Source organism: Streptomyces sp. NPDC007971 (genome assembly GCF_042958635.1).
GTDB lineage: Bacteria > Actinomycetota > Actinomycetes > Streptomycetales > Streptomycetaceae > Streptomyces.
The window spans coordinates 112697-226836 of record NZ_JBIBJK010000005.1 but is presented as its reverse complement, the minus strand read 5'-3'; the positions used below and the strand labels follow the sequence as shown (position 1 = coordinate 226836).

Below are 114140 nucleotides of genomic sequence, written 5' to 3'. Positions count from 1 at the left end.
CCGCCACCTTCGCCGTCGCCAGGGCCACACGGTTCCAGGTGTTGATGGCGAAGATCAGGGCGAGTACACGGGCCAGTTCGGTCTCGTCGAAGTGGCCGGCCGCCTCCTCGTACGCCGTGTCGGGGACGCCCGCGTCGGCGACCAGGGTGACCGCCTCGGTCAGGGCGAGGGCCGCCTGCTCCTTCGGGGTGAAGAAGTGCCGCGCCTCGCGCCAGACCGCGACCATGTGCAGCCGGTCCTCGCTCTCGCCGGCCCTGCGGGCGTCATTGGTGTGCATGTGGAGGCAGTAGGCGCAGTGGTTGAGGTGCGACGCGCGGATCTGGATCAGCTCGACGAGGGCGGGGTCGAGGCCCTCGCGCGCTGCGGCGTCGAAGCCGATGAGAGCCCGGAAGGCCTTCGGCGCCGCCTTCGCGAAGTCCAGGCGGGTGCGGGCGGTCCCGGCCACGGTGATCGCCTCGGCGCTGCCGGCGGCGGAGGTGGAGGTCGTTGCGGCCGTGGTGTTCGCGGTGCTGATCGTGTTCGTCGTCATGTGCTTCAACCTATGGGAGCGAATGACCGGCTGTAGAGTTCAATTTTGTGGTGGAATCATGGGTCAATTCGGCGGAGCGGATCGGTGTCGACCTTCATCTGGAGCTGTCGGGGCCCGGCGGGCGCCGGGCTGCGCTGATCCGGGCGCTGCGCGAGGCCGTGCGCAGCGGGCGGCTGGCGCCCGGCACCCGGCTGCCGCCCTACCGCTCGCTCGCGGCCGATCTGGGCGTGGCCCGCAACACCGTCGCCGACGCGTACGCGGAACTGGTCGCGGAGGGCTGGCTCACCGCCCGGCAGGGCTCGGGCACCCGGGTCGCGATGGGGGTACCGTCCGCGCCCTCGGGGCAGCGGGGGAGGGCGCAGCCGCCGCGACGGCCCGGGCGAGTGCCCCGGAAGGCACCTGTCCGCGCGCACGGGCCGCGGCACGACCTGACGCAGGGCACTCCGGACGCGTCGGCCTTCCCGCGGACGGCCTGGTCGGCCGCGTACCGCCGGGCGTTGCAGGCGGCGCCGAGCGAGGCGTTCGGGCCCGGGGATCCCGCCGGGCGCCGGGAACTGCGGGAGGCGCTCTCGGAGTACCTGGCCCGCGCGCGCGGGGTGCGCTGCGAGCCGGACCGGATCGTCGTCTGCTCCGGCTTCGCGCACGCGTTGCGCCTGCTGTTCGGGCAGGGCGGCGGGGGTGTGCTGCGCGGGCCGCTGGCGGTGGAGGCGTACGGGCTGGGCTTCCACCGCGAGCTGCTCGCCACGGCGGGCGTGCGGACCGTGCCGCTCCCGCTGGACGAGCACGGGGCGCGGGTGGACGCGCTGGGGCGGGAGCGGGCCGTGCTGCTGACGCCCGCGCACCAGTTCCCGACCGGAGGTCCGCTGCACCCGGAGCGCCGGACGGCAGTGATCGACTGGGCACGCGCGCGCGAGGCGGTGGTGGTGGAGGACGACTACGACGGCGAGTTCCGGTACGACCGCAGACCCGTCGGTGCGCTGCAGGGCCTCGATCCGGAGCGGGTGATCCACATCGGCTCGGTCAGCAAGAGCCTGTCACCGGCGCTGCGGCTGGGCTGGATGGTGTTGCCCGAGCGTCATGTCGGGCCCGTGCTCGCGGCCAAGGGCGAGCGCGAGGCGTGGGCGAGCGTACTGGATCAGCTCGCCCTCGCGGACTTCCTGGGTTCCGGGTCGTACGACCGTCATGTGCGGCGTATGCGGCAGTGCTACCGGCGTCGGCGCGACCGGCTGGTCGCGGCGCTCGCCGCGCACGCGCCGCACATCGAGGTGACCGGCATCGCAGCGGGGCTGCACGCGGTGCTGAGGCTCCCGCCCGGCACCGAGCGGTCCGCGGTGAAGGCGGCCGCCTGGCAGGGGGTGGCCCTGGACGGACTCGCCGCCTTCCGCCATCCCGGGACGCAGATGCCGGCACCCGACGGCCTGGTGGTCGGGTATGCCACACCGCCGGAACACGACTACGGCGCGGCGCTGGAGGCGCTGTGCGGGGTGCTCCCGCCTGCGTGAGGGTTCAGGCCTGCACACAGCCGAACTCGGGACCGAGGGCCGACAGGGCCGACAACCGAAGGCCGGTGGTCGAGGACCGGCAGCCGATACCCGATACCCGCGAGCCGAGAGCCGAGAGCCGAGAGCCGGTAGTAGAGAGTCGGTGGTCGATACCCGGCAGCCAGTTACCGGCAGCCGGCCGTCGGTGACCATGCAGTCGGTGGCCGGTAGCCGCCGGCCCTCCCCGCCGCGGGCGGCCGACACACCGAATGATCAAGTTCATAACCAAGTCGACATCACGACAAGCAAGTTGAACAAGAAGCAAGCAACAACCATCGGCACGTCAGGAGAGCAGGAAGTCGGCCTCCCCCGCCTTGGCACCCTCGATGAAGGCGGTCATCTCGTCCGTGGTGTAGATCAGCGCGGGTCCGTCCGGGTCCGTCGACTGGCGTACGGCGATCCTGCCGTCGGCGAGCTTCATCGCCTCCAGGCAGTTGCCGCCGTTGCCGCCGCTCCAGGGCTTGTGCCAGCCCTCGCTGCCCAACTCCCGCGCGGGCATGCCGTTGTAGACACGTCCGCGCGGTTCGATGCGGTCCATTCACAGCTCCTTGCGGAGATCCTGGAGGATCTCCTTCGTGCGTTGCGCCGTGGCGGCCTGTGCCGCCATGCGGTCCATGACCTCCAGATGGGTCGCCACCTCGGATCGCGCGTCCAGGTAGACGGCGCCGGTCAGGTACTCGCTGTAGACCATGTCCGGCAGTTCCGCCATGGCGAACCGGAAGAGCACGAAGGGCCCGTACGTCCCCGGGTGCGGTCCGTTGACGAACGGGGCGACCTGGAGCGTCACATGAGGCAGCTTCGTGGCCTCGAGCAACCTGTCGATCTGCGCGCGCATCACCTCCGGACCGCCGACCGGACGGCGCAGGGCCGTCTCGTCCATCACCGCCCAGAAGCGCGGGGCGTCGGAACGGGTGAGCAGATCCTGGCGCTGCATGCGCAGGGCGACGTGCCGCTCGATGTCGTCGGGGCTCGTCTGGCCGATGGCGCCCGATTTCAGCACTCCGCGCGCGTAGTCCTCGGTCTGCAGCAGGCCGGGGACGAAATGCGGTTCGTAGGAACGGATGAGGGCGGCGGCGCCCTCCAGGCTGACGTACATCGAGAACCAGCCCGGCAGGATGTCGTGGAACCGCTGCCACCAGCCGGGCTTGTTGGCCTCCTCGGCCAGCTGGACGAAGACGTCGGCCTCGCCGTCCGGAACTCCGTAGGCCTTCAGCAGAAGTTGCAGGTACGGGATCTTGAGGGCGACCTCGGCCATCTCCATGCGGCGGACGGTGGCGGGGGCGACGCGGAGCACACGGGCGGCCTCCTCGCGCTTGAGCCCGGCGCGTTCCCGCAGGTCCAGCAGGCGCCGGCCGAGGACCACCTGGCCCACGGTCGGCGCGGACCGCGGCTCGCTCACGCTCCCACCTCCGACAGAAATTACCGCTCCGGCAAAAGAATCCCGACAGCCCTGCGGCGCCGTTCGAAGACATATGCGACGATCCGGCCGGATCGACGGCTGTCCCAATTGGCGCCGCTCAAGGTGCTGTTGCGAGCAGTGTGCCACGCCCTTTGACCGAGTCACACTGCACTCTGCATTTTTCAGAGTGACACTTGCCAAGTGTTCGCGGCGGGGAGATAGTGGCAAGCGTGATTCCGTCCGCGCCCTTAGGAACAGACGCCGCCGCAGGCCGCCCCGGCCTCGGTGCCGATGGGGGTCCCCCCACTCGAACGCGTTCGAGAGTGGGGGAGCAAGCGATCCCCGGTGGGGGCGCTGCCGAGCGCCGGTTCCGCTTCGAGCTGGCCGCACATCCGCGTTCCCCCGCTCAGGCGCGACGTCTGACGCGTGCCCGGCTGACCGGCTGGTCGGTGTGCGCGGACACCTGCGACACCGCGTCCCTGGTCATGTCCGAACTGGTCACCAACGCGATCGTGCACACCGCGAGCAGTCGCGTCGTGTGCGAGCTGCACGGCCACGACGACATGGTGCGCATAGCCGTGTACGACGAGGGCTGTGCGCCCGGCGAACCCCACCCGTCCCCGCAGCGACCCGACGAGGAGCACGGGAGGGGGTTGCTTCTCGTCGACGCGTTGTGCCGGGCCTGGGGTGCCCATGAACACGGCCCCGGGCTGCTGGTCTGGGCAGAACTGGTCGTTGCACGGTCCGACGCCGCCCAGGACACCGCCGGACCGTGCAACGACCTGGGCTGGGGCGCCCGTGCCAAGCCGGATCCCTCGCCCGGCCCGGGCGAGGAGGAGGAAGCACAGGCCCAGCACGGGGCGGGACCGGTGCAGCAGCACCTCGGGCGGGCCTGGCACGGGACGGGACCGGTGGAACAGCACCGCGAGCCGCCCTGGCACGGAACGGTGCCCACGCAGCACCGCCACGGACAGCCCGGGCACGGGACAGCACCCGCCACGCACGGAACGGGACTCCCCGGACACGGGACAAGTCTCCCCGGACACGGAACGGGACTCGCCGGTCAGCGTCGCGCAGGGGAGCGGCCGTGAGCGGCACGGGCGATGTCGGCCGGCCGCTCGGTCTGGACACCCTGGTCCACCTCGGACGGCGTCGGCACGCACCGGACCCGGCCTGTCGTCTGCCGGTCCCCGAGGGCATGACGGCGCCGCTCGGCTGTGACGCGGTGGCCGTACCCGACCGCCTCGGACCGCTGATCGCGCCGCTGCTGCCACGGGTGGGCTGTGTTTACGCCGACGGCACGCACTGGTGGTGGATCGTTCCCTCGGACTCCGACTACGCCCTGTCCTGGCCCTCCCCCGCCCACTACGTCCCCGGCGGCCTGGTGCCCGCCGCCGCCCGGCTGATCCACCGCCCCGACGGCACCGTCCCCTACACCCCGCCGATCCCCCTGTACCTGGCCCTGTGCCGAGTGACGGGCACGGCACCCGACTGGTCGAACGCCGTCCCCGCGTGACGCCGCACCTGCCCCACCGGTGTGCTGCGGCAGGGTGAGCCGCGGGAGTCCTCGCTACACGGACCGGGCGAATCCTGGTCCCCCGGTCCGCAGAAGTGTCGGCCATACCCTCGTGCCTCGAACACCATGAGTCACAGGCAGACCCGGCAGACCCTTGTGCCCTGGACGCAACAGTCACAGGCCCCCAACGCCCGGACGGAACGCCCCACCGAAAAACCGGAGCACCCGGACGATACGAGTCTCCGGCAGACCCGGCACACCCAGCGCCCGTGCCGCATGCGCGCCCGGCGCGCCCATCACCCGCCGTCCACCGCAGTCGCACCTCTTTCACGCCCCTCAGGCCCCCTCTTGCGCCCTGCCCCTTGGCTGTCCCCGCCCGCGATAGTGGCCGTTCGGTCATGGCCCGGGGAGGGTGTGCAGTGGGGAGGAGACGTGGGGCGAACGATCCTGAGGTCTCGGCGTCGGAGCGGCTGCTGTTCGGCGGGCCGCTGCGGTACGACACGGGCTGGAACGAGCATGCGGACGCCTTCCTGGAGCTGAGCTTCCGGGCGATGCTGGTCCGGTTGCCCGGCATGCTGGCGTCCAGTCTCCGGCTGGCCCGGACGGCGGACCCGCGGGCCGCGCGCATCGTGCTGGCCGCCGAGGCGGGCCGGGGCCTCGCCCAGGCGGTGAGCCTGCTGGCCGTGAACAGCGCGCTCGGCAAGCTGCTCACCGGCCCCGACATCGGGCAACGGCTGCGTGCCGCTGCCCCCGCCCTGGCCGTCATGGCCGGCGTGATGCTGGTCGCGGCGCTGCTGCGGGCCGCCTCGGTCTACGCCACCGGACGCCTGGAGCCGAAGGTGGAGCGGGTGGCGACCGAGCTGTATCTGGAGCGGGCGGCGAACGTGGAGCTGGCCGCGATCGAGGACCACGCCTTCCACAAGCTGCTGGACACCGCCCAGTACGGCGCCCAGTCCGCGCGCCGCATGATCTCGTACGGCGCCCGGGTGATCAACGCGGTGATCTCCCTGATCGCCGCGGCCGGTGTGCTCACCGTGCTGCACCCGGCGCTGCTGCCGCTGCTGGTCACCATGACCCTGCCCAGCGCCTGGGGCGCCCTGACCAACGCGCGCCGCCGGTACGAGTCGTTCCACACCTGGGTGCAGCACGCCCGTGCCGGCCATCTGATCGGCAGCCTGCTCACCGAGCCCGCCGCGGCTCCCGAGATCCGGGTGCACGGCGTCGGCCCGTTCCTGCTGCGGCACTACCGGTCCATGTCGGAGAACGCGGAGGCGGAGCAGGCCAGGCTGTCCCGGCTGGTCGCCCGCACCGGCCTGATCGCGGGAGCCTGGACGGGGCTCGCGACCCTGGCGACGTACACCACGCTGGGCGCCCTGCTGCTGACCGGTGCGATGGCCCTGTCCGTGGCCGGTACGGCGGTGATCGCGATCCGTACCGGGTCGGCGAGCCTGGACACGCTGGTGCTGGAGATCAACGAGCTGCACGAGGAGGCCCTGTTCGTGGGCGATCTGCAGCGCCTGTACACCGAGGCGGCGGAGCGGGCCATCCCGTCCGGCGGCCGTCAGCTACCTGAGGATCCTGCGGAGATCCGGTTCGAGAACGTCACGTTCAGCTATCCGGGTGATGTGGCCCGCCCGGCCCTCGACGACGTGACCCTCGCCCTCCCCCTCGGCCGGATCATCGCGCTCGTCGGGGAGAACGGCTCGGGCAAGACCACCCTGGTCAAGCTGCTCGCGGGCCTCTACGTCCCGGACCACGGCCGGATCCTGTGGGACGGCGTCGACGCGGCGAGTGCCGACCGGAGGATGCTCGCCGAGCGCATCGCGATGGTGGCCCAGGACTTCAAGCGGTGGCCGTTCACCGCCCGTGTGAACGTGGCCGTCGGCCGTTCGTCGGCGCCCCTGACCGAGGAGCGGCTGGCCGCGGCGGTCGCCGAGGCGGGGGCCGAGGAGGTGGTGGCGGATCTGCCGCGCGGCCTGGACACCCTGCTGGCCCGCAACTTCAGCGGGGGGCACGAGCTGTCCGGCGGCCAGTGGCAGCGCCTCGGCATCGCCCGGGCCGCCTACCGGCGCGGGCACATTCTGATCGTGGACGAGCCGACGGCGGCACTGGACGCGCGCGCCGAACTGGAGGTGTTCGACAAGATCCGGGCACTGGCGGGCGGTGGCCAGACCGTCGTCCTGATCACCCACCGGCTGGCCTCGGTCCGCCACGCCGACCTGGTGCACGTGCTGGAGCACGGGCGGCTGGTGGAGTCCGGCACGCCGGACGAACTCCTGGCCAGGGGTGGTGTCTACGCCGAGCTGTACGCGCTCCAGGCGGAGCAGTTCACCGCGAAGGTGCCGGCCCCGAAACCGGCCTGAGCCGACTCACCGTCCGCCGTCACCGCCCCGCACGATCACCAGGAACGTGTCCGTCGCGAGGTCCATGACGACCTCGGCCGGCAGGCCTTCGAGACGTCGCGCGTGCGCGAACTCCTCCGCGGGCCACGATCCGCGCGGGCCGCCGGCGGGAAAGCGCTCGAGCACGGTTCGCCCGTTCACCATCTCGCACCTCCAGAAAGCGTCGTACTTGTGGGAGTTAACGCCCTGGAGAAGGGAAACGGCTCGCTCGGTGACGGGACTGAGACATTGCCGACACGTGTTCATTGCGGATCGTGAGGGTCCGTGCACCTTGCGACGCGAACAACACACGTTCGGGCGACGGACGCGACGCCGTTCAGGCGACGGCCAAGAGGGCGGAGAGGCGGAGAGAGACCGCCGTCGGTGTTCTCGATGGCACCGGTGTCATCGATGGCACCGGTGCCATGGGTGTCACCGGTGTCAGTCGTCGTACTCGTCGTGGTACCGGAGCCGGTCGCTGCCCTGCGGGCTGCGGCCGAGCGCGGTCAGGTCGAGCAGACCGGCGACCGCGCCGAGTCCGTCCAGTCCCTCGTCGTACACCGAGTAGGTGTGGAAGACCCGGTCGCACTGCCGCAGGAAGCAGCTCAGGCCCGCTCGCTCGACCAGCTCGCCGTCCCGCTCCACACTCGCCCCGAAGTCGGGGTTGAAGTCGCCGGGACTGGACGAATACCACGGCACCGCCCAGCCCATCCGTGCCTTGAACGGGAGGATCCGGGTGAAGGGTGCCCGGGAGACGGCCGCGAACGAGGTGTTGCGGGCCCGCAGATGGGCGAGGTGCCCGACCTGGTCGAGGAAGGCCGCGCAGCACGGACAACCCGCCTCCCAGTGCGGCGCGAACATGAAGTGGTGGACGACGAGCTGGGTCCGTCCCTCGAAGAGGTCCAGGAGGGTGGCCTTGCCGTCGCCGCCCTCGAAGAGGTACGCCGGATCGACCTCGACCATCGGCAGCCGCCGCCGCTCGGCGCTCAGTGCCTGCCGCGCTCTGCCGACCGCTTCCTCCTTGCGCAGCAACTCCTCGCGCGCCGCGCGCCATTGTTCGCGCGAGACGATCTCCGGAAGCGACATGTGCCCTCCTGTCCGACGGCCGGTTCGGGGTGGTGACCGTCGGCGGGAGCGGAACTCATCGCTGCGCGACCGGATTTTTTCTCAGGCGCCGGCAGGGCTTTTGCGTGCACGGACCGTCAGTAGGTGACGGGCAGTGCGACCAGCCCACGGGCCCGCGAGGAGGAGCGCCACCGCAGTTCGCCCGCGCCGAGGGCCAGTTCGGGGAAGCGCTCCAGCAGCGCGGCGAGGGCGATCTCGGTCTCCGCGCGTGCGAGCGGGGCGCCCAGGCAGTAGTGGATGCCGTGGCCGAGGGCGAGATGGCCCGAGGCGTCGCGGGAGAGGTCGAGACGGTCGGGGTCGGGGAAGCGGGCGGGATCGCGGTCGGCGGCGGCCAGGGACACCCAGACCGTCTCGCCCGCCGGCACGGTCACCCCGGCGATCGTCACGTCCTCGACCGGGAACCGGCGCATGGCGAGCAGCATGGGGCCCTCGTAGCGGGCGAACTCCTCGACGGCGGCGGGGAGTCGCTCCGGCTCCTTGCGCAGGGCGGCGAGCTGGTCCGGGTGCTGGAGGAGGGCGAGCACAGCGTTGCCGATGAGCTGGACGGTGTTCTCGTACCCGGCGAAGAGGATGAGGAAGGCCAGGGACATCAGCTCCTCCTCGCCGAGCCGGTCGCCCTCGTCGCGTACGGCGATCAGGTCGGAGAGGAGGTCGTCGGCGGGCGCCCGGCGCTTGGCCGCCACCAGCAGCGTGAGGAACTCGAGCATGGCCGCCATCGCTTCCTTGGCCGCCCGGGGGCGGGCGGGGTCGGGGGCCGTGAGGCTGTCGGTCCACTGCCGGAAGTCCAGCCGGTCCCCTTCCGGAATGCCGAGCAGGTCGCAGATGACCGTGATCGGCAGGGGGGCGGCGTAGGAGGCGACGAGGTCGGCGGTGCCGTGCGTGCCGAGGGCGTCGAGGAGCTGGTCGGCGGTGCGCCGGATCGGCGCGCGGAGCTGCTGGACGCGGCGCGGGGTGAAGGCGCGCCCGACCAGACGCCGGATACGGGTGTGGTCGGGCGGGTCCATGTTCAGCAGGTTGGCGTCGAGGGCGGGCGGCAGGGAGAGCCCCTTGTACGTGCCCGCCGTGGCGTTCCGTTTGTCGAGCGAGAGCCGCGGATCGGCGAGCGCGGCCCTGACGTCCTCGTACCGGGTGACCAGCCAGGCGGGGGTGCCGTCGGGGCCGGTGATGCGGTGCACGGGCGCCGTGTCGCGCAGGCGCCGGTAGACGTCGTAGGGGTGGTCGAGAAGGCCGTCCGCGAGATCCATGACGGCAGCCTACGCGGACGCGGGTGCCGTCCTCAGGTGTCGTACTCCTGGATGCGCCGGCCGTGCCCGCGGTCGGTCAGCAAGGGCAGCCGCCGCTCCAACTCCCGTACGACACACGGCACATCGAGGGTGAGCAGCTCGCGGTCGCGCATCAGCACGCGCCCGTCCACGACGGTGGTGCGGACGTCGGCACTGCGGGCGCTGTGCACGAGGGTCGCGGCGAGGTCGTGGACCGGGCGGGTGTGCGGGCCGGTGAGGTCGACCAGGATGATGTCGGCGCGGCGGCCGGGCGCGAGGCTGCCGATGCTCGCGCCGAGGCCGACGGCGCGGGCGCTCTGCACGGTCGCGTGGTGCAGGGCCTGGCGGGAGGTCAGCCAGCGCGGGTCGCCCTCGGTGGACTTCTGGATCAGGGAGGTGAGGGTCATCGCCTCCCACACGTCGAGGGAGTTGTTGGAGGCGGCGCCGTCCGTGGCGAGTCCGACGGGGACGCCGATCGCGCGCAGGGCCCGTACCGGGGTGGTGCCGGGCCAGGCGAACCTGAGGTAGCCGCGGGGTGCGGTCGCCACCGCCGTACGGCCGCCCGTGCGGGCGAGGAGCGGCAGGTCGCGCTCGATGATGCCGGTGCCGTGGGCGATGAGCAGGTCGGTGTCGAGGAGTCCGGTGCGGTGGAGGACCTCGACGGGGGTGACGCCGTGCCGGGCGAGACTGGCGTCGGTCTGGTCGCGGTTCTCGGCGGCGTGCAGATGGACGGGCAGGCCGTGCGCGCGGGCGAGGCCGGCGGTGGCGGTGAGGTCGGCGTCGGTGACGGTGTAGGGGGCGTGCGGGGCGAGGGCCGTGGTGATGCGCCCGCCGGCCGCGCCCCGGTGGTTCAGCGCGAACTCCAGCGACCGTTCCCGCCCTTGCGGACCCTGCGAGGAGAAGTAGGCCTCACCGAGCTGCGCGCGCATGCCGCACTCGGTGACCACGTCGGCGACGGCGTCCATGTGGAAGTAGTGGTCGGCGAAGCAGGTGACCCCGCCGCGGATCATCTCGGCACAGGCGAGCCGGGCCCCCAGCTCCACGTCCTTCTCGGTGAGGTTGGACTCGACGGGCCAGACGACGTCGTTGAACCACTCCTCGACCGGCAGGTCCTCGGCGAGGCCGCGCAGGGCGACCATCGGCGCGTGGGTGTGGCAGTTGACGAGCCCGGGCATCGCGACCTGCCCGCGCGCGTCGATCCGCTCCCCCGCCTCCAGGTCCGCTGCGGCCACCGCGGTGGTCACGGACGCGATCGCCCCGTCGCGGACGACGATCGCGGCGTCCTCGCGGAAGGCGATCCTCTCCTCCTCGTCGTGCACGAGGACGGTGCAGCCGGTGATGACGAGGTCGGCCGGGGAGACACTCATGGACCCAACGTACGACGGTGTCGTGCCGTCAGGTGAGCCGAACCGCTCGTCCGGGTGCTAGGCGGCGGCCGGCAGCCCGGCCCACTCCTGGCTCCTGTCCAACGCGTCCAGCAGTTCTTCCAGTTGGCGGTTGTGCCGGGGGGTGAGGCGGCCGGTGTCGTCGAGGTGCACGGCGCAGGCGGTGGTGGTGTCGACCAGCCGTTCGAGGACGGCGGCGACGTCGTCCGTGCCCTCGGTGTGCCGGGCGAGGGCGGGCAGTTCGGCGGCGGCGAGCGCGATGGCGGCACGGGCCTCGGCGAGGGTGCGGTAGGCCTCACGGCGCAGCGCCCAGCGTTCGGCACGGTCGCCGGACTCGCTCAGAACGTGCACGAGGTAGGCGTGCGCCGCGCTCCCGGCGGCGGCGAGCCGGGCCCGCACCCCGCCGCCGCGCTCCCCCGGCATCGGAAGATGCCCGACGATCAGCACGATCGCGCAGGCCAGCAGCGTCTCGCCGATCCGGCTGACGGAGGCCTGCGGCTCACCGCCGGCCATGACCAGGGCGAGCACGAGGACGGTGACGACGGCCGTCAGCGCGGCGAAATTCCGGGTGGCGACCGGGATAAGCGCCCCGCACACCGCCACCAGCACGATCAGTCCCTCCGGGCGCGGCAGCAGCGCGGCGAGCCCGGCGAACACCAGGGCGCCGAGCACGGTCCCGGCGGCCCGGCACAGCACGCGGGAGGCGAGCGGGCCGAGGTCGGGCTTGACGAGGAAGACGGCGGTGGCGGGCAGCCAGTACCAGTGCTGGTGCTGCCCGTACCAGCGTGCGTGGTGCAGGGCCTGGGCGATGGCCGCGCTGGCTCCGAAGCAGAGGGCGACACGCAGCCCGTACTCGCGCCCGCCGGCACCGAGAGCAACCCGTACGACGTCCTTCGGGCTTCGCCGCCGGGCGAGCAGCCGGCGATCATCGCCCTCGGCTCCGTCGCCCCGTGGGCCCCCGCGCCGGACCCGCAGCCGGTCGTCACCACTCCCGGCCCCGCCGCCCGTCGTGCCCGCTCGCCGGGCGAACAGCCGGCGGTCACCCTCCTCGGCCCGGTCGAAGGCCTCCGCGGCGCGCAGCAGGGCGTCGTCGAGGGCGCGCAGGGCGGGAACGGACCGGCTGGGGGCGGGCAGCGGACCGCTGCCGGTGTTGCCGCGGACCGCGGCGGCGAGCCGCCGGGGTCCCTCCGCCGCCCGCGCGGAGAGCGGTTCGCCCGCCCAGGCGAGGGCGGTGGCCGCCTCGGCGAGGGGCAGCGCGGCGGCGTACTGGGTGTGCAGCCTGCGCTCGGCGGCGGAGGCTGCGAGCCGGCGCAGCCGGGGTCCGGCGAGGGCGTCCTGGGCATGGTCGAGGGCGGCGGTGAGCGCGGCCCGCCGGGCGGTGGCCGTCGCACCACCCACTGCGTCGAGCAGTGCGGCGACGGCGTCGTAGACGTCGGCGACCGCCTCCCGCTCCCCGTCGAAGCGGAAGTCACCGGCGAGCGAACCGGGCGAGGGCAGCACCAGCCTCAGCACGAGCAGCCAGCCGGCCCCGGCGAGGAACGCGAGGGCCCGCTGCCAGCCGCTCTCGGCCGCGGGCATCCCTGCGCCGATGGCGGCGGTGACGAGCAACTGCGTCCCGGCGGCCGAGGCGACGGGCCCGACGGCGCTGATACCCCCGGCGGCCAGCCCCAGCACGGTCAGGAGCAGGGTCAGGGGAAGGGCGGCCAGCTGCTGCCCGGCGTACGACCCCACGAGCAGCCCGAGAGCCCCGGCCAGCGCGGGCGCGCCGAGCCGCCTGACGGAAGCCCGCCTGCTGCCGGGCCGGTCGTTGATGCCGGCGAGCATCGCGGCGATGGCGGCGAGGACTCCGTCGGCGATGCGCCCGCCGAGCACACCGGCGAGCAGCAGCGGCCCGGCGGCGAGCGCGCCCCGGGTCACCGCGCTCCAGGGGACCGGCCCGCGCTGGGTGCGGAAGGCGTGGGCAAGCCAGAGGGGAAGTGACGGTGCGGCGGGGCGCGACACGGGGTTCCTGTTCATACGAGGGCGGAGTGGGCCTTCGGATGCTTCTGACGAAGGCGGGGTGAGCCTTCGGATGCTTCACACGAAGGCGGGGTGAGCCTTCGGACGACGGTGGCCGGGCTTGTCGGTGTGCCGCCCACAGTAGATCGCGTTTCCCGAGCAAACCCGGCGATCACGTTTCGGGGAGGTGAAAGGTGCCCTGGTGGGTGGTTTCTTTATGAACGCAATGCGAGGCCGTCATGCGCGGCATCGTTGCCTTCTTGTCGGCCTCTCCCGTGCGCCGCTGCCTCGCGCGGGACGCTCTCAAGCGCGAGCCGTAAACAGTGCCGGCTGATCGGAGATCCAGGGGTCGATCATCGTCAGCTGGCCTGCGATCCAGGGGTCGGGACGGGTGGCGCCGTGGTTGTGGTGGGCAGTGTGGGCCTTGGCATCCACGACTACGGCGGCGTGAGCCGGAGTGCGTGCGTCGAGGTGGTCGGGGGCCGCGACGGCGGAGCCGCCGGCGGCCAGGAGGGCGGCTCCCGCGAGGACAGCGGAGACACCCATGGTCGCCGTACGCCGTATGAGCTTGGTCATCATCATGCCTTCCTGTGCAGCGCGTCGTTGTGGGACGACGAGCTGTGGATCCTGCCGTGGTGACGGCGGGATGAAGGCTATGCACGAGGCAAGTAGTTGAACACTAAACCATTACCGTGGGGGAACGTCACCTCGACGGCCCGATCCAGGGCGGAGGGCGGCGCCCACCGCGCCCGGATCGCACCCGCCCTTCGCACTGGCGACGCGACCGTGGCGGACATCACGAGGCCCATGACAGGAGAACGTGCCACCCTCTATATCGTGCAACTTTCAACCACTCTGCCGCGACTGGTTCCCGCGAGGGTGTCACGCCTGGCAGGGCCCGTCCTACGCCGGTCCGCCCGGCGCCCCGGCCATGCGGTGCACGGGGCCAAGACGCTGATCGCGGCCCTGCTCGCGTGGGGTGCCGCGGCGCCGTGGGCTGCGGCGGGGCGCCCGTTCCTGGCAGTGGCCACGGCTCTGCTGATGGTCAACGCGTCCACCGTGCACCAGTCCGTGACGAAGGCGGTGCACAACGTAGCGGCACGGATCGCGGGCCTGGCCCTCGCGCTCGGGGCCACTCGGCTGCTGGGGCCGACCGCGGGCGCCGCGGCGGTCATCGCCCTCCTCGCGGCGCTGGCGGGCCCCCGCCGCACCGCCGATGACCGGCTGCAGATCGCCTCGACCGCGGTCATCGCGCTGGCCGCCACGGCGACCGATCCCCTGGGCGGTGTCGTGGGCCCCATCCTGCAGACCCTCACTGGAGCGGTTGTGGGCATTGCCGTGAACGCTCTGCTGCTGCCTCCGCTGTATCTCGACGAGTCCGACTCCGCCGTACGCGAACTCGCCGACGCCATGGGGTCACTGCTACGCGACATGGGGGCCGGTCTGGAAGGCCGACAGCTCGCCTCCAGGGCTCACGGCTGGCTTCACCGCGCACGCAGCCTGGACGAGCGCCTCGCCCAGGCGCAGGAGCAGGTGCGCCAGGCCCACGAAAGCCTGCATTGGAACACCCGCTGCGTCGCCCATGCCCGCCGCAGGGAAGTGCCCTCGAGCGAGGCATTCGGGGCACTGTGTGGCGTCTCCCTGCAGGTACGCGGCATCGCACGGACTCTTGCCGACAATGCCCACGACCACCACACCGACCACCACCTGGGCCACCAGTTCCTCGACCGCTATGCCGAGACGCTGCAGTTGGCGGGAGCGGCCGTCCAAGAGTTCGTCCAGCGGACCGGCCCGGCCGGTTCACCCGACGCGATACGCCGTAAACGTCTACGGCGAGCGATGGACGGGGCATCGGCCTGGCACGACACCATGACCAGCCTGATCGGCGGGGGCACTCTCACCAAGCCCGGTGCGTGGCACGTCTACGGCTCGCTCATGACCGACATGGAAAGGCTCCTGACGGACCTGGACCATGCGGATGCGCACTCAAAGAGCCTTCCGCGACAGGGTGTTCGGTGACACTCGGCCTCCGCAGGGCCTACGGGGGACCCGCTTCGCGTCCCATGAAGTGGTGCAGCCGGGCAGGGTCCCGGAACGCGCGGGTATCTGCCCGGGGCGTGCATCCGCTGGCGGTGCATGCTCCCTGAGCAAGGGCAGGCCATCGCGCACGTCTTCCTGGTGAACGGGCAGTTCAACCGGAGGAGCGCGCGAAGGGTGCGGGAGGGGAGCCCGAGGAGTGCGCGAGGACAGGACGAGGGGAGCGGCAAGCGGGCAGAAAAGGAGCGGACCCGAGGGCGTAGCCTGCCCCCGGGTCCTGTGATGCCGCCCATATGCACACGCCGGCCCGTTGGAGAGCCCGGATCAGTGTGATGACGCCGCGTCCTGCCTTTGGACCACCACGCATCGAGCTGCGCGGACTGGACTTGAACCAGCATCTCGGCGTACCGGGGTCCGGGCCCGGTGGTTCCGGCGATCGGCGGCGAATGCTGAGTCTGGAGCAAGAGTCTGAGATTGAACGCGGTCCGCCCTTGAGGCGGGGGACCGCTCATCACGACAAGCTTCAGCGTCAGCTTGCGCTCCTCGCGCACCCCGGTCACAAAGAACCGGGGAGTCTTCAGTTTATCGGAGTCGCCCTCATCCGAAGAGGTAGCCGAACACCGCGTCACCGACCCGCTGGTCGACCACGTCGACGCCGTTCGCCTCCTCACGGGCGAACTTCACGGCCTGCTGCAACTTCTCCACACGGTCGAGGAGTTCGTTGACGCGGCGGGCCGGGAGGGCGCCGGAGAACTTCACGGTGGTCCAGTAACCGACCGGCACGTCCTCGTAGTAGACCTCGACCTGCGCCGGATGCTTCTCCGTCGCCTCGGCCTTGACGTGGTTGCGCGGCACCTTCTTGGTGCGCAGCGTCCGTACGGGCTCGGTCTTCCACGCGTCGGTGGAGGGGTCCTGCAGCCAGGACTCCGAGGCGTCGAGGACCGGCAGCCTGCGGACCAGGCTGTTGAGGTCGGCGAGCTGCTTCTCCAGGAACAGCAGGTACGACACCGGTACGTCGGTGACGAGCACCTGCCCCTCGACCTTCACATCCGCGCGGGCCGTGCAGTTGGCCCAGTCCTTGGTGGCGGTCACATCGAAGAGCCTGGTCAGGATCTTCGCGGTCTCGCGCAGCACGTCCTCGGCCTTCGCCTGGACCCGCGTGGACTCGGGCGGCAACTGCTCGCCCTCCTCGTCCTTCGGCTGGTACGTCCGCGCGATACCGGCCAGCAGAGCAGGCTTCTGCAGGCCCTGGTGAACTGCCGTCAGGTCCTGCTGCGCCTTGGACTTGACGCCCTTCTCGACTGCGATGATCTGGTTGAGTTTCGCCACGCCGGGGACGTTAGCAGCGACTGCGGGCCGAATCCCAGGGATTATCCGCTCGTAGGACGATCGGGGTCCCGGTGCCGGGCTCATGGCGGCCCGGCCCGGCTCGGCCCGGCTCGGCGTCGGTGGAGAGCAGGAGCCCGTGTGCCGCTGCCTCCGCTGTCCGTTGCCCGTGTCGCGTGGCCCTGAAAAATCAGGTGCGCGCGCGGTGGTGGGGAATCGACCATCGGACGTCGTCCACCGGTCGCCCTAGGAGAAGCCCTCATGATCCGGCGTATCACCGCCCCCGCGCTCTTCCCTCCGCCCACCTACTCGCACGCCTCCGTCGTCGAGGCCGGCACCAGGCTCGCCTTCCTCGCGGGGGCCGTGCCGCTCGACGAGAAGGGGGAGGTGGTCGGAGTCGGGGACCCTGTGCGGCAGGCCGAGCAGGTGGTCGGGAACCTGCGGGAGCAACTGCGCGCGGTGGGCAGCGACCTCGCGCATGTCGTGGCGACCGACGTGTACGTCGTGAGCAGCGAGCCCGCTGTGCTGTCCGCCGTCTGGGAGGTGGTCGAGGCGTCGGGGCTCAGTGCCGGCCCGCACTCGTCGACCCTCCTCGGCGTGGCCTGCCTCGGGTACACGGACCAGCTGGTGGAGATCACGGCGACGGCCGTGGTGCCGGAGCGGGAGGACGGCAGGTGACGGACGGCATCGTGCTGCGCCGGGCCGTGGCGGCGGACGCCCGGGCCGTCGCCGACGTCTGGCTGCGCTCCTACACCGCCGCCCTGCCGACGGTCGTCCGGGCGCACTCCGACGACGAGGTGCGCGACTACTTCCGGGACGTCGTGGTGCCGTTGCGGGAGACCTGGGTGGCACAGGCGGACGACGGCGGGATCGTGGGCATGATGGTGCTCGCCGGGGACGAGCTGTCCCAGCTGTACCTCGATCCCGGCCGGCGCGGCCAGGGCATCGGCGACCGGTTCGTCGCGCTGGCCAAGGAGCGCAGCCCGGGCGGGCTCACCCTGTGGACCTTCCAGGTCAACGCGCCCGCCCACCGCTTCTACGAGCGGCACGGTTTCGTCGCCGCCGAACGCACGGACGGCAGCGGCAACGAGGAGCGGGAACCGGACGTGCGGTACGTGTGGCACCCCTGAGGAACACATCTCGCCCCCGGCGGCCTGTCAGCGGAGACGTCGGGGGACGGGGACGCCGAGGTAGGACGCCGAGGTCCGGAGCACGCGGTCCACTGCACGCTGTCCGGGCACGAGGTCTGGGCACGGGGTCCGGTGCACGCGGTCCACTGCACGCCGTCTGGGCACGAGGTCCGGAACACGCAATCCAGTACACGAGGTCCGGTGCACGCGGTCCGGGCACGAGGTCCGGTGCCTTCCCCGGCGACGCCGATCGTGCGGCCCCTACGGCAGTCCGGCCGTGTCGGCGGCCGTGCGCAGCACCTCGCGCAGCATCCCGGGGGTGAGCCGACCGGTGAAGGTGTTGCGCTGGCTGACGTGGAAGCAGCCGAAGACGTCCAGGTCCCCCAGGGCGACACGGGCGCCGTGGGCGAAGGCGGGGCGGGGCCGGGGCACCGGCCAGCCCGCCTCCGCGAACGCGGGCAGCGCGGCCTGCCAGCCGAAGGCACCGAGGACGACGGCGGCCCTGAGCGTCGGGCTCAGCAGCCTCAGCTCCTGGACCAGCCAGTGGCGGCAGGTGTCGCGTTCACCGGGAGTCGGTTTGTTGGCGGGCGGCGCGCAGTGCACGGGCGCGGTGACGCGGACGCCGTACAGCTCCAGGCCGTCGTCGGCGCGCACGGACGTGGGCTGCGAGGCCAGCCCGACCTCGTGGAGTGCCCGGTAGAGCACGTCTCCGGAGCGGTCGCCGGTGAACATGCGGCCGGTGCGGTTGCCCCCGTGCGCGGCGGGAGCCAGCCCGATGATCACCAGACGGGCGTCGGCCGGCCCGAAACCGGGCACCGGCCGCCCCCAGTACGTCCAGTCGGCGAACGCGGCCCGCTTGGTCCGGGCCACCTCCTCGCGCCACTCGACCAGCCGGGGACAGGCCCGGCAGTCCGCAACGCGCCGGTCGAGCCTGGCGAGGGCGGTGCTGTCGTCCATACCGCCACCGTATGCCGGTGCACCACCGCGAGCGGTGCGGGCCGGGGGATGCGGTGGCCCGCGGAGCGACAGCGAGGGCCGGCCGCGGCAGGGCAGCTCCCTGGGTGCAGGGCCTCCCCCATTTATTGCCTCCGGCTCGTCCGGCGCGGCGGGTTAAGGTCGGGACATGGCTTCCGAGGACGCGGACGACAACGTGCACGGTGACACCGGCGGGCGGGACGGCACGGCCCCCGCCCAGGACACCGGGGGTTCCTCGGCAGCCGGGGCCGCCGGGGCCGAGCCGCTCGATCCCAAGATCGCCGCCGCGGTCGCCGCGGCCGAGGCCGCCGGACCGTCCCAGGGCGGAACCGTGCGCATCGACAGCTGGATCTGGGCCGTCCGCCTGGTCAAGACCCGTTCCCTGGGCGCCGCCGCCTGCCGTGGCGGACACGTCCACGTCAACGACGAGCGTGTGAAGCCCGCCTACTCCGTACGCGTCGGCGACGAGGTGCGGCTGCGGCACGAGGGCCGGGATCGCGTCGTGATCGTCAAGCGCCTGATCCGTAAGCGAGTCGGTGCCCCGGTGGCCGTCCAGTGCTACATCGACAACTCTCCCCCGCCTCCGCCCCGCGAGTCCGTGGCCCCGGCCGGCCTTCGCGACCGCGGCGCCGGCCGCCCCACCAAGCGGGACCGCCGCGAGCTGGAACGACTGCGCGGGCTGGGCGGGACGGGTGGGGTCGGCGGGATCGGTGGACCGGGCGGGCCGTCACCCGGTGGGCTGCTCGGACCCGGCGGGCGCCAGGCACCCGGCGGACCGGGCGGGCGCCCCCGGAGCCGCTGAGCCGCACCGGTCGGCCTGCGCATCGTCGGCGTACCTATCGTCACCGTGCCCCGCATCCCCGCGCTTCCTCCGCGTGACGCCTCCACATCCCCGTGCTTCCTCCGCGTGCTCCTCCCTTCATGTCCCCGTGCTTCCTCGGCGTGCCCCCTCCGCATCCCCGTGCCCCGGCGCCCCCATGGCTCCGCGCACCGGTGACGTCGGCCGGGCCCGCGCCCCGGCCGACGTCGCCGACGGTGTCCCGTACGGGTCACGCCTGTCGCCTTGCCCGTCGCAGAAGCCGCAGCAGGTCCGCGTTGTGCCCGCGCCGGGCCCAGGCGATGAGGACGAGCGGCACGATCAGGATCAGCGGGGTCACCGCGTACTGGCCGTCGAAGACGGTGAGCTGGACGATGAACGCGCCCACCATGAGTGCGCTCAGCGCCATCGCCGCCACCGACTGCAGCACCGGCACCAACAGCGCTACCGCGCCTGCCAGTTCGAGCGCGCCGATGGCGTACATGCCCGCGCTGCCCCAGCCGATCCTGTCGAAGGACTCGACGGCGGACGGGTGGGCGATCAGTTTGGGCAGCGCGCTCGCGATCCCGTAGAAGAGGGCGAGCAGCACCTGCACCGTGCGCAGGGCGGTCCGGGCGAGGCGACCGCGGTTGATCCCGGATGCGGCGGAGGAGTCGGAAGAGGCGGACGTGACGGGGGCGAGGGGCTCGGACATGAGGTTCTCCTGGGGGAAGCGGTCCCGGCTGCTGTCACCGAGGTAGACCGGCCGCAGTCCGAGAACTCATCGCCCTTCACGCCATCGGGACCGCCCTCACCCACATCTCGTCCTCGGTCAGATACGCGTCCACCTCCAGTCCCGCCTCCGCCAGCGCCTCCTCGAACTGTTCCTTGGTCAGCGGCCGGGCCAGGAAGGTCTGCGTCCAGGACGCGTCCGGGAACACATACTCGGCGCGCACCGAGTGCACCCCGTCGCCGACCGGTTCCGACGCCGCGATCCGCACGGTGAAACCGCTCGGGTCGACCCGCTCCCTCGGTATGTTGGTGTGGTAGTCCTCGCCCTCCTTCTGGATGAGCACACAGCCGCCCTCCGCCACATGCCGGGCACAGGCGCGCAGCATGTCCCGGCGCACCTCGACGTCACCGTTGTGGACGAGGAACGACGCGAGCATCACCACGTCGAACTTCTCGCCCAGGTCGAGGCTCTCGATCGGCTTGCACAGCGTGCGCGCCCCGCGGACATGGGCGAGCATGTCGGCGGCCTCGTCCACCGCCGTGACCGTGAAGCCGCGCTCCAGCAGGGGATGGGTCACCCGGCCCACTCCGCTGCCCAGCTCCAGGATGTGCGCCCCGGCGGGCACGGCGGCGGCGATGACCTCCGGCTCGTCTCCCACCGGAAGCCGTGTGTAGAGCTCTACCGCACAGCCGTCCGGAGTGATCGCACCAGGTCCCGTTCCTTCGTATCCCTCACGCATGTCGACCGTCATGCCCGAACAACGGGCGGCCACCGCACGTCCGTTCCCACCCGGCACCGGTTCACTCGTTCGTGTCCTTCACCCCCGATGCGGGAACCATCTGCCCCACAGCAGGACCGCTCACCCCTGGAGCGGAAACCACCCGTGTCCGACGTACCAGTGCCCTCCCGCCCGCAGATGGTCACCGACGGCCCGCTCCACGGCGGTGCGCCGCGGCAGCCGGGCGACCGGCAGGCCGGGATCCCCGAAGACGAACTGGACGGGCTCGGTGTCGGCCGGTTCCGTGTCCTCGTGGGCGAGGCGGAAGCGCTCCTGGAAGCGGACGATGTTGGACCGGGCGGCGAGGTACCGCTTCAGCTGGGGGTCGAGCAGCCAGGAATGGCACAGCACGGCCTCGGCGTGCTCCTCGGGGAAGTGCAGGGCGAAGAACTCCCGGGCCAGCGCCAGCGAACGGTCGCAGGCCGACGGTGTCAGCGGACCGTGGAAGTCGGGTATGTGCAGGTTCAGGCAGGGTGTGCCCGGTGCCGCGTCCAGGCCGGCCGCCGCGATCACCGACGCGCTGCTCCGCCCGAGCCGCGCCCGCTCGAACTGGAGCCGCCCCAGCTGGTACAGCTCCCCGCGGAAGTGGAGGGCGAGCCAGCGCGGCGACTGCACCCCGGCCCGCCCGTGCCGCCTGCGGTGCACGGCCAGCTGGCGGCCCAGATCGGCCAGGGTGTGCCGGGAGATCTCGGCCGGAATGCCCCGTTCCCGGTGGTGGGCGAGGGTGTGCGGGAGCGCGGCGAGGAAGACGTACACGGCGAAGACGCCGCTCAGGGAGGTCGGGGCGGACGCCAGCAGGTCGCCGAGGTCGGGCGTGCGGCCCGTGTCCTGCGGGTCCCGGAGCAGTTCCTCGACGCACCGCTCAAGGAGTCCCAGCGTGCCCGGGTCACCCGTCACCGTGCGCCGCAGCGCGACCAGTTCGTTGATGTCCTCGTGCGGCACGGCCAGGTAGAGGAGCGTTTCGGGCAGGTCGTCGGTGTCCGGCAGCACGGCGCGGCCCCCCTTTGACGAACGTCGTTGGTGCATGCCTCGGGCGAAGAGTACGTTGCAAGGAGGAGTGGTGATCCCATGCGTACGGGAAGTGAGCCGGCGACCGCGCGCAGTGCTCTGCGGGCGCGGTTCTGGCTGAGCATGTGGGGGCTGGTCTGGGCGATCTTCGGCACCGCGGCGTTCGCACTGGCCGGGCGTCCCGGCTGGGCGGCCGCCTGCGGGGTGCTGTGGCTGGTGGTCACCGTCGACATGACCATGATCCTCAGACACATCCGGCAGGGTCCGCACTACCAGCCGGGCCGGGACGTACCGCCGTACCGGCCGCCGGAAAACGGCCCGCCCAGCCCGGGACCACCGCGGCACCGACACCCCTGAGGTGCCACCTGGCCCCCGCCCCCGAGGCGCCTCCTGGACAGCCGCCCTGGGCCCCTCGCTCCTAGGCCGCCCCGGGACCTCCGCTCCTTGCCGTGGCCCGCGTGCGGGCCGGTCGGCGCTCAGGAGTCGAAGTCGGCCGCCTTCAGGTACCGCGGGTTGGGATCGAGCGCGGCGGCCAGCCGGAAGTGGCGTTTGGCCTGGTCGGGGCGGCCCTGGCGCTCATACGTGCGGGCGAGGGCGAAGTGCGCGAACGCGTTGTCCGGCTCGCGCTCCAGCACGATGGTGAACTCCAGCTCGGCGGGCCGCAGTTGAGCGGCGGCGAAGAAGGCGCGCGCACGCAGCAGACGGGCCGCGGTGTTCTCGGGGTGTGCGGCGATGACTTTGTCCAGCAGTTTCACCGCGCCCCGCGGATCCCGCGCGTTGAGCAGTTGCTCGGCGGCGCGGAAATCTATGACATGCGTCTCCGGAGTACGTCCGGTCGAACCGCTGGTCTCGGGCACGGCTGAGTCCTTCCCTCACTGTCGCCGTTCAACGCCCTGACGCGGCCCGCTATTCCGTGCCGTCTCAGGACGGCCGGCCGTCCTCCGCCGCCGTCCGGGGCACGTGCGCCCGGCGCACGAGCTCGTCCCAGACCTCCGCCACGCGCTTGCGCAGCGCGTCCAGGGGTACGTCGTTGTCGATCACGATGTCGGCGATCTCCCGGCGCTGCTCGCGGCTCGCCTGCGCGGCCATGCGCGCGCGTGCGTCCTTCTCGGTCATCCCGCGCAGCCGTACCAGCCGGTCGAGCTGGTTCTCGGGGCTCGCGTCGACGACGATCACGAGGTCGTAGAGGGGTGCCAGACGGTTCTCGGTGAGCAGCGGGACGTCGTGGATCACGACGGCGTCGTCGGCCGCGGCACTCTCCAGCGCCCGGGAGCGGTCGCCCACCAGGGGATGCACGATCGAGTTGAGGACGGCCAGCCGGTCGGGGTCGGCGAACACGATGGAGCCGAGCCTGGGGCGGTCCAGGCTGCCGTCGGCGGCGAGGACGCCCTCACCGAAGGCCTCCACCACGGCCGCCAGACCGGGCGTTCCGGGCTCGACGACCTCACGCGCGATGCGGTCGGAGTCGATCAGCACGGCCCCGTGCTCCACGAGCAGCCGCGACACCTCGCTCTTGCCGGCGCCGATACCGCCGGTCAGGCCCACTTTCAGCATGAGCGGAAGCTTAGGCCCTGGCACGGACGGCGCCACGTCCGGCACCGGCCCGCCTCGAACGGTCGGCGCAGCCGCCCTAGTTGTCGCCCTCCCGCTCCGCCAAAAATCGCTCGAACTCCCGCCCGATCTCGTCGGCGGAGGGAATGTCCACCGGTTCGGCGAGCATGTTGCCCCGGGTGTCGGCGCCCGCCGCGGCGTCGTACTGGTGCTCAAGGCCCTGGATGAGCGCGGTCAGCTCCTCGTCGCCCTCCTGGATCTGGCGGTCGATCTCCGTCTGCGTGCGGTGCGCCTCGGCGCGCAGGGAGTGCGCGACACTCGGCAGCACGAGGCCGGTGGCGGCCGTGATGGCTTCCAGGACGGTGAGCGCCGCGTCCGGGTAGGCGGAGCGTGCGATGTAGTGCGGAACGTGCGCGGCGACGCCGAGGACGTCGTGCCCGGCCTCCATGAGGCGGTACTCCAACAGCGACTCGGCGCTGCCGGGCACCTGTGCCTCGTCGAAGGGGCTGCGGTGGCCCGGCACGAGGTCGGTGCGGTTGCCGTGCGGGGTGAGGCCCACGGGGCGGGTGTGCGGGACGCCCATGGGGATGCCGTGGAAGTTCACCGACAGGCGGACCCCGAGCCGCTCCACGATCTGCCGCACGGCCGCGGCGAAGCGCTCCCACTCCACGTCCGGCTCGGGGCCGGACAGCAGCAGGAAGGGTGCTCCGGTGGCGTCCTGGACCAACCTGACCTCGATGCCCGGTTCCTCGTACGCGGTCCAGCGGTCCCGTGTGAAGGTCAGCAGCGGGCGGCGGGCCCGGTAGTCCACGAGCCGGTCGTGGTCGAAGCGCGCGACGACCTGGTGGGGCAGTGAGTCGAGGAGCCGGTCGACGATCTGGTCGCCGGTCTCACCCGCGTCGATGTATCCGTCGAAGTGGTAGAGCATGACAAGTCCGGCCGACTCCTGGGCCAGTGCCATGTCGACGACGGCCAGGCCCTTCGGCTCCCATGCGTACAAACCCTGCGGATCAAGCACAGTGACCGCTCCTCCTCGTGTTCCCCTTCTCCAACGCGCGGTGAGGCGTGGGCATTCCCGTGGCATGCCGCTGATCAGGCCTCTCGTGCCAGACACCTTGACGCCCCGTCAGCTGGTCCGTACCTTCACGAGGACAGAGTTCACAGACACGCACATCGTTCATGTATGAGATTCAGGCAGAGCGATCCAGTGTCCGTACGACAAGGAGGCCCCCATGCGCACGCGTACGCTGCTCACCTCCCTGCTCGCCGCGACCACCGCCACCGGCGGCCTGCTCCTGTGCGCGGTCCCGGCCCCGGCCGCCCCGGCCGCCCCGGCCGCCCCGGCCGCCCCGGTCATCGAGGTCTCGACCTCGGCCCAGCTGAAGTCCGCGCTCGGCGGCGCGAGGCCCGGCGACACGATCCACCTCGCGGACGGGACGTACACCGGCAACTTCAAGGCGACCGCGGCGGCCACGGCCGCGTCCCGCATCACCCTCACCGGCTCGCCGAAGGCCGTACTCTCCGCGAGCGGCGGCTACGGCCTGCACCTGAACGGAGCGTCCCACTGGACGGTCAGCGGGCTGACCGTGACCGGCGGCCAGAAGGGCATCATGATCGATGCAGCCAAGGGCGTCGTGGTGGACGGCGTGACCGTCCACGGCCTCGACATGGAGGGCGTGCACTTCCGCAACTCCAGCACGGACGGCGTGATCAGGAATTCGACGATCTACGACACCGGGAACGACGGCCGGGGCATGGGCGAGGGCGTGTACGTGGGGACGGCGAACACGCTGTCCGACAGGAGCGACCGCATCCAGATCCTGGGCAACACGATCGGCCCGGGCGTCGGCGGCGAGAACGTCGACGTCAAGGAGGGCACGACGGGCGCGCAGATCGTCGGCAACACCTTCGACGGCAGCGGCCTGACCGGCGCCAACTACGACGACTCCTGGGTCGACGTGAAGGGCGACGACGTGCTCGTGCAGGACAATACGGGCAGGAACACCAGCAATGACGGCTACCAGACCCACACGCAGCAGTCCGGCTGGGGCTGCGGCACGGTCTTCAGGAACAACAGGTCGACGCTGACCGGCGCCACCGCCTCGACCCGGCTGGCGATCAACGTGACCAACTACAGCACCGGCTGCCGGACGACGGTCTACAGCTCCAACACGGTGACGGGCGGTAGGGGCCTGACCAACATCACGGTCACCCCCTAGAAACACCGGAGACCGCACCACCCAGCGGCATCGGAAACGGCACCGGTCAGGGGCACGGGGAACAGCACCGCCCAGCGACGCGAGAAACAGCACCCCCCGTGGCGCGGAGAGCAGCACCGGTCAGGGGCGCGGGGAACTGCGCGAGGAGCCCCCACCGACCCGCAGCCGAGGAACGGCCGGCACCTCCGGAAAAGTCCGAGGGGCCGTACCCCGAAAGGTACGGCCCCTCAAAACTATCGGCTAAGCCTCAGCGGCTGCGCTCAGCTCTGGCCGCCGGCCAGCTTCTCGCGCAGCGCGGCCAGCGCCTCGTCCGAGGCCAGGGCACCAGAGGTGTCCGCACCCTCGGAGGAGTACGAGCCGCCACCCGACGCGGCCGGAGCCGCAGCCTCGCCGCCCTCGGCCGCAGCAGCGGCGTCGGCCTCGCGGGACTTGATGACCTGCTGCTGGTGCTGCTCGAAGCGGGTCTGCGCCTCGGCGTACTGGTGCTCCCACGCCTCGCGCTGGGTCTCGTAGCCCTCGAGCCAGTCGTTGGTCTCGGGGTCGAAGCCCTCGGGGTAGATGTAGTTGCCCTGGTCGTCGTAGGACGCGGCCATGCCGTACAGGGTCGGGTCGAACTCGACCGTGGCCGGGTCGGCGCCGAAGGCCTCGTTGGCCTGCTTCAGCGAGAGGCTGATGCGACGGCGCTCGAGGTCGATGTCGATGACCTTGACGAAGATCTCGTCGTTGACCTGGACGACCTGCTCCGGGATCTCCACGTGGCGCTCGGCCAGCTCGGAGATGTGGACCAGACCCTCGATGCCCTCGTCCACGCGGACGAACGCACCGAACGGAACCAGCTTCGTGACCTTGCCGGGCACGACCTGACCGATCTGGTGCGTGCGGGCGAACTGCTGCCACGGGTCTTCCTGGGTCGCCTTCAGCGACAGGGAGACGCGCTCGCGGTCCATGTCGACGTCGAGGACCTCGACGGTGACTTCCTGGCCGACCTCGACAACCTCGGAGGGGTGGTCGATGTGCTTCCAGGACAGCTCGGAGACGTGGACCAGACCGTCGACGCCACCCAGGTCCACGAAGGCACCGAAGTTGACGATCGAGGAGACCACACCGGAGCGGACCTGACCCTTCTGCAGGGTCGTGAGGAACGTCTGGCGGACCTCGGACTGGGTCTGCTCCAGCCAGGCACGGCGGGACAGGACCACGTTGTTGCGGTTCTTGTCCAGCTCGATGATCTTGGCCTCGAGCTCCTTGCCCACGTAGGGCTGGAGGTCGCGGACACGGCGCATCTCGACGAGGGAGGCCGGCAGGAAGCCACGGAGGCCGATGTCGAGGATGAGACCACCCTTGACGACCTCGATGACGGTACCGGTGACGATGCCGTCCTCTTCCTTGATCTTCTCGATGGTGCCCCAGGCGCGCTCGTACTGGGCGCGCTTCTTCGAGAGGATCAGGCGGCCTTCCTTGTCCTCCTTCTGGAGAACAAGGGCTTCGATCTCGTCGCCGACCTTGACGACCTCGTTCGGGTCGACGTCGTGCTTGATCGAGAGCTCGCGGCTCGGGATGACACCTTCGGTCTTGTAACCGATGTCGAGCAGGACCTCGTCCCGGTCGACCTTCACGATGACGCCGTCGACGATGTCGCCGTCGTTGAAGTACTTGATCGTCTCGTCGATCGCGGCGAGGAAGGCTTCCTCGTTACCGATGTCGTTGACCGCAACCTGCGGGGTGGTGGCGGTGGTCTCGGTGCTGCTCGTCATGTGGGAAAGGGCTCCGGTACGGACATTGAAGTCGTAGGCACTGCTTACGCCGGGAGCCCGTTTCGCTCTGCAGAAGCCGGACAGCCAAGGAAGCGCCACACAAACGAGCACCAGGTGCCCTGTGGCGCCTCGACAACCGAGGGGACATACATACAGATGCGAGCGCAGCCTGCTCCGTCTGAGGCGCGCAGGCCCGCAGCGCAACTTGTAGCATACGGGGGCAGCCGGACAGGGTCAATGCGCGAAGGCGCACACCCGGGGCGGATCGCCGCATAACCGGCACAAGAATCGTCCCTGGAGGCCACGCAGGGCTGCGGGACCCCCCTCCGTGACACGCGCCCGGCGGGTTGGACGGAAGAGTACGACGAGGGAGCCGATCATCCAAGAGCCCGAAGCGCTCGACCCCGAGGGGTTCGAGCCGGAAGCCACCCGCCGTGAGACCTCGGCCACGGAGAGCGTCCGCGCCAACCGGGGCTGGTGGGACCGCAACGCGGACGAGTACCAGATCGACCACGGCACGTTCCTCGGCGACGACCGCTTCGTGTGGGGCCCGGAGGGTCTGGACGAGGTGGAGGCCGAGCTGCTCGGCCCGCCGGAGGACCTGAAGGGCAAGGACGTCCTGGAGATCGGTGCGGGCGCGGCGCAGTGCTCGCGCTGGCTGGCCGCCCAGGGTGCCCGGCCGGTGGCCCTGGACCTCTCGCACCGCCAGCTCCAGCACTCCCTGCGCATCGGCGGATCGTTTCCCCTCGTCTGCGCCGACGCTGCCGCGCTGCCCTTCGCGGACGGTTCCTTCGACCTGGCGTGCTCCGCGTACGGGGCGCTGCCGTTCGTGGCCGACCCGCGGCTGGTCCTGCGCGAGGTGGGCCGGGTGCTGCGGCCGGGCGGCCGGTTCGTCTTCTCGGTGACGCACCCGATCCGCTGGGCGTTCCCGGACGAGCCGGGCCCGGAAGGCCTGTCGGTGGCCTCGTCCTACTTCGACCGCACGCCCTACGTGGAGCAGGACGAGGAGGGCCGCGCCGTGTACGTCGAGCACCACAGGACGCTCGGCGACCGGGTCCGGGACATCGCGGCCTCGGGCTTCCGCCTGGTGGACCTCGTGGAGCCGGAGTGGCCCGCCTGGAACACCTCGGAGTGGGGCGGCTGGTCCCCGCTGCGCGGGAACCTGATCCCGGGGACGGCGATCTTCGTGTGCGAACGCGACTGACGACACGACCGGTGCCCTCGCGGCCGACGGCTCCGCGACCGCTGCCCTCTGGGGCGACGGCCCGGCGGCCGGCGGCCTTTCGAGCGACGGGTCGGCGGCCCTCGGCCTTTCGAGCGACGGGTCGGCGGCCGGCGGCCTTTCGGGCGGTGGCTCTGCGCCGCGTGTCCTTCCCTACCCGCACGCGCGCGTGAGGCGTGTTCTCCCGTCGTACGACACTGGGGGTGTGATCCGTTACGACGCGCTGGACGCGCTGCCCGTGCGCGCCGCCCTGCCCGCGCTCACCGACGCCCTCGACACGGACGGCGCCGCCGTCCTGGTGGCGCCGCCCGGCACCGGCAAGACGACCCTGGTGCCGCTGGTGCTCGCGGGGCTGGTCGGCGGCGGTCCCGCGCGGCGGGTGGTGGTGGCCGAGCCGCGGCGGATCGCCGCGCGGGCGGCGGCCCGGCGGATGGCGTGGCTGCTGGGCGAGAGGCCGGGCGGGAGCGTGGGCCACACGGTGCGCGGCGAGCGGGTCGTGGGGCGGCACACGCGCGTGGAGGTCGTGACCACCGGTGTGCTGCTGCAGCGGCTGCAGCGGGACCAGGAGCTGAGCGGCGTCGACGCCGTGGTGCTCGACGAGTGCCACGAGCGGCATCTGGACGCCGACACGGCGGCCGCGTTCCTGTGGGACGTGCGGCAGACGCTGCGGCCGGACCTGCGGCTGGTGGCCGCGTCGGCGACCACGGACGCACAGGGCTGGGCGCGGCTGCTCGGCGACGCCCCGGTGGTCGAGGCCGACGGGGTCTCGCATCCCGTGGAGGTGCTGTGGGCGCCGCCCGCGCGTCCGGTGCGGCCGCCGCACGGCATGTGGGTCGATCCGGCGCTGCTCGCGCACGTGGCGTCGGTGGTGCGGCGGGCGCTGGCCGAGCGGGAGGGCGACGTGCTGTGCTTCCTGCCCGGTACGGGCGAGATCGCGCGCGTGGCCGGTCAGCTCGGCGATCCGGGGGCGGTGGACGTGCTCCAGGTCCACGGGCGGGCGCCGACCGCCGTGCAAGACGCGGTGCTGGCACCCGGTGCACGGCGCCGGGTGGTACTGGCGACGTCCGTGGCGGAGTCCTCGCTGACGGTGCCCGGGGTACGGGTCGTGGTCGACTCGGGGCTCGCCCGCGAGCCGCGGGTGGACCACGCGCGCGGGCTGAGCGGTCTGACGACGGTACGGGCGTCCCGCGCGGCCGGGCGCCAGCGGGCGGGCCGGGCCGGGCGTGAGGCGGCCGGGGCGGTGTACCGGTGCTGGGCGGAGGCCGAGGACGGCCGTCTGACGGCTTTTCCGGCGCCGGAGATCAAGGTGGCCGACCTGACCGCGTTCGCCCTCCAGGCCGCCTGCTGGGGTGATCCGGACGCCGCCGGGCTGGCGCTGCTGGATCCACCGCCCGGCGGGGCGATGGCGGCGGCACGTGACGTGCTGACGGCCGTGGGAGCGGTGGACTCCGCCGGACGGGCCACGGAACTCGGCGTACGGCTGGGACGGCTGGGGGTGCATCCCCGGCTGGGGCGGGCCCTGCTGGACACGGCCGGGGAGGGCGCCGGGGTGGTCGCTCTCCTCTCCGAAGAGGTGCCGCGGGACTACGGGGATGATCTTGGCGGTGCGTTGCGGCGTGCTCGGCGCGGGGGTGATGCCTACGGGGAACGGTGGCGGGGCGAGGTGCGGCGGCTGCGGGCCGTCTCGGAGCAGTTTTCCCACCCGCCCGCTCATGACCGTCAGTCACCGGCGGGCCTTCGGACCGGCCCCGGCCCTCGCGTCGACGACGGCGCCCGTGGCGGTGCCAGCCCTGATGCCGGCGTCGGCTCCCATGCCGGTGCGGGCGCCAGCCCCAGTGCCGGCGCCAGTCCCCATGCCAGTCCGAGTCCCAATGCCGGTGCCGGTGCCGGTGCCGGTGCCGGTGCCGGTGCCGGTGCCGGTGACGACAGGCTCACTGGTCTCGTTGCCGCTCTCGCCTTTCCCGAGCGCGTCGCCAGGCTCGACGGCGGGTCGTACCTCATGGCGTCCGGGACGCGGGCCGAGGTGTCCGAGGGGTCGGCCCTGCGCGGGGCGCCGTGGATCGTCGTCGCCGTGGCCGACCGGCCCGGCGGGAAGGGGCACGCGCGCGTGCGGCTCGGAGCGGCCGTGCCCGAGGACGTGGCACGCGCGGCCGCCGGTCCGCTTCTGGAGGAGCGGGACGAGGTCCACTGGGCGGACGGTGATCTCGTCGCCCGGCGTGTCGAACGGCTGGGTGCCATCGAACTGGCCGTACGCCCCCTGAAGGACCTCGATCCCGCACTCGTACGCGGCGCCCTTCTCGAAGGGCTCCGGCAGGAGGGGTTCGGGCTGCTGCGGTGGCCGCCGGAGGCTCAGGCCCTGCGGCAGCGGCTGGCCTTTCTGCGCGCGCATCTCGGGGAGCCCTGGCCGGACGTGTCGGACGAGTCGCTGCACGCGCGCGTGGACGAATGGCTGGAGCCGGAGCTGGGCCGGGCCCGGCGCCGGGCCGATCTCGGGCGGGTCGATGCCGGGCAGGCGCTCGCGCGGCTGCTGCCCTGGGCGAGTGGCCGGGCCGCCCGGCTGGACGAGCTGGCGCCCGAGCGGATCGCCGTGCCCAGTGGATCCAGGGTCCGCATCGACTACGGGGATCCGGACCGGCCCGTCCTGGCCGTCAAGTTGCAGGAGATGTTCGGGTTGCAGGAGACGCCGGCCGTGGCGGGGGTCCCGCTGCTCGTGCATCTCCTCTCCCCCGCCGGGCGGCCCGTCGCCGTCACGGCCGACCTCGCCTCCTTCTGGAAGGACGGCTACCGGGGCGTGCGCGCGGAGCTGCGCGGGCGGTATCCGAAGCATCCGTGGCCGGAGGACCCTGCGACGGCCGAGCCCACCCGGCACACCAACGCGCGGCTCAGGCGCTGACCGGTTCGGGTTCCGCCGCCCGGGTGGGTGTCGGGTCCTGCGGCCGGCGGCCGCGTGCCTCCAGATAGAGGGAGAGCGCGAGGAGCAGGAGGCCGAGGGCCAAGAAGCCCCGGGGCAGGTACGAGGTCAGCATCAGGACCAGGGTGCGGTTGTGCTTGACCAGGGCGACCGTGTGCTCGATGTAGTCCTCGCGCATCTTCACGTCGCCCGCGAACGCCGTCACCTTGGCGCGCCCGCCCAGCAGCGTGCCGCCGCGCAGCTCCTCCTTGTGCAGTTCCTCGCCGTACACGGGTGCTCCGGTGACCGGTTCGACCCAGAACCTGCGGACCGTGCTGTACCAGCGGGTGGTGCCGGTCCTGGCCACCGACGCGGGGGTGATGCCCTGGACCGGCATGGCTTTGGGGAAGGGAACCCTGGTCCAGGGGACGGTCTGTTCGAAGTAGTAGACCTTCACTCCGCGGAAGGTCCGGGTGCCCTTGTAGTGGATGGGGCTGGTGGTGCGGGTCTGCGCGTCGAAGTACTCGTAGTCGCGTTTCTGGGTGAGGAAGGGCCACTTGAACTCGATGCCGTCCCGTTTGACCGGGTCGCCGTCGACCGCCTCGCCGGTGGCGTGGACGGGGTCCTGGCTGTGGGCGTCGAAGATGTAGCGCTCGGGGACCCTGGAGACCATCTTGCCGTCGGGCCCCTGGACGTAGGACAGGCCCTCCCAGACGACGACGGGGCGTCCCGCCGTCTTCCCGATGTTCTCGGCGGCCTCCACGTTTCCCTTGAGGGTCTGCACGATGGTCACCTTGGAGACCTTCTTCGCGCGCATGGTGCCGTAGTCCAGGAGGGTGGCGCCCTTGGCCTCCAGGACCATGTCCTGGTACTGGTTCGCGGGGATCCTGGCCAGGCGCGGGAAGGCGTACCAGCGCATCAGCGGAGACAGCGCCGCGAAGAACACGGCGCAGGCGAGCAGGACCAGGCTTGCCTTGCGGCGCATGGTGGCCTCCCTCCCGGACGGGTGCGGCTACGGGTGCGAGGGCACCGTCGTCAGCAGCGGCTTGGGGGATGTCCGGCCCGTCGGCGCGCCCATGGCGGTCATCGCCAGGACCAGGGCGAGCGCGAGGGCGAGACCGGTCGCGGCGGCGATCAGGGCGCGCATGCGGGCCTCCCGGCGGACGATTCCTGATGGTTCGTCAGGTGAGGCAGGCACCGTAGCAACGGGCGGCCGAGATGAGAACAGGTTGCGCACACGGACGAGGGCGCCCCCCTCCGCAGCGGAGGGGGCGCCCTGTGGCCCTGTGGTCCGGCCCTGCCGGTCCATGACCCTGTGGCCCCTGTGTCCAGCCCTTGGGTCTGTGGTCGTGAGGTCCTGTGGTCCTGCGCCTGTTTCGTCCGTGCCGTCAGGAGGTCGCGGACGGGCTCGGTGAGGGGCCGGCCGAGGCATCGGCCGCGGCGACCTTCAGCTCGACGGTGAGGGTCGCGCCGCCGGGGGTGGTGATGCGGAGCAGGAAGGTGCCGCTGATGTCGTCCGCGTACAGCTTCGGCAGCGTGAGCAGGCCCTTGCCGTCGGTCTGCAGGCCGGTGAGCGTGCGCACGGACTTGCCGTCGGCGTCCTTGAAGTAGGGACCCTTGTCGTTCTCGGTGGGGTCGTCGTCCGCCTTGATCAGGGTGGCGGTGGCCGCGACCTTGTCCGCGACGGCACCCTTGTACGTCGCCTTCACCTGGACCTGGTCGGCGAATTCGCCGCCCGGGGTGCAGGTCAGCGGGGTGTCGCTGGTGCGGGCGAGCGTGTCGGCGGCGCGTTCGGTGACCGTGGCCGTGTAGTCGACCCCCTTGGCCTTGTGACCGACGACGACGGTGGTGATCTTGAAGTCGCCGGTCTTCTCGCCCGCCTGGAGCGCGGGCGCGACCGCGACCCCCTTGGCGTCGGTGGCGATCGTGGCCACGCTCTCGCCGCCGGCGAAGGTGGCATCGGTGTCGCCGGTGATGGTGAACCGGATCCGTACCTTGCCGACCGCCTTGCCCGCCTTGGTCTCGGCGCGGGTGCTGATCCGCCGGCCGAACGCGTCACCGGCCATGGCCGTGAGCTTCGCGGTGCCCGCGTCCTCCAGGTGGTCCACCGTCTCGGAGGGGGTCTGCGGGACCGGCGGCTTGGGGGGCTTCGGGGGCTTCGGTGGCTTCCGGTCGGGAGTCTTCTTGCCGCCGGGCTTGTGCGGGGTCGGCTTGGTCTTCGGCGGGTGGGAGGGGCTCGCGGGTCCGGAAGGCCGCGTGGTGCCGCCGTCGCTGCGGTGGCCGGGCACGCCGCCGGTGCCGTCGGGCACGGAGTGGGTGCCCTTGCGGTAGTACTCCAGCCAGCTCAGGACCAGGTTCAGATAGTCCTGCGAGCCGTTGTAGCTGAGGATCGCGCGGTGCAGGCCGGCCTCGCCGGACAGGTCCCAGTTGTTGCGGCACAGGTAGTGGCCGGCGGCGAGCGCGGCGTCGTAGATGTTGTTGGGGTCCGCCTTGCCGTCCCCGTTGCCGTCACGGCCGGCCCACGCCCAGGTCGACGGGATGAACTGCATCGGGCCGACGGCCTGGTCGTAGGAGCTGTTGCCGTCGTACTCGCCGTGGTCGGTGTCCTTGATGAGCGCGAAGCCGTTGCCGTCGAGTTGCGGGCCGAGGATCCGGCTCAGCGTCGTGCCGTTCGCGTCGACGAGGCCGCCGCGCGCCTGGCCCGACTCGACCTTGCCGATGGCGGCGAGGAGTTGCCACGGCAGGTTGCAGCCCGGCTTGGAGGTGCGCAGCTCGGCCTCGGCCTTCTTGTAGGCGTCGAGGACCGTCGCGGGAACACCGGCCTCGCCCTCACCCCGGGCGACGGGGGTGCCTATGGTCGGCGACGGGCTGGGGGCGGGGCTGTTGAGAGGCGGCAGGTCCGTGTAGTACGGCGAGTTGCCGGTGGCGTTGCCGTCGGAGACCACATCGGGCGTGGAGGTGCTGGCGCCGGCCGGGGCCGGTCTGCCGTGGTCCTCGCCGGTCGCTCCCGGAGCCTGGGACGCGGACAGAGCCGCGACCGCCACCGCGGCCACGGCGGTGGTCGCCGCCCCCTTGCCCAGCCGCCTGCCGAAATGCGCCGCCATTGAGTGAACCCTCCCGTGGACGCGGTGCGCCCGTCTCCGTCCGACTGCTTCGCTCTGGTGTGACGGTCGACCCGGTGTTCTGGTTGCGCCTGTGCCGCCGTTGTCCGTATGTGAGGTGTGTCCGGCCCTGCGTCCTGGCCGGCAACCCAGGCGACCCTACGACAACTTGTTGTGAGTGGGGACCCGTTCGCGCCCGGTTTTCACCGATTGACCAACTGTTGTTGTCCGCCCGGGGCAACGGCCTCTGCCCCCGGCATCCATGGATCCGACGCCCGCATACTGGACGGACGCCATCTCAGGTTCCGGCGCCGTGCCGCCGGTTCCGCCGCCACGGCGATCGCTTCCAGGGGGCCCCGTTGCCGTTCACTCTCAGCCATGCGGCGGCCGTTCTGCCGGCCGTCCGCCAGGACGGCCGGGGCCGGGGCAGGCTGGTGCCCGCGGTGCTCGTCGCGGGCTCCTTCGCGCCCGACATGACCTACTACGCGGCGAGTGTCCTGTCGGGCGGGATGGAATTCGGGGCTTTTACACACTCTTTGGCGGGTGTGGTGAGCGTGGACGTGGTCATCTCCTGGGCGCTGGTGGGGTTGTGGCTGCTCGTCCGGGAGCCGCTCGTGGCGCTGCTGCCCCGGACCGCTCAGCGGCGTCCGGCCGCACTGCTGCGCTGCGGCGCGCCACACACGCGGGTGCGGACCACGTCCGTGCTGTGGTGGTACGTCTCCGCGGCGCTGGGCGCGCTGACACATGTCGTGTGGGACGCGTTCACGCATCACGACCGGTGGGGGTCGCGGCTCGTTCCCGCCCTGGGGCGCACTGCGGCGGGCATGCCGCTGTACTCATGGCTGCAGTACGGCACGTCCGCGGTGGCCGCCGTGGTGATCACCGCGTTCCTGGCACGTGCGCTGCGGCGGGTGCCGGACGCCGAGCCGGTGGGGGTGCCCCTGCTGTCCGTACGGGACCGGTGGCGGGCCGCGGCCGTGATCGGCGGCTGTGCCCTGGTGGGGGCGGTGCAGCGGGCGTCGCGATGGTCGGAGTACTGGGGCGCGAACGCCCGGCCCTGGGACCTGGTGCCCACGCTGTGCTTCGGGGTGGGCGCCGGACTGGTCCTAGGGGTGCTCCTGTACGCGGCCGGGATCAGGGTGTGGCGCCCGGCCCGGGTTCCGGGTGGTCCCGGTGAGGAGGTCGGTGCGGGGCAGGGCCGGTCGGTGGTCCGGTGACGGGAGCCTTCAGGACAGGGACCACGAAGACGGTGAGGGTGCGCCGGGGGCGGGTTCTCGGGATCTGGGTGAGCAGGAGCGCGAGGTAGCCGCGGACCAGATCCGCCCGGACGCGCCGGTCGAAGGCGGCGCCGTCCGCCGCGGTGGCCCGCCCGGCAAGCCGGCGTCGCAGGTCCGCTGCGGCCGTGCGGGCCCTGGTGGCCAGGTCGACAGGGATGCGGGCGGTGCTTGCGTCGGCCGCGAGCGGCGGGACCGGCGAGGCAGGCGTGGCCTGGGCCGAGGCGGTGTGCGGCCGGGCCGGGGCGCTGTTGCGTGCCTCGGGCGTCCGGCGGTGAAGCATGCGTATACCCATGCCCGCAGTGTTGCGGCTGCGGGGCCCCGGGGGCGTTTTGGCGGGGGCCACGTGAGTGAAAGGCCCTCCGGGGGTTCGGCCGGTTCGGGTGCGGATGGGGGTGGCATGGGGGTGGCATGGGGGTGGTGCGGTGTGGGGGTGCCACGCGCCGGGTTCGGGGGATTCACGGGGATGCGGGGGTGCGGCCGGAAACCACCGGCCCCCGCACCCACCGGCCGTCGCACCAACGAACGGAAACCAGTCACACCGACGCACGGAAACCAGCTGCACCGACGCACGGAAACCCGTTACGCCGACGCGCGGAAACCAGCGGTCTCCGCTCCCTCCAGCCGTCGTGGCGGAGGGTGCACGGTGATGGAGGGCACCGTGGCGGAAGGTGCACGGTGGCCGAGGGCGTTACCGAAGGGTTCCGGGGGTCCCGGAGGCTTCCGGAAGGTCCGAAGGGATCCGGAAGGCCGTCGGTGACGCCCTCAGCCAGGGCCGTGGAGGTCAGTGCGCCGCCGACTCCCAGTCCGGGCCGACGCCCACCGAGACGTCGAGCGGTGCCCTGAGGGTGACCGCGGACGCCATCTCGCGGCGGACGATCTCCTCGGTGGCCTCACGCTCGCCGGGGGCGATCTCCAGGACGATTTCGTCATGGACCTGGAGGAGCATGCGGGATTCGAGGTCCGCCTCGCGCAGCGCCCGGTCCACGTTCAGCATGGCGATCTTGACGATGTCGGCAGCCGTGCCCTGGATCGGCGCGTTCAGGGCCATCCGCTCGGCCGCCTCGCGGCGCTGGCGGTTGTCGCTGTTGAGGTCCGGGAGGTAGCGGCGACGACCGAAGAGCGTCGCCGTGTAGCCCGTCGCCCGGGCCTCGTCGACCGCACGGCGGAGATAGTCCCGGACCCCGCCGAAACGCTCGAAGTAGGTGTCCATCAGGGCGCGCGCCTCGGCCGCCTCGATGTTCAGCTGCTGGGAGAGGCCGAAGGCGGACAGACCGTACGCCAGGCCGTACGACATCGCCTTGATCTTGCGGCGCATCTCCGCGTCCACCGCGTCCCGCTCGACGGCGAAGACCTGCGAGGCGACCGTGGTGTGCAGGTCCTCGCCGGAGGTGAACGCTTCGATCAGGCCCTCGTCCTCGGAGAGGTGGGCCATCACGCGCAGCTCGATCTGGCTGTAGTCGGCGGTCATCAGGGACTCGAAGCCCTCGCCCACCACGAACCCGCGGCGGATCGCCCGGCCCTCGTCGGTGCGGACCGGGATGTTCTGCAGGTTCGGGTCGGTGGAGGACAGGCGGCCGGTCGCGGCCACCGTCTGGTTGAAGGTGGTGTGGATGCGGCCGTCGCCGGCGATGGTCTTGATCAGGCCCTCGACCGTGACCCTCAGCTTGGCCTGCTCGCGGTGGCGGAGCATGATCACCGGGAGCTCGTTGTCGGTCTGGGTGGCGAGCCAGGCCAGGGCGTCGGCGTCGGTGGTGTACCCGGTCTTGGTCTTCTTCGTCCTGGGCAGCGCGAGCTCGCCGAAGAGGACTTCCTGGAGCTGCTTGGGCGAGCCCAGGTTGAACTCGCGGCCGGCGGCCGCGTGCGCCTCCTTCACGGCCTGCTGCACGGCTCCCGCGAACATCTGCTCCATCGCCTCCAGGTGCGCGCGGTCGGCCGCGATGCCGTGGCGCTCCATGCGGGCGAGCAGGGCGGAGGTGGGCAGCTCCATGTCCCCCAGCAGGTCGGCGGCGCCGACTTCCTGGAGGCGGCTCTCGAAGGCCTCGCCCAGGTCGAGGACGGCACGGGCCTGGATCATCAGAGCCTCGGCCTCCGCGCCCTCGTCCGCGCCGAAGGCCAGCTGGCCGTCGGCCGCGGCGGCGGGAGCCAGCTCTCGGTGCAGGTACTCCAGGGACAACGCGTCCAGGTCGAAGGAGCGGCGGCCCGGCTTGACCAGGTAGGCGGCGAGCGCGGTGTCCATGGCGACGCCGCCGACGCTCCAGCCGTGCTCGGCGAAGACCCGCATGGCTCCCTTGGCGTTGTGGAACACCTTGGAGCGGGCGGCGTCGGCGAGCCAGGCCGCGAACGCGTTCTCGTCGGCCTCGTCCAGCTCGGCGGGGTCGAACCAGGCGGCCGCTCCCCCGGCGGCGGCGAGGGCGACCTCCGCGACCGAGCCGGTGCCCAGCGCCCAGGTGTCGACCGTGGCGACGCCCAGGGTCCCGGTGCCGTGCTCGGCCAGCCAGGGGGCCAGCTCGCCGGCGCCGAGGATCGTGCCGTCCAGTTCCACGCCCGCCGCCGCGACCGGGGTGGTCTCGGCCTCCTCGGCGCCGGGGTCGACGGCGAAGAGACGCTCGCGCAGGGACGGGTTGCGGATCTCCAGGGTGTCCAGGACCATCGCGACGGTCTTGCGGTCGTACGGGGCCCGCTCCAGCTCGGCGACCGTCCTCGACAGTTCGACCTGGCGCTCCAGCTCGGTCAGGCGACGGTTGAGCTTGACCGCCTCCAGGTGGTCGCGGAGGTTCTGCCCGGCCTTGCCCTTGACCTCGTCGACGCGCTCGACCAGCTCGGCGAACGAGCCGAACTGGTTGATCCACTTCGCGGCGGTCTTCTCGCCGACTCCGGGGATGCCGGGGAGGTTGTCGGACGGGTCGCCGCGCAGGGCCGCGAAGTCGGGGTACTGGGCCGGCGTCAACCCGTACTTCTCGAGAACCTTCTCCGGGGTGAACCGGGTCAGCTCGGAGACGCCCTTCGTCGGATACAGCACCGTGGTGTTCTCGGTGACCAGCTGGAAGGAGTCGCGGTCGCCGGTGACGATCAGCACCTCGAAGCCCGCCGCCTCCGCCTGGGTGGCGAGGGTGGCGATGACGTCGTCCGCCTCGAAGCCCTCGACCGCGAAGCGCGGTGCGTGCATCGCGTCGAGCAGCTCGCCGATCAGCTCGACCTGGCCCTTGAACTCGTCCGGGGTCTTGGAGCGGTTCGCCTTGTACTCGGTGAACTGCTCGGAGCGCCAGGTCTTGCGGGAGACGTCGAACGCCACCGCGAAGTGGGTGGGCGCCTCGTCACGCAGGGTGTTGGCCAGCATCGACGCGAAGCCGTAGATCGCGTTCGTCGGCTGGCCCGTCGCGGTCGTGAAGTTCTCCGCGGGCAGCGCGAAGAACGCGCGGTAGGCCAGGGAGTGCCCGTCCATGAGCATCAGCCGGGGACGAGTGCCGCCGGGGGTCTTGTCGGTCTTCTTCGATGCTGTCTCTGCCACGCCCCCGATCCTGCCACGCCCCACTGACACTCCGGTGCGGGCGGCTCCGCCGGGAGCTCCGGAGAAGGCCGCCGACGCCCGCTCACCGCCGCGATGCGGCAGGAAGAGAGGGAGGGAGAAGAAGAGAGGGAGGGAGAAGAAGAGGGGGAGGGAGGAACGGAGGGAGAAGGGAGGTGTCGCGCGGAGCACGCGGGTGTGGCGTGCGTCACCATACGGCCGGTTCGGTGGCGCCCGCGGGACAGCACCCTCCGGGCGAACCACCGTTGCACCGGCGTGCGGACCGCCGTTGCGCCGGTAGCAGGGGGCGGTGACGCCGATGGAACAGAGAGCCCGTCAGCAGCCCGCAACGCCAACGCCCCTGACCCGCGACCCACAAGAGACATCGCCGCCCCCAGCGCACAACGCGGGCCCGAACCTGCGCCCACACCCCTCGCCCCTCCCGCACACCCCACGCCTCCAGCGTGCGCGTCCCTGGCCTCCGTGTCCGGTCCGCTCGCCGCTCGTCCGCTCCGGGTGGCAAACCCGGCGCTCACGATTGTCGGTGGCCCGTGGGAGGATCGGGGCCGTATTGCTCACACGCAGGCGAGAAGGAGCGTGCGATGGCGACGAAGCCGCCCACGGGTGATCCGGTTCAGGACGCGCCGCAGGTCGCGGAGCCGAAGCATGCCGCGGCGGGGCTGCCCGCCATCGGGCACACCCTGCGCATCGCCCAGCAGCAGATGGGTGTGAAGCGCACCGCACTGACCCTGCTGCGCGTGAACCAGAAGAACGGCTTCGACTGCCCGGGCTGTGCCTGGCCGGAGCCGGACCACCGGCACAAGGCGGAGTTCTGCGAGAACGGCGCCAAGGCCGTGGCCGAGGAGGCCACCCTGCGCCGGGTCACGCCCGACTTCTTCGCCGCGCACTCCGTCGCCGACCTGGCCACCAGGAGCGGCTACTGGCTGGGCCAGCAGGGGCGGCTCACGCACCCCATGTACCTCCCCGAGGGCGCCGAGCGCTACGAGCCGGTGAGCTGGGAGCGGGCCTTCGACATCATCGGCGAGGAGATCGCCGCCCTCGGCTCCCCCGACGAGGCCGTGTTCTACACCTCGGGGCGTACCAGCAACGAGGCCGCCTTCCTGTACCAGCTCTTCGCGCGCGAGCTGGGCACCAACAACCTTCCCGACTGCTCGAACATGTGCCACGAGTCGTCCGGCTCGGCACTGTCCGAGACGATCGGCATCGGCAAGGGCAGCGTACGGCTGGAGGACCTCTACAAGGCCGACCTGATCATCGTCGCGGGCCAGAACCCGGGGACGAACCACCCGCGCATGCTCTCCGCGCTGGAGAAGGCCAAGGCGAACGGCGCGCGGATCATCAGCGTCAACCCGCTGCCCGAGGCCGGCCTGGAGCGGTTCAAGAACCCGCAGACCCCGCAGGGCATGCTCAGGGGCGCCGCGCTCACCGATCTGTTCCTGCAGATCCGCATCGGCGGCGACCAGGCCCTGTTCCGTCTCCTCAACCGGCTGGTCCTGGAGACGGAGGGCGCGGTCGACGAGGAGTTCGTGCGCGAACACACCCACGGGTACGAGGAGTTCGCCGCGGCCGCGAAGGAAGCCGACTGGGACGAGACGCTCACCGCGACCGGCCTCACCCGCGCGCAGATCGAGGAGGCCCTGGGGATGGTCCTGGCCTCCCGGCGGACCATCGTCTGCTGGGCGATGGGCCTCACCCAGCACAAGCACGCGGTCCCGACCATCCGCGAGGTGGTCAACTTCCTTCTGCTGCGCGGCAACATCGGCCGCCCGGGCGCGGGCGTGTGCCCGGTGCGCGGCCACTCCAACGTGCAGGGCGACCGCACGATGGGCATCTTCGAGCGGCCGGCCCCGGCCTTCCTGGACGCGCTGGAGAAGGAGTTCGGGTTCGCGCCGCCGCGCACGCACGGTTTCGACGTCGTACGGGCCATCCGCGCGCTGCGCGACGGCGAGGCGAAGGTGTTCTTCGCCATGGGCGGCAACTTCGTCGCCGCCTCCCCCGACACGGACGTCACCGAGGCGGCCATGCGGCGCGCCCGGCTGACCGTGCACGTGTCGACCAAGCTGAACCGCTCGCACGTGGTCACGGGCGCGCGTGCCCTGATCCTGCCGACGCTCGGCCGTACCGAACGCGATCTGCAGATCGGCCCGAACGGGAAAAGCGCAGAGCAGTTCGTCACCGTCGAGGACTCCATGGGCATGGTGCACGCCTCGCGCGGGCGGCTGGCGCCCGCGAGCGGTGAGCTGCTGTCCGAGCCGGCGATCGTGTGCCGGATGGCGCGCCGGGTACTCGGCGCGGACAGCAAGGTGCCGTGGGAGGAGTTCGAGAAGGACTACGCGACGATCCGCGACCGCATCGCGCGCGTGATCCCCGGCTTCGAGGACTTCAACGCGCGCGTGGCCCGCCCCGGCGGATTCACGCTGCCGCACGCGCCGCGCGACGAGCGCCGCTTCCCGACGGCGACCGGCAAGGCGAACTTCACGGCGGCACCGGTGGAGTACCCCGAGCTGCCCGAGGGCCGGCTGCTGCTGCAGACGCTGCGCTCCCACGACCAGTACAACACCACGATCTACGGCCTGGACGACCGCTACCGGGGCATCACGAACGGGCGCCGCGTGGTGCTGGTGAACCCGGAGGACGGACAGGCCCTGGGGGCCGCCGACGGGTCGTACGTCGACCTGGTGAGCGAGTGGAAGGACGGCGTGGAGCGGCGGGCACCGGGCTTCCGGGTGGTGCACTACCCGACGCCCCGGGGCTGTGCCGCCGCCTACTACCCGGAGACCAACGTGCTCGTGCCGCTGGACGCCACGGCCGACACCAGCAACACCCCGGCCAGCAAGTCCGTCGTGGTCCGCCTCGAAAACCGGACAGGCCCTGCGGAGCGCCGTCTGGAACAATCGGCGACCGACTGAGCGTTTGCTCAGTCAAGTGACAGGCGTACGACGAACGGAGCCGGAGCCATGGGCGAGCAGCAGCAGGGGAAATTCCCGCAGGAGGTCATCGACGAGTACGCCGCGCTCGGCGTCGACCTTCCCGCGCTGTTCTCGGCAGGCCACCTCGGGACGCGGATGAGCGTGCAGATCCTGGAGGCCTCGGCGGAGCGGGTCGTCGGGACGATGCCGGTGGAGGGCAACACCCAGCCCTACGGGCTGCTGCACGGGGGCGCCTCCGCGGTCCTGGCGGAGACCCTGGGCTCGGTCGGGTCCATGCTGCACGGCGGCAGCTCGAAGATCGCGGTCGGTGTGGACCTGAACTGCACGCATCACCGCGGGGTCCGCTCGGGTCTCGTCACCGGCGTGGCCACGCCCGTGCACCGGGGCCGGTCGACGGCGACGTACGAGATCGTGATCAGTGACGAGGAGGGCCGCCGGGTCTGCACCGCCCGGCTGACCTGCCTGCTGCGGGACGTACACAAGGGCGACGAGGTGCACGTCCGGGACACCGGCGCCTGACAGCACCCCGGCGGGGCCGCCCGGCCCCGCCGAGCCGTCACACCCGATCGACCGTCATGCCCGATCGGCCCCCATGCCCGGACCGACTCGGCCGAGTGGGCCGGGCTGTCCAAGTAGCCCGGATTGCCCGAGTCATCCTGATTACCCGCGCAGGAGACCCACTGCGCGCAGGTACCGCCCGCGCCCGGCGCAGTCGGGGAAGCCGCTTCGGAGGAGTGGCGGCGCGGCCGCGGAAGCCGCACGGGAAGAGCGGCCCGCCAGCCCCCGAAGCGGCGCCGGAAGGGCAAGACGCCAGTTCCCGGAGCCGCACCGGAAGAGCGACACGCCACTCCTCGAAGCCGAGCCTGAAGAGCGGCCCGCCAGTTCCCGGAGCCTACCCAAGAAGTCGTGGCCAGTTTCCGAAAGGGCGTCAGAACAAGTGCGCAGAACGTGAATTGACGGCTCAACAGGTCGGCCACGAGCCGCCTCGGCCGGGTCGCTCGGCGCCGGACCCCCGACCCAGCCGGCGCCGGACCCCCGGACCAGCCGACGTCGAGCCCCGGACCGGCCGACGTCGAGCCCCGGACCGGCCGATGCCGGGCACCGGGCCCGACCTGCACCCGGCCCGACCTGCACCCGGCCCGACCCGTACGGGAGGGGCGCCCGTCGCCCCGGCCACTCCGCAATTCACCGGCGCCGCACGGCACTTCGCCCGCCGCTCGTACCCCTTGCGTGCGACACCTCTCGATCGCGCCTCCTGCCGGGAAAGGCGAAGAAGCTCCGGAGCCCGAGCTTCCTTTCCCAGGCGTAACTCTACGTAATACGCGTGCAATACCCATTCACGGTTACGACCCTGGCGCCCACGGTGCACAGAACCGCTCGGCCGCCCCGGAAGTCGCCTGCAGCAACGGTGTTGTGTAATCACCAAAACCGTCGAGACGCCTGAACTGATCAGGGTGAGTCCTGCAGGTTCTCAGAATGCGGACGGGGCGAATCGGACTGAATTCCTGCTTTCCCCCCGGCGTGTACCGCTCTGCATTACCTCGTGTCATAACAAGAGCGTCACAGCCTTGGTCAAGCCCTCCTCCACGTTCCGCACACACGCTTAGAGTCACGGCCAGTCACCGCTCCATCGGGAGTTCGGTACCGGCGCGGCACCCGTCGTTCCCTGCAAGGGGTCGGGCTGCCTGCGGAAAGGATCGATTGTGCGACAGCGTTCTCTGGTGATTCTTACCTCCGTGCTGACCACCGGAGCTCTGACCCTCACCGCTTGTGGCTCCCGCGACAAAGACAACAAGGGCGGCGACGGCGGCAACGTGACGGTCACGATCGGCGTCGACGCCCCTCTGACCGGCCAGAACTCCGCAACGGGCCTTGGCATCCAGTACGGCGCGCAGATCGCCGTCGACGACGCCAACAAGAACAAGACCGTCCCCGGCGTCACCTTCAAGATCAAGGCACTGGACGACAAGGCGATCCCCGCCACCGGCCAGCAGAACGCCACCCAGCTCGTCTCCGACAAGAGCGTGCTCGGTGTCGTCGGCCCGCTCAACTCCGGTGTGGCCACGCAGATGCAGCAGGTCTTCGCCACGGCCAACATGGTGCAGATCTCCCCGTCCAACACCGCGCCCGAGCTGACGCAGGGCAAGAACTGGCAGAGCAGCAAGTCCCGCCCGTTCAAGACCTACTTCCGCACCGCGACCACGGACGCGCTGCAGGGTGCCTACGCGGCGGACTACGCCTACAACGGCATCCACAAGAAGAAGGCGTTCGTCGTCGACGACAAGCAGACCTACGGCGCGGGCCTCTCCAAGATCTTCAAGGAGCAGTTCGTCAAGCAGGGCGGCAAGGTCATCGGCACCGACCACATCAACGTGGGCGACCGCGACTTCTCCACGCTGGCCACCAAGATCAAGAACTCGGGCGCCGACCTGCTCTACTACGGCGGCCAGTACGACGAGTCCGAGGTGCTGACCAAGCAGCTCAAGGACGCCGGTGCCAAGATCCCGCTGTTCGGCGGCGACGGCATGTTCACCCCGACCTACATCAAGACCGCCGGCAAGGCCGCCGAGGGCGACCTGGTGACGTCGATCGGCGTCCCGGTCGACACCCTGCCCGCCGCCAAGGACTTCGTGGCCACCTACAAGGCCAAGAAGTACCCCGGTGACTACGGCACCTACGGCTCCTACGCCTACGACGCCACCACGGCCATCATCAAGGCCGTCGCCTCGGTCGTGAAGGACGGCAAGATTCCGGACGACGCCCGCACCCAGGTCGTCGACGGTGTCCAGAAGAGCTCCTTCGACGGCATCTCCGGCAAGATCGCGTTCGATGAGTACGGCGACACCACCAACAAGCAGCTGACCGTCTACCAGGTCACCAAGGGTGAGTGGAAGTCCGTCAAGAGCGGCGTCGCCAACCCGAAGTAACCCGAGCCGAACACTCCGCACCACCAGGGCCGCGCGGCGCAGACCACCGTCACCGCGCGGCCCGCCTTCTAACGCCCCCCTTGACTCTCCCCACCACATGGAGGCCATGCGGTGAACACCCTGCCGCAGCAGCTGGCCAACGGGCTGTTCCTCGGCTCGATGTACGGGCTGATCGCCATCGGATACACGATGGTGTACGGCATCGTCCAGCTCATCAACTTCGCCCACGGCGAGATCTTCATGACCGGAGGTTTCGGCGCCCTCACGGTCTACCTCGTCCTGCCGGACGGCATATCCATGTGGATAGCCCTGCCGGCGATGCTCATCGGCGGCGCCCTGGTGGCCGTCCTCATCGCCGTCGGCGCCGAGCGCTTCGCCTACCGGCCGTTGCGCGGCGCACCACGCCTCGCCCCTCTGATCACCGCGATCGGCCTGTCGCTCGCTCTGCAGCAGGCGGTCTTCAACTGGTACCACGTCGACGGCGACGCCAAGTCCGCCCGGGTCTTCCCGCAGTTGCCGTTCGGCCCGCTGCACATCGGATCCGTGACCGTGCAGAGTGGTGACGTCTTCCTGATCATCGCCGCGCCGCTGTGCATGGCGGTCCTCGCCTTCTTCGTCCGGCTCTCGCGCACCGGCCGCGCCATGCAGGCCACCGCCCAGGACCCGGACACCGCCCAGCTGATGGGCATCGACACCAACCGCATCATCGTCATCGCCTTCGCGATCGGCGGCTTCTTCGCGGCCGTCGCCGGTGTCTCGTACGGCCTCAAGTACGGCTCCGTCTCCTACGACATGGGCTTCATCGCCGGTCTGAAGGCGTTCACCGCGGCCGTCCTCGGCGGTATCGGCAACATCTACGGCGCCATGCTCGGCGGTCTCGTCCTCGGCGTGGCCGAGGCCATGGCCACCGCCTACATCTCCGACATCCCCGGCATGCAGCAGCTCGGCGGAGGCGGCTGGGCCGCCGTGTGGGCCTTCGTCCTCCTCATCCTGGTACTCCTCTTCAGGCCACAGGGCCTGCTCGGCGAACGCGTCGCGGACAGGGCGTGAGCAGCATGACCGACACCACCACCCAGGCCCCGGCCGCGGCCGGGCGCGGGCTCGTCCCGCTGCCTTCGGCCGTCGCCCGGCTGCTCATCGCCGTCGGCGCCGTCGGCACCATCGCCAGCACCTTCCTCAGCTGGACCTGGACGCCCGACTTCCCCGGCGACCTGACCGTCTACGGCTACCCGGCCGGTCTGCAGATCCTCGCCCTCGTGGGCGGCGCCCTCACCCTGCTGTTCGGGCTCACCCTGTGGAACGTGAAGGGGCTGCGCTGGCTGAACCCGGCGGGCGCCACGTCTCCCGTTCTGCTGACGGCCCTGTCGGCGTTCGCCGTCTGCTGGTTCACCGGTATCGCCATCGCCGTCGACCTCGGCGGTCTGGTCAACCTCGACCCCGGCGCGTTCGTGGCGATGGCGGCCTCCGCGCTGCCCGTCGTCGGCGCCCTCGCGCTGCCCCACCCGGCTCCGGGCGCGGGCCTGCGCGGCTACCTCACCAAGCCCGAGCAGCCCCGCCCCGGCAAGGTGCCGCCGCTCGTCGAGCGCGGCATCATCACCGCCGGCACCGCGATCGCCCTGGTGGCCTTCACCTACGGCATCGGCATCGACAACGACGCGAGCGAGACCTTCATCGGCTTCCTGCTCCTGTTCGTCTTCGCCGCGTGGGCCCTGATGCACACCGGTCTCGTCGACCGGTTCGCGACACTCGCGGCCCAGCACAAGGCGTTCGCCTCCTCGCTCGCCTTCGTCGCCGCCGTGATCTTCCCCTTCACCCAGAGCGACGACCACAACGCCAACGTCGGCGTGAACATCCTGATCTTCGCCACGGTCGCCCTCGGCCTGAACATCGTGGTCGGCCTCACCGGTCTGCTCGACCTCGGTTACGTCGCCTTCCTCGGCGTCGGCGCCTACGCGGCCGCCCTGGTCTCCGGCTCGGAGTACTCCCGGTTCTCCGGTGTGCACTTCCCGTTCTGGGCCGCGGCCCTGACCGGCATGGCCGCCTCGCTGGTCTTCGGTGTGCTGATCGGCGCGCCGACCCTGCGGCTGCGCGGCGACTACCTGGCCATCGTCACGCTCGGCTTCGGTGAGATCTTCCGAATCACCGTCAACAACCTCGACGGCGACTCCGGACCGAACATCACCCGGGGCCCCAACGGCATCACCCAGATCCCGGACCTGAACATCTTCGGGTTCAACCTGGGCGAGGCGCACGACATCGGCGGGTTCACCCTGGGCCGGTTCGCCAACTACCTGTTCCTGATGCTCATCGTCACGGCGATCGTCGTGCTCGTCTTCACCCGCGCCTCCGACTCCCGTATCGGCCGCTCCTGGATCGCCATCCGCGAGGACGAGACCGCCGCCACCGCCATGGGCATCAACGGCTTCCGCGTCAAGCTGGTCGCCTTCGCCCTCGGCGCCTCCCTCGCGGGCCTCGCCGGCACGGTGATGGCGCACGTCAACTACAGCGTGAACCCGCAGCCGTACCAGTTCGCGGGCGCCGCCCCGCCCAACTCGGCCTTCCTGCTGGCCGCCGTCGTCCTCGGCGGCATGGGCACCGTCAGCGGCCCGCTGCTCGGCGCGAGCGTGCTCTACCTGGTACCGGAGAAGCTCCAGTTCCTGCAGAACTACGAGCTGTTCGCCTTCGGTATCGCGCTGATCCTGCTGATGCGTTTCCGGCCCGAGGGCATCATCGCCAACCGCCGCCGCCAGCTGGAGTTCCACGAGACCGGCCAACTCGACGTCCCGGCGCAAGCGACGCTGACCGACGATCCGGCCGTCACCAAGGCAGGGGCGTAAGAACCATGACGACACCTGTACTCGAAGCCCGTGACGTCACGATGCGCTTCGGCGGCCTGACCGCCGTCCGGTCGGTCGACTTCACGGTCAACAGCGGCGAGATCGTCGGTCTCATCGGCCCGAACGGCGCCGGCAAGACCACCTTCTTCAACTGCCTCACCGGCCTGTACATCCCCACCGAGGGCACGGTCGCCTACCGGGGCAAGGTGCTGCCGCCCAAACCGCACCTGGTGACGCAGGCGGGCATCGCCCGGACGTTCCAGAACATCCGGCTCTTCGCCAACATGACCGTCCTGGAGAACGTCCTCGTGGGCCGCCACACGCGGACCAAGGAGGGCCTGTGGTCCGCGCTGCTGCGCGGCCCCGGTTTCCGCAAGGCCGAGCGGGAGTCCGAGGCGAAGGCCATGGAACTCCTGGAGTTCGTCGGCCTCGCGGCCAAGCGCGACCACCTCGCGCGCAACCTGCCCTACGGCGAGCAGCGCAAGCTGGAGATCGCGCGGGCACTGGCGAGCGAGCCGGGCCTGCTGCTGCTCGACGAGCCGACGGCCGGCATGAACCCGCAGGAGACCCGGGCCACCGAGGAACTGGTCTTCGCCATCCGGGACCGGGGCATCGCCGTCCTCGTCATCGAGCACGACATGCGCTTCATCTTCAACCTGTGCGACCGCGTCGCCGTGCTCGTCCAGGGCGAGAAGCTCGTCGAGGGCACCTCCGACGTCGTCCAGGCCGACGAGCGCGTCGTCGCCGCCTATCTGGGTGAGCCCTTCGAGGGCGATCCCGGTGAGGCGGAGGCCGCCGAGGTCGAGGCCGCCGAGGCAGCCGCCGAATCCGCTTCGGCGTCCGCCGAGAGCACGGAGACCGCCGAACCCGTTTCGGCGTCCGCCGAGACCGCGGCCGACCCCGAAACGGGCACGGCGGCCGCCGACGGCGCGGCCGATGCCGAACCGTCCGGTGAGGAGAGCACCGAGGCGGACAGCACCACCGGCACCACCAAGGGAGAGGCCCAGTGACCGCACTGCTGGAGGTCGAGGACCTCAGGGTCGCCTACGGCAAGATCGAGGCCGTCAAGGGCATCTCGTTCAGCGTCGAGGCCGGCCAGGTCGTCACCCTCATCGGCACCAACGGCGCCGGCAAGACGACGACCCTGCGTACCCTGTCGGGGCTGCTCAAGCCCACGTCGGGAAAGATCACCTTCGAGGGGAAGCCGCTCACCGGTGTCCCGGCGCACAAGATCGTCGCGCTCGGACTCGCCCACTCCCCCGAGGGCCGGCACATCTTCCCGCGGCTGACCATCGCCGAGAACCTCCAGCTCGGCGCCTTCCTCCGCAAGGACAAGGAGGGCATCGAGAAGGACATCCAGCGCGCCTACGACCTCTTCCCCATCCTCGGGGAGCGCAGGAAGCAGGCCGCCGGCACCCTCTCGGGCGGTGAGCAGCAGATGCTGGCGATGGGCAGGGCGCTGATGTCCCGGCCCAAGCTGCTGATGCTGGACGAGCCGTCCATGGGTCTGTCGCCGATCATGATGCAGAAGATCATGGCGACGATCGCCGAGCTGAAGTCCCAGGGCACGACGATCCTGCTGGTCGAGCAGAACGCCCAGGCGGCGCTCTCGCTCGCCGACCAGGGCCATGTCATGGAGGTCGGCAGCATCGTCCTGTCGGGCAGCGGCCAGGACCTGCTGCACGACGAGTCGGTGCGCAAGGCGTACCTCGGCGAGGACTAGCGTTCCGTCGTCAGCGCCGGTGTGCAGCTGCGGGTCCGTTGTGGCTGGTCGCGCAGTTCCCCGCGCCCCTCATGGGGCGCGAAGAGGCCCGCGCCCCCTTCTCCGGGGCGCGGGCCTCTTCGTTCGACTGCGGGGACGTCAGGCCTTCTTGGCGGCCTTCTTCTCCTCGTTGTCCGCGATGACGGCCTCGGCGACCTGCTGCATCGACATGCGGCGGTCCATGGAGGTCTTCTGGATCCAGCGGAAGGCGGCGGGCTCGGTCAGCCCGTACCCGGTCTGCAGGATGGACTTGGCGCGGTCGACCAGCTTGCGGGTCTCCAGCCGCTGGGTGAGGTCGGCGACCTCCTGCTCCAGCTGCTTGAGCTCGGTGAACCGGGAGACGGCCATCTCGATGGCCGGTACGACGTCGCTCTTGCTGAACGGCTTCACCAGGTACGCCATGGCGCCGGCGTCACGGGCACGCTCGACGAGGTCGCGCTGCGAGAAGGCAGTGAGCATCAGGACCGGGGCGATGGACTCCTCGGCGATCTTCTCGGCCGCGGAGATGCCGTCCAGCCTGGGCATCTTCACATCGAGGATCACCAGGTCGGGCTTGTGCTCGCGGGCCAGCTCCACGGCCTGCTCCCCGTCCCCGGCCTCGCCGACGACGGTGTACCCCTCCTCCTCCAGCATCTCCTTCAGGTCGAGCCGGATCAGGGCCTCGTCCTCGGCGATGACGACACGAGTCGTCAGCGGAGGCACGTGCGACTTGTCGTCGTCGGGCGCGTCTACGGGCTGGGGCGACTCGGGGGTCACTTGGGGCTCCTCGTTCGGGGCAGGGGCGCTGCTTACAAGAGCCTACCTAGCTACGGTATGGTGGACGCGCGGAGGGTCGGGGGAAACCTTTGATTCTGCGAGCCCCGGTAGCCCAATTGGCAGCAGGCAACGGATTCAAAACCCGTACAGTGTCGGTTCGAGTCCGACTCGGGGCACTTTTCCTTGGATTCCAAGGTCAGCGTTTTGGATGGGCCCCTAGCCGTGAGGGGCCCTTTGTCGTTCTTGCGGACCGTGGCCCGAGGCGTCGGGACCGTCGGCCGGGGGGCTTTTGGATCATTGCCCGAGGGTTCCGGACCGTTGCCGGGGCGCGGGCACCGTCACCTCGGGCTGTCGTCCTCGCCGATGTGGTGCACGCGGACCATGTTGGTCGAGCCGGAGACACCGGGCGGGGAACCCGCCGTGATGACCACGACGTCACCCTTGCGGCAGCGGCCGTACTTCAGCAGCAGCTCGTCCACCTGGTCGACCATGGCGTCCGTGGAGTCGACGTGCGGGCCGAGGAAGGTCTCCGCACCCCACGTCAGGCTGAGCTGGGAACGGGTGGCCGGCTCCGGGGTGAAGGCCAGCAGCGGGATGGGCGAGCGGTAGCGGGACAGCCGCCGGGCGGTGTCTCCCGACTGGGTGAAGGCCACCAGGAACCTCGCGCCGAGGAAGTCGCCCATCTCGGCGGCGGCGCGGGCGACCGCTCCGCCCTGGGTGCGCGGCTTGTTCCGCTCGGTCAGCGGCGGGAGGCCCTTGGCGAGCAGGTCCTCCTCGGCCGCCTCGACGATCTTCGCCATGGTCCGCACGGTCTCGATCGGGTACTTGCCGACACTGGTCTCGCCGGAGAGCATCACCGCGTCCGTGCCGTCGATGACCGCGTTGGCCACGTCCGAGGCCTCGGCACGGGTCGGGCGCGAGTTGTCGATCATCGAGTCCAGCATCTGGGTGGCCACGATGACCGGCTTGGCGTTGCGCCGGGCGAGCTTGATCGCGCGCTTCTGCACGATCGGCACCTGCTCCAGCGGCATCTCCACACCGAGGTCGCCGCGCGCGACCATGATGCCGTCGAAGGAGGCGACGATGTCGTCGATCGCGTCGACGGCCTGCGGCTTCTCGACCTTGGCGATCACCGGGAGGCGGCGGCCCTCCTCGTCCATGATGCGGTGGACGTCCTCGGCGTCCTTGCCGCTGCGGACGAAGGAGAGGGCGATGACGTCGAAGCCGGTGTGCAGGGCCCAGCGCAGGTCGTCCTCGTCCTTGCCGGAGAGGGCAGGCACCGAGACGGCGACGCCCGGGAGGTTGAGGCCCTTGTGGTCGGAGATCACGCCGCCCTCGACCACCCGGGTGTGCACCCGGGGCCCGTCGACGGCCGTGACCTCCAGGCAGACCTTGCCGTCGTCCACGAGGACGCGCTCACCCGGAGTGACGTCGGCGGCGAGGCCGGCGTAGGTGGTGCCGCACCGGTTCCGGTCGCCCTCGACGCCCTCCTCGACGGTGATGGTGAAGGAGTCACCGCGTTCAAGGAGTACGGGTCCTTCACGGAAACGGCCGAGCCGGATCTTCGGACCTTGAAGGTCGGCGAGGATTCCGACGCTGCGGCCGGTCTCGTCGGCCGCCTTTCGTACCCGCTGGTAACGCTCCTCGTGCTCGGCGTGGGTGCCGTGGCTGAGATTGAAACGGGCGACGTCCATTCCGGCCTCGACCAGTGCCTTGATCTGGTCGTACGAGTCGGTGGCGGGGCCCAGAGTACAAACGATCTTTGCTCGGCGCATGATTCGAGCCTAGGCCTTACCGGTGGGTAGAGAATCCGGGCTACGTGACTACTCAACAACCTTTGAGTAAAGGGTTATTGACAAGTGTTGAATTGTGCGGTGGTCCGCTCCTATGAGCGATTCTTTTCGGGCGGTGCTTCTCGGCCGCGGAATTCACAGCCTCGGCGGGAGCATCGTGAAATGCGCGCTGACCTGAGCGGTCACTCGCTGGCGTGCGGGTTCCAGGTCGAGGGGTTCGACCGCCTCGGACTCGTCGGCCATGCTCATGCGCCGGACTCCCCGGCCGAAGGCCGCCACGCCGGCCCGCGGCGGCTCGGCGCCGGTGTCGGCCAGTTCGATCAGGGCGGCGATCGAGGTGCCCAGGGCCTCGGCGTACTCCCGGGCCCGCTGCACCGCGTCGGCGACCGCCCGTCGGCGGGCCTCGGCGTGCACCGGTGAGCCGGGGCGCAGGGACCACCAGGGTCCGTCCACCCGGGTCAGCTCCAAGTCGGCCAGCCGGGTGGTCAGTTCGCCGAGGACGGTGAAGTCGGCGAACTCGGCACCGAGGTGGACCCGGCCCTGATGGCTGCGCACCCGCTCGGCCCGGCCGCGCTCGGTCAGTTCCGGGGTGATGGAGAAGGCGCCGGTGGACAGCTCCTCCACCGCCTCCCCGTAGGACTTCACGAGGTCGAGAACGGCGGCGTTGCGGCGGGTGAGGTCGTCCAGCGTGGAGCGCCGGTCACGGCCGCGGGCGCTCACGGTGACACCGATGCGGGCGACCTCGGGGTCGACCTCCAGGTCGGCCTCGCCGCGGACCACGAGGAGGGGGGCGTCGGGGGTGCCGTACGGGGCGACGGCCTCAGAGGTCATACGCCCCACTGTGTCATGCGCGTCCCGGCTCCACCGCGTCATGCGCGTCGCAGGTTCCGCTCCGTCGTGCACGTCCCAGGTTCCGCTGCATCACACACGTCCCTCCGGCGACGGCGGCTCGGCGATGCGGCGACGCGGCGGTCGGGGGAATCACGGTGTCGTCGGGGCGGGGCGGGCGGCAGGGCAAGGGCGGGGCCGGCCATGGCGTTGTCATGGCCTGCCCCGCCACCGCCGTCGGCGGTCTCCCCTCGGCTCTGTCCGCTCGTCACCTTCCCTCGACGAGCGGCGTCAGCTGTCTCGCGTGCCTGGTCTGCGGCACCCGGTGACCCGGTTCCTGGAGTCCGAACGTCGTGAAGGCCGTTCGGCCCGGCAGCGGATAGGGCTCCTTGCCCGTGAGGGAGTTGAGGATGGTGGCACTGCGCCAGGCGGCGAGGCCGAGATCGGGGGCGCCGACGCCGTGGGTGTGCAGCTCGGCGTTCTGGACGTAGACCGATCCGGTGACCGAGGGGTCCAGGACCAGCCGGAACTCCTCGTCGATGCGCGGGCGTTCGCTGCCGTCGCGGCGCATGTAGGGGTCGAGTCCGGCCAGGATGCGGTCGAGGGGGCGCTGGCAGTAGCCGGTGGCGAGGACGACGGCGTCGGTGGTGAGCCGGGAGCGGCTGTCCTGCTGGAGGTGTTCCAGGTGGAGTTCGACCTTGGTGGTGGCGACGCGCCCGGCGGTACGGACGCGGACGCCCGGGGTGAGGACGACGTCGGGCCAGCCGCCGTGCAGGGTGCGCCGGTACAGCTCGTCGTGGATGGCGGCGAGGGTGCCCGCGTCGATGCCCTTGTGCAGCTGCCCCTGGGCGGCGACGAGCCGGTCGCGGACGGGTTCGGCGAGGGCGTGGAAGTAGCGGGTGTAGTCGGGGGTGAAGTGCTCCAGGCCGAGCTTGGAGTACTCCATCGGGGCGAACGCCTCGGTACGGCCGATCCAGTGCAGTTTCTCCCGGCCCGCGGGGCGGTGGCGCAGCAGGTCGAGGAAGACCTCGGCGCCGGACTGACCGGAGCCGACGACGGTGACGTGGTCGGCGGCGAGGACGGCGGCGCGGTGGTCGAGGTAGTCGGCGGCGTGGACGACCGGGACGCCGGACGCCTCCACCAGGGGCTTGAGGGGGTCGGGCACATAGGGGGCGGTGCCGACGCCGAGCACGACGTTGCGGGTGTAGGTGCGGCCCATGGACTCGGTCTCGCCCTCGGCGCCGGAATGGGTGAAGTCGACCTCGAACACGTCGCGTTCGGAGTTCCAGCGGACGGCGTCGACCTGATGGCCGAAGCGCAGGCCGGGCAGTTGCCGGGAGACCCAGCGGCAGTAGGCGTCGTACTCGGCGCGATGGATGTGGAAGCGCTCGGCGAAGTAGAAGGGGAAGAGCCGCTCCCGGGTCCGCAGGTAGTTGAGGAAGCTCCAGGGGCTGGTGGGGTCGGCGAGGGTCACCAGATCGGCGAGGAAGGGCACCTGGATGGTGGCGCCCTCGATGAGCAGGCCGGGGTGCCAGTCGAAGCCGGGACGCCGCTCGTAGAAGACGGCGTCGAGTTCGGCGAGCGGGTGGGCGAGGGCGGCCAGGGAGAGGTTGCACGGTCCGATGCCGATGCCGACCAGGTCACGGGGGGATTCCGGCTCATGGGGTGGGGGGGTGGTCATCTGGGGGTCGTTCCTTCGGGGGTCGATTCTTCGGAGGGGGGTTGTCCGGGGGCCGACTGCTCGGGATCCGGCTCCTCGGGGGCCTGTTTCTCGGGGGCCGGCTGCTCGGAGGCACGTTTCCTGGAGGCCGGCTGCTCGGAGGCACGTTTCCCGGGGGCCGGCTGCTCGGACCCCGGTTGCCCGGGATCCGGGTCCCCGGGAGTCGGCTCTTCGGGACCCGGGTCCTCGGGGGTCGGCTCTTCGCGAATCGCTTCTTCTACGAGTGCGAGGAGCTGGGCCAGTTCGTCCGGCCGGGTGTGCGGGTTGAGGAGGGTGGCCTTGAACCAGAGCCGGCCGTCGAGGCGGGCCCGCCCGAGGACGGCCCGGCCCTCGTGCAGCAGCCTGCGGCGTACGGCGGCCACGGTGGCGTCGTCGGCCTCGACGGGCCTGAAGAGGACCGTGCTGATGACGGGCCGGTCGTACAGCTCGAAGCCGGGGTGGTCCCGGACGAGTGCGGCGAAGGCACGGGCGCGGGCGCAGACCTCGTCGACCAGGGCGCCGAGGCCGCTGCGGCCCAGCGTCTTCAGGGTGACGGCGATCTTGAGGATGTCCGGGCGGCGGGTGGTGCGCAGGGAGCGGCCGAGCAGGTCGGGCAGCCCCGCTTCGGTGTCGTCGTCGGCGTTGAGGTAGTCGGCGCGCTGGTGGAGGACGGCGAGTTCGCGGGGCCGGGCGACGGCGAGCAGGCCGGCCGCGACCGGCTGCCAGCCGAGCTTGTGCAGGTCGAGGGTGACGGTGTGGGCGGTTTCGAGCCCCGCGAGCTTCTCGCGGTGGCGGTCGCTGAAGGCGAGGCCGCCACCGTAGGCGGCGTCGATGTGCAGACGGGCACCGTGGGCCGTGCACAGGCCGGCGATCTCCGGGATCGGGTCGATGAGACCGGCGTCGGTGGTGCCGGCTGTGGCGGCGACCAGCAGCGGGCCGGGGAGCATGGTGAGCGCGTCGTGCAGGGCGGCGGGGTCGAGGAGGCCGTTCGGGGTGGGGACGACGACCGGGTCGGGCAGCCCGAGCAGCCAGGCGGCGCGCGGCAGCGAGTGGTGGGCGCCCGCCCCGCAGATCAGCTGGACACTGCCGCCGTGAGCCTCCCGGGCGAGCAGCAGGGCGAGCTGGTTGGACTCGGTGCCGCCGGTGGTGACCAGGGCGTCGGCGAGGCCGATCTCGTGCGCGAGGGCGCGGGTGACCTCGGCCTCCAGCGCGGAGGCGGCCGGGGCCTGGTCCCAGGAGTCCAGGGAGGGGTTGAGGGCGCTCACGGCGAGGTCGGCGGCTACGGCGACGGCGAGCGGCGGGCAGTGCAGGTGGGCCGCGCACAGCGGGTCGGCGGGGTCGGCGGCGCCCTCGGCCAGGGCCTGCACGAGGGCGCGCAGGGCATCGGGGTCGCCGTCGTCCGCAAGCACCTGCCCCAGGACGTCGGCGACGTGTGCGGCCACGCGCCGGGGCCCTCCGGCGGGCAGCGGGCCGCCGCGGGCCCACCGGCCGGCCGCGAGGGCGTCGAGGACGGTCTCCAGGAGCGGACGCAGGGCCTCGGGGCCGTCGGGTCCTGAGGCGAGGGGCGGCGTACTCATGAGCTCTCCTCCGGGGCGCGGGGCAGGGTCGACATCCGTGCGGTTGCCGGCTGGTACGGCGGCATCGGCACGGGTGTTCGACTACGGGGACGGGAGCGTGCGTACGAGGGGTCGTGTACGGGGCTTCTGTACGGGGACTTCCAGGTTGTACGGGAAGAGGGCCGCGCGTCCGGAAAGCCCAACGACCGGAACCCGAAAGTGGGTACTGCCGTACGGGGAAAACGCGTTGGAGCGGTGGTCGCCCGCGACTAACGTCGACGGGATGGTTGACGCGTGGATGATCGACGTGCCCGGTGAACGGGTGATGGTGCGTGAGCCCTCTCCCGCGGACGAGGCGCCGCTGCTGGCGCTGTTCGAGGAGTGCGAGGACTGGTTCGTGGCGGCGACGGGGCTGCCGTCGGGGCCGGGTGACGTGCAGAGCCTGTTCTACTCGCTGCCTCGGGGCGCGAGCCCCGAGGACAAGGTGCTCCTGGTGCTGGAGCGGGACGGCGTGGTCGCGGGTCTGGTGGACGCCGTACGGGACCACCCCGAGCCCGGTGCGGTGGCGGTGGGCCTGTTCCTGCTCGCGCCCTGGGCGCGGGGCCGGGGCCTGGGCCGCGCGCTGGCGGAGGGCCTGCTGGCCCGGGCCGGCGAGGTGTCCCTGGTCACGGCGACGGTGCCGGCCGGCTGGCACTCCGGTGCGCGTTTCCTGGAGCGGCTCGGTTTCGCCCTCGACGCGGCCGCACCGGCGTCCACGGAGGTGGCCAACCGGCGGGCGGCACCGGGGGAAGCGGGCGTACGGAGGGCCGAGTTGCGCCCCGGCCACCAGGACCGCGGGCCCGCTTCCTCGTAGGACCGCGGGCCGGCTCTCACACCCGGACCGCCATCGCCGCGAACGTGCTCACGCCAGGGGCACCACGTCGGCGAACGTGCTCACGCCAGCGGCACCACGTCGGCGAACGTGCTCACGCCAGGGGCACCACGTCCGCGAACGTGCTCACGCCAGGGCCACCACGTCCGCGGGCCCCTTCGTGTCCCGGCCGTCAGGGCTGTGGGCGGAAGTCGTCGGCGTGGTCGTGGGCCCACCGGGCGAAGGTGCGGGCGGGGGTGCCGGTGAGCTGCTCGACCGTGCCGGTGATCTCCGGCGGCACGCCCACGCTTGCTTCGAAGGTCTGCAGCAGCCGGTCGAGCATGGGCGTGGGCACGTGCGGGAACAGCTCGGACGCCGCCTCCCGCGGCGGCACCTCGGCGTAGGTCAGCTCCCGGCCGACGGCCCGTCCGATCGCCGCGACCTGGTCGGCGTTGGTGGTCGCCCCGGGTCCGGTCAGCCGGTGCACGGCACCCTCGTGGCCGTCGTCGAGCAGGGCGCGCTCGGCGACGGCGGCGATGTCGTCCTCGTGGATGGGCGCGCTGAGCGCGTCCGCGAAGACACCGCGGACGGCGCTGTCCCCGGCGCGGATCTGCGGCGCCCACTGGAGGGCGTTCGTGGCGAACGCGTTCGGCCGCAGAAACGTCCAGGCGAGCCCGCTGTCGCGGACCTGCCGCTCGGCCTCGGCGTGCATGACGTGGAGGGGGTGGGTCTCGTCGGCGCCCTCCTGGATGATCCCGCTGGAGAGCAGCACCACATGCCGCACCCCGTGCTCGCGGGCCGTCTTGAGCAGGGCGGCCGTGCCTGCCTGGGCGTAGAGGAAGAGCTTCGTCGCTCCGGCGAACAGGGCGGCGGGCTCGTCCGGATCGAACCGCACCACCTCGGCCTGCTCGGGCAGGGTGACCCGGCAGGGGTCGCGGGCCAGCGCCCGCACGGGCGCTCCGGCGGCGAGGAGACGGCCGGCAAGGGCACGGCCGATGTTGCCGGTCGCACCGGTCACTACGATCACGGGTCTGCCTCCTGCGGATCGGGCTGATCGTCCTTCTTCGGCCCACCGAGCCTAGGAAGGACGACCGGCCCGCCGCATCGTCGGCAAGGACGAGTCCCGGTCTAGGTCACCGGTCCTACTCCCCGCGCACCCGCAACGCCCGTGCCAGGTCGTCCAGTTCGTCGACCAGCTTGCGGCGCAGGGCGACGACCGGACCGGCCTCGCGCAGACAGGCCTCACCGAGAGCGAGGTGCTCGGCGTCGACGGCGAACCGCGGGAAGGCCCAGCGGCCGGCGGCGACGGCGATCGCCGGGCCGCGGCGGGCGGCGAGCGCGACCACGTCCTCGTAGTAGCGCGGCACGTACTCGCGGACCAGATCGGCCTGTTCGGGCTGCCAGAAGCCCCGCGCGGTCGACGTGAACAGGTAGTTGGACAGGTTGTCGCCGGTGAACATCGCCTCCCAGGCGGCGCGCTTGGCCTCGGGGTCGGGCAGGGCGGCCCGGCAGCCGGCCGCGCCCTCCTGGCCGGTGGCGGACGGGTCGCGGTCCAGCTCGGCGGCGATGGCGGCCTCGTCGGTGGCGCCGAGCACGGCGAGCCGGCCGAGGATGCGCCAGCGCAGCTCGGGGTCCAGCTCGGGCCCGCCGGGCACCGTGCCGTCGGCGAGCCAGGCGGCGATGGTGTCGGGGTGGGCGGCGACGTCGACGAAGTGCCGTACGGCGACCAGGCGCAGGCCGGGGTTGTCGCCGTCCTCGGTGCGGCGCAGCAGGTCGCGGCAGAGGGCGGTGAGGGTGGCGAGGGCGGCCGGGCGGTCCTGGGGGCGCAGGTAGCGGTCGGCGACGTGGGCGGAGGCGAAGGCGAGGACGCCCTCGACGAGGGCCAGGTCGGTCTCCAGCGGGAGGTGGGCGCGGGCCGCCTCCAGGTAGGCGGCGGGCGCAAGTTCGCCGTCCCGGACGGCGTCCCTGAGGGCGTTCCACACGACCGCGCGGGTGAGCGGGTCGGGCAGTCGCGACAGGCCGGTGCGGACCGACTCGAAGGACTCGCCGTCGAAGCGGATCTTGGCGTAGGTCAGGTCGCCGTCGTTGAGCAGGAGCAGTGCGGGGCGCTTGCCGATCGGCTGCGGTTCGGTCTGCGGGACGTCGAGCCCGATCCGTTCGCGCAGGACGAGACTGCCCTGGTCGGCGAGGTCGCGGTCGTACAGGCCGACGCTGACGCGGTGCGGGCGGCTGCCGGCGCGGTCGACGGTCAGGCTGCAGCCGCCGTCGGCGGACTCCAGCACCGGGCTGAGCGTGTCCACGCCGGTGGTGCTCAGCCAGGCGCCGGCCCAGGCGTGCACGTCGCGGTCGGTGGCGGCGGCGAGGGAGTCGATGAAGTCGGCGAGGGTCGCGTTGGCGAACTTGTGCCGCTGGAAGTGGATGTTGATGCCGGCGAGGAAGTCCTTCTCGCCGAGCCAGGCCACCAGCTGGCGCAGTGCGGAGGCGCCCTTGGCGTAGGAGATGCCGTCGAAGTTGAGCAGGGCGGCTGCGGTGTCGTCGACGGCCTCGGGGGCGACCGGGTGGGTGGAGGGGCGCTGGTCGGCGTCGTAGCCCCAGGCCTTGCGGGTGACGCCGAACTCGACCCACGGCTCGCTGAAGCGGGTCGCCTCAAGGGTGGTCTGGTAGCCCATGTACTCGGCGAAGGACTCGTTCAGCCAGATGTCGTCCCACCACTTGAGGGTGACGAGGTCGCCGAACCACATGTGCGCCATCTCGTGGGCGATGACCATGGCGCGGGTCTGGCGCTCGGTGTCGGTGACGGCCGACCGGTAGACGAACTCGTCCCGGAAGGTGACCAGGCCCGGGTTCTCCATGGCACCGGCGTTGAACTCGGGCACGAACGCCTGGTCGTAGGAGTCGAAGGGGTAGGGCTCCTCGAACTTCTCGTGGTACCGGTCGAAGCACGCGCGCGTGACCTCGAAGATCTCCTCGGTGTCGGCGTCGAGGTGGGGGGCGAGGGAGCGGCGGCAGTGGATGCCGAAGGGCAGGCCGCGGTGCTCGGTGCGCACCGAGTGCCAGGGGCCGGCAGCGACGGCGACGAGGTAGGTGGAGATCAGCGGGGTCGGGGCAGCCTTCCAGCGGCCCTCGCCGAGCTGCTCGGTGATGCCGTTCGCGAGGACGGTCCAGTCCTGCGGCGCGGTGACCGCCAGCTCGAAGACGGCCTTCAGGTCGGGCTGGTCGAAGGCGGCGAAGACCCGCTGGACGTCGTCCAGGAACAGCTGGGTGTAGACGTACGTCTCGCCGTCGGTGGGGTCGGTGAAGCGGTGCATGCCCTCACCGGTGCGGGAGTAGCGCATGACCGCGTCGATGTGCAGCTCGTGCTCGCCCGCGGTGAGGTCCTTCAGCGGCAGCCGGTCGTCGTGGAAGGAGTCCGGGTCGAGCGGCTGTCCGTCGAGCGTGGCGGCGCGCAGCTCGGCGGGCTTCAGCTCCACGAAGGTGTCCCCGTCGGACCGAGCGCTGAACCTGATCACGGTACGGGAGCCGAAGGTCTCGTCCCCCGTGGTGAGGTCGAGCTCGATCGTGTAGCGGTGGACGTCGAGGAGCTGTGCTCGGAGCTGCGCTTCGTCGCGCGTGATGACGGACATGCACGCCATGCTGCCTGATGGCACCGACAGCGCACAGGGGTGGACCGGTACACGGCATATGTCCGTTCCCGTCTCCGTGACACGCCCGGCGGCGGCTCCCCGGCCCGCCCGCCGCCGACACTCCCCTGCCCTGCCCCTGCCTACCGGTTGCTCGCCTGCCGCCTGCCTGCCGCCTGTCTGCCCCTTGCCTCGCCCTCTCGCCCACCCACCGCTTGCTCGCCTGCTGCCCGCTCGCCGCGGATCAGCCTGCCGCCGATCGGACCGCCACTGCCGAAGGGACCGTCTCTGCGGATCAGCCTGCCGAGGCGGGCTGCCCGTTCGCGGCGTCCTCGGCGATGGACTCGTGGTGCCGGATCACCTCGGCGATGATGAAGGTCAGGAACTTCTCGGCGAAGGCCGGATCGAGCTTGGCGTTCTCGGCGAGGCTGCGCAGCCGCTCGATCTGCCGGGCCTCGCGGGCCTGGTCGGCGGGCGGCAGCTGGTGCAGCGCCTTGAGCCGGCCGACCTGCTGGGTGCACTTGAACCGTTCGGCGAGCATGTGGACGACGGCCGCGTCGATGTTGTCGATGCTCTCGCGCAGCCGCTCCAGCTCCTGGCGGACCTCGGGGTCGACGTCACCGTTACCGGTGTTGCTGGTGGTCATGTGCGACAACCTTAAGGGGAGCGGAGCGCCCCTTCACCGGCCGATCACCATGCGGTCAGCTCGGGAGCGTCACCGGCTGATCACCATGCAGTCGGTCCTGGAGCATCGCCGGCCGATCACCATGCGGCCGGCCCTGGAACGTCACCGGCCGATCACCATGCGGCCGGCCCTGGAACATCGCCGGCCGATCGCCGCGGTCAGCCCCGGAGCATCGGAGGGTCGTCCGGATCCGGGATGCGGTCGCTCCAGCCGCCGGGGACGCTGCGCCCCTGCTGGGCGCGGAAGCGGACCGGGGCGATGCCCACCCTGCGGGTGAACAGGCGGGAGAAGTACGCGGGGTCGTCGTAGCCGACACGCCGGGCGACGGCCGCGACGGGCAGTTCGGTGGCGGCGAGGAGTTCCTTGGCGCGGCCGAGGCGGATGCCGAGGAGGTAGTCCTTGGGGCTGCATCCGGCGGCGCGGCGCACGGCGCTGCGCAGCTCGGCGGGGGTCATCCCGTGCCGTGCGGCGTGGTCGGAGACGCTCATGGGCCGGCAGGCGTCCCGGGCGAGGGCCTGGAGCACCTGGTCCCCGTCGGGGGCCAGGTCGGCGCGGGCGCGGCGCAGGGCGACGAGCAGCTCGTGCACGGCGGCGCCGGTCTCCACCTCCAGCAGCGGGTTGCCGCGGCGGGCGGCACGGGCGATCCGGGCGACGACCGCCCGCGGTCCGGTCGCGTCCGAGAGCGGGACGACGGGCCGCTCGGGCTCGATGTAGCCGAGTTCGGTGTAGGTCGCGGCTGCGGGCCCGGCGAAGTCGACGAAGCCCTCGTCCCAGCCCGTGTCCGGGTCGGGCCCGTAGTGGTGCGGCACGCCGGGGGTGAGCCACAGCAGCGCGGGCGCGGTGACGGGCGTACGGCGGCCGTCGGCGCCCTGGTACCAGCCGCCGCCCGTGCTGATCACGACGGCCACGTGGTGGTCGAGGGTGCGGGGGCCGACCGTGGGCAGCGCGCCGTACTGGAGTCCGACGCCGAGGCAGACCAGGCCGAGGCGGTGGTGGGCCGGGCCGGGGCTGAAGAACCGCATCCAGGTGTGGTACATCGGCGCTCCTCCCGGGGCCGGCGGCGGCGGACATTTGTCCAAGCAGCGCCGATCTTCGTCCATGGTGCGCGGACTGCGCCAGGGCCGAGGCTTGGCCGCATGAGCGAGTTCACGGTGGGGGAATCGGGCTTCCTGCTGGACGGACGCCCGGTACGGCTGCTGTCCGGCGCGCTGCACTACTTCCGGGTGCACGAGGGGCACTGGCGGCACCGGCTGGCGATGCTGCGGGCCATGGGCCTCAACTGCGTGGAGACGTACGTCCCGTGGAACCTGCACCAGCCGGGCCCGGGCCGGTTCCGGGACGTGCAGGCGGTCGGGCGGTTCCTGGACGCCGTCCGCGCGGCCGGCCTGTGGGCGATCGTGCGGCCGGGACCGTACATCTGCGCCGAATGGGAGAACGGCGGGTTGCCCCACTGGGTGACGGGCGAGGTGGGTACGCGCGCGCGTACCCGCGACGAGCGCTTTCTGTTCCACGTACGGAACTGGTTCCACCACCTGCTGCACGAGATCGTGCCCCGGCAGATCGACCGCGGCGGCCCGGTGCTCATGGTGCAGGTCGAGAACGAGTACGGCAGCTACGGCTCGGACGCGGACTACCTGGAGCAGCTGGCCGGGCTGTTGCGGGTCAAGGGGGTCTCGGTCCCGCTGTGCACCTCGGACGGCCCCGAGGACCACATGCTCACCGGCGGCTCACTGCCCGGGGTGCTCGCCACGGTGAACTTCGGCTCACACGCGCGCGCGGCCTTCGAGACCCTGCGCCGGCACCGCCCCGAGGGCCCGCTGATGTGCATGGAGTTCTGGTGCGGCTGGTTCGACCACTGGGGCGGTTCCCACACCGTACGGGATCCGCAGGAGGCGGCCGAGACCCTGCGGGAGATCCTGGAGTGCGGGGCCTCGGTGAACGTGTACATGGCCCACGGCGGCACGAGCTTCGCCGGCTGGGCGGGCGCCAACCGGGGCGGCGGCGAGCTGCACGAGGGCCCGCTGGAGCCGGACGTGACCTCCTACGACTACGACGCCCCCGTCGACGAGTACGGGCGCCCCACGGAGAAGTTCTGGCGCTTCCGTGCGGTACTGGCCGGGCACCACCCCGGCCCGCTGCCCGAACCACCGCCGCCACCTGCCCGGTTGGGCTCTGTTACGGATGTGGTGCTCACCGGATGGGCTCCTGCGGGCGACGTCATGGAGGCGCTCGGCGGGACGGAGACCGACACGCCCGTCGCGCCGACGTTCGAGGAACTGGGCGTCGGCCGGGGCCTGGTGCGCTACGAGGTCGGCGTGCCCGGGCCGCGGCAGCCGTACCCGCTGACGGTCCGGGGACTCAGGGATCTCGCGGTGGTGTACGTCGACGGGGAGCGGGCCGGGGTGCTCACCGAGGACGAGCCCCGGCTGAAGGAACCCGTCGCGGGTCCCGCGCGCGTGGAGCTGTGGGTGGAGTCCCTGGGGAGGGTCACCTACGGCCCGCGCTGCGGTGAGGCGAAGGGCATCACCGGGGGCGTCCTGCACGAGCGGCAGTATCTGCACGGGGTACGCGCGCGTGGGCTGGATCTGGAGGCCTTCGCCGACGGCGTGGAGGCGGTGCCGTTCGGTGCGCCGCCCGGGGCCGGCGCACCGGGGCTGTACCGGGGCACCGTCACGGTCCGCGGCGCCGGTGACGCACGGCTCGAACTGCCGGACTGGACGCGGGGCTTCGCCTGGGTGAACGGTTTCGGCCTGGGCCGCTACTGGTCCGTCGGACCCCAGCGGTCCCTGTACGTCCCCGGTCCGGTACTGCGGGAGGGCGAGAACGAGGTGTGGGTGCTGGAGCTCCAGGAGGCGGCGCCGGGCGGGGTCGGGGGCGAGTCCGCGCCGCGCCTGCGGCCGGTGTGAGGGGACAGGGCTGCGGCCGGTGCGAGGGAATGCGAGGGAACAGGTCCGCGGCCGGTGTGGGAGGACAGGTCGGGGGCCGGTGCGAGAGGACAGGTCGGGGCCGGTGTGCGAGGGGGCAGGTCCAAGCCGGTGCGAGGGGCGTGCGGAGTCCGGGCACGGTGCGCACGACACGGCTGGAACTCGCGCCCGCGCCGGGGAGCCGGACGACTGAAAACCACTCGCCCCGCCTAGAGTGGAAGGGAGTTCCGAGCGTCTTTGGGGGTCGGACGTGGCGAACGGCGGACCGGTCGAACACGGGTACCCGCATCTGGAGACGGTGCGGGCCGCCATCACCGCGCTGTACAGAAGGCTGTCGTACGACACCGTCCAGACCTTCTCGACCAGTGTGGTCCCCGCCGACGTGGCCTTCTGCGACACGGACGACCTGCATCTGGGGGCCCAGCGGGTGGCCCGGGAGATCGTGCGGCACTTCCGGCTGCCGGATGCCCGGCTGGTCGTCGGCTTCCGGGAGATGACCCATGCGGCCAACGTCGAACTGGCGGCGGGCCCCGAGTACTTCGTGGAGCTGAACGACCGCTTCCGCACCCACCGCAGGGACATCGGCGCGGCCCTCGCCCACGAGGTCATGCACGTCTATCTCCATCGCCTGGACCTCTCCTTCCCCACCACGGCGGAGAACGAGATCCTGACGGACACGGCGACGACCTACCTGGGGGCGGGCTGGCTGCTGCTGGACGCCTACCGCGAGGACCGGGCCTCCTCCCAGAAGCTGGGCTATCTGACGCCGGAGGAGTTCGGTTACGTCCTCGCCAAACGGGCCCTGCTCTTCCACGAGGATCCCTCCGTGTGGTTCACCAGCCCGCAGGCGTACACGGCCTACGCCGCGGGCATGGCCCGGGCCCGGCGGGACGAGCAGCAGCCGCCGCTGACCGCGGCCGGCTGGGCGGGGCGCCGCCGTTACGCCCACGACCGCCGCCGTGCGCCCGCGGTGCAGCCCGCCGGGGCCTACACCTTCACCGCCGATCCCGGCCCCGGCGGCCGCCTGCGGGTGTCCTTCCCGTGCCCCACCTGCCACCAGCGGATAAGGGTGCCGGTACGGGGCCGGGTCCGCGCCCGGTGCGGCCTGTGCCGCACCGTACTGGAGTGCGACACGTAGCCCCCGGGTGCGGCACCTGACCCCTGGGGTGCGACACGTAGCCCCCGGAGTGCGGCACCTGACCCCTGGAGTGCGACACGTAGCCCCCGGAGTGCGGCACCTGACCCCTGGAGTGCGACACCTGCCCCCGGAGTGGGCACCTGACCCCGCGCACCGGCGAAGCCGAGCAGACAGGCGGGGACCAGCCATTGCAGATCGCTCGGTGAGGCTTACAGATCGTGGCCGACGGAGGGGACCGCCACGTTGACGATCGTGCCGTCCTCCCCTGCTCCGGATCTATTGCGTTCGGACTGGCGAAAGATTTGCAGCGGGGCGGCTGCGACCACAAGCCCTTAGTTCGACCGAACGAAATATTTGTTAGCGTGGCTTCATGACCGAGGCGGACGGCACACGCGCCGAGACACTGCGGCAGCTCATGGACGCCGGGCGGAACCACCGTGCCATGACGGTCATGTTCCACTCGGCGATCGCCGCCAAGCAGGGGCTGAACGCCACGGAGGAGAAGACCCTCGACCACCTCCAGCGCCGCGGCCCGCTCACCGCCAAGGACCTGGCTGAGCTGACCGGGCTCGCCCCCGCCTCGGTCACCGGACTGCTGGACCGCCTGGAGGGCAAGGGTTTTGTGCACAGGGTCAAGCACCCGACGGACAAGCGCCGGGTGCTCGTCGAGCTGAACCAGAAGAAGATCGCCGAACTGTCCGTGTTCTTCGAGGACTGGGCGCGGGACGTCGTCGAGGCCTGCGAGGAGTTCAGCACGGCCGAGCTGGACACGGTGATCCGCTTCCTGTCCGTCATGAGCGAGCGCCAGCGCGCGGCCGCCACCCGCCTGACCGGCTGACCTGCCCGTCCGACCAGCTGAACCTGCCCGTCCGACCAGCTGAATCCACCCGTCCGACCGGGCTGAACCCGCCTGCCTGGCCGGGCTGTACCCGCCTGCCTGGCCGGTTGAACTCCGCCATGCCCCGAGCCACCGAGCCCCGAGCCCGGCCGGCCGGCCGCCGGACATCGAACTGCCATCAGGCCTGGCGGAGTGCGGTCGAGCCGGCACCGCCGGACAGGGGCCGGCCCAGACCTGGGCCCCTAGGCCCCGTACACCGCCCCCGGCGTCTCCGCCGCGGCCAGCAGTTTCAGCGCGGCGTCCCCCGCCCCGGCCGGTGTCCAGCGCGCGCCGCGATCGGTGGTGGGACCCGGGCGCCAGCCCTCCATGACGGTGATCCGGCCGCCCTCCGCCTCGAAGACCCGGCCGGTGACCCCCTCGCTCGCGGCGGAGCCGAGCCAGACGACGAGCGGGGAGACGTTCTCGGGGGCCATGGCGTCGAAGCCGGCGGCCGGGGCCGCCATGGTTTCGGCGAAGGTGCGTTCGGTCATGCGGGTACGGGCGGCCGGGGCGACGGCATTGACCTGGACGCCGTAGCGGGCCAGTTCGGCCGACGCGACAAGGGTCAGCCCGACGATCCCGGCCTTTGCGGCGCTGTAGTTCCCCTGGCCGACCGACCCGAGCAGGCCCGCCCCGCTGCTGGTGTTGACGATCCGGGCCTGCGGGGTGCGCCCGGCCTTGGCCTCGGCCCGCCAGTGCGCGGCGGCGTGCCTGAGGGGCAGGAAGTGGCCCTTGAGGTGGACCCGGAGCACGGCGTCCCAGTCGTTCTCGTCGAGGTTGACGAGCATGCGGTCGCGCAGGAAGCCGGCGTTGTTGACGAGGGTGTCGAGCCGGCCGTACGTCTCGACGGCGGTCCGCACGAGCGAGGCGGCCCCCTCGGTGGTCGCGATGTCGCCGCCGTGCGCCACGGCCTCCCCGCCCGCGTCCCGGATCCGGGCGACGACGGCCTGCGCCGGGCTGCCCGGCCCCGGCACCCCGTCCAGTCCGACGCCCAGGTCGTTGACGACGACCCGGGCGCCCTCGGCGGCGAAGGCGAGGGCGTGGGCGCGGCCCAGTCCCCGTCCGGCACCGGTGACGACGACCACTCGTCCTGCACAGATTCCGCTCATCCCGGGCCTCCTTGGCGGTGTTCTTCCCTGTTGGCGGTTGCGGCGCCCAGGAACGCGGGCCGCTCTCCGCCCCCGTGCACGAGCAGGCTCGCCCCGCTGATGTAGCTGGCCGCGTCGGAGGCGAGGAAGGCGGCGGCCGCGCCGACGTCCGCGGGGGTGGCCAGCCGTCCGAGCGGGACGGTGCGGGCGACGGCGGCGAGGCCGTCCGCGCCGCCGTAGTGCACGGCGGACAGCTCGGTGCGGACCATGCCGACGACCAGCGTGTTGACGCGGACCTCCGGGGCCCACTCCACGGCCATGGAGGCGGCCAGGTTCTCCAGGCCCGCCTTGGCCGCTCCGTAGGCGGCCGAGCCGGGCGAGGGACGGCCGCCGCTCACGCTGCCGACCATGACGACCGAGCCCCGGGCGCGCCGCAGGTGCTCGTAGGCGGCCAGGGAGGCGGTCAGCGGGGTGAGAAGGTTCAGCTCGATGACCCGGGCGTGCCGCTCGGCGTCCGCGTCGGCCAGCCGCCGGTACGGGGTGCCGCCGGCGTTGTTGACGAGCACGTCGAGGCGGGGCAGCGCCTCGAAGAACGTACGGACCGCGGGTGCGTCGCGCAGGTCGAGGGGGGCGAACTCCACGCCGTCCAGGGGCTGTTCCGGGGGGCGGCGGGCGCAGGCCAGCACATGGGCGCCCAATGCGGCGAAGGCCCGTGCGATGCCCGCCCCGACTCCCCGGGTGCCGCCGGTGACGACGACGGTTCTGCCGCGCAGCACGTCGTCCACAGGCCCGTCCGCGGAGCGTGCGGAGTTTTCCACAGGCCCTCCCGCTCGTCTTCGGCGACTGCTAGCTTCGAAGCCTCACACCTAACAAATGTTTGGTGGAAAGGCGTTGAGTGCGAAGGTAGCTGATGCGTCCATGGGTGTCTCCATGTCGGTCCCGGAAAAAGGGATTTCCGTAGTCACCGTCGACTTCCCGCCGGTGAACGCACTGCCGGTCCAGGGCTGGTTCGAGCTGGCCCGGGCCGTGCGCGCGGCGGGCCGCGACCCCGACGTGCGGTGCGTGGTGCTGGCCGCCGAGGGGCGCGGGTTCAACGCGGGAGTGGACATCAAGGAGATACAGGCGCACGGGCAGGAGGCCCTGATCGGTGCCAACCAGGGCTGCGCGGAGGCCTTCTCGGCGGTCTACGAGTGCGAGACACCCGTGATAGCGGCGGTCCAGGGGTTCTGCCTGGGCGGCGGGATAGGCCTGGTGGGCAGCGCGGACGCGATCGTGGCGAGCGAGGACGCCACCTTCGGGCTGCCGGAGCTGGACCGGGGCGCACTGGGCGCCGCCACCCATCTGGCCCGGCTGGTCCCGCAGCACCTGATGCGCACGCTGTACTACACGTCGCGCACGGCGAGTGCCGCCGAGCTCCACGCACACGGCTCGGTGTGGCGAGTGGTGCCGCACGCGCAGCTGCGGACGGCAGCGCTGGAGCTGGCCCGTGAGATCGCCGTCAAGGACGGGCGGCTGCTGCGCATGGCCAAGGCGGCCATCAACGGGATCGATCCCGTCGACGTGCGCCGCAGCTACCGCTTCGAACAGGGCTTCACCTTCGAGGCCAACCTCAGCGGACTGGCCGACCGGGTCCGCGACACGTTCGGGAAGGAGGGTGCGTAGATGGGCGACAAGACGATGACGGCCGAGGAGGCGGTCTCCCGGCTCTCCAGCGGCATGACCCTGGGCATCGGCGGCTGGGGTTCACGGCGCAAGCCGATGGCTCTGGTCAGGGCCCTGCTGCGAGCCGGGATCGGGGACCTGACGGTCATCTCCTACGGCGGTCCGGACATCGGCATGCTGGCCGCGGCCGGCCGGATCCGCAAGCTGGTCACCGCCTTCGTCACCCTCGACTCGGTCCCGCTCGAACCGCACTACCGGGCGGCGCGCGAGCGCGGGGACTTCGAGCTGACGGAGGTGGACGAGGGGATGTTCATGTGGGGGCTGCACGCGGCCGCCAGCCGGCTGCCGTTCCTGCCGGTGCGGGCGGGCGTCGGTTCGGACGTCATGCGGGTGAACCCGGCGCTGAGGACCGTCACTTCGCCCTACGAGGACGGGGAGACGTTCGTGGCGATGCCCGCCCTGCGGATGGACGCCGCCCTGGTGCACGTCAACCGCGCCGACCGGCTGGGCAACGGGCAGTACCTGGGCCCCGACCCCTACTTCGACGACCTGTTCTGCGAGGCGGCGGACGCGGCCTACGTCTCCTGCGAACGGATCGTCGACACGGCCGAGCTGACGAAGGAGGCGGCCCCGCAGTCGCTGCTCCTGAAGCGGCTCGCGGTGACCGGCGTGGTCGAGGCGCCGAACGGTGCGCACTTCACCTCCTGCACACCGGACTACGGCCGGGACGAGGCGTTCCAGCGGCAGTACACCTCCACGCCCTGGGCGGAGTTCGCCGAGCGGTTCCTGTCCGGGGACGAGGAGGCCTACCGGCAGTCGGTGCAGGCCTGGCGGAAGGATCGAGAGCAATGAGCGACTCCCGTCCCACCCATGACCCCCTTCCCTCGACCACCGGTGCCCCTCTCCCCCCGACCACCCGCGCACCCCTTCCCCCGACCACCCGCGCACCCCTTCCCCCGCCCACCCGCGCACCCCTTCCCCCGCCCACCCGCGCCGAGTACTGCGTGATCGCCTGCGCCGACGCCTGGCGCGGCGCCGGGGAGATCCTGGCGAGCCCGATGGGTCTGATCCCCTCGCTGGGCGCGCGGCTGGCCCGGCTCACCTTCGCGCCGGACCTGCTCCTGACCGACGGCGAGGCGCTGCTCGTCCGCCCGGACGGCACCCCCGAGGGCTGGCTCCCCTACCGGCAGCATCTGGCCCTGGTGGCGGGCGGGCGGCGGCACGTGATGATGGGCGCGAGCCAGATCGACCGCCACGGCAACCAGAACATCTCCTGCATCGGCGACTGGGCACGACCCCGGCGGCAGCTGCTCGGGGTGCGCGGAGCGCCGCTCAACACGCTCAACAATCCGACCAGTTACTGGATCCCGAAGCACTCCCGGCGGGTGTTCGTGGAGCAGGTCGACATGGTGTGCGGAGTGGGATACGACCGGGCGGCCCGGCTGGGGAACACGGCCCGTTTCCACCGTATCCCCCGGGTCGTCTCCGACCTCGGTGTCTTCGACTTCGCCACGCCCGACCGCTCGATGCGGCTGGCCTCGCTGCATCCGGGGGTGGGGGTGGAGCAGGTGCGGGAGGCGACGGGCTTCGCGCTCGCCGAGCCGGACGAGGTGCCGTGCACCCGGGAGCCCACCGCACAGGAACTGCGGCTGATCCGTGAGGAGCTGGATCCGGACGGGGCCCGCACGCGTGAGTTGCCCGAGGGGGCGGGCCGGTGATGGAGACCGCGCTGACCCGGCTGGCCGGGGTCCGCCATCCGGTCGTGCAGAGCGGGATGGGCTGGGTGGCCGGCCCGCGGCTGGTCTCGGCGGCGGCGAACGCGGGAGCCCTCGGCATCCTGGCCTCCGCGACGATGTCCCCCGACCGGCTGCGGGATGCGATACGGGAAGTCCGGTCGCGCACGGACGCGCCGTTCGGAGTGAATCTGCGGGCCGACGCGGCCGACGCGCCCGACCGTGTGCAGATCATGCTGGACGAGGGCGTCCGGGTGGCCTCCTTCGCGCTGGCCCCTTCCGCCGAGCTGATCGCCCGGCTCAAGGAGGCCGGTGTGGTGGTCATCCCGTCCGTCGGGGCCCGCCGTCACGCCGAGAAGGTGGCCGCGTGGGGTGCGGACGCGGTGATCGTGCAAGGGGGCGAGGGCGGCGGGCACACCGGCGAGGTGGCGACGTCCGTGCTGCTGCCGCAGGTGGTGGACGCCGTGCGGATACCGGTCGTGGCGGCGGGCGGCTTCTTCGACGGGCGGGGCCTGGTCGCGGCGCTGGCGTACGGGGCGGCCGGGGTGGCGATGGGCACACGGTTCCTGCTCACCTCGGACTCGACGGTTCCCGCTGCGGTGAAGGCGCGGTATCTGGCGGCGACGGTCCGGGACGTCACGGTCACCCGGGCGGTGGACGGTCTGCCCCACCGGATGCTGCGCACGGAACTGGTTGACGCCCTGGAGCGGTCCGGGCGGCTACCGGCCCTGGTCCACGCGGTGCGGCGGGCGGCGGGTTTCCGGCGGCTGTCCGGGCTCACCTGGCGGCAGATGGTCCGCGACGGGCTGACCCTGCGCCACGGCAAGGAGTTGTCCTGGAGTCAGGTGCTGCTGGCGGCGAACACGCCGATGCTGCTGAAGTCGGCGATGGTCGACGGCCGTACGGACCTGGGGGTGATGGCCTCCGGGCAGGTCGCCGGAGTGATCGACGACCTGCCGTCGTGCGCGGAGCTGGTGGAGCGGATCGTGAAGGAGGCGGAGGAGGTGCTGACGGGACTGGACGGATTCAGAGCCGCTCGATGATCGTCACGTTCGCCTGGCCGCCGCCCTCGCACATGGTCTGGAGGCCGAACCGGCCACCGGTGCGCTCCAGTTCGTGCAGCAGGGTCGTCATCAGCCGGACGCCGGTCGCGCCGAGCGGATGGCCGAGGGCGATCGCGCCGCCGTTGACGTTGACCTTCTCCGGGTCCGCTCCGGTCTCCTTCAGCCAGGCCAGGACGACCGGGGCGAAGGCCTCGTTGATCTCCACGAGGTCGATGGCGTCGATGGTCAGACCGGTCTTCTTCAGGGCGTGCGCGGTGGCCGGGATGGGCGCGGAGAGCATGCGGATGGGGTCCTCGCCGCGCACGGAGAGATGGTGGACGCGGGCGCGCGGGCGCAGCCCGTGTTCGGTCACCGCCCGCTCGGAGGCCAGCAGCAGGGCCGCGGCGCCGTCGGAGACCTGGGAGGAGCAGGCCGCGGTGATGGTGCCGCCGTCGAGGACGGGCTTGAGGGCGGCCATCCTCTCCCGTGAGGTGTCCCTGCGCGGGCCCTCGTCGACGGTGGCCTCGCCGTAGGGGACGGTCTCGCGTTCGAAGCGGCCCGTGTCGATGGCCCACACCGCCCTGCGGTGCGAGCGCAGGGCGAACTCCTCCTGGTCCTCACGGCTGATGCCCCACTTGGCGGCGATCATCTCGGCGCCGGTGAACTGGTTGACGGGCTGGTCGCCGTAGCGGGCGCGCCAGCCGGTGCTGCCGAGGAAGGGGCCGTCGGTCAGGCCGAGGGGTTCGGCGGCCTGCCGGGAGGCGAACGCGATGGGGATCTGGGACATGTTCTGCACCCCGCCCGCGACCACCAGGTCCTGGGTGCCGGAGAGCACGGCCTGTGCGGCGAAGTGCACGGCCTGCTGGGAGGAGCCGCACTGCCGGTCGACGGTGACGCCCGGCACCTCCTCGGGCAGCCCCGCGGCCAGCCAGCAGGTGCGGGCGATGTCCCCGGCCTGGGGCCCGACCGCGTCCAGGCAGCCGAGGACGACGTCCTCCACGGCGGCCGGGTCGACACCGGCGCGCTCCATCAGCGCCTTGAGCACGTGCGCGCCGAGGTCGGCCGGGTGGACCCGGGCGAGTCCTCCCCCGCGCCGCCCGACGGGCGTACGGACCGCTTCGACGATGTAGGCCTCGGCCATGGCGACTCCCTCACAGGAAAGGGGCGGTGAGCGTGATGTCATGCGCGTACGGCGATCCCGTCCAGCACCATCGACAGGTACTGGCGGGCGATCTCCTCCGGGCTGTGCTGTCCGCCGGGCCGGTACCAGGACGCGGCGACCCACACCGTGTCCCGGACGAACCGGTAGGTGAGCCGTACGTCCAGGTCGGCGCGGAAGACGTGCTCGGCGACGCCGCGTTCCAGCGTGGACAGCCACGCCTTCTCGAACCGGCGCTGCGAGTCGGCGAGGAAGGCGAAGCGGTCCTGCGCCACGAGCTGCTTGCTCTCCTTCTGGTAGATCGCGACGGCGGCGCGGTGCCGGTCGATCTCCCGGAAGGACTCGGTGACCAGGGCCTGAAGGGTCTCGCGGGGCCCGAGTCCGCAGGCCAGGACGGTGTCGTAGCCGTCCCACAGCTCGTCGAGGAAGGTGCGCAGGATCTCCTCCAGCATCGACTCCTTGGAGTCGAAGTGGTAGTAGAGGCTGCCCGCGAGCATGCCGGCGTGGTCGGCGATGGTCCGGACGGTGGTGGCGTTGTAGCCCTGTTCGGCGAAGACCTCGGCCGCGGTGTCGAGGAGTTCGCTGCGGCGCGCCTGGGCGGCGGCCGCCGGGGGCTTCTTCGGGGCGGTCACCTGGGGCTTCTTCTTGGTCGGCACGAACCCATTGTGGTCTGCCCGCCGTCAGGGGTGCTGGCTGCTGACGGCGACGACCTCGCCGGTGAGGTACGAGGAGTAGCCGGAGGCGAGGAACACGATCACGTTGGCCACTTCCCAGGGCTCTGCGTACCGCCCGAAGGCCTCTTGCCCGGTCAGCTGCCGGAGCAGTTCGGCCGAGGTGACCTTGGCGAGGTGCGGGTGCATGGCGAGGCTCGGCGCCACCGCGTTGACCCGCACGCCGAAGGCGGCCGCCTCGATCGCCGCACACCGGGTCAGCGCCATCACGCCGGCCTTCGCGGCGGCGTAGTGGGCCTGCCCGGCCTGGGCGCGCCAGCCGACCACGGAGGCGTTGTTGACGATCACTCCGTCGCCGGTGTCCCGCATGGCGCGCAGGGCCGCCCGGGTGCAGCGGAAGGTGCCGTTCAACGTGACGTCAAGGACGCGGGACCACTGCTCGTCGGTCATGTCGACGAGGTCCGACGTCCCGCCCAGCCCCGCGTTGTTGACGACGATGTCGAGCCTTCCGTGCTCGTGCACGGCCGCCTCGAACAGCGCCCGCACCTGGGCCTCGTCGGTGACGTCGCAGGGTGTTGCGGTCACGGCGCCGGGGAACTCCGCGGCCAGCCGGGCCTCGTGCTCCTTCAGACGGCGTGTGTGGGCGTCGCTGATCAGCACCCGGGCGCCCTCCTCCAGGAAGCGGCGCGCGGTCGCCCCGCCGATGCCCGCTCCGGCCGCCGCGGTGACGACGGCGGTGCGGCCCTCCAGCAGCCCGTGCCCGGGCTCGTACGCCGGACTCTCGACGCTTGTCATAGGGCCACGCTAATCTACCAAACACTTGTTAGGGAAGGTTGGTGACGGCGACCGTGGACCTGACCCATGCTCCGGCCGACGAGGAGTTCCGCGCCGAGGCACGCTCCTGGCTGCGGGAACACGTGCCCCGCACCCCGCTGCCCTCCCTGGAGACCGCGGAGGGTTTCACGGCCCACCGCGCCTGGGAGGCCGAACTGGCCGCGGACCGCTGGTCGGTGGTGTCCTGGCCCGAGGAGTACGGCGGCCGTGCGGCCTCTCTCATCGGATGGCTGGTCTTCGAGGAGGAGTACTGGTCGGCGGGCGCGCCCGGCCGGGTCGGCCAGAACGGCATCAGCCTGCTCGCCCCGACCCTCTTCGACCACGGCACCGCGGAGCAACGCGCGCGCGTGCTGCCCCCGATGGCCTCCGGCGAGGTGGTCTGGGCCCAGGCCTGGTCGGAGCCGGAGGCGGGTTCCGACCTCGCAGCGCTCACCTCCAGGGCCGAGCGGACGGACGGCGGCTGGCTGCTCAGCGGCCAGAAGACCTGGTCCTCGCGGGCGGCCTTCGCCGACCGGGCCTTCGGCCTGTTCCGCACCGACCCCGGCGCCCCGAAGCCGCACCAGGGGCTCACCTATCTCATGTTCGACCTGCGCGCCCCCGGCGTCACCGTCCGCCCGATCGGCCGCCTGGACGGGAAGCCGGCCTTCGCGGAGCTGTTCCTGGACGAGGTGTTCGTGCCGGACGAGGACGTGATCGGCGAGCCCGGGCAGGGCTGGCGGATCGCGATGTCGACGGCGGGCAACGAACGCGGCCTCACGCTGCGTTCCCCCGGCCGCTTCCTCGCCTCCGCCGCCCGGCTGCGGGAGCTGTGGACGGCGCGGGGCCGCCCCGGGCACGCGCGCGCCCGGGTGGCCGACGCGGTGATCGGCGCCCGTGCCTACCAGTTGTTCACCTACGCGGCCGCCTCCCGGTTCCTGGACGGCGCCTCACTCGGCCCGGAGTCCAGCATGAACAAGGTCTTCTGGTCCGAGTACGACCTCGCGCTGCACGAGACGGCGCTCGATCTGCTGGGCGAGGAGGGCGAGTCGGCGGACACCGCCTGGGCGGAGGGGTACGTCTTCTCCCTCGCCGGCCCCATCTACGCCGGCACCAACGAGATCCAGCGCGACATCGTCGCCGAGCGCCTGCTCGGCCTGCCGAAGGGACGCCGCTGATGCGCTTCCTCCTCGACGCCGAGCAGCGCGCGTTCGCCGACTCGCTGAACGCGATGCTGACGTCGGTCGGCACCCCGGCGGCGATCCGGGACTGGAGCCGCGGCGACCATGCGCGCGGCCGTGCGCTGTGGCGCCGTGTCGCGGCGGCGGGCGTGTTCGCCCTCGCGGTGCCCCAGGAGTACGAAGGGCTGGGGCTGCACCCGGTGGAACTGGCCGTCGCGTTCGTCGAGCTGGGCAGACATGCGGTGCCCGGACCGCTCGTGGAGACGGTCGCGGCGGCCCTGCTGCTCGGCGAGGACCGGCAGGCCAAGCGGTTCCTGCCGGGGCTCGCGGCGGGCGACACCATGGCGACCGTGGCGGCGGCCGGCGGGTACGCCCTGGACGGCGATGCGGCCACGCTGCACCTCGCGGCGAGGGGCGAGGGCCTGTACCTGTCCCCGGGCCCCGGCCCGGTCCGCCCCTGTCTCGACCCCGCCCGTCGTCCGACCCCGCTGACCCCCGGCGGCGAACTTCTCGTCCCCGGGCCGCCGAACGCCCACGCCCTCACCTGGGCCCGCCTCGCCACCGCCGCGCAGGCCCTCGGTGTGGGCCTCGCCCTGCTCGACCGTACGGTCGCCCACGTCCGGCAGCGCACGCAGTTCGGCGTGCCCATCGGTTCCTTCCAGGCGGTCAAGCACCGCCTCGCCGACGCGAAGACCGCCCTGGAGTTCGCCCGCCCGCTGCTCTTCGGGGCGGCGTTGTCCCTGCATCCCGCAGATGTGGCCGCGGCCAAGCTGAAGGCGTGCGAGGCGGCGTACACCACCGCGCGCGCGGCGCTGCAACTGCACGGTGCGATCGGGTACACGGCGGAGTACGACCTGTCCCTGTGGCTGACCAGGGCCCGCGCCCTGCGCACGGCGTGGGGCACGCCCGAGGAGTGCCGGAACGCGGTCCTCGACGACGCAGGCTAGGCGGTGACGACGCCCGCGGCGCGTGCGGCCGCCAGCCAGTGGGGGAACTCGCCGACGAGACGGTCGTACAGGTCGGTGTCGGAGACCCGTCGTGGGTCGTGGCCCGCGTGGAAGAAGCCGGCGTTGTCCACGAGCCGTTTGCCGGGCACCGCCAGCTCGTCCAGCTTGCGCAGGAAGTCGAACTGCCGGCTGTCCGGGTCGCCGAAGCCGACGAACTGCCAGAACAGCGGCAGTTTGGCCGCTTTGCACAGGTAGCGCTCCGCGGCGAGCTTGTTGACCGGGCCGCCGTCGGTCTGGAAGACGACCAGCGCGGGGGCGGTGGCGCCGCTGTCGAGGTAATGGTCGATGACGGCGTCCATCGCCAGGTGGTAGCTGGTCCTGCCCATGTGCCCGAGTCCGGCCGCGATCCGCTCGATCCGGCCCTCGTGGCCGTCGAGGGCGATGTCGGTGACCGCGTCGATGTCCGTGGAGAAGAAGACCACCGGCACCCGGCCGTCGTCGTCCAGATGCGCGGACAGGCCCAGCACCCGGTCGGCGAGCGCCTGCACGCTGCCGTCCGCGTAGTACGGCTTCATCGAACCCGAGTAGTCGACCACCAGGTACACGGCGGCCCGCAGCCCGTCCAGGCCGTGCTTGCGCAGGCAGACCCCGGCGGTCCTGTAGGGCCCGGCGAGCGCGGGCGCTGTCTCCTCCACCTTGCGCAGACCGATCGCCGCCATGCCCCGTTCCCCCTTGCTTCCCGTGTCCCCGGGCCGAGCGTAGATGATCGGCCACCCTGCCACTCGCTGCGGCCCGGGCAGTTCGCCCTGCCGACGCTGCCGCCGGTCCGCGCCCCGGTCGAGGTGACGGGCCCGACCGCGTAGCGGGAGCGGGAGCGGGAGCGGGAGCAGACATGCAACGGCGCCTGCCCATCCGTCCGGTCGGGGACTTGGTGGGCAGGCGCCGTCTGCGGGGGTCCGGGGGTGTCCCTCAGACTGGCCCCGCCCGTACGCCTTTGTACGGGACGTATATCGGTGACCCGTCAGACCGCCAGCGCGCGGTCCGTCGGGCGGATCGGGGCCGGCAGGTCGCTGGCTCCGGTCAGGTGGCGGTCGACACCGCGGGCGGCCGAGCGGCCCTCCGCGATCGCCCACACGATCAGGGACTGTCCGCGGCCGGCGTCACCGGCGACGAACACACCCGGCACGTTGGTCTGGAATTCGGCGTCGCGGGCGATGTTACCGCGCTCGTCCAGTGCCAGGCCGAACTGCTCGACCAGGCCGTTGTCCCGGTCGGTGCCGGTGAAGCCCATGGCGAGGGTGACCAGCTGGGCCGGGATCTTCCGCTCGGTGCCCGGCTTCTGGGTCAGCCTGCCGTCGACGAACTCGACCTCGGCCAGGTGCAGCCACTGGACGTTGCCGTCCTCGTCGCCCTCGAAGTGGGTGGTGGAGGCGGAGTAGATCCGCTCGCCGCCCTCCTCGTGGGCCGAGGTGACCTTGTAGAGGATCGGGAAGGTCGGCCAGGGCTGACCGGTCGGGTGCCGCTCGTCGTTCGGACGGGGCATGATCTCCAGCTGGGTGACGGAGGCAGCGCCCTGGCGGTGGGCGGTGCCCACGCAGTCGGCGCCGGTGTCGCCGCCGCCGATGACGACGACGTGCTTGCCCTCGGCCGAGATCGGGGTGGTGACGTAGTCGCCCTCCTGGACCTTGTTGGCCAGCGGCAGGTACTCCATCGCCTGGTAGATGCCCTTGAGATCGCGGCCGGGCACCGGCAGGTCGCGGGCGGTCGTCGCGCCGACGGCCAGGACCACGGCGTCGTACCGCTTCTTCAGGTCCGTCGCCTTCAGGTCGCGGCCGATCTCGATGCCGGTGCGGAAGCGGGTGCCCTCCGCGCGCATCTGCTCGATGCGGCGGTTGATGTGCCGCTTCTCCATCTTGAACTCGGGGATGCCGTAGCGGAGCAGGCCGCCGACGCGGTCGGCGCGCTCGTAGACGGCGACGGTGTGGCCGGCCCGGGTCAGCTGCTGGGCGGCGGCCAGGCCCGCCGGGCCCGAGCCGATGACCGCGACCGTCTTGCCGGAGAGGCGCTCGGGGATCTGCGGGGCGACGTCCCCGGTCTCCCACGCCTTGTCGATGATCGAGACCTCGACGTTCTTGATGGTGACCGGCGCCTGGTTGATCCCGAGCACACACGCCGACTCGCAGGGGGCCGGGCAGAGGCGACCGGTGAACTCCGGGAAGTTGTTGGTCGCATGCAGCCGCTCCTGGGCGGCCGCCCAGTCCTCGCGGTAGGCGTAGTCGTTCCACTCGGGGATCAGGTTCCCCAGCGGACAGCCGTTGTGGCAGAACGGGATGCCGCAGTCCATGCAGCGGCTTGCCTGCTTGCTGATGATCGGCAGCAGGGAGCCGGGGACGTAGACCTCGTTCCAGTCCTTGACCCGCTCGGCGACGGGGCGGGACGTGGCGACCTCACGGCCGTGGTTCAGGAAGCCCTTCGGGTCAGCCATTGATCGCCGCCTCCATCATCTTCTCGGTGATCTCGGTCTCCGTGAGACCCGCTCGCTCGGCGGCGTCCTTGGCGGCGAGCACTGCCTTGTACGTGCTGGGGATGATCTTGCTGAACCGCTGCACGGCCGCGTCCCAGTCGGCGAGCAGCTTCTCCGCGACCGTCGAGCCGGTCTCCTCGGCGTGGCGGCGCACCACGTCGTGCAGCCACTGCTTGTCCGTGTCGTCCAGCGCCTCGACCGCGCCGGCGTTGCCGACGTTGACGTTGTCGGGGTCGAGATCGATGACGTACGCGATGCCGCCGGACATGCCCGCCGCGAAGTTGCGGCCGGTCTGGCCGAGGACGACCGCGTGACCGCCGGTCATGTACTCGCAGCCGTGGTCGCCCACGCCCTCGGCGACGACGAGCGCGCCGGAGTTGCGGACGCAGAATCGCTCACCGCTGCGGCCGCGCAGGAACAGCTCGCCGCCGGTGGCGCCGTAGGCGATGGTGTTGCCCGCGATGGTCGAGTACTCGGCGAGGTGGTCGGCCGCGCGGTCCGGGCGGACGACGATGCGGCCGCCGGACAGGCCCTTGCCGACGTAGTCGTTGGCGTCGCCCTCCAGGCGCAGCGTGACACCGCGGGGCAGGAAGGCGCCGAAGGACTGGCCGGCCGAGCCGGTGAAGGTGATGTCGACGGTGTCGTCGGGCAGGCCCGCGCCGCCGAACTTCTTCGTCACCTCGTGGCCCAGCATGGTGCCGACCGTGCGGTTGATGTTGCGGATGGCGACCTGGGCGCGCACCGGCTGTGCCTTGGTGGCGTCGGAGGCGGCCAGGGCGTCCGCGGCGAGCTTGATCAGCTCGTTGTCCAGGGCCTTCTCCAGGCCGTGGTCCTGGGCGACGATCTGGTGGCGCACCGCGCCCTCGGGCAGCTCGGGCACGTGCAGGAGCGGCTCCAGGTCCAGGCCCTGCGCCTTCCAGTGGTCCACGGCCCGCGCCACGTCGAGGACCTCGGCGTGGCCGACGGCCTCCTCGATGGAGCGGAAGCCCAGCTCGGCCAGCAGCTCGCGGACCTCCTCGGCGATGAACCGGAAGAAGTTCACCACGTACTCGGCCTTGCCGGCGAAGCGCTCGCGCAGGGTCGGGTTCTGGGTGGCGATGCCGACCGGGCAGGTGTCCAGGTGGCAGACGCGCATCATGACGCAGCCGGAGACGACGAGCGGGGCGGTCGCGAAACCGAACTCCTCGGCGCCGAGCAGCGCGGCGATGACCACGTCACGGCCGGTCTTGAGCTGGCCGTCGGTCTGCACCACGATCCGGTCGCGCAGGCCGTTGAGCAGCAGCGTCTGCTGGGTCTCGGCCAGGCCCAGCTCCCAGGGGCCGCCCGCGTGCTTCAGGGAGGTCAGCGGGGAGGCGCCGGTGCCGCCGTCGTGACCGGAGATCAGGACCACGTCCGCGTGCGCCTTGGAGACACCCGCGGCGACCGTGCCGACGCCGACCTCCGACACCAGCTTCACGTGGATGCGCGCGCTGGGGTTGGCGTTCTTGAGGTCGTGGATCAGCTGGGCCAGGTCCTCGATGGAGTAGATGTCGTGGTGCGGCGGCGGGGAGATGAGGCCCACGCCCGGCGTCGAGTGACGCGTCTTGGCGACCCACGGGTAGACCTTGTGGCCGGGCAGCTGGCCGCCCTCGCCGGGCTTGGCGCCCTGGGCCATCTTGATCTGGATGTCGTCGGCGTTGACCAGGTACTCGGAGGTCACACCGAAGCGGCCGGAGGCGACCTGCTTGATCGCCGAGCGGCGCGCGGGGTCGTACAGGCGCTCCGGGTCCTCGCCGCCCTCACCGGTGTTGGACTTTCCGCCCAGCTGGTTCATGGCGATGGCGAGGGTCTCGTGCGCCTCCTTGGAGATGGAGCCGTACGACATGGCGCCGGTGGAGAAGCGCTTGACGATCTCGCTTGCCGGCTCGACCTCGTCGATGGAGATCGGCTGGCGGTCGGACGTGAAGCCGAACAGGCCGCGCAGCGTCATCAGCCGCTCGGACTGCTCGTTCACCCGCTCGGTGTACTTCTTGAAGATGTCGAAGCGGCCGGAGCGCGTGGAGTGCTGGAGACGGAAGACCGTCTCCGGGTCGAACAGGTGCGGCTCGCCCTCGCGGCGCCACTGGTACTCGCCGCCGATCTCCAGCGCGCGGTGCGCGGGAGCGATGCCGGAGGCCGGGTACGCCTTGGCGTGGCGGGCGGCGACCTCCTTGGCGATGACGTCGATGCCGACGCCGCCGATCTTGGTGGCCGTGCCGTTGAAGTACTTCTCCACGAAAGCGTCGTCGAGACCGACGGCCTCGAAGACCTGGGCGCCGCGGTAGGAGGCGACGGTGGAGATGCCCATCTTGGACATGACCTTCAGGACGCCCTTGCCGAGGGCGTAGATCAGGTTGCGGATGGCCTTCTCGGGCTCGGTGTCCGACAGGAAGGTGCCCGCGCGGGCCAGGTCCTCGACGGACTCCATCGCCAGGTATGGGTTCACGGCGGCGGCACCGAAACCGATGAGCAGGGCGACGTGGTGGACCTCGCGGACGTCACCGGCCTCGACCAGCAGGCCCACGTGGGTGCGCTGCTTGGTGCGGATGAGGTGGTGGTGGACGGCCGCGGTGAGCAGCAGCGACGGGATCGGCGCGTGCTCGGCGTCGGAGTGGCGGTCCGAGAGGACGATCAGGCGGGCGCCGTTCTCGATGGCCGCGTCGGCCTCGGCGCAGATCTCCTCGATGCGCGCGGCGAGGGAGTCGCCGCCGCCGGAGACCCGGAACAGGCCCGAGAGGGTCGCGGCCTTGAAGCCGGGCATGTCGCCGTCGGCGTTGATGTGGATGAGCTTGGCCAGCTCGTCGTTGTCGATGACCGGGAAGGGCAGGGTCACGCTGCGACAGGACGCCGCGGTCGGCTCCAGCAGGTTGCCCTCCGGACCGAGCGAGGAGCGCAGCGAGGTGACCAGCTCCTCGCGGATCGCGTCCAGCGGCGGGTTGGTGACCTGCGCGAAGAGCTGGGTGAAGTAGTCGAACAGCAGCCGCGGGCGCTCGGACAGGGCCGCGATCGGCGAGTCGGTGCCCATGGAGCCGATCGGCTCGGCGCCGGCCTTGGCCATCGGCGCGAGGATGACGCGCAGCTCCTCCTCGGTGTAGCCGAAGGTCTGCTGGCGGCGGGTGACCGAGGCGTGGGTGTGGACGATGTGCTCGCGCTCGGGCAGGTCGCCCAGCTCGATCTCACCGGCCTCCAGCCACTCGGCGTACGGATGCTCGGCGGCGAGGGTCGCCTTGATCTCGTCGTCCTCGACGATGCGGTGCTCGGCGGTGTCGACGAGGAACATCTTGCCGGGCTGCAGGCGGCCCTTGCGGACGACCTTGGCGGGGTCGATGTCGAGGACGCCGACCTCGGAGCCGAGGACGACCAGGCCGTCGTCGGTGACCCAGTAGCGGCCGGGGCGCAGGCCGTTGCGGTCGAGCACGGCGCCGACCTGGGTGCCGTCGGTGAAGGTGACGCAGGCGGGGCCGTCCCAGGGCTCCATCATCGTGGAGTGGTAGCCGTAGAAGGCGCGCCGGGCCGGGTCCATGGAGTCGTGGTTCTCCCACGCCTCCGGGATCATCATCAGCACGGAGTGCGGCAGCGAGCGGCCGCCGAGGTGCAGGAGTTCGAGCACCTCGTCGAAGGACGCCGAGTCGGAGGCGTCCGGCGTGCACACCGGGAAGATCCGCTCCAGGTTCCGGTCGCCGAAGAGGTCGGAGACCAGCTGGGACTCGCGGGCACGCATCCAGTTGCGGTTCCCCTTGACGGTGTTGATCTCACCGTTGTGGGCGACGAAGCGGTAGGGGTGCGCGAGCGGCCACGACGGGAAGGTGTTCGTGGAGAAGCGCGAGTGGACGAGGGCGACGGCCGAGCCGAAGCGGCGGTCGGACAGGTCCGGGAAGAAGGGCTCCAGCTGGCCGGTGGTCAGCATGCCCTTGTAGACGATCGTGCGGGCGGAGAGCGACGGGAAGTAGACGCCCGCCTCGCGCTCGGCGCGCTTGCGCAGCACGAAGGCCTTGCGGTCCAGCGCGATGCCCTCGCTGGCGCCGTCGGTCACGAAGATCTGGCGGAAGACCGGCATGGTGGACCGGGCGGTCGCGCCCAGCAGCTCCGGGGCGACGGGAACCTCGCGCCAGCCGAGGACGGTCAGACCCTCCTCGGACGCGATCGTCTCGATCTTCGAGATGGCGTCCTGGGTCCCGTCCTCCGGGAGGAAGGCGATACCGACGGCGTACGAGCCCGCCGCGGGGAGTTCGAATGCGGCCACCTCGCGGAAGAAGGCGTCCGGCACCTGGGAGAGGATGCCCGCGCCGTCGCCGGAGTCCGGCTCGGAGCCGGTGGCGCCGCGGTGCTCCAGGTTGCGCAGAACCGTGAGCGCCTGTTCGACCAGCGCGTGGCTCGCCTCGCCGGTGAGAGTGGCCACGAAGCCGACGCCACAGGCGTCGCGCTCGTTGCGGGGGTCGTACATACCCTGCGCAGCAGGGCGAGCATCCATGAACGACCAGTTCTGGCCATTCACGGAATGCTGGGACGGCTGGCGCGGCGAACGCATCGGCTCTCCCGTCGTCGTCATGTGGCATGTGGCAAGTGCCGAGGGACGACGTTGGCCCTCTGCGGAGTGGCGAAATTTCGATGAGATTACATGATGGAGTCATTCCCGGGAACCGGATACTGCGTTCCAGCATGCGGACGCCATACGGGTGACGGCAGGCACCGTGGGGTCACGGTGGTGCTGCACACGAGTGACGGAAAGTGTGGGGGACCGAACGGGACAAGATCGGTCAGATCTGCGTCCATCGACCCTGGAGGGCGGGGAGAGCGGCTTCACTCGTCCCGCGATGTACCGCAGGCGTCATTGCCCACAGCGCTTACGGCTCATGCCCGGTGGTTAAGCATTCGAAACCAGCGAGTAACGGCTGCCTATGCGGCCCAACGCATAAGTAGCCGTGGCACTATCCTACGGCCGTTCCGATCAAGGTGCCCAGGGCGTACGTCACACCGGCCGCCGCGCCACCCAGCGCGAGCTGCCTGAGACCGCTGTACCACCAGCTCCGTGCGGTCACCTTGGCCACGACCGCACCACAGCCGAAGAGTCCGGCGAGCGCGAGGAGCACGGCCGGCCAGAGGGCGGCAGCACCCAGCAGGAAGGGCAGGACGGGCAGCAGGGCGCCGAGCGCGAACGACCCGAACGAGGACACGGCCGCGACCAGCGGCGACGGCAGATCGCCGGGGTCGATGCCGAGCTCTTCACGGGCATGGATCTCCAGGGCCTGCTCAGGATCCCTGGACAGCTGCCGGGCGACCTCCCGGGCCAGCTCGGGCTCGACACCGCGGGCCACGTAGAGTGCGGCGAGCTCGTCCTCCTCGTCCTGCGGGTGCTTGCGCAGCTCGCGCCGCTCGACGTCGAGCTCGGCCTCGACGAGTTCGCGCTGGGAGGCGACGGAGGTGTACTCGCCGGCGGCCATGGAGAAGGCGCCCGCGGCGAGCCCCGCGAGCCCGGTGATGACGATCGTCTGGTGACCGACGGACCCGCCGGCCACGCCGGTCATCAGGGCGAGGTTGGAGACGAGGCCGTCCATCGCACCGAAGACGGCGGGGCGCAGCCAGCCGCCGTTGACGTCGCGGTGCGTGTGGTTGTCACGGTGCGCCTCGTGCAGCGCGGCCTCGGTTTCGATGATGGCCATGCGGGGTCCCCCAGGAAGCTTAGCCAAAGCTAACTTTGGACGAGTTCTACTTTTCGACAACACAGAACCTACGCCCATAACTTCCTGGGCGCCAGCAAGGAAAGGCTGGGCTAACCTGCGGGTTTACCCTCGATCGCTCATTCGTGATCATGGCTGCTCATATGCCGCGTGGGTGATGCGGACCCCATGGAGGCACGCGCCGACCGAGTCCGTGGGACACATCCGCAAAGGGGGCTCCCAAGCCCCTGCTCGAAGGAGAGGCGGCCCATGGCATCCCTTGCCTGCACTCCCCCGCTCGCGGCGCCCGGGGGCGCCGCCGGGCCCCGCGAACGGGCCCGCGGCGCCCTGCTCGGCCTGGCCGTCGGCGATGCGCTCGGGGCACCCGCGGAGAACCTCAGGCCCTCCGAGATCCGCGCCCGCTGGGGCCGCATCACGGGATACGTCTCCGAGCGGCCGTGCGGCACGGACGACACCGAGTACGCGATCTTCTCGGGCCTGCTGCTGGCCCGGCACGGCTCGGCGCTCACCCCCGCCCATGTCGAGGGCGCCTGGCACGAGTGGATCGCCGACCGGGCCGAGGGGCCCTTCCGCGGGGCGGGCTTCAGTGAGCGCGGCACGCTGGAGAACCTGCGCCGGGGTCTTGCGGCCCCCATCTCCGCACAGCACCGCCACGCCTGGAGCGACGGCCTGGCGATGCGAGCGGCCCCCTTCGGCGTCTTCGCGGCGGGCCGCCCCGCCGAAGCGGCGCGGCTGGTGGCGATCGACGGCTCGGTCAGCCACGAGGGCGAGGGCATCTACGGCGGCCAGGCGGTCGCGGCGGGAGTCGCGGCGGCGATGGCGGGCGCCCCGCCCGCGGTGGTGATCGCCTCGGCCCTCGCGGTCGTCCCCGACGACTCCTGGACGGCCCGCTCCCTGCGCCGTGCGGTGACCGTGGCCCACCGCGGCGAACGGGCGGTGCGCTGCGCGGTGGTGATCGGCGGCTACCCGTGGACCGACCTGGCGCCCGAGGCGGTCGCCCTCGCCTTTGGTGCGTACGCGGCGGCCGACGGTGATTTCCGGGAGGCGGTCCTCACCGCGGTGAACATGGGACGGGATGCCGACACGACGGCGGCGGTGGCCGGCGCCCTCTCCGGCGCGACGCAGGGCCTGTCGGCCATCCCTCTGGAGTGGGCCTCGGCCATCGGCCCGGCCCGCGGCCGCTGCCTGCCGTCCATGGCGGGCCACCACATCCTGGACGTGGCGGAACTGCTGGTACCGGAGGAGGGGGGCAAGTGGGGGGCGGACGTGGTGATGCCGGGCTGCCTGCCGAAGGGGGTGACGCCCACCCCTCACCCGCCCGAACCAGCCACCACCGCGGGCCCCACCTCCCAACCGACCGAGGCACCCGCCGGGCCCGCCGCCCGCACAACCGAACCGCCCGCCGTCCCGGGCCCCACCTCCCAACCGACCGACGCACCCGCCGTCCCGGAACCGACTTCCCAATCGGCCAGGACACCCGCCCCCCTCGAACCCGCCGCCCGCGCGGCCGAGCCACCCGCCGTCCCAGCACCCGCCCCGCAACCCGCCGAACCAACCGCCACCCCAGACCCCACCCCCCAACCAACCAAGACACCCGCCGCCCTCGAACCCGCCACCCCCACGGCCGAGCCACCCGCCGTCCCAGCACCCGCCCCGCAACCCGCCGAGCCACCCACAGCCAGCGCCCCCACCCCTCGGCCGACCGAGACGCCCATCGCCCGCGCACCCGTCGCCCTCGAACCCGTAGCCCGGTCGGCCGACGTGCCCGCTCGTGTCGCCTCGGCCTCTCGGCCGGCCGAGCCGGCGGCCCCCTGTACGCCCGCCCCTCAGCCGAGCGAGTCGGGTGGTGGGTGGGCGGAGGTGCGGGGGGTCAGGGGGCGGAGCCCCCTGGTGGGGGCGGGGAACTCCGGGCATCCGGACAGCGAGCCCGTCTCATGACGCGCCGTATCGAGGGCCTGCTCCTCGGCCTCGCCGCGGGCGACGCCGCCGGCTGGCCCGCGGCCCGGCACCGAGCCTCCCGCATGCCCGAATGGACCCGCAGACTGACCCGCGAACTGGACACCTTCGCCGAGCAGAACGCGACCACCACCCTCCCCGTGCCGATCGCGCTCAACCAGCCCCCCGAACCCCTGCGCCTCGGCCCCTCCGACGACGCCGAGTGGGCGGCGTTCGCCGCGGAGGCGGTCCTGCGGGCCGGCGCCGACGACGTACTCGGCGACCTGAGCCGGGACCGTCGTATGCGCACCGCCATCGACCTCACCTGGACCGCCGTGGCCGCGGAGGTCGCCGCGGCCGCGGACCGAGCCCCCGAGATCGAGTCCGCCGTCCTCCCCCTGCGCGCCCGCATCTCCGTCCGCGCCGGCCTCGGCAACCTCGCCGCCGGACTGCGCCCGCCCGCCACCGGCCACGACAACCCGCACTACTTCGACGACGCGGCCTGCGTGCGCGCCTGCGTCCTCGCCGTGGCCCACCCCGGCGATCCGCAACGTGCCGCCGACCTGGCCGAGTTCGACGCCCGCTACACCCAGGACGGCGACGGTGTGCACGGCGCCCGGGCGATGGCGGCGGCCCTCGCGCTCGCCCTCACCGGAGCCGGCCCGGACACCTGTGTGGCGGCCGCGCTCGCCGAACTGCCCGCGCAGACGGAGATCGGCCGCAACACCCGCCACGCCCTCGCCCTGGCCGAGGAGGGCGAGTCGGCCTTCGCCCTCGTCCCGCTCCTGGAACACCAGATCGTCGACCACGTCTACAGCTACGGCATCGCCGCCGCCGAGACCGTCCCCGTCGCCCTGGCCCTGGCCACGGCGGCGCGGGGCCGTATCGCCGAGGCCGTCCCCGCCGCGGCCTGTCTGTCCCGGGTCGCGGACTCGGCCCCCGCGCTGGCGGGCGCGCTCACCGGCGCCCTCGGCGGCGGCGGCTGCGTGCCGTCCGCCTGGCGGGACGCCTGCCGCACCCTTTCCGGCTGCGCCCTGCCCCGCCTCACCGGCACCGACCTGGTGGAACTCGCCGGACTCCTGGAAGCCGTACAACGGGCCCGACCAGGAGGATGATTCGGGGCATGACGCCCATAGGAGAAGAAAGCAGCGGAGCGGGTCCGAACGGTCTCGACGGACGGATCACCGGAGCCCTGGTCGGGGCCGCCGTCGGCGACGCGCTCGGCGGCCCCGTCGAGGGCTACTCCCCCGAGCAGATCGCCGACCGGCACGGCGGCCGGGTCCACGGGATCGTCGGTCCCTGGCACGGCGACGCCTGGCGCACCGCCCGCCCCATCGCCCCGTACCACAAGGGCGACGGCCACGTCACCGACGACACCTTGATGACCCACGCGCTGGTACGGGTCTACGGCCGCGTCCGCGACCACCTGGACGCGTACGCCGTCGCCGACCACCTGGTGCCGGACCTGATGACCAACCCGCGCTGGATCCCGGAGCTGGAGGCCGAGACGCTGCCGCTGCAGCGCCTGTTCCTCGCCGAGAAATGGCTCGTGGCGCGGCTTGCCTACGGTCACGTGGATCCCCGGGAAGCGGGCGTCGGCAACATCGTCAACTGCGGGGCGGCGATGTACATGGCCCCCGTAGGCCTGGTCAACGCGGCCAACCCGGCCGCCGCCTACGCCGAGGCGCTGGACGTCGCGGGCGCGCACCAGTCGTCGTACGGCAGGGAGGCGGCCGGAGTCTTCGCCGCGGCCGTCGCCGCCGCCTGCGCGCCGGGCGCGACCCCGGAATCGGTCGTGACCGCCTGTCTGTCCCTGGCGCGGGACGGCACACGCACGGCGATCGAGAAGGTCTGCGAAGCGGCCCGCGGGCACCGGGAGTTCGAGTCGGCCCTGGCCCCGCTGCGCGCGGCGGTGTCCCCGTACGACACGGTCGGCCCCGACTACCGCGCCCCCTCCCTGGGCGCGCGCCGCCCCTCGCGTCTGCACTCCATCGAGGAACTCCCCGTCGCCCTGGGCATGGTGCTGGTGGCCGGCGGCGACTTCCGCCGGTCGGTCCTGGGCTCGGTCAACTACGGCCGGGACTGCGACTCGATCGCCGGCATGGCCGGTGCCCTGGCGGGTGCCCTGGGCTCCCCGGTCCCCGAGGACTGGGCGAGGGCGGTGGCGGAGGCGAGCCGTCTCGACCTGTGGGAACCGGCCCGCACGCTGGCGGAGGTCACCCGAGAGATCTTCGAACGGGACGTACGCCGCCGGCGCGCGCACGAGCGTGCCTTCGCGGCGCTCGGGGGCACGCCTGACGGCCTGCCTCTCCGCGACACGCCTCAGAGCTCGGCCCCGGGCGGCACGCCTCACAGCACGGCCCCCGGCGCCGCGCCCCGCAGCACGGCCCCCGGCGACAGGTCCCGGAGCATGGCGCTCGGAGGCACGGCATGCTCCGACTGACCTGGGTCCAGCCGGAGGACCTGCTCGGTCACGAACTCCGTCAGGCCCGCCTGGACGGCCGGGAGCCGTCGAGGATCGAGGCCCGGTGGCGCGCGGCAGGAGGCCTGGACGCCCCGGAACGGGCCGGTGCCTCCCCGGCACGGGCGTCCCGCTATCTGCGGCTGCTGGCCGAGGACCTGCTGGACGAACTCGCCGACCTGCCCAGCGCGCTGGCCGACGACGAGCCGACGGACCTGGCGGGGATCAGGGCGCTGTGCCCCGACTGGCCGAAGCCGCCGGGCACCCCCCGCCCGGCCCCCGGCCCGCTCGCCCTGGAGGCGGCCTGGCTGGGCCGGGCCGCCGGCTGTCTGCTCGGCAAACCCGTGGAGAAGCTTCCGCTGGACGGCATCCGCGCTCTTGCGCGGTCCACCGGCAACTGGCCCCTGTCCACGTGGTTCACGGCGCAGGGCGTCCCCGAGGACCTCCTCGCCCGCCACCCCTGGAACCGCCGCTCGGCCCCGTCCTGCCTCGCCGAGAACATCGACGGCATGCCCGAGGACGACGACCTCAACTACCCCCTTCTCAACCTCCTCCTCCTACGGCGCCACGGCAGGACCTTCACCACCGACGACGTGGCAAGGCTCTGGCTGGAGGAACTCCCTCCCGGCCGCGCCTTCACCGCCGAGCGCGTCGCCCTCCGCAACCTCCTCACCGGCATCGAACCCCCGCACACCGCCCGCCACCGCAACCCGTTCCGCGAATGGATCGGCGCCCTGATCCGCGCCGACATCCACGGCTGGACCAACCCCGGTGACCCCGCGGCCGCCGCCGAGCAGGCCCACCGCGACGCGGTCCTCACCCACACCGCCAACGGCGTCTACGCGGCGATGTTCACCGCTGCCACGCTCGCCGGGGCGGCGACGGGCAGCCAGGACGTCCACGCCTGTCTGCGCACCGGCCGCACCGTGGTCCCGCCCCGCTCCCGCCTGGCGAAGGCGATCGACCATGCCCTCCGCGCCGCCGCGCGGCACCGGGACTTCGACGATGTCGTGGACGAACTCCACGCCGCCTACTCCCCCACCCATCACTGGGTCCACGCCCTGCCCAACACCGCCCTGGTCGTCGCCGCCCTCACCCACGCGGACGGCGACTTCACCGGCTCCGTCTGCCGTGCGGTGTCCGGCGGCTGGGACACCGACTCCAACGGGGCGACCGCGGGAAGCGTCTGCGGCCTCCTCGCCGGCAGCCCGCCCGCGCTCCCGGACCGCTGGCGGGCCCCGCTGAAGAACCGCCTCGCCACCACCGTCGCCGACTTCGACGGCACCGGCTTCGACACCCTCGCCCACCTCACCCACCTGGAGGCGATCCGCCCATGACCCACATCGCCGTCCTCGGCAGCACGAACATGGACCTCGTCACCTATGTCGCCAAGGCCCCGCAGCGCGGCGAGACCGTGACGGGCCGGGATTTCCGCACGATCCCCGGCGGCAAGGGCTCCAACCAGGCGATTGCCGCGGCCCACGCCGGGGCCACCGTCTCGGTGATCGGCGCGGTCGGCAACGACGCGTTCGGCCTGCGCCTGCGCGACACCCTCGAACACTCCGGCGTGGACACCGACTTCCTGCGCACGGTCGAGGGGCCGTCCGGCACCGCGCACATCGTGGTGGACGACGAGGGCGGCAACTCCATCGTCGTGATCCCCGGCGCCAACGGCACCGTCGACCACCTCTCCCCCGGCGACGAGGGGCTGATCGCCTCCGCGGACGCCCTGCTGCTCCAGCTGGAGATCCCGCTGGCCGCGGTCGTCGCGGGCGCGCAGGCGGCCCGCCGGCACGGTGTGCGGACGATCCTCACCCCGGCCCCCGCCCAGCCGCTCCCGCCCGAACTCCTCGCCGCCACGGACCTGTTGATCCCCAACGAGTACGAGGCGGTCACCCTCACCGGCCGCACCGACCCGGGTGAAGCGGCAGCCGCCCTGCTGGAGCTGGTCCCGGAGGTGATCGTCACGCTCGGCGCGACCGGCAGCCTGTACCTGGCCCGGGGCGCCGAACGCATGGTGGTGCCCGCGCCCCGGGTGAAGGCCGTGGACTCCACCGGCGCGGGCGACACCTTCGTCGGCGCGCTCGCGGTGGCCCTCACCGAGGAGAAGCCCGTGCGGGAGGCCCTGTCCTGGGCGGCCGCCGCCGCGGCCCTGTCCGTGCAGCGGGAGGGGGCGTCGGCGTCGATGCCGTACCGCTCGGAGATCGAGGCGCAGTACACCGCATGAGCGAGAGCCCGACCACGAGCACAGACACAGACACCAGCACCGGCACCGGCACCGGCACCGGTACGGACAGAGGCGCTGGCGCAGGGACAGGCGCAGGCACCGTCGCGACGACAGCCAGGACGACACCCACGACGACGACTGCGACAACAACTGCCACAACGACCGCGGCGACAACCCTGACGACGACCGCGCCTACGCACCCGGGGATCCGGCCGCTCGACGGCCTGCGCGTCCTCGACCTGGCGACCCTCTTCGCCGGCCCCATGGCCGCCACCCTGCTCGGTGACTTCGGCGCCGAAGTGATCAAGGTGGAGCATCCGGACCGGCCCGACCCGTCCCGCGGCCACGGCCCGGCGAAGCACGGCGTCGGGCTGTGGTGGAAGGTGCTCGGCCGCAACAAGCGCGCCATCACCCTCGACCTGTCCAAGCCCGGCGGCCGGGCCACCCTGCTCCGCCTCGCCGCGACCGCCGACGTGGTGATCGAGAACTTCCGCCCCGGCACCCTGGAGAAGTGGGAGCTGGGCTGGGCGGAGCTGTCCGCCGCCAACCCGCGGATGGTCCTGGCCCGGGTCACGGCCTTCGGCCAGTTCGGCCCGTATGCGCACCGGCCCGGCTTCGGCACGCTCGCCGAGGCGATGAGCGGGTTCGCCGCGCTCACCGGCGAACCGGACGCGCCGCCGACGCTCCCGCCCTTCGGGCTCGCGGACTCCGTCGCGGCCCTGGCGACCGCCTACGCCGTGCTGACGGCCTTGGCGGCCCGGGACCGGACCGGCGCGGGGCAGGTCGTGGACATGGCGATCATCGAGCCGATCCTCGCCGTCCTCGGCCCCCAGCCCACCTGGTACGACCAGCTCGGACACGTCCAGGAACGCACCGGCAACCGGTCCGCCAACAACGCCCCGCGCAACACCTATCGCACCGCCGACGGCCGCTGGGTCGCCGTCTCGACCTCCGCCCAGTCGGTGGCGGAGCGGGTGATACGGCTGGTGGGCCGTGCGGAGCTGATCGAGGAGCCGTGGTTCGCCACGGGCGCGGAGCGTGCCGCGCACGCCGATGTGCTGGACGAGGCGGTGGGCTCCTGGATCGCGGCCCGCACCCGCGCCGAGGTCCTCGCCGCCTTCGAGAGGGCGGAGGCGGCGGTGGCCCCGGTCCAGGACGTACGGGACGTCATGGCCGACCCCCAGTACCGGGCCCTGGACACGGTCACCACCGTCGCCGACCCGGAGCTGGGCCCGCTGCGCATGCAGAACGTCCTCTTCCGGCTGTCCGCCACACCCGGCACGATCCGCTGGGCCGGGCGCCCGCACGGCGCCGACACCGACGCGGTGCTCACCGAGCTGGGCCTCACCCCGGCCCGCCTGCGGGCCCTGCGTGCGGAGGGCGCCGTATGACGCCGTTCCCGCTCACCTGGCTCTACGTCCCCGGCGACCGGCCGCAGGTGGTGACCAAGGCGCTGGCCGCGGGCGCCGACGTGGTGGTGATCGACCTGGAGGACGCGGTCGCCCCCGATCGCAAGGAGTACGCCCGGGCGGCCACCGCCGAGCGGCTGGGCGAGCCGCAGCCGGTCCCCGTCCACGTCCGCGTCAACGCCCTGGACGGCCCCTGGGCGTCCGCGGACCTCACGGCACTGGCCGCGCCGGCGGGGGTGGCCGGGCTGCGGGTGCCGAAGGTGACCTCCGCGGACGAGATCAGGCGGGTCGCCGCAATCACCCCGCTGCCCCTTTACGCCCTGCTGGAGTCGGCCCTCGGCATCGAGCACGCGTTCGCGATCGCCACCGCCCACCCGTCCCTGCGGGGTGTCTCCCTCGGTGAGGCAGATCTGCGGGCCGACCTGGGTGTCCGGGCCGACGCGGGCCTGGACTGGCCCCGTTCCCGGGTGGTCGTGGCCGCCCGCGCGGCAGGCCTCGCCCCGCCGCCGCAGTCCGTCCACCCCGACATCCGTGACCTGGAGGGTCTCGCCTCCTCCTGCGCCCACGGCCGCGCCCTGGGCTTCCTGGGCCGCGCGGCGATCCACCCGCGCCAGCTCCCGGTGATCCAGCAGGCGTACCTCCCCACGCCCGCGGAGATCGAGGAGGCGGAAACGATCATCAAGGCGGCGGCCGCGAACGAGGGCGCCCAGGCCCTCCCCGACGGCCGCTTCGTCGACGCGGCGGTGGTGGCGACGGCCCGGCGGACCCTGTCGCAGGCGCGCCGGGAGTGACCTCGCCGACCTCACGCTTCCCCGCCGGTCCCCGCCGCTTCCCCGCCGCTTTCCTCGGGTCGCCACCGGTGTCTGCCGGCCTCTGCCGCTCTCCTCAGGCCCCCGCCCGCCGTGACGGCAATCCCCCACGACGGCGGCGCCCCACAACGGCAGCGGCTCGCGACGACGGCGACCTGCGACGGCGGTGATCGGCGGCGGCGGTGATCGGCGGTGATCGGCGGTGCCGGACTCGCCGCGGCCGTCGTCAGGCGCCCCGGACACACTCCCGGACATACGCCGAGGGCGCCCGGACCCTGTGCGTGTGCGGCTGCTGCCGCATGGTCCTGGCGCCCTCGGTGTCGTACAGCGCGGTGTCAGCCCTTCTTCGCCGACTCCGCCTCGTCCTCCGCCTCGGCCTGCGCGGCCTCCGGCTCGGCCGTGTCCCCGGCGCTCTCCCCGGCCCCGGCCTTCCCGTCGGCCCCCGCCTTCCCGTCGGCCCCCGCCTTCGCGGTGGCCCCGGCCTTCGCGGTGGCCTCGGACTTCCCGTCGGCCTCCGTCTTCACAGCGGCCTCGGACTTCCCGTCGGCCTCCGTCTTCACAGCGGCCTCGGACTTCGCCTCGGTGTCCGGCTTCCCGTCGGCCTCGCCGTCGTCCTCGGCCGGCACGTCAAGGACGCCCGGTTCGACGACCGCTTCCCGGCCCGGGCGCTTCTTCGACGACACGACCATGTACACCACCGCCAGCAGGAAGACGATCAGCGCGGTCCAGTCGTTGAGGCGCAGGCCCAGGATGTGGTGGGCGTCGTCGACCCGCATGTACTCGATCCAGCCGCGGCCCACGCAGTACGCGGCGACGTACAGGGCGAACGCCCGGCCATGACCCAGCTTGAAGCGACGGTCGGCCCAGATGACGAGGAAGCCGACGCCGACGCACCACAGCGACTCGTACAGGAACGTCGGGTGGTAGTAGCCCGGCACCCGGCCGCCCTCGGAGGAGGTGATGTGCAGGGCCCAGGGCACGTGCGTCTCGCGTCCGTACAGCTCCTGGTTGAACCAGTTGCCCCAGCGCCCGATGGCCTGCGCGAACGCGATGCCGGGCGCGACGGCGTCGGCGTAGGCGGGCATCGGGACGCCCCGGCGCCGCGCACCGATCCACGCGCCGAGCGCGCCCAGGGCGATCGCGCCCCAGATTCCGAGGCCGCCCTCCCACACCTTGAAGGCGTCCACCCAGTCACGGCCCTCGCTGAAATACAGCTCGTAGTCCGTGATCACGTGGTAGAGCCGGCCGCCGACGAGGCCGAAGGGGACCGCCCAGACGGCGATGTCGGCAACGGTGCCGGCCCGCCCACCCCGGGCGATCCAGCGCTTGTTGCCGAGCCAGACGGCGACGAAGACGCCGATGATGATGCAGAAGGCGTAACCGCGCAGCGGAATGGGCCCGAGGTAGAGCACCCCGTGCGACGGGCTGGGAATGTAGGCAAGGTTCATGGCAAGGTCGACGCTACCGTGCCGGGCCGGGAGGGCGGCAAGCAGCCCGGCAACGGGTACATAACGGGGACGTGAGAAATGCCTACCCCTGGTTCGCCTGCTCCACCATCTGCTTCAGCTTCGCCGGGGTCAGCGTCTGGTCCTGGTAGATGTTCTTTCCGTTGAGCAGGACGGTGGGCGTGCTGCTGAAGCCGCCGGACTGGAAGGCCTTCTGCGACTTGTTCACCCAGCTGTCGTGGGCGCCGTCGTTGACGCACTTGCGGAACGCGGGGGTGTCGAGGCCGTTCACCTTGCCGGCCAGCTGGATCAGCTTGCCGTTGTCCGCGAAGGCGTCGTCGGTCTCCTTGGGCTGGTTCGCGTACAGCACGTCGTGGAAGTCGCGGAACTTTCCGGCGTTCTGGGCGCAGGCGGCCGCGTTGGCCGCGCGCAGCGAGCCGGTACCGCCGAGGTTGCCGTCGATCAGCCGGACCAGGTGGTACTCGATTCTGAGCTTGCCCGCGTCCTCCAGCTCGTGGAGCGTGGGCCGGTACACCGTCTCGAAGGCCTGGCAGGCCGGGCAGCGGAAGTCCTCCCAGACGGTGAGCGTCGCCTTGGCGTCGTTCTTGCCGACCGGAATCGCCAGGCTGTCCTTGCCCTGCGCGCCGGAGGGCGCCGCGACGGGGCCCGCGCTGCCGCCCTTGTCCTTGCCCGCGTTCGCGGCGATCACGCCGATCACCGCCGCCAGGCCGAGGACGCAGACGACGCTCGCGCCCACGATCAGCGTGCGCCGTCGCCTGTCCGCGGCCTTCTGCTTCTCGCGCTCGACCGCCAGCCGCTCCCGGGCGGTGCGCTTTCCGTCACGGTTCTTCTCGCTCACACCCCCAGAACGAACCGGGGAGGCACAGCGCGCCTCCCCGGCCTGAGGTCCACTCGTTCGAGTGACCGAATCTTCCGTTGCGAACGACTACGGACAGCTACGAACGACCACGAAAGAGTGGCGAACGCAGGACGAACAACTACGAGCGGTTACGACCGCCCTCGAACGCCCTTCGCCAGCTCCCCGGCGAGCGCACGCACCGCTTCGATGCCGGAGGCGTGGTCCGGGGCGTCCAGCATCCGCTTCACGAACGCCGAGCCGACGATGACGCCGTCGGCGAAGCCCGCGACCTCGGCGGCCTGGGTCGCGTTGGAGACGCCCAGTCCGACGCAGACCGGCAGCGCGGTGCCGGTGGCCCGGGTGCGTTCGACCAGGTCCTGGGCCTGCGTGCCGACGGACTCGCGGGTGCCGGTGACCCCCATCAGCGAGGCCGCGTAGACGAAGCCGCTGCCCGCCGCGGTGATCTGGGCGAGCCGCTCGTCCTTGCTGCTGGGCGCGACGACGAAGACGGTCGCGAGGCCGTGCTTCTCGGCGTGCTCGCGCCATAGCGCCGACTCCTGGACCGGCAGGTCGGGCAGGATGCAGCCCGCGCCGCCGGCCTCGGCCAGCTCGGCGGTGAAGCGCTCGACGCCGTAGCGGTCGATGGGGTTCCAGTACGTCATGACGAGCACCGGCTTGCCGGTGGCCGTGTGCGCCTCGCGGACCGTGCGCATCACGTCCGCGATCCTGACTCCGCCGCGCAGCGCGATGTCGTCGGCGGTCTGGATGACCGGGCCGTCGAGCACCGGGTCGCTGTGCGGCAGGCCGACCTCGACGATGTCGGCGCCGCCGTCGAAAGCGGCCTTGATCGCCTCGATGCCGCCGTCCACGGTCGGGAACCCGGCCGGGAGGTAGGCGATGAGAGCGGAGCGGCCCTCGGCCTTCGCGCCGGCGAGGGTGTCGCTCAGCAGCTGGATGGTGCCGTTCACTTGGCGTCCCCCTCGATCTCGGCGGTGTCGGCTTCGTTGGCGGCCACCTCGGCGTCCGTGTCGTAGAGGCCGAAGTAGCGCGCGGCGGTGTCCATGTCCTTGTCGCCGCGGCCGGACAGGTTGACCACGATCAGCCCGTCCTTGCCGAGCTCCCTGCCGACCTCCAGGGCACCGGCGAGGGCGTGGGCGCTCTCGATGGCCGGGATGATGCCCTCGGTCCGCGACAGCAGGCGCAGGGCCTGCATGGCGGCGTCGTCGGTGATCGCGCGGTACTCGCCGCGGCCGCTGTCGCGCAGGTAGGAGTGCTCCGGGCCGACGCCCGGGTAGTCCAGGCCGGCCGAGATGGAGTACGGCTCGGTGATCTGGCCCTCCTCGTCCTGCAGGACGTAGGAGCGGGAGCCGTGCAGGATGCCGGGCTCGCCCGCGGTCAGGGTGGCCGCGTGCTCGCCGGTCTCCACGCCGTGGCCTGCCGGTTCGCAGCCGATCAGGCGGACGCCCTCGTCGGGGATGAAGGCGTGGAAGAGGCCGATGGCGTTGGAGCCGCCGCCCACGCAGGCGACGGCGGCGTCGGGAAGCCGCCCGGCGCGCTCCAGGAGCTGTCGTCGCGCCTCGACGCCGATCACCCGGTGGAAGTCGCGGACCATGGCCGGGAAGGGGTGCGGGCCCGCGACCGTGCCGAACAGGTAGTGGGTGTGGTCGACGTTCGCCACCCAGTCCCGGAACGCCTCGTTGATGGCGTCCTTGAGCGTGCGGCTGCCGGACTTCACGGCGACCACCTCGGCGCCGAGCATGCGCATCCGGGCCACGTTGAGGGCCTGGCGCTCGGTGTCCACCTCGCCCATGTAGACGGTGCAGTCGAGGCCGAAGAGGGCGCAGGCGGTCGCGGTGGCGACGCCGTGCTGGCCGGCGCCGGTCTCCGCGATGACACGGGTCTTGCCCATGCGCCTGGTGAGCAGGGCCTGGCCGAGAACGTTGTTGATCTTGTGGGAGCCGGTGTGGTTGAGGTCTTCCCGCTTGAGGAAGACGCGGGCACCGCCGGCGTGCTCCGCGAACCTCGGTACCTCGGTGAGGGCGCTGGGCCGGCCGGTGTAGTTGACGAGCAGGTCGTCGAGTTCACGGGCGAACTCGGGGTCGGCCTTGGCCTTGTCGTACTCGACGGCCACCTCGTCCACGGCGGCGACGAGGGCCTCCGGGATGAACTTGCCGCCGAACGCGCCGAAGTAGCCCTCGGTGCTGGGCACCTGACCGGTGAGGTCGGGGATGAAGAACTCGCTGGGCATACGGATACCTCGCAGGGGCTGGGCCCCGGTTGAAGGACGGGGTACGGGTACGCGTGCGCTGCTCCGGGGACGCTTTCCCACCCACCCGCCCTCGCTGTCGGCAGGGGCGGACAGAACCCTGAGCACTGCTGTCCACAGGCCGGCCGAGTCACGGCTCCGGTGAGCCACGTCCGGCGACCGAGTCGCAAACCCGTCGGGTCACTCCTCGACCGACCGGATCGCAAGCCCGCCGGACCGCTCCCCGGCCAACCGGGTCACAACCCCATCGGGCCACTCCCCGACCGACCGAGACACAACCCCATCGGGCTGCTGTTCAGCCGACCGGGTCGGGAACCTGCCGGGTCGCTCTCCGGCCGACCGGGTCGGGTGGTGGGTGCGCAGAGGGCCGGAGGGTCGGGAGACGGAGTCTCCCGAGCGGTCCGGGCGCCAGGAGCACGGATCAACCGGCATTCACAGCAGAACGTCGGCTCAGCGCGCGCACGCGGCGCCGCGCCATCGCATGCCGTTCACTTGGCCGGGCTCGTCACCGATCACATAGCGGACCCGCCGTCCGTGCACCCGTCGTGCGGGGGCACGGCAGCCTCGGGGCCGGCAGCCGCGCGCGAGGCGGGCATACGGGTCCCGCGTCGCCGGGGTGATCGGAAGCATCATCGCAGGTCAGCCTGTCGGCAGCTCAGCCCCGCCCGTGCCGCAGCGCGGGGTGCTCGCCCGCGGCGACCAGGTCGGAGACGGCGGCCTTCGGGTCACGGCCGGTGACGAGGGACTCGCCGACCAGGACCGCGTCCGCGCCGGCGTTCGCGTAGGCGATCAGGTCGTGTGGTCCGCGCACTCCGGACTCCGCGACCTTCACGATGTTCTCGGGGATCTCGGGGGCGACCCGCTCGAACGTGCCGCGGTCGACCTCAAGGGTCTTGAGGTTGCGCGCGTTGATGCCGATGATCCGCGCACCCGCGTCGACGGCCCGCTCGGCCTCCTCCTCGTCGTGCACCTCGACGAGCGGGGTGAGTCCGATGGACACCGCTCGCTCGATCAGCGACTCCAGGGCCGGCTGTTCGAGGGCGGCGACGATCAGCAGGGCGAGGTCGGCCCCGTAGGCCCGGGCCTCCCACAGCTGGTACGACGTGACGATGAAGTCCTTGCGCAGCACCGGGATGTCCACGCGCGCGCGGACGGCCTCCAGGTCCGCCAGCGAGCCGCCGAAGCGGCGCTGTTCGGTGAGCACGGAGATGACGGCGGCGCCGCCGGCCTCGTAGTCCGCGGCGAGCCCGGCCGGGTCGGCGATCGCGGCCAGCGCGCCCTTGGAGGGGCTGGAGCGCTTGACCTCGCAGATCACCTTGACCCCGTCGCCCTTGAGCGCGGCCACCCCGTCCTTGGCGGCGGGGGCCTTCGCCGCACGCTCCTTGAGCTCGTCGAGGCTGACGCGTGCCTGCCGCTCCGCGAGGTCGGCACGGACTCCGTCGATGATCTCGTCGAGCACACTCACGCGAGCGGCCCCCTTTCAGACGGTTGTTCCTCCGGGTTTTGAAAACCCTTGGTCACTGCGATGGTATCCGGAGCTGCACGAAGGCCCTGCATCCGCTCCATTTCGGTCCCACCACCTGGACATTGCGTGGACGATCAGGGATGCAGCCAGCTGCCGAAGGGCAGGTTCCGGACCACGGTGAAGACCAGCAGCAGCGCGCCGGCGGCCCACAGCTGCGCAGGTCCCGGCTCGAACCGCATCGGCCGACCGCGGACCGTGCGGACCGTCCAGACGGTCCACAGCACGGCGAAGCCCAGGTAGGCGGCCACGCCCGCCGCGTTGTCCCGCAGGGCGGCGAGGAAGTCTCCGTGGACGAAGGCGTGCGCGCTGCGCAGTCCGCCGCAGCCCGGGCAGTACAGGCCGGTGAACCGGTACAGGGGGCACACCGGGTAGTGGCCGGGCTCGTTGGGATCGACGGTGCCGACGTAGGCGAAGGCGCCGGCGACGGCGGCGAGCAGCCCGGCCGGGACGGCGAGGCGCCGCCACGGCGAGGCGGACGGAGCCGTGTACGGGACGGCCTGCGGAGTCAGCGGCGGTGCCGTGCTGCTGTCGGCGTTCACACCCGCATTCTGCCCCGGGAGCCGCCCGAACGCGCGCGAGGGGCGGCCGGCGCCCTCTCGGGTGCCGGCCGCCCCTCGCGGGAAGAGCTCGGGCTCAGCTCTCGGCGCCGGCCGGCTCACGGGTCGCGGCGGGGGCCGTGCGGGAGAGGGCCTGCGCCTGCTGCTTCGGCTGGCCGAGGCCCATGGAACGCATGACGGCGCCCACGACACCGCCGAGGACCACGATCGCCATGCCGGCCCAGAAACCGAGCGGGTTGGCCATCACCATGAAGGCGCCGGCGACGCAGAAACCGATGATGGCGATGGTGACGCCGGTCCAGGCGGCCGGGGTGTGTCCGTGGCTGGTGCCCGCCATGACTTGCTCCTCGTTGCTGTGTACGTGTCGTAGTTCGAGTCGTACGTGTCGTACGGTTCCGAGCCCGCCCGTCACTGTCCGAGCCGGACGCTCGTCGTCCATTGTCCCGTACGCACCCGCGTGCCGGACGCGGGGGTGGCGTCTGGTTCGCCACATCCGGGGACGGCCGGCCAGATCCGCTGACGGCCGACGGCGACAGGGACGGGCGACGGTGTCCGCGGGCACGGCCCACGGTGTCCCCGGCGGGCAGGACGACGGCATCCGCGGACCCGGCCCACGGCATCCGCGCACACGGCCGACGGCGTCCGCGGGCATGGTCCCGGCTCAGGCGCCGGTCGGGTCCTCGCCGCGGTCCAGGGCCTTCCAGATCTCCTCGGGGCGCTCGGGATCGACCGGGCGGGCCTTGCGCCGCGGGCGGTCGGCGCCGCGCTCGTAGCGGCCGGACATCGCGGGCCACAGCCGGCCGTAGCGCAGGGCGAGCAGCCCGGCGAGCAGGATCAGGACGCCGGCGGCGGCGGCGACGTACGGCCAGCCGGTGTGGCTGAGGGCGGCGACCGTGGCGGAGGTGTTGCCCGTGGTCTGCGCGGCCTTCTCGTCCAGCGCGGAGCTGTCGGAGGCCCCGACGAGCGCGGCGACGACGATGCCCGCGCCGGAGAGCGCGAGCACCGCGGCGACGACGAAGCGGCCTGCCCTGCGCACGGCGAAGACGGCGACGAGCGCGGCGAGGCCCACTATGGCGAGGGCCGCGGGGATGCCCGTGACATCGCTCCCCCTGGCGGTCAGCGGGAACGTGCCGCCGGCCACCGAGGCGGTGCCTTCCGCCCAGCGCTGGCGGGTGGCGAGCAGTGCCACGGCCGCGCCGAGCGCACCGCACATCAGGGCCACGGCAAGGCTCCGCCGGCCGGACCGGGCGGGTGCGGCGGCTTCGGAACGGGGGTGAGGTACGGCAGTCACGTACTCCACTATCGCCTGAACCCCGGGCGAACCGTCACCCGGGGTTCATCTCGGGCCGGTCAAGCCTTGGCGAGGCGGTTGGCCGTGTGCACGGCCCGCAGTACCGCCGCCGCCTTGTTGCGGCACTCCTGGTCCTCGGCGACCGGGTCGGAGTCGGCGACGATGCCCGCGCCGGCCTGGACGTAGGCCGTGCCGTCCCGGAGCAGGGCCGTGCGGATGGCGATGGCCGTGTCGGAGTCGCCGGCGAAGTCGAGGTAGCCGACGCAGCCGCCGTACAGGCCGCGCCGGGACGGCTCCAGCTCGTCGATGATCTGCATCGCGCGGGGCTTGGGGGCGCCGGAGAGGGTGCCCGCCGGGAAGCAGGCGGTCAGCACGTCGAACGCGGTACGGCCGTCCGCGACCTCGCCGGTGACCGTCGAGACGATGTGCATGACGTGGGAGTAGCGCTCGATGGACATGAAGTCCACGACCTCCACCGAGCCGGGCGCGCAGACCCGTCCGAGGTCGTTGCGGCCGAGGTCGACCAGCATCAGGTGCTCGGCGCGCTCCTTGGGGTCGGCGAGCAGTTCCTCGGCGAGCGCCTGGTCCTCCTGGGGCGTGGCGCCGCGGTGCCGGGTGCCGGCGATGGGGTGGACCATCGCCTGCCCGTCCTCGACCTTCACCAGGGCCTCGGGGGACGAACCGACGACGTCGAACCCGTCGAACCGGAAGAGGTACATGTACGGCGAGGGGTTGGTCGCCCTGAGGACCCGGTACACGTCCAGCGCGCTCGCCGTGCACGGGGTCTCGAAGCGCTGGGACGGCACGACCTGGAAGGCCTCGCCCGCGCGGATGCGCTCCTTGACGTCCTCGACGGCCGCCTGGAAGTCGGGGCCGCCCCACAGGGCGGTGTACTCGGGCAGCTCGGAGGGCGGCAGGACGGCCGGGGGCTGGGCGACCGGGCGGGAGAGGTCCGCCTCCATCGCGTCGAGGCGGCCCACGGCGTCCGCGTACGCCTCGTCCACGCCGGTGTCGAGGTCGTTGTGGTTGATCGCGTTGGCGATCAGCAGGACCGAGCCCTCCCAGTGGTCCATGACGGCGAGGTCGCTGGTCAGGAGCATGGTCAGCTCGGGCAGCTGCAGGTCGTCCCGCTCGCCGGGGCCGATCTTCTCCAGGCGGCGCACGATGTCGTAGCCGAGGTAGCCGACCATGCCGCCGGTGAAGGGCGGCATGCCCTCCTGGTGCGGGGTGTGCAGGGTCTGGAGGGTGGCGCGCAGGGCCGCGAGCGGGTCGCCGGACGCGGGGACGCCGACGGGCGGGGTGCCGAGCCAGTGGGCCCGGCCGTCCCGGGCGGTCAGTGTGGCGGCGGAGCGCACGCCCACGAAGGAGTAGCGGGACCAGGAGCGGCCGTTCTCCGCGGACTCCAGCAGGAAGGTGCCGGTGCGCTCGGCGGCGAGCTTGCGGTAGAGCGCGACCGGGGTGTCGCCGTCGGCGAGGAGTTTGCGCGTGACCGGGATGACGCGCCGGTCGGTGGCGAGCTTGCGGAAGGTCTCTAGGTCCATGGCGGCTGACCTTACTGATCCGCGGCCGGTGCGCCGGAACCGGCGCCGCGGCCGCCGTCCTTGAGCAGGACGTCCTCGTCGAAGCAGGTGCGCGCGCCGGTGTGACAGGCGGCGCCCACCTGGTCGACCTTGACCAGCAGGGTGTCGGCGTCGCAGTCCAGGGCGACCGACCTGACCCACTGGACGTGGCCGGAGGTGTCGCCCTTGACCCAGTACTCGCTGCGGCTGCGCGACCAGTAGGTGCAGCGGCCCGTGGTGAGCGTGCGGTGCAGTGCCTCGTCGTCCATCCAGCCGAGCATGAGCACCTCTCCGGTGTCGTACTGCTGGGCGATGGCGGGCACGAGCCCGTCGTCGCTGCGCTTGAGACGCGCGGCGATCTCCGGGTCGAGGCTGCTGGGCGGCGGCGTGCTGGTCATGGATGCCATTGTGCCGCGCCCCACCGACAGTGACGGTCCGTGTCCACTGGTTGAACGCAGCGGTGCGGGGGCGCGCCGTGCGCGGCGGCCGGACGACGGGTGGGCGGACCTGGTGTGTGGTCGTACGCTGATCTCATGTCGACCTTCGCCCAGCGTGAACGGCTGCTGCTCGCCGACCTCTTGGAGACCACCGGTCCGGACGCCCCGACCCTCTGCGAGGGTTGGCGCACGCGTGACCTCGCCGCGCACGTGGTGGTGCGCGAGCGGCGGCCGGACGCCGCCGGCGGCGCGCTGATCAAGCCGCTGGCGCCGCGCCTGGAGAAGGTGATGAGCGAGTACGCCGCGAAGCCGTACGAGGAGCTGATCCAGCTGATCCGGACGGGCCCGCCGCGCTTCTCGCCCTTCCAGCTCAAGCAGGTCGACGAGGCGGCCAACATCGTGGAGTTCTACGTCCACACCGAGGACGTCCGCCGCGCCCAGCCGGACTGGACGCCGCGGGAGCTCGACCCGGTCTTCCAGGAGTCCCTGTGGTCCCGTCTGGAGCGCACCGCCCGCCTGCTGGGCCGGGGGGTGCCGACGGGCCTCGTCCTGAGGCGTCCGGACGGCCAGACGGCCGTCGCCCACCGGGGTGCTCCGGTGGTGACGGCGACGGGCGAGCCGTCGGAGCTGCTGATGTTCGCGTTCGGACGGCAGAGCGCGGCGAAGGTCGTGCTGGAGGGCGACGAGGACGCGATCGCCAAGCTGCACGAGTCGAAACAGCTGGGCTTCTGAGAGGAGCGCCGCCGTGATCAAGGTCGCGATGACCAGCGTGTTCGTGGACGACGTGGCCAAGGCGCACGCCTTCTACACCACGGTCCTCGGCTTCGAGACCCGCACCCGCATGGACCTGGGCGAGGGCACGCTGTTCCTCACGGTCGGGGCGCCCGAGGGGGCCCAGCCGGAACTCCAGCTGCTGCTGGAGCCCGGCCAGGGGCCCATCGCGGAGCCGTACCGCACGGCACTGTACGAGGCGGGTATCCCGTGCATCGTCTTCTCCGTGGACGACATCGGTGCGCAGTACGAGCGGCTGCGCGGCCTCGGCGTGCGGTTCACGCATCCGCCGCAGGAGCAGGGCCCGGTGCTCGCGGCGGTGCTCGACGACACGGTCGGCAACCTGGTGCAGCTGGTCCAGCCGAGGACATGAGGGCCGGGCGGTTCCGGGCGCCGGAGCGGCCGGGCCCTTCCCGGCGCCGCAGTCAGCCGGGCGGTTGCGCCCGGCAGGGCCGGCCGGGCAGTTCCGCGCGGCGCAGAGGGCCGGAGCACAGGCCGTACGCGCCGCCCAGGCCGCACAGCGCCGCGCTGACGACGAACACCGGGCCGGTGCCCCACAGGCCGATCGCGGCGCCGGTCAGCGGGAAGGTGAGCGGCGCGACGCCGAGGCTGAAGAAGTTCGACACCGAGGTCACCCGGCCGGCGTAGGCCCGGTCGGACCTGGCCTGCAGGAGTGCGCCGCACAGCACGCCGTTCAGTCCGGAGACGAGACCGATGCACAGGGCGACCGCGGCGGCCGCCGCGACGTACGGCATGAAGGCGAGCGCGCCGATGGCGACGGCGCTGACGACGCCGGACACGGACAGGACGAGTCCCGCACGCGGGAGGTGCCCCCGGGCGGTGAGCAGCAGCGAGACGGCCCCGGCGCCCGTGCCGAACCCCGCGAGCACCCAGCCGACGCCCCCGGCGCCCCAGCCGCGTTCGTCGGCGAGGAGGGTCAGGCCGACGTTGAGCGGCCCGACGAAACCGAGGTCGCTGAGTGCGATGACGACGATCAGCGAGCTGAGGAGGCGGTCTCCGCGCAGATAGCGCAGGCCGTCGGTGAGCCGGCTCCACGCGGTGCCACGCTCGGGTGTGTCGTCCGCGGGCGGCTCCGCCACGCGCACGGCGAACAGGAGCGGCAGGGAGACGGCGAAGAGCAGCCCGGCCAGGCCGAATGCCGTCGCCGAGCCCCCGAGCGCCACGCCGAGGCCGCCGAGCGGGGCGCCGACGACGGCTGCCAGCCGGACCGCGAGTCCCCGCATACCGTGCACCCGGGCGAGTTCTCCGCGCCCCGTGATCCGGGGCGGCAGTGCGCCGAGCGCGGGCATCATGACGGCGTCGACCGCCCCGAAGACCAGGGCCAGTGCGGCCAGCGGCCACAGGCCCGGGCGCCCCACGAGCAGCAGGGCGGCGACCGCGAGGACCGCGGCACAGCGCACGGCGCCGCTGCCGATCAGCACCCTGCGGGGACCGTACCGGTCGGCGACCACTCCCCCGCCCAGCATCAGCAGAGCCCGGGGGACGGCGCTCAGCGCGGTGACCAGACCGGCCTGTGCGGGCGTCCCGGCCTGGACGGCGGCCCAGGACAGGGCGAGGTAGTAGACGTTGTCGCCGACGGCGGACGAGGCGTACGCGCCGAGCCAGCGCAGGACGTTGGGGTCGCGGTGGGCGGCGTGCTGTGCGGTGACGGAGGGGGCGGTGGCGGTGGCGGTGGCGTGCACCGTGGCGGTCGTTCTCGTGGTCACGTCGGTCCTCTCAGGTCCGGAACGGGAACGCGTACGTGTGCACCGCGACGGTCTCGCGGCCCTCGGTGTCACCGGCGGTGTCGGCGGCCCGGCCCTGCGCGTCGTACCTGCGCACCAGGGCGAGCATCTCCTTGTTCAGCTCGGCCAGTTCGGCCGCCGTCAGCCGCAGGACCGCCTCGGAGGACTCCGCGGCGGCGTTCCACTCCTTGCCCCAGTGGGACCGCTCGTCGAGGAAGCGCCGGTACATGCCGGCACGCTGTTCGAAGAAGAGCCGGCTGGCAGCGGTGTGCGCGGCCGCCTTCTCCGGGGCGTCCCGGAAGTCCTCGTCGCGGATGCTCACGCCGTCGGAGGCGGGCTGCCACCAGCGCTCCCGGCCGTCCCCGCTCTGCGGCTCGGCCTCCTCGATGAGCCCGTGCTCGGCGAGTTTGCGCAGGTGATAGCTGACCAGGGACACGGCCTCGTCGACCTGTTCGGCCAGGTGCGAGGCGGTCGCGACCCGGGCGACGGTCAGGCTCCGGTAGAGCTTCATCCGCAGCGGGTGGGCCAGCGCCTTGAGCGTGCCCAGGTCGGTGATCGGGCGGTCTCTCTCCTTGCCTGTCATGCACCCACCGTAGATACGCAAGGAAAATTGCACAACATATTTTGCGCAACTTCTCTTTCGTATCTGTCCGAGCAAAAGCCCCGGCCGCCCGGAGGCGTCCGGGGCCGGGGCTCGACGGCTCAGGGCGGGGTCACCGCACGGGGTGGCCCGCCTCCCGCAGCGCCTGCTTGACCTCGCCGATGCGCAGGTCACCGAAGTGGAAGACGGAGGCCGCGAGGACCGCGTCCGCGCCCGCGCCGACGGCGGGCGGGAAGTCGGCCAGCTTGCCGGCGCCCCCGGAGGCGATGACCGGGACGGTGACGTGCCCCCGCACGGCCGCGATCATCTCCAGGTCGTAGCCGTCCTTGGTGCCGTCCGCGTCCATGGAGTTGAGCAGGATCTCCCCCGCGCCCAGCTCGGCGGCCCGGTGCGCCCATTCGACCGCGTCGATGCCGGTGCCCTTGCGGCCGCCGTGGGTGGTCACCTCGAAGGTGCCCGCCGGGGTGCGCCGCGCGTCCACGGACAGGACCAGCACCTGACGGCCGAACCGCTCCGCGATCTCACGGATCAGGTCCGGCCGGGCGATCGCGGCCGTGTTCACGCCCACCTTGTCGGCGCCCGCCCGCAGCAGCTTGTCGACGTCCTCGGCCGTACGGACCCCGCCGCCGACGGTCAGCGGGATGAACACCTGCTCGGCGGTGCGGCGCACCACGTCGTAGGTCGTCTCCCGGTTACCCGAGGACGCGGTGATGTCCAGGAAGGTCAGCTCGTCGGCGCCCTCGGCGTCGTACACCTTGGCCATCTCGACGGGGTCGCCCGCGTCGCGCAGGTTCTGGAAGTTGACGCCCTTGACGACCCGGCCGTTGTCCACGTCCAGGCAGGGGATGACTCGTACCGCCAACGTCATGCGGATGCTCCTCGGAACGCCTCCACCTCGACCTCGACGACCAGACTGGGGTCGACGAAGCCGGAGACGATGATCATGGATGCGGCGGGCCGCACGGTGTCGAACAGCTCCTTGTGAGCGCGGCCGACCTCGTCGACGTCCCGGGCGTGCGTGAGGTACATGCGCGTGCGCACGACGTCGTCACGGCCGAGCCCCAGCTGCCCGAGCGCCGCCAGGGCGACATTGAAGGCGTTGACCGCCTGCTCGTACGGGCCGCCCCCGGCGATCTGGCCGTCCACGATGGACGTGCAGCCCGAGACCAGGACCAGGCCGCTCGGCAGCTCCACCGCACGGGAGTAACCGAACTGCTCCTCCCAGGGTGCGCCGGTCGTCACGCGGCGTACGTCACTCACCGGGCTACCGCCTCCAAGGCCTCTTCCAAGGTGAACGCCTTGGCGTACAGGGCCTTCCCGACGATGGAGCCCTCGACACCGAGGGGTACCAGCTCGGCGATGGCACGGAGGTCGTCCAGGGACGACACGCCGCCGGAGGCCACGACCGGGCGGTCGGTGGCGGCGCAGACGTTCTTCAGCAGCTCCAGGTTCGGGCCCTGGAGGGTGCCGTCCTTGGCGATGTCGGTGACCACGTAGCGGGCGCAGCCCTCCTTGTCGAGCCGCTCCAGCGTCTCGTAGAGGTCGCCGCCGTCGCGGGTCCAGCCGCGGCCGCGCAGGGTCGTGCCGCGCACGTCGAGGCCGACGGCGATCCTGTCGCCGTGCTCGGCGATGACCCTGGCGACCCACTCGGGGGTCTCCAGGGCGGCGGTGCCGAGGTTCACCCGGGTGCAGCCGGTGGCGAGGGCGGCGGCGAGGGTGTCGTCGTCGCGGATGCCGCCGGACAGCTCCACCTTGATGTCCATCGCCCGGGTGACCTCGGCGATCAGGTCCCGGTTGTCCCCCGTGCCGAACGCGGCGTCCAGGTCGACCAGGTGCAGCCACTCGGCGCCGGAGCGCTGCCAGGCGAGGGCCGCCTGAAGCGGGGAGCCGTAGGACGTCTCGGTCCCGGACTCGCCGTGCACGAGGCGGACGGCCTGGCCGTCGCGGACGTCGACGGCGGGGAGGAGTTCGAGCTTGGCCATGGTCTACAGGCTTCCGATCCAGTTGGTGAGGAGCTGGGCGCCGGCGTCGCCGGACTTCTCGGGGTGGAACTGGGTGGCCCACAGGGCGCCGTTCTCCACGGCGGCCACGAAGGGCTTCCCGTGCGTCGCCCAGGTGACCTTGGGGGCCGCGATCAGCGGGTTGTGCGACTCAAGGCTCCAGTCGTGGACCGCATAGGAGTGCACGAAGTAGAAACGGGCGTCCGCGTCCAGGCCGGCGAACAGCTCCGAGTCGGCGGGTGCCTCGACGGTGTTCCAGCCCATGTGGGGCACGACGTCGGCCTGCAGCGGCTCGACCGTGCCGGGCCACTCGTCCAGGCCCTCGGCGTGGACGCCGTGCTCGATGCCGCGCGCGAACAGGATCTGCATGCCGACGCAGATGCCCAGCACCGGACGCCCGCCGGACAGCCGGCGGTCGACGACCCAGTCGCCGCGCGCCGCGCGCAGACCCTGCATGCAGGCGGCGAAGGCGCCGACGCCCGGCACCAGCAGGCCGTCGGCGTTCATGGCCTTGTCGAAGTCACGCGTGATCTCGACGTCGGCCCCCACGCGCGCGAGGGCGCGTTCGGCGGAACGGACGTTGCCGAAGCCGTAGTCGAAGACGACCACTCGCCTGGAAGGGCTCAATTCCACACCTCCAGCCGCATGACACCCGCGACCAGGCACATGGCCGCGCCGATGGAGAGCAGCACGATGAGGCTCGTGGGCATCTTCTGCTTGACGAAGGAGATGATGCCGCCGACGAGGAAGAGACCGACGACGATCAGGATCGTGGACAGACCGTTCATGGGTTTACAGCGCGCCCTTCGTCGACGGGAGGATGCCGGCCGCACGCGGGTCGCGCTCGCTGGCGTACCTGAGGGCCCGGGCCAGCGCCTTGAACTGGCACTCCACGATGTGGTGCGCGTTGCGCCCGTAGGGCACGTGCACGTGCAGCGCGATCTGCGCCTGGGCGACGAAGGACTCCAGTATGTGCCGGGTCATCGTCGTGTCGTACTCGCCGATCATCGGCGCCATGTTCTCGGGCTCGGTGTGCACGAGGTAGGGGCGGCCGGACAGGTCGACGGTGACCTGGGCGAGGGACTCGTCCAGCGGGACCGTGCAGTTGCCGAAGCGGTAGATGCCCACCTTGTCGCCGAGCGCCTGCTTGAAGGCGGCGCCGAGCGCGAGGGCGGTGTCCTCGATGGTGTGGTGGGAGTCGATGTGCAGGTCGCCGTCGGTCTTCACGGTCAGGTCGAACAGACCGTGGCGGCCGAGCTGGTCGAGCATGTGGTCGTAGAAGCCGACGCCGGTGGCGATGTCGGTCCTCCCTGTGCCGTCGAGATCGATCTCGACCAGGACCGACGTCTCCTTGGTGGTGCGTTCGACTCTTCCGACGCGCAGATCGCGAGTCATGCCTCAAGCTCCTTCTTGACTTCACGTACCGCGTCGAGGAACGCGTCGTTCTCTTCGGGGGTTCCGGCGGACACCCTGAGCCAGCCCGGTACGCCGTTGTCCCGGACCAGGACGCCCCGGTCGAGGATCCGCTGCCAGACGTCGTGGGCGCTGTCGAACCGGCCGAACTGCACGAAGTTCGCGTCGGACTCGATGACGTCGTAACCACTCGCGCGCAGCTCGGCGACCAGCCGGTCCCGCTCCGCCTTGAGCTGCTCGACGTACTTCAGCAGCGTGTCGGTGTGTTCCAGGGCGGCCAGGGCGGTCGCCTGGGTGATGGCCGACAGGTGGTACGGCAGCCGGACGAGCTGGACGGCGTCCACGACCGCGGGGTGCGCGGCGAGGTAGCCGAGGCGCAGCCCCGCGGCGCCGAACGCCTTCGACATGGTGCGGGAGACGACCAGGTGCGGGCGGCCCTCCAGCAGCGGCAGCAGCGAGTCGCCGTGGCTGAACTCGATGTAGGCCTCGTCCACGATCACCATCGACGGCCGGGCCGCCTGCGCCGCGTCGTACAGCGCGCGGACCGTCTCGGGCGGGACCGCGTTGCCCGTGGGGTTGTTGGGGGTGGTGATGAAGACGACGTCGGGCCGGTGCTCGGCGACGGCCCGCTCGGCCGCGGCGAGGTCGATCGTGAAGTCCTCGCTGCGCGGGCCCGGGATCCAGCCCGTCCCCGTGCCGCGCGCGATGAGCGCGTGCATCGAGTACGACGGCTCGAAGCCGAGGGCCGTGCGGCCCGGTCCGCCGAAGGTCTGCAGCAGCTGCTGGATGACCTCGTTGGAGCCGTTGGCGGCCCAGACGTTCTCGATGCCGAGCGGGTGCTTTCCGGTCTTCGTCAGGTACTTGGCCAGCTCGGTACGGAGCTCGACCGCGTCGCGGTCCGGGTAGCGGTTCAGGTGCCGGGCGGCCTCGCGCACCCGCTGCGCGATCCGCTCGACCAGCGGCTCGGGCAGCGGGTACGGGTTCTCGTTCGTGTTCAGCCGTACGGGCACGTCCAGCTGGGGCGCGCCGTAGGGGGACTTGCCGCGCAGCTCGTCCCGTACGGGGAGATCGTCGATTCCGAAGCTCACTTGCTCGCCGGTACCTTCCAGCCGAACCTCGCCTTGACCGCCGCCCCGTGCGCGGGCAGGTCCTCCGCCTCCGCCAGCGTCACCACGTGGTGCGCGACCTCGGCCAGCGCGTCCTTCGTGTAGTCGACGATGTGGATGCCGCGCAGGAAGGACTGGACGGACAGACCGGAGGAGTGGCACGCACAGCCGCCGGTGGGCAGGACGTGGTTGGACCCGGCCGCGTAGTCGCCGAGCGAGACCGGGGCCCAGGGGCCGATGAAGATCGCGCCGGCGTTCCTGACCCGGTCGGCGACCCGGGCGGCGTCGGCGGTCTGGATCTCCAGGTGCTCGGCGCCGTACGCGTCGACCACCCGGAGACCTTCCTCGATGCCGTCGACCAGCACGATCGCGGACTGCCTGCCCGCGAGGGCCGGGCGGATCCGGTCATCGACGTGCTTGGTGGCCGCGACCTGCGGGGCCAGCTCCTTCTCCACCGCCTCGGCCAGCTCGACGGAGTCGGTGACCAGCACGGCCGCGGCGAGCGGATCGTGCTCGGCCTGGCTGATCAGGTCCGAGGCCACGTGCACCGGGTCGGCGGTGTCGTCCGCGAGGATCGCGATCTCGGTCGGGCCGGCCTCGGCGTCGATGCCGATCTTGCCGGTGAAGTAGCGCTTGGCGGCGGCGACCCAGATGTTGCCCGGGCCGGTGACCATGTTCGCGGGCGGGCAGGACTCGGTGCCGTGGGCGAACATGGCGACGGCGGTGGCACCGCCGGCCGCGTAGACCTCGTCCACGCCGAGCAGCGCGCACGCGGCGAGGATCGTCGGGTGCGGCAGCCCGCCGAAGTCCGCCTGGGCCGGGGAGGCGAGGGCGATCGACTCGACCCCGGCCTCCTGCGCGGGCACCACGTTCATGATCACGGACGACGGGTAGACCGAGCGGCCGCCGGGCGCGTAGAGCCCGACCCGGTCGACCGGCACCCACTTCTCGGTCACCGACCCGCCGGGCACGACCTGGGTGGTGTGCGTCGTACGACGCTGCTCGCGGTGGACCAGGCGGGCGCGGCGGATGGACTCCTCCAGGGCCGCGCGCACGGCCGGGTCGAGGGCCTCCAGCGCGTCGGTGAGCGCCTGCGCCGGCACACGGACGGATTCCAGCCGTACTCCGTCGAACTTCTCCGCGAAGTCGATCAGCGCCGCGTCGCCCCGATGATGCACGGCCTCGCAGATCGGACGCACCTTCTCCAGGGCGGCCTGAACGTCGAAGTCGGCTCGGGGCAGCAGGTCGCGCAGGGCAGGGCCCTCGGGAAGGGCGTCGCCGCGCAGATCGATTCGGGAGATCACGGTTCCAATTCTCTCAGACCGGGGTCGGCAGCCGTTCGCGCGTATCAATGGCTGATACAGAACCTGGCCGGAACCCGGAAGATCGCCTTCACCATTAGTGTTCCGGGCGTCACTCAGCGGGCATGAACGGCTGTACGAAACACGTGACTCGTGAGTAGCCGAGACAGCTCGTGAGCAGTCGAGAAAGAAGGAAGAGCGGTGACCGAGGGTGCCGGTATCCGCACCGGGGACCTGCCGGACGACCTGACCGCGGCCGAGGCGGGCATGTGGCAGGCCTTCCGCAACGGCAGCGTGTACGACCTGAGCAGCGCGGACGCCGTCGTGGACGATCCGCACGGGGGGCACCCCTGGGGGCCCGAGCGCAGCGTCAGGGCGCGCATCATCTGCTGGCTGCTGCTGGACGGCCCGCCCGCGCTCCCGGGCCGGGTCTCCTCGCTGAAGCTCATCGGGGTACGGGTGACCGGCACCCTGGACCTGGCGGGCGGCACGGTCACGCCGTACATGGAGATGCGCGGCTGCCGCTTCGACCGCGAGATCCTGCTGCCCGAGGCCCGCTTCACGACCGTGCGCCTGGTGGACTGCGCGGTGCCGCGCCTGGAGGCGGCCCGGGTGCACACCGAGGGCGACCTGCACCTGGCGCGCTGCCGCTTCCAGAACGGGGTGCGTCTGACCGATGCCCACATCGGCACGGATCTGCTGCTCAACCAGGCGATCGTGTACCGGGACCGCAGCGGCCGCTCGATCGCCGCGGACGGCATGACCGTCGGCCAGGACCTGCAGGCGGAGCTGCTGGAGTCGCACGGCGAGCTGAGCCTGCGCAGCGCCAAGATCGGGGTCTCGCTCAGCCTGCGCGGCGCGCGACTGGCCAACCCGTACGCGCGTCTCGCCCTGAACGCCCCCCAGCTCACGGTGGAACGCACCCTGTACCTGACGCCGGCCGGGGTGGGCAATCCGCTGCTGAGCGGGACGACCCCGGCACGCGGGACCCGGATCCAGCGGTTCGAGTGCCAGGGCGGGATCCGCCTGGACGACGGACGGTTCGGGGACGCCATCGACCTGGAGCGGGCGCGCTTCGACCTCACCGACGACCAGGTGCTGTCGCTGCGCCGGGTGCAGACGCCGGAGCTGCGCTTCCTCGGGGACGCCCCGCAGCGCGGCCAGGTGCTGCTGTCCGGTGCGCGCATGGTCAACCTGGTGGACCGCGCGGACAGCTGGCCGGGCCCGGGCCGTCTGCACATGGGCGGCTTCACCTACGAGAACCTGGT

100 protein-coding genes, 1 tRNA gene and 2 pseudogenes (2 of these 103 running past the window's edge) are annotated in these 114140 nt (G+C 72.1%); 41 read left to right on the top strand and 62 right to left on the bottom strand.

Annotation, left to right across the window (positions count from 1 at the left end; all coding sequences use genetic code 11):
• Positions 1 to 529 carry the 5' portion of a carboxymuconolactone decarboxylase family protein gene (locus ACFZCP_RS12340; protein ID WP_391426529.1) on the bottom strand. It extends 23 nt beyond the left edge of the window, so only the first 529 of its 552 coding nucleotides appear in the window; its start codon is at positions 527 to 529; its stop codon lies beyond the left edge, outside the window.
• A 47-nt stretch (positions 530 to 576) separates the two neighbouring features.
• On the opposite strand from ACFZCP_RS12340, the gene ACFZCP_RS12335 reads away from it, so the two are divergent.
• A complete protein-coding gene (locus tag ACFZCP_RS12335) occupies positions 577 to 2031 on the top strand; it encodes an aminotransferase class I/II-fold pyridoxal phosphate-dependent enzyme (protein ID WP_391426527.1) in 1455 nt (484 codons plus the stop codon).
• A 322-nt stretch (positions 2032 to 2353) separates the two neighbouring features.
• On the opposite strand, the gene ACFZCP_RS12330 is transcribed toward ACFZCP_RS12335, so the two are convergent.
• The gene (locus ACFZCP_RS12330) at positions 2354 to 2608 is read right to left on the bottom strand and encodes a DUF397 domain-containing protein (protein WP_362680254.1); all 255 of its coding nucleotides are present in this window, start codon (positions 2606 to 2608) and stop codon (positions 2354 to 2356) included.
• Positions 2609 to 3469, bottom strand: coding sequence for a Scr1 family TA system antitoxin-like transcriptional regulator (locus ACFZCP_RS12325; RefSeq protein WP_391426525.1), 861 nt, complete (start codon positions 3467 to 3469; stop codon positions 2609 to 2611).
• Between the two features lie 221 nt (positions 3470 to 3690).
• On the opposite strand from ACFZCP_RS12325, the pseudogene ACFZCP_RS12320 reads away from it, so the two are divergent.
• The 3 genes and pseudogenes from ACFZCP_RS12320 to ACFZCP_RS12310 form a co-directional block, all read left to right on the top strand.
• Positions 3691 to 4323 (top strand): annotated as a pseudogene (locus tag ACFZCP_RS12320) (ATP-binding protein); the annotation flags it as partial.
• Positions 4324 to 4556: 233 nt separating this feature from the next.
• Positions 4557 to 4985 (top strand): hypothetical protein, encoded by a 429-nt coding sequence (locus ACFZCP_RS12315; RefSeq protein ID WP_391426523.1) that lies wholly within the window; start codon positions 4557 to 4559, stop codon positions 4983 to 4985.
• Between the two features lie 398 nt (positions 4986 to 5383).
• Complete coding sequence (locus tag ACFZCP_RS12310; protein WP_391426521.1) at positions 5384 to 7348, top strand: ATP-binding cassette domain-containing protein; 1965 nt, start codon at positions 5384 to 5386, stop codon at positions 7346 to 7348.
• A gap of 6 nt (positions 7349 to 7354) precedes the next feature.
• Here ACFZCP_RS12310 and ACFZCP_RS12305 read toward each other — a convergent pair whose 3' ends face one another.
• The 6 genes from ACFZCP_RS12305 to ACFZCP_RS12280 form a co-directional block, all read right to left on the bottom strand.
• Positions 7355 to 7531, bottom strand: a complete 177-nt coding sequence (locus ACFZCP_RS12305) for a hypothetical protein (RefSeq protein WP_362680240.1) — start codon at positions 7529 to 7531, stop codon at positions 7355 to 7357.
• Positions 7532 to 7807: 276 nt separating this feature from the next.
• Entirely contained in the window at positions 7808 to 8452 is a 645-nt protein-coding gene (locus ACFZCP_RS12300) for a DUF899 family protein (protein ID WP_391426519.1), read from the bottom strand.
• Positions 8453 to 8568: 116 nt separating this feature from the next.
• Positions 8569 to 9735 (bottom strand): cytochrome P450, encoded by a 1167-nt coding sequence (locus ACFZCP_RS12295; RefSeq protein ID WP_391426517.1) that lies wholly within the window; start codon positions 9733 to 9735, stop codon positions 8569 to 8571.
• Positions 9736 to 9767: 32 nt separating this feature from the next.
• A complete protein-coding gene (locus ACFZCP_RS12290; RefSeq protein WP_391426515.1) occupies positions 9768 to 11120 on the bottom strand; it encodes an amidohydrolase family protein in 1353 nt (450 codons plus the stop codon).
• A 57-nt stretch (positions 11121 to 11177) separates the two neighbouring features.
• On the bottom strand, positions 11178 to 13139 hold the full coding sequence (locus tag ACFZCP_RS12285) for an FUSC family protein (RefSeq protein WP_391426513.1): 1962 nt from the start codon (positions 13137 to 13139) through the stop codon (positions 11178 to 11180).
• A 300-nt stretch (positions 13140 to 13439) separates the two neighbouring features.
• Complete coding sequence (locus ACFZCP_RS12280) at positions 13440 to 13718, bottom strand: hypothetical protein (RefSeq protein WP_391426511.1); 279 nt, start codon at positions 13716 to 13718, stop codon at positions 13440 to 13442.
• 297 nt (positions 13719 to 14015) lie between these two features.
• On the opposite strand from ACFZCP_RS12280, the gene ACFZCP_RS12275 reads away from it, so the two are divergent.
• Positions 14016 to 15155: a hypothetical protein gene (locus tag ACFZCP_RS12275; protein WP_391426508.1), complete on the top strand. Its 1140-nt coding sequence runs from the start codon at positions 14016 to 14018 to the stop codon at positions 15153 to 15155.
• A gap of 615 nt (positions 15156 to 15770) precedes the next feature.
• Here ACFZCP_RS12275 and ACFZCP_RS12270 read toward each other — a convergent pair.
• Positions 15771 to 16502 (bottom strand): hypothetical protein, encoded by a 732-nt coding sequence (locus tag ACFZCP_RS12270; protein WP_362680224.1) that lies wholly within the window; start codon positions 16500 to 16502, stop codon positions 15771 to 15773.
• A gap of 258 nt (positions 16503 to 16760) precedes the next feature.
• On the opposite strand from ACFZCP_RS12270, the gene ACFZCP_RS12265 reads away from it, so the two are divergent.
• Positions 16761 to 17177 (top strand): Rid family hydrolase, encoded by a 417-nt coding sequence (locus ACFZCP_RS12265; RefSeq protein ID WP_391426505.1) that lies wholly within the window; start codon positions 16761 to 16763, stop codon positions 17175 to 17177.
• Positions 17174 to 17629 carry a GNAT family N-acetyltransferase gene (locus tag ACFZCP_RS12260; protein ID WP_391426503.1) on the top strand — a complete coding sequence of 152 codons (456 nt, stop codon included), beginning with the start codon at positions 17174 to 17176 and terminating at the stop codon, positions 17627 to 17629. Before ACFZCP_RS12265 ends, ACFZCP_RS12260 begins: the two co-directional genes overlap by 4 nt.
• Positions 17630 to 17890: 261 nt before the next feature.
• Here the strand turns inward: ACFZCP_RS12260 and ACFZCP_RS12255 are convergent, their stop codons facing one another.
• Positions 17891 to 18586 carry a uracil-DNA glycosylase family protein gene (locus ACFZCP_RS12255; protein WP_391426502.1) on the bottom strand — a complete coding sequence of 232 codons (696 nt, stop codon included), beginning with the start codon at positions 18584 to 18586 and terminating at the stop codon, positions 17891 to 17893.
• Between the two features lie 166 nt (positions 18587 to 18752).
• Between ACFZCP_RS12255 and ACFZCP_RS12250 the strand changes: the two genes are divergently transcribed.
• The gene (locus ACFZCP_RS12250; protein WP_391426501.1) at positions 18753 to 19406 is read left to right on the top strand and encodes a S4 domain-containing protein; all 654 of its coding nucleotides are present in this window, start codon (positions 18753 to 18755) and stop codon (positions 19404 to 19406) included.
• Between the two features lie 247 nt (positions 19407 to 19653).
• On the opposite strand, the gene ACFZCP_RS12245 is transcribed toward ACFZCP_RS12250, so the two are convergent.
• The 3 genes from ACFZCP_RS12245 to ACFZCP_RS12235 all read right to left on the bottom strand — a co-directional run bounded on the left by ACFZCP_RS12245 (position 19654) and on the right by ACFZCP_RS12235 (position 21901).
• Positions 19654 to 20115, bottom strand: a complete 462-nt coding sequence (locus tag ACFZCP_RS12245; RefSeq protein ID WP_391426499.1) for a DoxX family protein — start codon at positions 20113 to 20115, stop codon at positions 19654 to 19656.
• A gap of 76 nt (positions 20116 to 20191) precedes the next feature.
• A complete protein-coding gene (locus ACFZCP_RS12240) occupies positions 20192 to 20872 on the bottom strand; it encodes a methyltransferase domain-containing protein (RefSeq protein WP_391426498.1) in 681 nt (226 codons plus the stop codon).
• Between the two features lie 120 nt (positions 20873 to 20992).
• Positions 20993 to 21901, bottom strand: a complete 909-nt coding sequence (locus tag ACFZCP_RS12235) for an acyltransferase domain-containing protein (RefSeq protein WP_391426497.1) — start codon at positions 21899 to 21901, stop codon at positions 20993 to 20995.
• Between the two features lie 78 nt (positions 21902 to 21979).
• Between ACFZCP_RS12235 and ACFZCP_RS12230 the strand changes: the two genes are divergently transcribed.
• Entirely contained in the window at positions 21980 to 22276 is a 297-nt protein-coding gene (locus ACFZCP_RS12230) for a DUF6343 family protein (RefSeq protein WP_391426495.1), read from the top strand.
• A 119-nt stretch (positions 22277 to 22395) separates the two neighbouring features.
• Here ACFZCP_RS12230 and ACFZCP_RS12225 read toward each other — a convergent pair whose 3' ends face one another.
• From ACFZCP_RS12225 to ACFZCP_RS12215, 3 genes are all read right to left on the bottom strand, one after another.
• On the bottom strand, positions 22396 to 22776 hold the full coding sequence (locus ACFZCP_RS12225) for a tetratricopeptide repeat protein (RefSeq protein ID WP_391426494.1): 381 nt from the start codon (positions 22774 to 22776) through the stop codon (positions 22396 to 22398).
• 64 nt (positions 22777 to 22840) lie between these two features.
• Positions 22841 to 23473, bottom strand: a complete 633-nt coding sequence (gene coaE, locus ACFZCP_RS12220) for a dephospho-CoA kinase (protein WP_391426492.1) — start codon at positions 23471 to 23473, stop codon at positions 22841 to 22843.
• A 76-nt stretch (positions 23474 to 23549) separates the two neighbouring features.
• On the bottom strand, positions 23550 to 24488 hold the full coding sequence (locus tag ACFZCP_RS12215; RefSeq protein ID WP_391426490.1) for a PAC2 family protein: 939 nt from the start codon (positions 24486 to 24488) through the stop codon (positions 23550 to 23552).
• A 214-nt stretch (positions 24489 to 24702) separates the two neighbouring features.
• Here ACFZCP_RS12215 and ACFZCP_RS12210 point away from each other — a divergent pair, with 214 nt between their 5' ends.
• Positions 24703 to 25689, top strand: a complete 987-nt coding sequence (locus tag ACFZCP_RS12210) for a right-handed parallel beta-helix repeat-containing protein (RefSeq protein WP_391426489.1) — start codon at positions 24703 to 24705, stop codon at positions 25687 to 25689.
• A 260-nt stretch (positions 25690 to 25949) separates the two neighbouring features.
• Here the strand turns inward: ACFZCP_RS12210 and rpsA are convergent, their stop codons facing one another.
• Positions 25950 to 27443 (bottom strand): 30S ribosomal protein S1, encoded by a 1494-nt coding sequence (gene rpsA, locus ACFZCP_RS12205; RefSeq protein WP_116151726.1) that lies wholly within the window; start codon positions 27441 to 27443, stop codon positions 25950 to 25952.
• A 328-nt stretch (positions 27444 to 27771) separates the two neighbouring features.
• Here rpsA and ACFZCP_RS12200 point away from each other — a divergent pair, with 328 nt between their 5' ends.
• On the top strand, positions 27772 to 28647 hold the full coding sequence (locus ACFZCP_RS12200; protein ID WP_391426486.1) for a methyltransferase domain-containing protein: 876 nt from the start codon (positions 27772 to 27774) through the stop codon (positions 28645 to 28647).
• Positions 28648 to 28870: 223 nt separating this feature from the next.
• A complete protein-coding gene (locus ACFZCP_RS12195; RefSeq protein ID WP_391426484.1) occupies positions 28871 to 31558 on the top strand; it encodes an ATP-dependent helicase C-terminal domain-containing protein in 2688 nt (895 codons plus the stop codon).
• Here ACFZCP_RS12195 and ACFZCP_RS12190 read toward each other — a convergent pair.
• The 3 genes from ACFZCP_RS12190 to ACFZCP_RS12180 form a co-directional block, all read right to left on the bottom strand.
• Positions 31548 to 32540 carry a porin PorA family protein gene (locus tag ACFZCP_RS12190; RefSeq protein WP_391426482.1) on the bottom strand — a complete coding sequence of 331 codons (993 nt, stop codon included), beginning with the start codon at positions 32538 to 32540 and terminating at the stop codon, positions 31548 to 31550. The genes ACFZCP_RS12195 and ACFZCP_RS12190 overlap by 11 nt on opposite strands.
• A 27-nt stretch (positions 32541 to 32567) precedes the next feature.
• Positions 32568 to 32702 (bottom strand): SPW_0924 family protein, encoded by a 135-nt coding sequence (locus ACFZCP_RS12185; protein WP_208901447.1) that lies wholly within the window; start codon positions 32700 to 32702, stop codon positions 32568 to 32570.
• Between the two features lie 241 nt (positions 32703 to 32943).
• A complete protein-coding gene (locus tag ACFZCP_RS12180; RefSeq protein ID WP_391426480.1) occupies positions 32944 to 34659 on the bottom strand; it encodes a lytic murein transglycosylase in 1716 nt (571 codons plus the stop codon).
• Positions 34660 to 35015: 356 nt separating this feature from the next.
• On the opposite strand from ACFZCP_RS12180, the gene ACFZCP_RS12175 reads away from it, so the two are divergent.
• Entirely contained in the window at positions 35016 to 35873 is an 858-nt protein-coding gene (locus ACFZCP_RS12175; RefSeq protein ID WP_391426477.1) for a DUF4184 family protein, read from the top strand.
• On the opposite strand, the gene ACFZCP_RS12170 is transcribed toward ACFZCP_RS12175, so the two are convergent.
• Entirely contained in the window at positions 35791 to 36225 is a 435-nt protein-coding gene (locus ACFZCP_RS12170; protein WP_391426475.1) for a hypothetical protein, read from the bottom strand. The genes ACFZCP_RS12175 and ACFZCP_RS12170 overlap by 83 nt on opposite strands.
• Before the next feature lie 489 nt (positions 36226 to 36714).
• On the bottom strand, positions 36715 to 39441 hold the full coding sequence (polA, locus tag ACFZCP_RS12165) for a DNA polymerase I (RefSeq protein ID WP_391426473.1): 2727 nt from the start codon (positions 39439 to 39441) through the stop codon (positions 36715 to 36717).
• 599 nt (positions 39442 to 40040) lie between these two features.
• Between polA and ACFZCP_RS12160 the strand changes: the two genes are divergently transcribed.
• The 7 genes from ACFZCP_RS12160 (at position 40041) to ACFZCP_RS12130 (ending at position 49876) form a co-directional block, all read left to right on the top strand.
• Positions 40041 to 42368 carry an FdhF/YdeP family oxidoreductase gene (locus tag ACFZCP_RS12160; RefSeq protein WP_391426471.1) on the top strand — a complete coding sequence of 776 codons (2328 nt, stop codon included), beginning with the start codon at positions 40041 to 40043 and terminating at the stop codon, positions 42366 to 42368.
• Positions 42369 to 42416: 48 nt separating this feature from the next.
• A complete protein-coding gene (locus ACFZCP_RS12155) occupies positions 42417 to 42908 on the top strand; it encodes a hotdog fold thioesterase (RefSeq protein WP_391426469.1) in 492 nt (163 codons plus the stop codon).
• 1199 nt (positions 42909 to 44107) lie between these two features.
• Entirely contained in the window at positions 44108 to 45316 is a 1209-nt protein-coding gene (locus ACFZCP_RS12150; protein WP_391426899.1) for an ABC transporter substrate-binding protein, read from the top strand.
• Between the two features lie 111 nt (positions 45317 to 45427).
• Positions 45428 to 46366 carry a branched-chain amino acid ABC transporter permease gene (locus ACFZCP_RS12145; RefSeq protein WP_362680158.1) on the top strand — a complete coding sequence of 313 codons (939 nt, stop codon included), beginning with the start codon at positions 45428 to 45430 and terminating at the stop codon, positions 46364 to 46366.
• 5 nt (positions 46367 to 46371) lie between these two features.
• On the top strand, positions 46372 to 48153 hold the full coding sequence (locus tag ACFZCP_RS12140) for a branched-chain amino acid ABC transporter permease (RefSeq protein ID WP_391426897.1): 1782 nt from the start codon (positions 46372 to 46374) through the stop codon (positions 48151 to 48153).
• 5 nt (positions 48154 to 48158) lie between these two features.
• On the top strand, positions 48159 to 49163 hold the full coding sequence (locus tag ACFZCP_RS12135; RefSeq protein WP_391426467.1) for an ATP-binding cassette domain-containing protein: 1005 nt from the start codon (positions 48159 to 48161) through the stop codon (positions 49161 to 49163).
• Positions 49160 to 49876, top strand: a complete 717-nt coding sequence (locus tag ACFZCP_RS12130; protein ID WP_362680152.1) for an ABC transporter ATP-binding protein — start codon at positions 49160 to 49162, stop codon at positions 49874 to 49876. The genes ACFZCP_RS12135 and ACFZCP_RS12130 overlap by 4 nt, the downstream gene beginning before the upstream one ends.
• Positions 49877 to 50014: 138 nt before the next feature.
• Here the strand turns inward: ACFZCP_RS12130 and ACFZCP_RS12125 are convergent, their stop codons facing one another.
• Positions 50015 to 50671 (bottom strand): response regulator, encoded by a 657-nt coding sequence (locus tag ACFZCP_RS12125; protein ID WP_391426464.1) that lies wholly within the window; start codon positions 50669 to 50671, stop codon positions 50015 to 50017.
• Positions 50672 to 50772: 101 nt separating this feature from the next.
• On the opposite strand from ACFZCP_RS12125, the gene ACFZCP_RS12120 reads away from it, so the two are divergent.
• Positions 50773 to 50847 (top strand) — tRNA-Leu (locus ACFZCP_RS12120).
• Positions 50848 to 51009: 162 nt separating this feature from the next.
• Here the strand turns inward: ACFZCP_RS12120 and pyk are convergent.
• The 4 genes from pyk to ACFZCP_RS12100 form a co-directional block, all read right to left on the bottom strand.
• Positions 51010 to 52446 carry a pyruvate kinase gene (gene pyk, locus ACFZCP_RS12115; protein ID WP_391426462.1) on the bottom strand — a complete coding sequence of 479 codons (1437 nt, stop codon included), beginning with the start codon at positions 52444 to 52446 and terminating at the stop codon, positions 51010 to 51012.
• A gap of 153 nt (positions 52447 to 52599) precedes the next feature.
• Positions 52600 to 53295, bottom strand: coding sequence for an SIMPL domain-containing protein (locus ACFZCP_RS12110; RefSeq protein ID WP_391426460.1), 696 nt, complete (start codon positions 53293 to 53295; stop codon positions 52600 to 52602).
• 265 nt (positions 53296 to 53560) lie between these two features.
• Positions 53561 to 54973 carry a SidA/IucD/PvdA family monooxygenase gene (locus ACFZCP_RS12105; protein WP_391426458.1) on the bottom strand — a complete coding sequence of 471 codons (1413 nt, stop codon included), beginning with the start codon at positions 54971 to 54973 and terminating at the stop codon, positions 53561 to 53563.
• Positions 54970 to 56568, bottom strand: coding sequence for an aminotransferase class V-fold PLP-dependent enzyme (locus ACFZCP_RS12100; protein WP_391426456.1), 1599 nt, complete (start codon positions 56566 to 56568; stop codon positions 54970 to 54972). The genes ACFZCP_RS12105 and ACFZCP_RS12100 overlap by 4 nt, the downstream gene beginning before the upstream one ends.
• A 262-nt stretch (positions 56569 to 56830) precedes the next feature.
• Between ACFZCP_RS12100 and ACFZCP_RS12095 the strand changes: the two genes are divergently transcribed.
• On the top strand, positions 56831 to 57400 hold the full coding sequence (locus ACFZCP_RS12095; protein WP_391426453.1) for a GNAT family N-acetyltransferase: 570 nt from the start codon (positions 56831 to 56833) through the stop codon (positions 57398 to 57400).
• A gap of 190 nt (positions 57401 to 57590) precedes the next feature.
• Here ACFZCP_RS12095 and ACFZCP_RS12090 read toward each other — a convergent pair whose 3' ends face one another.
• The 4 genes from ACFZCP_RS12090 to ACFZCP_RS12075 all read right to left on the bottom strand — a co-directional run bounded on the left by ACFZCP_RS12090 (position 57591) and on the right by ACFZCP_RS12075 (position 62739).
• Positions 57591 to 58424, bottom strand: coding sequence for an NAD(P)H-binding protein (locus tag ACFZCP_RS12090; protein WP_391426451.1), 834 nt, complete (start codon positions 58422 to 58424; stop codon positions 57591 to 57593).
• A gap of 115 nt (positions 58425 to 58539) precedes the next feature.
• Positions 58540 to 61020, bottom strand: coding sequence for an aminopeptidase N (pepN, locus tag ACFZCP_RS12085; RefSeq protein WP_391426449.1), 2481 nt, complete (start codon positions 61018 to 61020; stop codon positions 58540 to 58542).
• A 292-nt stretch (positions 61021 to 61312) separates the two neighbouring features.
• Positions 61313 to 61663: a chorismate mutase gene (locus tag ACFZCP_RS12080; RefSeq protein ID WP_362680125.1), complete on the bottom strand. Its 351-nt coding sequence runs from the start codon at positions 61661 to 61663 to the stop codon at positions 61313 to 61315.
• A gap of 197 nt (positions 61664 to 61860) precedes the next feature.
• Positions 61861 to 62739: a helix-turn-helix domain-containing protein gene (locus tag ACFZCP_RS12075; RefSeq protein WP_391426447.1), complete on the bottom strand. Its 879-nt coding sequence runs from the start codon at positions 62737 to 62739 to the stop codon at positions 61861 to 61863.
• 99 nt (positions 62740 to 62838) lie between these two features.
• Between ACFZCP_RS12075 and ACFZCP_RS12070 the strand changes: the two genes are divergently transcribed.
• The 3 genes from ACFZCP_RS12070 to ACFZCP_RS12060 all read left to right on the top strand — a co-directional run bounded on the left by ACFZCP_RS12070 (position 62839) and on the right by ACFZCP_RS12060 (position 66602).
• Positions 62839 to 64608, top strand: coding sequence for a beta-galactosidase (locus ACFZCP_RS12070; RefSeq protein ID WP_391426445.1), 1770 nt, complete (start codon positions 62839 to 62841; stop codon positions 64606 to 64608).
• Positions 64609 to 64876: 268 nt separating this feature from the next.
• The gene (locus ACFZCP_RS12065; RefSeq protein WP_391426443.1) at positions 64877 to 65764 is read left to right on the top strand and encodes a hypothetical protein; all 888 of its coding nucleotides are present in this window, start codon (positions 64877 to 64879) and stop codon (positions 65762 to 65764) included.
• A 370-nt stretch (positions 65765 to 66134) separates the two neighbouring features.
• A complete protein-coding gene (locus tag ACFZCP_RS12060; RefSeq protein WP_391426441.1) occupies positions 66135 to 66602 on the top strand; it encodes a MarR family transcriptional regulator in 468 nt (155 codons plus the stop codon).
• Positions 66603 to 66844: 242 nt separating this feature from the next.
• Here ACFZCP_RS12060 and ACFZCP_RS12055 read toward each other — a convergent pair whose 3' ends face one another.
• Both ACFZCP_RS12055 and ACFZCP_RS12050 read right to left on the bottom strand, forming a co-directional pair.
• A complete protein-coding gene (locus ACFZCP_RS12055) occupies positions 66845 to 67750 on the bottom strand; it encodes an SDR family oxidoreductase (RefSeq protein WP_391426439.1) in 906 nt (301 codons plus the stop codon).
• Positions 67747 to 68547 (bottom strand): SDR family oxidoreductase, encoded by an 801-nt coding sequence (locus ACFZCP_RS12050; RefSeq protein ID WP_391426437.1) that lies wholly within the window; start codon positions 68545 to 68547, stop codon positions 67747 to 67749. The genes ACFZCP_RS12055 and ACFZCP_RS12050 overlap by 4 nt, the downstream gene beginning before the upstream one ends.
• Positions 68548 to 68647: 100 nt before the next feature.
• Here ACFZCP_RS12050 and ACFZCP_RS12045 point away from each other — a divergent pair, with 100 nt between their 5' ends.
• The 4 genes from ACFZCP_RS12045 to ACFZCP_RS12030 are packed head-to-tail and all read left to right on the top strand — an operon-like array spanning position 68648 to position 72167.
• Positions 68648 to 69391: an enoyl-CoA hydratase family protein gene (locus ACFZCP_RS12045; RefSeq protein ID WP_391426895.1), complete on the top strand. Its 744-nt coding sequence runs from the start codon at positions 68648 to 68650 to the stop codon at positions 69389 to 69391.
• Positions 69392 to 70243 carry a CoA-transferase gene (locus ACFZCP_RS12040; protein ID WP_391426435.1) on the top strand — a complete coding sequence of 284 codons (852 nt, stop codon included), beginning with the start codon at positions 69392 to 69394 and terminating at the stop codon, positions 70241 to 70243.
• Positions 70240 to 71109: a CoA-transferase gene (locus ACFZCP_RS12035; RefSeq protein WP_391426433.1), complete on the top strand. Its 870-nt coding sequence runs from the start codon at positions 70240 to 70242 to the stop codon at positions 71107 to 71109. Before ACFZCP_RS12040 ends, ACFZCP_RS12035 begins: the two co-directional genes overlap by 4 nt.
• Positions 71109 to 72167 (top strand): nitronate monooxygenase, encoded by a 1059-nt coding sequence (locus ACFZCP_RS12030; RefSeq protein WP_391426432.1) that lies wholly within the window; start codon positions 71109 to 71111, stop codon positions 72165 to 72167. The genes ACFZCP_RS12035 and ACFZCP_RS12030 overlap by 1 nt, the downstream gene beginning before the upstream one ends.
• Here the strand turns inward: ACFZCP_RS12030 and ACFZCP_RS12025 are convergent.
• From ACFZCP_RS12025 to ACFZCP_RS12015, 3 genes are read right to left on the bottom strand one after another with little or no spacing between them, the layout of a single operon-like run.
• Positions 72151 to 73308 (bottom strand): acetyl-CoA C-acetyltransferase, encoded by a 1158-nt coding sequence (locus tag ACFZCP_RS12025; RefSeq protein WP_391426429.1) that lies wholly within the window; start codon positions 73306 to 73308, stop codon positions 72151 to 72153. The two genes, ACFZCP_RS12030 and ACFZCP_RS12025, sit on opposite strands and share 17 nt — an antisense overlap.
• Before the next feature lie 38 nt (positions 73309 to 73346).
• The gene (locus ACFZCP_RS12020; RefSeq protein ID WP_391426893.1) at positions 73347 to 73958 is read right to left on the bottom strand and encodes a TetR family transcriptional regulator; all 612 of its coding nucleotides are present in this window, start codon (positions 73956 to 73958) and stop codon (positions 73347 to 73349) included.
• A 48-nt stretch (positions 73959 to 74006) separates the two neighbouring features.
• Positions 74007 to 74792, bottom strand: coding sequence for an SDR family oxidoreductase (locus ACFZCP_RS12015; RefSeq protein WP_391426427.1), 786 nt, complete (start codon positions 74790 to 74792; stop codon positions 74007 to 74009).
• Between the two features lie 53 nt (positions 74793 to 74845).
• Between ACFZCP_RS12015 and ACFZCP_RS12010 the strand changes: the two genes are divergently transcribed.
• Both ACFZCP_RS12010 and ACFZCP_RS12005 read left to right on the top strand, forming a co-directional pair.
• Positions 74846 to 75985, top strand: a complete 1140-nt coding sequence (locus ACFZCP_RS12010; RefSeq protein ID WP_391426891.1) for an acyl-CoA dehydrogenase family protein — start codon at positions 74846 to 74848, stop codon at positions 75983 to 75985.
• Positions 75985 to 76935: an acyl-CoA dehydrogenase family protein gene (locus ACFZCP_RS12005; protein ID WP_391426426.1), complete on the top strand. Its 951-nt coding sequence runs from the start codon at positions 75985 to 75987 to the stop codon at positions 76933 to 76935. The genes ACFZCP_RS12010 and ACFZCP_RS12005 overlap by 1 nt, the downstream gene beginning before the upstream one ends.
• Here ACFZCP_RS12005 and ACFZCP_RS12000 read toward each other — a convergent pair.
• The 4 genes from ACFZCP_RS12000 to ACFZCP_RS11985 all read right to left on the bottom strand — a co-directional run bounded on the left by ACFZCP_RS12000 (position 76932) and on the right by ACFZCP_RS11985 (position 85137).
• The gene (locus ACFZCP_RS12000; RefSeq protein WP_391426424.1) at positions 76932 to 77654 is read right to left on the bottom strand and encodes a VWA domain-containing protein; all 723 of its coding nucleotides are present in this window, start codon (positions 77652 to 77654) and stop codon (positions 76932 to 76934) included. The two genes, ACFZCP_RS12005 and ACFZCP_RS12000, sit on opposite strands and share 4 nt — an antisense overlap.
• A gap of 302 nt (positions 77655 to 77956) precedes the next feature.
• Positions 77957 to 79420, bottom strand: coding sequence for a glutamate synthase small subunit (locus tag ACFZCP_RS11995; protein ID WP_391426422.1), 1464 nt, complete (start codon positions 79418 to 79420; stop codon positions 77957 to 77959).
• The gene (gltB, locus tag ACFZCP_RS11990; protein WP_391426888.1) at positions 79413 to 84005 is read right to left on the bottom strand and encodes a glutamate synthase large subunit; all 4593 of its coding nucleotides are present in this window, start codon (positions 84003 to 84005) and stop codon (positions 79413 to 79415) included. Before gltB ends, ACFZCP_RS11995 begins: the two co-directional genes overlap by 8 nt.
• A gap of 400 nt (positions 84006 to 84405) precedes the next feature.
• On the bottom strand, positions 84406 to 85137 hold the full coding sequence (locus ACFZCP_RS11985) for a VIT1/CCC1 transporter family protein (protein ID WP_391426420.1): 732 nt from the start codon (positions 85135 to 85137) through the stop codon (positions 84406 to 84408).
• 267 nt (positions 85138 to 85404) lie between these two features.
• On the opposite strand from ACFZCP_RS11985, the pseudogene ACFZCP_RS11980 reads away from it, so the two are divergent.
• From ACFZCP_RS11980 to ACFZCP_RS11950, 7 genes and pseudogenes are all read left to right on the top strand, one after another.
• Positions 85405 to 86406: pseudogene (locus tag ACFZCP_RS11980) on the top strand (ADP-ribosylglycohydrolase family protein); the annotation flags it as partial.
• 683 nt (positions 86407 to 87089) lie between these two features.
• A complete protein-coding gene (locus ACFZCP_RS11975) occupies positions 87090 to 88205 on the top strand; it encodes an ADP-ribosylglycohydrolase family protein (RefSeq protein WP_391426418.1) in 1116 nt (371 codons plus the stop codon).
• Positions 88206 to 88213: 8 nt separating this feature from the next.
• Complete coding sequence (locus ACFZCP_RS11970) at positions 88214 to 89533, top strand: ADP-ribosylglycohydrolase family protein (RefSeq protein ID WP_391426416.1); 1320 nt, start codon at positions 88214 to 88216, stop codon at positions 89531 to 89533.
• The gene (locus ACFZCP_RS11965) at positions 89521 to 90888 is read left to right on the top strand and encodes an ADP-ribosylglycohydrolase family protein (RefSeq protein ID WP_391426414.1); all 1368 of its coding nucleotides are present in this window, start codon (positions 89521 to 89523) and stop codon (positions 90886 to 90888) included. The genes ACFZCP_RS11970 and ACFZCP_RS11965 overlap by 13 nt, the downstream gene beginning before the upstream one ends.
• Positions 90885 to 91778, top strand: coding sequence for a ribokinase (gene rbsK / locus ACFZCP_RS11960; RefSeq protein ID WP_391426412.1), 894 nt, complete (start codon positions 90885 to 90887; stop codon positions 91776 to 91778). Before ACFZCP_RS11965 ends, rbsK begins: the two co-directional genes overlap by 4 nt.
• Before the next feature lie 176 nt (positions 91779 to 91954).
• Complete coding sequence (locus ACFZCP_RS11955; protein WP_391426886.1) at positions 91955 to 93169, top strand: CoA transferase; 1215 nt, start codon at positions 91955 to 91957, stop codon at positions 93167 to 93169.
• On the top strand, positions 93166 to 93978 hold the full coding sequence (locus tag ACFZCP_RS11950; protein ID WP_391426409.1) for an aldolase/citrate lyase family protein: 813 nt from the start codon (positions 93166 to 93168) through the stop codon (positions 93976 to 93978). Before ACFZCP_RS11955 ends, ACFZCP_RS11950 begins: the two co-directional genes overlap by 4 nt.
• A 353-nt stretch (positions 93979 to 94331) precedes the next feature.
• Here the strand turns inward: ACFZCP_RS11950 and lgt are convergent, their stop codons facing one another.
• The 11 genes from lgt to hisI all read right to left on the bottom strand — a co-directional run bounded on the left by lgt (position 94332) and on the right by hisI (position 103896).
• On the bottom strand, positions 94332 to 95444 hold the full coding sequence (lgt, locus tag ACFZCP_RS11945; protein ID WP_391426407.1) for a prolipoprotein diacylglyceryl transferase: 1113 nt from the start codon (positions 95442 to 95444) through the stop codon (positions 94332 to 94334).
• 82 nt (positions 95445 to 95526) lie between these two features.
• Complete coding sequence (locus ACFZCP_RS11940; protein WP_362680050.1) at positions 95527 to 96300, bottom strand: thioredoxin domain-containing protein; 774 nt, start codon at positions 96298 to 96300, stop codon at positions 95527 to 95529.
• A 149-nt stretch (positions 96301 to 96449) separates the two neighbouring features.
• Positions 96450 to 97268, bottom strand: a complete 819-nt coding sequence (gene trpA / locus ACFZCP_RS11935) for a tryptophan synthase subunit alpha (protein WP_391426404.1) — start codon at positions 97266 to 97268, stop codon at positions 96450 to 96452.
• Positions 97265 to 98548, bottom strand: coding sequence for a tryptophan synthase subunit beta (gene trpB / locus ACFZCP_RS11930; protein ID WP_391426403.1), 1284 nt, complete (start codon positions 98546 to 98548; stop codon positions 97265 to 97267). The genes trpA and trpB overlap by 4 nt, the downstream gene beginning before the upstream one ends.
• A gap of 468 nt (positions 98549 to 99016) precedes the next feature.
• Positions 99017 to 99199 (bottom strand): tryptophan biosynthesis modulator TrpM, encoded by a 183-nt coding sequence (gene trpM / locus ACFZCP_RS11925; RefSeq protein WP_391426401.1) that lies wholly within the window; start codon positions 99197 to 99199, stop codon positions 99017 to 99019.
• Positions 99200 to 99221: 22 nt separating this feature from the next.
• The gene (gene trpC / locus ACFZCP_RS11920) at positions 99222 to 100031 is read right to left on the bottom strand and encodes an indole-3-glycerol phosphate synthase TrpC (protein WP_391426399.1); all 810 of its coding nucleotides are present in this window, start codon (positions 100029 to 100031) and stop codon (positions 99222 to 99224) included.
• Between the two features lie 134 nt (positions 100032 to 100165).
• A complete protein-coding gene (locus tag ACFZCP_RS11915; protein WP_391426883.1) occupies positions 100166 to 100600 on the bottom strand; it encodes a DUF2752 domain-containing protein in 435 nt (144 codons plus the stop codon).
• A gap of 124 nt (positions 100601 to 100724) precedes the next feature.
• Positions 100725 to 100985 (bottom strand): HGxxPAAW family protein, encoded by a 261-nt coding sequence (locus tag ACFZCP_RS11910; protein ID WP_362680040.1) that lies wholly within the window; start codon positions 100983 to 100985, stop codon positions 100725 to 100727.
• Between the two features lie 324 nt (positions 100986 to 101309).
• Positions 101310 to 101948: a TIGR02234 family membrane protein gene (locus tag ACFZCP_RS11905; RefSeq protein ID WP_391426396.1), complete on the bottom strand. Its 639-nt coding sequence runs from the start codon at positions 101946 to 101948 to the stop codon at positions 101310 to 101312.
• Positions 101949 to 101998: 50 nt separating this feature from the next.
• Positions 101999 to 103480, bottom strand: a complete 1482-nt coding sequence (locus ACFZCP_RS11900; RefSeq protein ID WP_391426394.1) for an anthranilate synthase component I — start codon at positions 103478 to 103480, stop codon at positions 101999 to 102001.
• 11 nt (positions 103481 to 103491) lie between these two features.
• Positions 103492 to 103896 (bottom strand): phosphoribosyl-AMP cyclohydrolase, encoded by a 405-nt coding sequence (gene hisI, locus ACFZCP_RS11895; RefSeq protein WP_362680030.1) that lies wholly within the window; start codon positions 103894 to 103896, stop codon positions 103492 to 103494.
• A gap of 135 nt (positions 103897 to 104031) precedes the next feature.
• On the opposite strand from hisI, the gene ACFZCP_RS11890 reads away from it, so the two are divergent.
• On the top strand, positions 104032 to 104667 hold the full coding sequence (locus ACFZCP_RS11890; RefSeq protein ID WP_362680027.1) for a TIGR03085 family metal-binding protein: 636 nt from the start codon (positions 104032 to 104034) through the stop codon (positions 104665 to 104667).
• Positions 104668 to 104680: 13 nt separating this feature from the next.
• Positions 104681 to 105079: a VOC family protein gene (locus ACFZCP_RS11885; RefSeq protein WP_391426391.1), complete on the top strand. Its 399-nt coding sequence runs from the start codon at positions 104681 to 104683 to the stop codon at positions 105077 to 105079.
• Positions 105080 to 105131: 52 nt separating this feature from the next.
• On the opposite strand, the gene ACFZCP_RS11880 is transcribed toward ACFZCP_RS11885, so the two are convergent.
• From ACFZCP_RS11880 to hisD, 10 genes are all read right to left on the bottom strand, one after another.
• A complete protein-coding gene (locus ACFZCP_RS11880) occupies positions 105132 to 106433 on the bottom strand; it encodes an MFS transporter (protein WP_391426388.1) in 1302 nt (433 codons plus the stop codon).
• Positions 106434 to 106443: 10 nt separating this feature from the next.
• Complete coding sequence (locus ACFZCP_RS11875; RefSeq protein WP_391426386.1) at positions 106444 to 107034, bottom strand: helix-turn-helix domain-containing protein; 591 nt, start codon at positions 107032 to 107034, stop codon at positions 106444 to 106446.
• A 130-nt stretch (positions 107035 to 107164) separates the two neighbouring features.
• Positions 107165 to 107920, bottom strand: a complete 756-nt coding sequence (hisF, locus tag ACFZCP_RS11870) for an imidazole glycerol phosphate synthase subunit HisF (RefSeq protein WP_362680017.1) — start codon at positions 107918 to 107920, stop codon at positions 107165 to 107167.
• Positions 107917 to 108312, bottom strand: coding sequence for a Rid family hydrolase (locus ACFZCP_RS11865; protein ID WP_391426384.1), 396 nt, complete (start codon positions 108310 to 108312; stop codon positions 107917 to 107919). Before ACFZCP_RS11865 ends, hisF begins: the two co-directional genes overlap by 4 nt.
• Entirely contained in the window at positions 108309 to 109034 is a 726-nt protein-coding gene (priA, locus tag ACFZCP_RS11860; protein ID WP_391426382.1) for a bifunctional 1-(5-phosphoribosyl)-5-((5-phosphoribosylamino)methylideneamino)imidazole-4-carboxamide isomerase/phosphoribosylanthranilate isomerase PriA, read from the bottom strand. The genes ACFZCP_RS11865 and priA overlap by 4 nt, the downstream gene beginning before the upstream one ends.
• 3 nt (positions 109035 to 109037) lie before the next feature.
• Positions 109038 to 109685, bottom strand: a complete 648-nt coding sequence (gene hisH, locus ACFZCP_RS11855; protein ID WP_362680008.1) for an imidazole glycerol phosphate synthase subunit HisH — start codon at positions 109683 to 109685, stop codon at positions 109038 to 109040.
• Positions 109676 to 109840, bottom strand: a complete 165-nt coding sequence (locus tag ACFZCP_RS11850; RefSeq protein ID WP_362680005.1) for a hypothetical protein — start codon at positions 109838 to 109840, stop codon at positions 109676 to 109678. The genes hisH and ACFZCP_RS11850 overlap by 10 nt, the downstream gene beginning before the upstream one ends.
• Positions 109841 to 109844: 4 nt before the next feature.
• On the bottom strand, positions 109845 to 110447 hold the full coding sequence (gene hisB / locus ACFZCP_RS11845; RefSeq protein WP_391426379.1) for an imidazoleglycerol-phosphate dehydratase HisB: 603 nt from the start codon (positions 110445 to 110447) through the stop codon (positions 109845 to 109847).
• Entirely contained in the window at positions 110444 to 111553 is a 1110-nt protein-coding gene (locus ACFZCP_RS11840) for a histidinol-phosphate transaminase (RefSeq protein ID WP_362679999.1), read from the bottom strand. The genes hisB and ACFZCP_RS11840 overlap by 4 nt, the downstream gene beginning before the upstream one ends.
• Positions 111550 to 112875 carry a histidinol dehydrogenase gene (gene hisD, locus ACFZCP_RS11835; RefSeq protein ID WP_391426377.1) on the bottom strand — a complete coding sequence of 442 codons (1326 nt, stop codon included), beginning with the start codon at positions 112873 to 112875 and terminating at the stop codon, positions 111550 to 111552. Before hisD ends, ACFZCP_RS11840 begins: the two co-directional genes overlap by 4 nt.
• Positions 112876 to 113073: 198 nt before the next feature.
• Here hisD and ACFZCP_RS11830 point away from each other — a divergent pair, with 198 nt between their 5' ends.
• Positions 113074 to 114140, top strand: partial view of an oxidoreductase gene (locus ACFZCP_RS11830; RefSeq protein ID WP_391426375.1) — the 5' portion only. Its footprint extends 511 nt past the window's final position; 1067 of the gene's 1578 nt are visible here — the first part of the coding sequence; its start codon is at positions 113074 to 113076; the stop codon falls past the right edge of the window.

Bases quoted from the DNA above. Each gene is read 5' to 3' on its own strand.
- ACFZCP_RS12330 (WP_362680254.1), bottom strand. From the start codon at position 2,608: ATGGACCGCATCGAACCGCGCGGACGTGTCTACAACGGCATGCCCGCG.
- ACFZCP_RS12310 (WP_391426521.1), top strand. From the start codon at position 5,384: ATGGCCCGGGGAGGGTGTGCAGTGGGGAGGAGACGTGGGGCGAACGAT.
- ACFZCP_RS12305 (WP_362680240.1), bottom strand. From the start codon at position 7,531: ATGGTGAACGGGCGAACCGTGCTCGAGCGCTTTCCCGCCGGCGGCCCG.
- ACFZCP_RS12300 (WP_391426519.1), bottom strand. From the start codon at position 8,452: ATGTCGCTTCCGGAGATCGTCTCGCGCGAACAATGGCGCGCGGCGCGC.
- ACFZCP_RS12295 (WP_391426517.1), bottom strand. From the start codon at position 9,735: ATGGATCTCGCGGACGGCCTTCTCGACCACCCCTACGACGTCTACCGG.
- ACFZCP_RS12290 (WP_391426515.1), bottom strand. From the start codon at position 11,120: ATGAGTGTCTCCCCGGCCGACCTCGTCATCACCGGCTGCACCGTCCTC.
- ACFZCP_RS12280 (WP_391426511.1), bottom strand. From the start codon at position 13,718: ATGATGATGACCAAGCTCATACGGCGTACGGCGACCATGGGTGTCTCC.
- ACFZCP_RS12265 (WP_391426505.1), top strand. From the start codon at position 16,761: ATGATCCGGCGTATCACCGCCCCCGCGCTCTTCCCTCCGCCCACCTAC.
- ACFZCP_RS12255 (WP_391426502.1), bottom strand. From the start codon at position 18,586: ATGGACGACAGCACCGCCCTCGCCAGGCTCGACCGGCGCGTTGCGGAC.
- ACFZCP_RS12250 (WP_391426501.1), top strand. From the start codon at position 18,753: ATGGCTTCCGAGGACGCGGACGACAACGTGCACGGTGACACCGGCGGG.
- ACFZCP_RS12245 (WP_391426499.1), bottom strand. From the start codon at position 20,115: ATGTCCGAGCCCCTCGCCCCCGTCACGTCCGCCTCTTCCGACTCCTCC.
- ACFZCP_RS12240 (WP_391426498.1), bottom strand. From the start codon at position 20,872: ATGCGTGAGGGATACGAAGGAACGGGACCTGGTGCGATCACTCCGGAC.
- ACFZCP_RS12230 (WP_391426495.1), top strand. From the start codon at position 21,980: ATGCGTACGGGAAGTGAGCCGGCGACCGCGCGCAGTGCTCTGCGGGCG.
- coaE (WP_391426492.1), bottom strand. From the start codon at position 23,473: ATGCTGAAAGTGGGCCTGACCGGCGGTATCGGCGCCGGCAAGAGCGAG.
- ACFZCP_RS12210 (WP_391426489.1), top strand. From the start codon at position 24,703: ATGCGCACGCGTACGCTGCTCACCTCCCTGCTCGCCGCGACCACCGCC.
- rpsA (WP_116151726.1), bottom strand. From the start codon at position 27,443: ATGACGAGCAGCACCGAGACCACCGCCACCACCCCGCAGGTTGCGGTC.
- ACFZCP_RS12190 (WP_391426482.1), bottom strand. From the start codon at position 32,540: ATGCGCCGCAAGGCAAGCCTGGTCCTGCTCGCCTGCGCCGTGTTCTTC.
- ACFZCP_RS12185 (WP_208901447.1), bottom strand. From the start codon at position 32,702: ATGCGCGCCCTGATCGCCGCCGCGACCGGTCTCGCCCTCGCGCTCGCC.
- ACFZCP_RS12180 (WP_391426480.1), bottom strand. From the start codon at position 34,659: ATGGCGGCGCATTTCGGCAGGCGGCTGGGCAAGGGGGCGGCGACCACC.
- ACFZCP_RS12170 (WP_391426475.1), bottom strand. From the start codon at position 36,225: ATGGGTATACGCATGCTTCACCGCCGGACGCCCGAGGCACGCAACAGC.
- ACFZCP_RS12160 (WP_391426471.1), top strand. From the start codon at position 40,041: ATGGCGACGAAGCCGCCCACGGGTGATCCGGTTCAGGACGCGCCGCAG.
- ACFZCP_RS12155 (WP_391426469.1), top strand. From the start codon at position 42,417: ATGGGCGAGCAGCAGCAGGGGAAATTCCCGCAGGAGGTCATCGACGAG.
- ACFZCP_RS12140 (WP_391426897.1), top strand. From the start codon at position 46,372: ATGACCGACACCACCACCCAGGCCCCGGCCGCGGCCGGGCGCGGGCTC.
- ACFZCP_RS12135 (WP_391426467.1), top strand. From the start codon at position 48,159: ATGACGACACCTGTACTCGAAGCCCGTGACGTCACGATGCGCTTCGGC.
- pyk (WP_391426462.1), bottom strand. From the start codon at position 52,446: ATGCGCCGAGCAAAGATCGTTTGTACTCTGGGCCCCGCCACCGACTCG.
- ACFZCP_RS12110 (WP_391426460.1), bottom strand. From the start codon at position 53,295: ATGACCTCTGAGGCCGTCGCCCCGTACGGCACCCCCGACGCCCCCCTC.
- ACFZCP_RS12105 (WP_391426458.1), bottom strand. From the start codon at position 54,973: ATGACCACCCCCCCACCCCATGAGCCGGAATCCCCCCGTGACCTGGTC.
- ACFZCP_RS12100 (WP_391426456.1), bottom strand. From the start codon at position 56,568: ATGAGTACGCCGCCCCTCGCCTCAGGACCCGACGGCCCCGAGGCCCTG.
- ACFZCP_RS12095 (WP_391426453.1), top strand. From the start codon at position 56,831: ATGGTTGACGCGTGGATGATCGACGTGCCCGGTGAACGGGTGATGGTG.
- pepN (WP_391426449.1), bottom strand. From the start codon at position 61,020: ATGTCCGTCATCACGCGCGACGAAGCGCAGCTCCGAGCACAGCTCCTC.
- ACFZCP_RS12080 (WP_362680125.1), bottom strand. From the start codon at position 61,663: ATGACCACCAGCAACACCGGTAACGGTGACGTCGACCCCGAGGTCCGC.
- ACFZCP_RS12075 (WP_391426447.1), bottom strand. From the start codon at position 62,739: ATGTACCACACCTGGATGCGGTTCTTCAGCCCCGGCCCGGCCCACCAC.
- ACFZCP_RS12070 (WP_391426445.1), top strand. From the start codon at position 62,839: ATGAGCGAGTTCACGGTGGGGGAATCGGGCTTCCTGCTGGACGGACGC.
- ACFZCP_RS12060 (WP_391426441.1), top strand. From the start codon at position 66,135: ATGACCGAGGCGGACGGCACACGCGCCGAGACACTGCGGCAGCTCATG.
- ACFZCP_RS12055 (WP_391426439.1), bottom strand. From the start codon at position 67,750: ATGAGCGGAATCTGTGCAGGACGAGTGGTCGTCGTCACCGGTGCCGGA.
- ACFZCP_RS12045 (WP_391426895.1), top strand. From the start codon at position 68,648: ATGGGTGTCTCCATGTCGGTCCCGGAAAAAGGGATTTCCGTAGTCACC.
- ACFZCP_RS12040 (WP_391426435.1), top strand. From the start codon at position 69,392: ATGGGCGACAAGACGATGACGGCCGAGGAGGCGGTCTCCCGGCTCTCC.
- ACFZCP_RS12035 (WP_391426433.1), top strand. From the start codon at position 70,240: ATGAGCGACTCCCGTCCCACCCATGACCCCCTTCCCTCGACCACCGGT.
- ACFZCP_RS12030 (WP_391426432.1), top strand. From the start codon at position 71,109: ATGGAGACCGCGCTGACCCGGCTGGCCGGGGTCCGCCATCCGGTCGTG.
- ACFZCP_RS12025 (WP_391426429.1), bottom strand. From the start codon at position 73,308: ATGGCCGAGGCCTACATCGTCGAAGCGGTCCGTACGCCCGTCGGGCGG.
- ACFZCP_RS12015 (WP_391426427.1), bottom strand. From the start codon at position 74,792: ATGACAAGCGTCGAGAGTCCGGCGTACGAGCCCGGGCACGGGCTGCTG.
- ACFZCP_RS12005 (WP_391426426.1), top strand. From the start codon at position 75,985: ATGCGCTTCCTCCTCGACGCCGAGCAGCGCGCGTTCGCCGACTCGCTG.
- ACFZCP_RS12000 (WP_391426424.1), bottom strand. From the start codon at position 77,654: ATGGCGGCGATCGGTCTGCGCAAGGTGGAGGAGACAGCGCCCGCGCTC.
- ACFZCP_RS11995 (WP_391426422.1), bottom strand. From the start codon at position 79,420: ATGGCTGACCCGAAGGGCTTCCTGAACCACGGCCGTGAGGTCGCCACG.
- gltB (WP_391426888.1), bottom strand. From the start codon at position 84,005: ATGCGTTCGCCGCGCCAGCCGTCCCAGCATTCCGTGAATGGCCAGAAC.
- ACFZCP_RS11985 (WP_391426420.1), bottom strand. From the start codon at position 85,137: ATGGCCATCATCGAAACCGAGGCCGCGCTGCACGAGGCGCACCGTGAC.
- ACFZCP_RS11975 (WP_391426418.1), top strand. From the start codon at position 87,090: ATGACGCGCCGTATCGAGGGCCTGCTCCTCGGCCTCGCCGCGGGCGAC.
- ACFZCP_RS11970 (WP_391426416.1), top strand. From the start codon at position 88,214: ATGACGCCCATAGGAGAAGAAAGCAGCGGAGCGGGTCCGAACGGTCTC.
- ACFZCP_RS11965 (WP_391426414.1), top strand. From the start codon at position 89,521: ATGCTCCGACTGACCTGGGTCCAGCCGGAGGACCTGCTCGGTCACGAA.
- rbsK (WP_391426412.1), top strand. From the start codon at position 90,885: ATGACCCACATCGCCGTCCTCGGCAGCACGAACATGGACCTCGTCACC.
- ACFZCP_RS11950 (WP_391426409.1), top strand. From the start codon at position 93,166: ATGACGCCGTTCCCGCTCACCTGGCTCTACGTCCCCGGCGACCGGCCG.
- lgt (WP_391426407.1), bottom strand. From the start codon at position 95,444: ATGAACCTTGCCTACATTCCCAGCCCGTCGCACGGGGTGCTCTACCTC.
- trpB (WP_391426403.1), bottom strand. From the start codon at position 98,548: ATGCCCAGCGAGTTCTTCATCCCCGACCTCACCGGTCAGGTGCCCAGC.
- trpM (WP_391426401.1), bottom strand. From the start codon at position 99,199: ATGATGCTTCCGATCACCCCGGCGACGCGGGACCCGTATGCCCGCCTC.
- ACFZCP_RS11910 (WP_362680040.1), bottom strand. From the start codon at position 100,985: ATGGCGGGCACCAGCCACGGACACACCCCGGCCGCCTGGACCGGCGTC.
- ACFZCP_RS11900 (WP_391426394.1), bottom strand. From the start codon at position 103,480: ATGGACCTAGAGACCTTCCGCAAGCTCGCCACCGACCGGCGCGTCATC.
- hisI (WP_362680030.1), bottom strand. From the start codon at position 103,896: ATGACCAGCACGCCGCCGCCCAGCAGCCTCGACCCGGAGATCGCCGCG.
- ACFZCP_RS11890 (WP_362680027.1), top strand. From the start codon at position 104,032: ATGTCGACCTTCGCCCAGCGTGAACGGCTGCTGCTCGCCGACCTCTTG.
- ACFZCP_RS11875 (WP_391426386.1), bottom strand. From the start codon at position 107,034: ATGACAGGCAAGGAGAGAGACCGCCCGATCACCGACCTGGGCACGCTC.
- hisF (WP_362680017.1), bottom strand. From the start codon at position 107,920: ATGACGTTGGCGGTACGAGTCATCCCCTGCCTGGACGTGGACAACGGC.
- priA (WP_391426382.1), bottom strand. From the start codon at position 109,034: ATGGCCAAGCTCGAACTCCTCCCCGCCGTCGACGTCCGCGACGGCCAG.
- ACFZCP_RS11850 (WP_362680005.1), bottom strand. From the start codon at position 109,840: ATGAACGGTCTGTCCACGATCCTGATCGTCGTCGGTCTCTTCCTCGTC.
- hisB (WP_391426379.1), bottom strand. From the start codon at position 110,447: ATGACTCGCGATCTGCGCGTCGGAAGAGTCGAACGCACCACCAAGGAG.